General features: G+C 35.5%; 88 protein-coding genes (2 of these 88 cut by a window edge). 30 read left to right on the forward strand and 58 right to left on the reverse strand.

Annotated elements, in window-relative coordinates; genetic code table 11:
- Nucleotides 1-682, reverse strand: partial view of an FUSC family protein gene (locus tag OLM58_RS15370; protein WP_202701391.1) — the beginning only. The gene continues 1,541 nt to the left of window position 1, outside the view; 682 of the gene's 2,223 nt are visible here — the first part of the coding sequence; its start codon is at nucleotides 680-682; the stop codon falls past the left edge of the window.
- Between the two features lie 201 nt (nucleotides 683-883).
- Here OLM58_RS15370 and def point away from each other — a divergent pair, with 201 nt between their 5' ends.
- The 3 genes from def to mazG all read left to right on the forward strand — a co-directional run bounded on the left by def (nucleotide 884) and on the right by mazG (nucleotide 3,006).
- Nucleotides 884-1,474 (forward strand): peptide deformylase, encoded by a 591-nt coding sequence (gene def, locus OLM58_RS15375; protein WP_264529628.1) that lies wholly within the window; start codon nucleotides 884-886, stop codon nucleotides 1,472-1,474.
- A 70-nt stretch (nucleotides 1,475-1,544) separates the two neighbouring features.
- Nucleotides 1,545-2,030, forward strand: coding sequence for a DUF5606 domain-containing protein (locus OLM58_RS15380; RefSeq protein WP_264529629.1), 486 nt, complete (start codon nucleotides 1,545-1,547; stop codon nucleotides 2,028-2,030).
- A gap of 205 nt (nucleotides 2,031-2,235) precedes the next feature.
- The gene (mazG, locus tag OLM58_RS15385; protein ID WP_017498328.1) at nucleotides 2,236-3,006 is read left to right on the forward strand and encodes a nucleoside triphosphate pyrophosphohydrolase; all 771 of its coding nucleotides are present in this window, start codon (nucleotides 2,236-2,238) and stop codon (nucleotides 3,004-3,006) included.
- On the opposite strand, the gene OLM58_RS15390 is transcribed toward mazG, so the two are convergent.
- Nucleotides 3,007-3,687: a Crp/Fnr family transcriptional regulator gene (locus tag OLM58_RS15390; protein ID WP_264529630.1), complete on the reverse strand. Its 681-nt coding sequence runs from the start codon at nucleotides 3,685-3,687 to the stop codon at nucleotides 3,007-3,009. It abuts the gene before it with no gap.
- A 203-nt stretch (nucleotides 3,688-3,890) separates the two neighbouring features.
- Here OLM58_RS15390 and OLM58_RS15395 point away from each other — a divergent pair, with 203 nt between their 5' ends.
- The 8 genes from OLM58_RS15395 to OLM58_RS15430 all read left to right on the forward strand — a co-directional run bounded on the left by OLM58_RS15395 (nucleotide 3,891) and on the right by OLM58_RS15430 (nucleotide 12,619).
- Nucleotides 3,891-6,284, forward strand: coding sequence for a heavy metal translocating P-type ATPase (locus OLM58_RS15395; RefSeq protein ID WP_264529631.1), 2,394 nt, complete (start codon nucleotides 3,891-3,893; stop codon nucleotides 6,282-6,284).
- A 109-nt stretch (nucleotides 6,285-6,393) separates the two neighbouring features.
- A complete protein-coding gene (gene ccoS, locus OLM58_RS15400; protein WP_017498331.1) occupies nucleotides 6,394-6,585 on the forward strand; it encodes a cbb3-type cytochrome oxidase assembly protein CcoS in 192 nt (63 codons plus the stop codon).
- A gap of 2 nt (nucleotides 6,586-6,587) precedes the next feature.
- Nucleotides 6,588-8,774 carry a cytochrome-c oxidase, cbb3-type subunit I gene (ccoN, locus tag OLM58_RS15405; RefSeq protein WP_017498332.1) on the forward strand — a complete coding sequence of 729 codons (2,187 nt, stop codon included), beginning with the start codon at nucleotides 6,588-6,590 and terminating at the stop codon, nucleotides 8,772-8,774.
- Nucleotides 8,775-8,781: 7 nt separating this feature from the next.
- Nucleotides 8,782-8,976 (forward strand): CcoQ/FixQ family Cbb3-type cytochrome c oxidase assembly chaperone, encoded by a 195-nt coding sequence (locus tag OLM58_RS15410; protein ID WP_264529632.1) that lies wholly within the window; start codon nucleotides 8,782-8,784, stop codon nucleotides 8,974-8,976.
- Between the two features lie 2 nt (nucleotides 8,977-8,978).
- Nucleotides 8,979-9,920 carry a cbb3-type cytochrome c oxidase N-terminal domain-containing protein gene (locus OLM58_RS15415; RefSeq protein WP_264529633.1) on the forward strand — a complete coding sequence of 314 codons (942 nt, stop codon included), beginning with the start codon at nucleotides 8,979-8,981 and terminating at the stop codon, nucleotides 9,918-9,920.
- 4 nt (nucleotides 9,921-9,924) lie between these two features.
- Nucleotides 9,925-11,343 (forward strand): cytochrome c oxidase accessory protein CcoG, encoded by a 1,419-nt coding sequence (gene ccoG, locus OLM58_RS15420; protein WP_264529634.1) that lies wholly within the window; start codon nucleotides 9,925-9,927, stop codon nucleotides 11,341-11,343.
- A 12-nt stretch (nucleotides 11,344-11,355) separates the two neighbouring features.
- Entirely contained in the window at nucleotides 11,356-11,805 is a 450-nt protein-coding gene (locus OLM58_RS15425; RefSeq protein WP_264529635.1) for a FixH family protein, read from the forward strand.
- A gap of 112 nt (nucleotides 11,806-11,917) precedes the next feature.
- Nucleotides 11,918-12,619 (forward strand): sulfite exporter TauE/SafE family protein, encoded by a 702-nt coding sequence (locus OLM58_RS15430; RefSeq protein ID WP_264529636.1) that lies wholly within the window; start codon nucleotides 11,918-11,920, stop codon nucleotides 12,617-12,619.
- 461 nt (nucleotides 12,620-13,080) lie between these two features.
- On the opposite strand, the gene hemN is transcribed toward OLM58_RS15430, so the two are convergent.
- The 8 genes from hemN to prfB form a co-directional block, all read right to left on the reverse strand.
- Entirely contained in the window at nucleotides 13,081-14,445 is a 1,365-nt protein-coding gene (hemN, locus tag OLM58_RS15435) for an oxygen-independent coproporphyrinogen III oxidase (protein WP_264529637.1), read from the reverse strand.
- Nucleotides 14,446-14,713: 268 nt separating this feature from the next.
- Nucleotides 14,714-15,184, reverse strand: a complete 471-nt coding sequence (locus OLM58_RS15440) for a hypothetical protein (protein ID WP_264529638.1) — start codon at nucleotides 15,182-15,184, stop codon at nucleotides 14,714-14,716.
- Between the two features lie 111 nt (nucleotides 15,185-15,295).
- A complete protein-coding gene (locus tag OLM58_RS15445) occupies nucleotides 15,296-15,643 on the reverse strand; it encodes a hypothetical protein (protein WP_264529639.1) in 348 nt (115 codons plus the stop codon).
- 121 nt (nucleotides 15,644-15,764) lie between these two features.
- Nucleotides 15,765-16,187, reverse strand: a complete 423-nt coding sequence (locus tag OLM58_RS15450; RefSeq protein WP_017498342.1) for a DoxX family protein — start codon at nucleotides 16,185-16,187, stop codon at nucleotides 15,765-15,767.
- Between the two features lie 123 nt (nucleotides 16,188-16,310).
- A complete protein-coding gene (locus tag OLM58_RS15455; RefSeq protein ID WP_264529640.1) occupies nucleotides 16,311-17,939 on the reverse strand; it encodes an acyl-CoA carboxylase subunit beta in 1,629 nt (542 codons plus the stop codon).
- A gap of 200 nt (nucleotides 17,940-18,139) precedes the next feature.
- Nucleotides 18,140-19,138, reverse strand: coding sequence for a UDP-3-O-(3-hydroxymyristoyl)glucosamine N-acyltransferase (lpxD, locus tag OLM58_RS15460; RefSeq protein WP_264529641.1), 999 nt, complete (start codon nucleotides 19,136-19,138; stop codon nucleotides 18,140-18,142).
- 352 nt (nucleotides 19,139-19,490) lie between these two features.
- A complete protein-coding gene (gene msrB, locus OLM58_RS15465) occupies nucleotides 19,491-19,937 on the reverse strand; it encodes a peptide-methionine (R)-S-oxide reductase MsrB (RefSeq protein WP_264529642.1) in 447 nt (148 codons plus the stop codon).
- 91 nt (nucleotides 19,938-20,028) lie between these two features.
- A protein-coding gene (prfB, locus tag OLM58_RS15470) for a peptide chain release factor 2 (RefSeq protein WP_123923490.1) occupies nucleotides 20,029-21,127 on the reverse strand; the annotation gives its coding sequence in 2 pieces (ribosomal slippage) (nucleotides 20,029-21,063 and nucleotides 21,065-21,127; 1,098 coding nt in all).
- Between the two features lie 151 nt (nucleotides 21,128-21,278).
- Between prfB and OLM58_RS15475 the strand changes: the two genes are divergently transcribed.
- The gene (locus tag OLM58_RS15475) at nucleotides 21,279-22,298 is read left to right on the forward strand and encodes a threonine aldolase family protein (RefSeq protein WP_017498347.1); all 1,020 of its coding nucleotides are present in this window, start codon (nucleotides 21,279-21,281) and stop codon (nucleotides 22,296-22,298) included.
- Nucleotides 22,299-22,453: 155 nt separating this feature from the next.
- Here the strand turns inward: OLM58_RS15475 and OLM58_RS15480 are convergent, their stop codons facing one another.
- Nucleotides 22,454-22,774, reverse strand: coding sequence for a YbaB/EbfC family nucleoid-associated protein (locus tag OLM58_RS15480; protein ID WP_017498214.1), 321 nt, complete (start codon nucleotides 22,772-22,774; stop codon nucleotides 22,454-22,456).
- A gap of 67 nt (nucleotides 22,775-22,841) precedes the next feature.
- Between OLM58_RS15480 and OLM58_RS15485 the strand changes: the two genes are divergently transcribed.
- The 3 genes from OLM58_RS15485 (at nucleotide 22,842) to OLM58_RS15495 (ending at nucleotide 27,302) form a co-directional block, all read left to right on the forward strand.
- Nucleotides 22,842-24,977, forward strand: coding sequence for a S9 family peptidase (locus tag OLM58_RS15485; RefSeq protein ID WP_264529643.1), 2,136 nt, complete (start codon nucleotides 22,842-22,844; stop codon nucleotides 24,975-24,977).
- Between the two features lie 70 nt (nucleotides 24,978-25,047).
- Nucleotides 25,048-26,088 carry a PLP-dependent cysteine synthase family protein gene (locus OLM58_RS15490; protein WP_202704234.1) on the forward strand — a complete coding sequence of 347 codons (1,041 nt, stop codon included), beginning with the start codon at nucleotides 25,048-25,050 and terminating at the stop codon, nucleotides 26,086-26,088.
- Between the two features lie 458 nt (nucleotides 26,089-26,546).
- Nucleotides 26,547-27,302 (forward strand): hypothetical protein, encoded by a 756-nt coding sequence (locus OLM58_RS15495; RefSeq protein WP_264529644.1) that lies wholly within the window; start codon nucleotides 26,547-26,549, stop codon nucleotides 27,300-27,302.
- A gap of 460 nt (nucleotides 27,303-27,762) precedes the next feature.
- On the opposite strand, the gene OLM58_RS15500 is transcribed toward OLM58_RS15495, so the two are convergent.
- From OLM58_RS15500 to gcvT, 14 genes are all read right to left on the reverse strand, one after another.
- Complete coding sequence (locus OLM58_RS15500; RefSeq protein ID WP_264529645.1) at nucleotides 27,763-28,173, reverse strand: hypothetical protein; 411 nt, start codon at nucleotides 28,171-28,173, stop codon at nucleotides 27,763-27,765.
- A 7-nt stretch (nucleotides 28,174-28,180) separates the two neighbouring features.
- Nucleotides 28,181-29,014 carry a deaminase domain-containing protein gene (locus tag OLM58_RS15505; RefSeq protein WP_264529646.1) on the reverse strand — a complete coding sequence of 278 codons (834 nt, stop codon included), beginning with the start codon at nucleotides 29,012-29,014 and terminating at the stop codon, nucleotides 28,181-28,183.
- Entirely contained in the window at nucleotides 29,014-29,535 is a 522-nt protein-coding gene (locus tag OLM58_RS15510) for a hypothetical protein (protein ID WP_264529647.1), read from the reverse strand. Before OLM58_RS15510 ends, OLM58_RS15505 begins: the two co-directional genes overlap by 1 nt.
- Nucleotides 29,532-35,615: a fibronectin type III domain-containing protein gene (locus OLM58_RS15515; protein WP_264529648.1), complete on the reverse strand. Its 6,084-nt coding sequence runs from the start codon at nucleotides 35,613-35,615 to the stop codon at nucleotides 29,532-29,534. Before OLM58_RS15515 ends, OLM58_RS15510 begins: the two co-directional genes overlap by 4 nt.
- 35 nt (nucleotides 35,616-35,650) lie before the next feature.
- Nucleotides 35,651-38,101, reverse strand: a complete 2,451-nt coding sequence (locus OLM58_RS15520) for an outer membrane beta-barrel family protein (protein WP_264529649.1) — start codon at nucleotides 38,099-38,101, stop codon at nucleotides 35,651-35,653.
- Between the two features lie 89 nt (nucleotides 38,102-38,190).
- A complete protein-coding gene (locus OLM58_RS15525) occupies nucleotides 38,191-43,077 on the reverse strand; it encodes a T9SS type A sorting domain-containing protein (protein WP_264529650.1) in 4,887 nt (1,628 codons plus the stop codon).
- 22 nt (nucleotides 43,078-43,099) lie between these two features.
- Nucleotides 43,100-44,344, reverse strand: coding sequence for a hypothetical protein (locus tag OLM58_RS15530; RefSeq protein ID WP_264529651.1), 1,245 nt, complete (start codon nucleotides 44,342-44,344; stop codon nucleotides 43,100-43,102).
- A 4-nt stretch (nucleotides 44,345-44,348) separates the two neighbouring features.
- A complete protein-coding gene (locus OLM58_RS15535; protein WP_264529652.1) occupies nucleotides 44,349-45,533 on the reverse strand; it encodes a hypothetical protein in 1,185 nt (394 codons plus the stop codon).
- A gap of 4 nt (nucleotides 45,534-45,537) precedes the next feature.
- Nucleotides 45,538-46,782, reverse strand: coding sequence for a hypothetical protein (locus tag OLM58_RS15540; RefSeq protein WP_264529653.1), 1,245 nt, complete (start codon nucleotides 46,780-46,782; stop codon nucleotides 45,538-45,540).
- Between the two features lie 91 nt (nucleotides 46,783-46,873).
- Complete coding sequence (locus OLM58_RS15545; RefSeq protein ID WP_264529654.1) at nucleotides 46,874-48,955, reverse strand: hypothetical protein; 2,082 nt, start codon at nucleotides 48,953-48,955, stop codon at nucleotides 46,874-46,876.
- Between the two features lies 1 nt (nucleotide 48,956).
- Nucleotides 48,957-53,684 (reverse strand): hypothetical protein, encoded by a 4,728-nt coding sequence (locus OLM58_RS15550; protein ID WP_264529655.1) that lies wholly within the window; start codon nucleotides 53,682-53,684, stop codon nucleotides 48,957-48,959.
- A 336-nt stretch (nucleotides 53,685-54,020) separates the two neighbouring features.
- Nucleotides 54,021-54,734, reverse strand: a complete 714-nt coding sequence (locus OLM58_RS15555) for a YebC/PmpR family DNA-binding transcriptional regulator (RefSeq protein ID WP_173967295.1) — start codon at nucleotides 54,732-54,734, stop codon at nucleotides 54,021-54,023.
- A gap of 137 nt (nucleotides 54,735-54,871) precedes the next feature.
- Nucleotides 54,872-56,902: a S41 family peptidase gene (locus OLM58_RS15560; RefSeq protein WP_264529656.1), complete on the reverse strand. Its 2,031-nt coding sequence runs from the start codon at nucleotides 56,900-56,902 to the stop codon at nucleotides 54,872-54,874.
- Nucleotides 56,903-57,139: 237 nt separating this feature from the next.
- Nucleotides 57,140-58,222, reverse strand: coding sequence for a glycine cleavage system aminomethyltransferase GcvT (gcvT, locus tag OLM58_RS15565; protein WP_249964950.1), 1,083 nt, complete (start codon nucleotides 58,220-58,222; stop codon nucleotides 57,140-57,142).
- A 420-nt stretch (nucleotides 58,223-58,642) separates the two neighbouring features.
- Here gcvT and OLM58_RS15570 point away from each other — a divergent pair, with 420 nt between their 5' ends.
- The 4 genes from OLM58_RS15570 to OLM58_RS15585 all read left to right on the forward strand — a co-directional run bounded on the left by OLM58_RS15570 (nucleotide 58,643) and on the right by OLM58_RS15585 (nucleotide 62,082).
- Nucleotides 58,643-59,488, forward strand: coding sequence for an NAD(P)H-hydrate dehydratase (locus OLM58_RS15570; RefSeq protein ID WP_264529657.1), 846 nt, complete (start codon nucleotides 58,643-58,645; stop codon nucleotides 59,486-59,488).
- A 189-nt stretch (nucleotides 59,489-59,677) separates the two neighbouring features.
- A complete protein-coding gene (locus tag OLM58_RS15575) occupies nucleotides 59,678-60,460 on the forward strand; it encodes a HipA family kinase (RefSeq protein WP_264529658.1) in 783 nt (260 codons plus the stop codon).
- Nucleotides 60,450-60,833, forward strand: a complete 384-nt coding sequence (locus OLM58_RS15580; RefSeq protein WP_264529659.1) for a DUF3037 domain-containing protein — start codon at nucleotides 60,450-60,452, stop codon at nucleotides 60,831-60,833. Before OLM58_RS15575 ends, OLM58_RS15580 begins: the two co-directional genes overlap by 11 nt.
- A 343-nt stretch (nucleotides 60,834-61,176) precedes the next feature.
- Nucleotides 61,177-62,082 (forward strand): hypothetical protein, encoded by a 906-nt coding sequence (locus tag OLM58_RS15585; protein WP_264529660.1) that lies wholly within the window; start codon nucleotides 61,177-61,179, stop codon nucleotides 62,080-62,082.
- Nucleotides 62,083-62,381: 299 nt separating this feature from the next.
- On the opposite strand, the gene OLM58_RS15590 is transcribed toward OLM58_RS15585, so the two are convergent.
- On the reverse strand, nucleotides 62,382-63,494 hold the full coding sequence (locus OLM58_RS15590; protein WP_264529661.1) for a polysaccharide lyase family 1 protein: 1,113 nt from the start codon (nucleotides 63,492-63,494) through the stop codon (nucleotides 62,382-62,384).
- A gap of 218 nt (nucleotides 63,495-63,712) precedes the next feature.
- On the opposite strand from OLM58_RS15590, the gene OLM58_RS15595 reads away from it, so the two are divergent.
- Nucleotides 63,713-64,282 (forward strand): Crp/Fnr family transcriptional regulator, encoded by a 570-nt coding sequence (locus tag OLM58_RS15595; RefSeq protein ID WP_264529662.1) that lies wholly within the window; start codon nucleotides 63,713-63,715, stop codon nucleotides 64,280-64,282.
- A gap of 579 nt (nucleotides 64,283-64,861) precedes the next feature.
- Here the strand turns inward: OLM58_RS15595 and OLM58_RS15600 are convergent.
- The 8 genes from OLM58_RS15600 to thrA all read right to left on the reverse strand — a co-directional run bounded on the left by OLM58_RS15600 (nucleotide 64,862) and on the right by thrA (nucleotide 74,492).
- A complete protein-coding gene (locus OLM58_RS15600; protein WP_264529663.1) occupies nucleotides 64,862-65,410 on the reverse strand; it encodes a HutD family protein in 549 nt (182 codons plus the stop codon).
- 243 nt (nucleotides 65,411-65,653) lie between these two features.
- Nucleotides 65,654-66,160, reverse strand: coding sequence for a GNAT family N-acetyltransferase (locus OLM58_RS15605; RefSeq protein ID WP_264529664.1), 507 nt, complete (start codon nucleotides 66,158-66,160; stop codon nucleotides 65,654-65,656).
- Between the two features lie 149 nt (nucleotides 66,161-66,309).
- Complete coding sequence (locus tag OLM58_RS15610; protein ID WP_264529665.1) at nucleotides 66,310-67,836, reverse strand: S10 family peptidase; 1,527 nt, start codon at nucleotides 67,834-67,836, stop codon at nucleotides 66,310-66,312.
- Between the two features lie 510 nt (nucleotides 67,837-68,346).
- Entirely contained in the window at nucleotides 68,347-68,901 is a 555-nt protein-coding gene (locus OLM58_RS15615) for an REP-associated tyrosine transposase (protein ID WP_264529666.1), read from the reverse strand.
- Nucleotides 68,902-69,087: 186 nt separating this feature from the next.
- On the reverse strand, nucleotides 69,088-69,405 hold the full coding sequence (locus OLM58_RS15620; RefSeq protein ID WP_264529667.1) for a hypothetical protein: 318 nt from the start codon (nucleotides 69,403-69,405) through the stop codon (nucleotides 69,088-69,090).
- A gap of 196 nt (nucleotides 69,406-69,601) precedes the next feature.
- Nucleotides 69,602-70,891 (reverse strand): threonine synthase, encoded by a 1,290-nt coding sequence (gene thrC / locus OLM58_RS15625; RefSeq protein ID WP_264529668.1) that lies wholly within the window; start codon nucleotides 70,889-70,891, stop codon nucleotides 69,602-69,604.
- Nucleotides 70,892-70,988: 97 nt separating this feature from the next.
- Nucleotides 70,989-71,909, reverse strand: a complete 921-nt coding sequence (locus OLM58_RS15630; protein WP_264529669.1) for a homoserine kinase — start codon at nucleotides 71,907-71,909, stop codon at nucleotides 70,989-70,991.
- Between the two features lie 135 nt (nucleotides 71,910-72,044).
- On the reverse strand, nucleotides 72,045-74,492 hold the full coding sequence (gene thrA, locus OLM58_RS15635) for a bifunctional aspartate kinase/homoserine dehydrogenase I (RefSeq protein WP_264529670.1): 2,448 nt from the start codon (nucleotides 74,490-74,492) through the stop codon (nucleotides 72,045-72,047).
- Between the two features lie 727 nt (nucleotides 74,493-75,219).
- Between thrA and hutH the strand changes: the two genes are divergently transcribed.
- The 4 genes from hutH (at nucleotide 75,220) to OLM58_RS15655 (ending at nucleotide 80,322) form a co-directional block, all read left to right on the forward strand.
- Nucleotides 75,220-76,734: a histidine ammonia-lyase gene (gene hutH, locus OLM58_RS15640; RefSeq protein WP_264529671.1), complete on the forward strand. Its 1,515-nt coding sequence runs from the start codon at nucleotides 75,220-75,222 to the stop codon at nucleotides 76,732-76,734.
- A gap of 48 nt (nucleotides 76,735-76,782) precedes the next feature.
- The gene (locus OLM58_RS15645) at nucleotides 76,783-77,427 is read left to right on the forward strand and encodes a DUF47 domain-containing protein (RefSeq protein ID WP_017496503.1); all 645 of its coding nucleotides are present in this window, start codon (nucleotides 76,783-76,785) and stop codon (nucleotides 77,425-77,427) included.
- Between the two features lie 31 nt (nucleotides 77,428-77,458).
- A complete protein-coding gene (locus tag OLM58_RS15650) occupies nucleotides 77,459-78,799 on the forward strand; it encodes an inorganic phosphate transporter (protein WP_264529672.1) in 1,341 nt (446 codons plus the stop codon).
- Between the two features lie 152 nt (nucleotides 78,800-78,951).
- Nucleotides 78,952-80,322 (forward strand): SMI1/KNR4 family protein, encoded by a 1,371-nt coding sequence (locus OLM58_RS15655; protein ID WP_264529673.1) that lies wholly within the window; start codon nucleotides 78,952-78,954, stop codon nucleotides 80,320-80,322.
- A 91-nt stretch (nucleotides 80,323-80,413) separates the two neighbouring features.
- Here OLM58_RS15655 and OLM58_RS15660 read toward each other — a convergent pair whose 3' ends face one another.
- The 6 genes from OLM58_RS15660 to OLM58_RS15685 form a co-directional block, all read right to left on the reverse strand.
- On the reverse strand, nucleotides 80,414-81,730 hold the full coding sequence (locus tag OLM58_RS15660) for a serine hydrolase domain-containing protein (protein ID WP_264529674.1): 1,317 nt from the start codon (nucleotides 81,728-81,730) through the stop codon (nucleotides 80,414-80,416).
- Nucleotides 81,727-82,344, reverse strand: coding sequence for an HAAS domain-containing protein (locus OLM58_RS15665; protein WP_264529675.1), 618 nt, complete (start codon nucleotides 82,342-82,344; stop codon nucleotides 81,727-81,729). Before OLM58_RS15665 ends, OLM58_RS15660 begins: the two co-directional genes overlap by 4 nt.
- On the reverse strand, nucleotides 82,341-82,676 hold the full coding sequence (locus OLM58_RS15670; RefSeq protein ID WP_264529676.1) for a PadR family transcriptional regulator: 336 nt from the start codon (nucleotides 82,674-82,676) through the stop codon (nucleotides 82,341-82,343). The genes OLM58_RS15665 and OLM58_RS15670 overlap by 4 nt, the downstream gene beginning before the upstream one ends.
- A 104-nt stretch (nucleotides 82,677-82,780) precedes the next feature.
- On the reverse strand, nucleotides 82,781-83,296 hold the full coding sequence (locus OLM58_RS15675) for a DUF421 domain-containing protein (RefSeq protein ID WP_202703843.1): 516 nt from the start codon (nucleotides 83,294-83,296) through the stop codon (nucleotides 82,781-82,783).
- Between the two features lie 118 nt (nucleotides 83,297-83,414).
- Nucleotides 83,415-84,782, reverse strand: coding sequence for a 30S ribosomal protein S6--L-glutamate ligase (gene rimK, locus OLM58_RS15680; protein WP_017496510.1), 1,368 nt, complete (start codon nucleotides 84,780-84,782; stop codon nucleotides 83,415-83,417).
- Between the two features lie 140 nt (nucleotides 84,783-84,922).
- A complete protein-coding gene (locus tag OLM58_RS15685; RefSeq protein WP_264529677.1) occupies nucleotides 84,923-87,469 on the reverse strand; it encodes an ATP-dependent Clp protease ATP-binding subunit in 2,547 nt (848 codons plus the stop codon).
- A gap of 257 nt (nucleotides 87,470-87,726) precedes the next feature.
- On the opposite strand from OLM58_RS15685, the gene gyrA reads away from it, so the two are divergent.
- Complete coding sequence (gyrA, locus tag OLM58_RS15690) at nucleotides 87,727-90,375, forward strand: DNA gyrase subunit A (protein WP_264529678.1); 2,649 nt, start codon at nucleotides 87,727-87,729, stop codon at nucleotides 90,373-90,375.
- 42 nt (nucleotides 90,376-90,417) lie between these two features.
- Nucleotides 90,418-91,686 carry a tetratricopeptide repeat protein gene (locus OLM58_RS15695; RefSeq protein WP_264529679.1) on the forward strand — a complete coding sequence of 423 codons (1,269 nt, stop codon included), beginning with the start codon at nucleotides 90,418-90,420 and terminating at the stop codon, nucleotides 91,684-91,686.
- A gap of 193 nt (nucleotides 91,687-91,879) precedes the next feature.
- Here the strand turns inward: OLM58_RS15695 and OLM58_RS15700 are convergent, their stop codons facing one another.
- From OLM58_RS15700 to OLM58_RS15725, 6 genes are all read right to left on the reverse strand, one after another.
- Nucleotides 91,880-92,299: an OsmC family protein gene (locus tag OLM58_RS15700; RefSeq protein ID WP_264529680.1), complete on the reverse strand. Its 420-nt coding sequence runs from the start codon at nucleotides 92,297-92,299 to the stop codon at nucleotides 91,880-91,882.
- Nucleotides 92,300-92,727: 428 nt separating this feature from the next.
- On the reverse strand, nucleotides 92,728-94,719 hold the full coding sequence (locus OLM58_RS15705; RefSeq protein ID WP_264529681.1) for a DUF349 domain-containing protein: 1,992 nt from the start codon (nucleotides 94,717-94,719) through the stop codon (nucleotides 92,728-92,730).
- Between the two features lie 352 nt (nucleotides 94,720-95,071).
- Nucleotides 95,072-95,821, reverse strand: a complete 750-nt coding sequence (locus OLM58_RS15710; RefSeq protein ID WP_264529682.1) for a shikimate dehydrogenase family protein — start codon at nucleotides 95,819-95,821, stop codon at nucleotides 95,072-95,074.
- On the reverse strand, nucleotides 95,821-97,218 hold the full coding sequence (locus OLM58_RS15715) for a tetratricopeptide repeat protein (RefSeq protein WP_017496517.1): 1,398 nt from the start codon (nucleotides 97,216-97,218) through the stop codon (nucleotides 95,821-95,823). The genes OLM58_RS15710 and OLM58_RS15715 overlap by 1 nt, the downstream gene beginning before the upstream one ends.
- 199 nt (nucleotides 97,219-97,417) lie before the next feature.
- Complete coding sequence (locus OLM58_RS15720) at nucleotides 97,418-98,614, reverse strand: aspartate aminotransferase family protein (protein WP_089077395.1); 1,197 nt, start codon at nucleotides 98,612-98,614, stop codon at nucleotides 97,418-97,420.
- Between the two features lie 84 nt (nucleotides 98,615-98,698).
- Nucleotides 98,699-100,369, reverse strand: a complete 1,671-nt coding sequence (locus tag OLM58_RS15725; protein ID WP_413614482.1) for an OstA-like protein — start codon at nucleotides 100,367-100,369, stop codon at nucleotides 98,699-98,701.
- Between the two features lie 409 nt (nucleotides 100,370-100,778).
- Between OLM58_RS15725 and OLM58_RS15730 the strand changes: the two genes are divergently transcribed.
- Nucleotides 100,779-102,572, forward strand: a complete 1,794-nt coding sequence (locus OLM58_RS15730; RefSeq protein WP_413614483.1) for an alpha-amylase family protein — start codon at nucleotides 100,779-100,781, stop codon at nucleotides 102,570-102,572.
- A gap of 389 nt (nucleotides 102,573-102,961) precedes the next feature.
- Here OLM58_RS15730 and OLM58_RS15735 read toward each other — a convergent pair whose 3' ends face one another.
- The 7 genes from OLM58_RS15735 to rsfS all read right to left on the reverse strand — a co-directional run bounded on the left by OLM58_RS15735 (nucleotide 102,962) and on the right by rsfS (nucleotide 108,583).
- A complete protein-coding gene (locus tag OLM58_RS15735) occupies nucleotides 102,962-103,741 on the reverse strand; it encodes a superoxide dismutase (RefSeq protein ID WP_264529684.1) in 780 nt (259 codons plus the stop codon).
- A gap of 8 nt (nucleotides 103,742-103,749) precedes the next feature.
- Nucleotides 103,750-104,019, reverse strand: a complete 270-nt coding sequence (locus OLM58_RS15740; protein WP_264529685.1) for an acyl-CoA-binding protein — start codon at nucleotides 104,017-104,019, stop codon at nucleotides 103,750-103,752.
- Nucleotides 104,019-104,672, reverse strand: coding sequence for a phosphatidylserine decarboxylase family protein (locus OLM58_RS15745; protein WP_089077391.1), 654 nt, complete (start codon nucleotides 104,670-104,672; stop codon nucleotides 104,019-104,021). Before OLM58_RS15745 ends, OLM58_RS15740 begins: the two co-directional genes overlap by 1 nt.
- Nucleotides 104,662-105,549 carry a phosphatidate cytidylyltransferase gene (locus OLM58_RS15750; RefSeq protein ID WP_264529686.1) on the reverse strand — a complete coding sequence of 296 codons (888 nt, stop codon included), beginning with the start codon at nucleotides 105,547-105,549 and terminating at the stop codon, nucleotides 104,662-104,664. The genes OLM58_RS15745 and OLM58_RS15750 overlap by 11 nt, the downstream gene beginning before the upstream one ends.
- Nucleotide 105,550: 1 nt before the next feature.
- Complete coding sequence (locus OLM58_RS15755) at nucleotides 105,551-106,156, reverse strand: lactate utilization protein B/C (RefSeq protein WP_017496525.1); 606 nt, start codon at nucleotides 106,154-106,156, stop codon at nucleotides 105,551-105,553.
- A 114-nt stretch (nucleotides 106,157-106,270) separates the two neighbouring features.
- A complete protein-coding gene (gene ftsH / locus OLM58_RS15760; protein ID WP_017496526.1) occupies nucleotides 106,271-108,196 on the reverse strand; it encodes an ATP-dependent zinc metalloprotease FtsH in 1,926 nt (641 codons plus the stop codon).
- A gap of 15 nt (nucleotides 108,197-108,211) precedes the next feature.
- On the reverse strand, nucleotides 108,212-108,583 hold the full coding sequence (gene rsfS / locus OLM58_RS15765) for a ribosome silencing factor (protein WP_017496527.1): 372 nt from the start codon (nucleotides 108,581-108,583) through the stop codon (nucleotides 108,212-108,214).
- 93 nt (nucleotides 108,584-108,676) lie between these two features.
- On the opposite strand from rsfS, the gene OLM58_RS15770 reads away from it, so the two are divergent.
- A complete protein-coding gene (locus OLM58_RS15770; protein WP_264529687.1) occupies nucleotides 108,677-109,405 on the forward strand; it encodes a biotin--[acetyl-CoA-carboxylase] ligase in 729 nt (242 codons plus the stop codon).
- A gap of 105 nt (nucleotides 109,406-109,510) precedes the next feature.
- Here the strand turns inward: OLM58_RS15770 and OLM58_RS15775 are convergent, their stop codons facing one another.
- The 3 genes from OLM58_RS15775 to pyrE all read right to left on the reverse strand — a co-directional run bounded on the left by OLM58_RS15775 (nucleotide 109,511) and on the right by pyrE (nucleotide 111,719).
- Nucleotides 109,511-110,164, reverse strand: a complete 654-nt coding sequence (locus OLM58_RS15775; protein ID WP_264529688.1) for a hypothetical protein — start codon at nucleotides 110,162-110,164, stop codon at nucleotides 109,511-109,513.
- Nucleotides 110,165-110,488: 324 nt separating this feature from the next.
- Entirely contained in the window at nucleotides 110,489-110,881 is a 393-nt protein-coding gene (locus OLM58_RS15780; protein WP_017496529.1) for a hypothetical protein, read from the reverse strand.
- Between the two features lie 187 nt (nucleotides 110,882-111,068).
- Entirely contained in the window at nucleotides 111,069-111,719 is a 651-nt protein-coding gene (gene pyrE, locus OLM58_RS15785; protein WP_173966806.1) for an orotate phosphoribosyltransferase, read from the reverse strand.
- A 7-nt stretch (nucleotides 111,720-111,726) separates the two neighbouring features.
- On the opposite strand from pyrE, the gene OLM58_RS15790 reads away from it, so the two are divergent.
- Together OLM58_RS15790 and OLM58_RS15795 are read left to right on the forward strand one after the other, a co-directional pair.
- The gene (locus OLM58_RS15790) at nucleotides 111,727-112,335 is read left to right on the forward strand and encodes an NUDIX hydrolase (protein WP_264529689.1); all 609 of its coding nucleotides are present in this window, start codon (nucleotides 111,727-111,729) and stop codon (nucleotides 112,333-112,335) included.
- A gap of 261 nt (nucleotides 112,336-112,596) precedes the next feature.
- Complete coding sequence (locus tag OLM58_RS15795; RefSeq protein WP_202704424.1) at nucleotides 112,597-112,827, forward strand: DUF4287 domain-containing protein; 231 nt, start codon at nucleotides 112,597-112,599, stop codon at nucleotides 112,825-112,827.
- 72 nt (nucleotides 112,828-112,899) lie between these two features.
- On the opposite strand, the gene OLM58_RS15800 is transcribed toward OLM58_RS15795, so the two are convergent.
- Together OLM58_RS15800 and OLM58_RS15805 are read right to left on the reverse strand one after the other, a co-directional pair.
- On the reverse strand, nucleotides 112,900-113,406 hold the full coding sequence (locus OLM58_RS15800) for a hypothetical protein (RefSeq protein ID WP_264529690.1): 507 nt from the start codon (nucleotides 113,404-113,406) through the stop codon (nucleotides 112,900-112,902).
- Nucleotides 113,407-114,808: 1,402 nt separating this feature from the next.
- Nucleotides 114,809-115,343: the end of a M14 family metallopeptidase gene (locus OLM58_RS15805; RefSeq protein WP_264529691.1), read on the reverse strand. Its footprint extends 1,193 nt past the window's final position; the window shows 535 of its 1,728 coding nt (coding positions 1,194-1,728); its start codon lies off the right edge, out of view; it ends in the stop codon at nucleotides 114,809-114,811.

Here is a 115,343-nt window from a genome sequence, read left to right on the forward strand (position 1 = left end):
TAGCTCCCGAAGTATTTTGATTGCCAATAAGCATTTTCCTCAGATCCTCATGAATTAGATTTAGTTCTACCTGAACACTTAATTGCTTTTCGATTATGGCTGTTCGGTTAGCTTCAGGACTCCATAAATCCCCTCTGAGTTTTAAATATTTGGCCGTTAGTTTTATCCCTTCGGCGATTTGAAGTTCGACATATTTGTACGGCTGTACAAAGTGGAAGACCAATGATACAATCAGATATAAAATTCCACCTATAAAAATAAACCCCGAATATTCAAAAGCCTCCCAGCCTTCATGCAAATGACCAAACGATAAGGAAATTGACAACAAAGCAGAAAACGAAACCAGAGTAGCACGCTGACCATATACTGAAATCATTGAACATAAAAACAGTAAGAATCCTAAAAAAGGATAAAACAAAAAAGGATACGGATAAGCAAGATTTACCAGTAAGTTCACTCCCGAAACGATAAAAGAAGCCACTATAAGTCCTTTTATTTTATGGCTTAAAGAACTCGGAATATCACTGGGATACGTATAAAAAGCCCCCAAAGCGATAGTAAAACCGATTTCGAAATGCCCTAGAAAGTTCAAAATTAAGACAGGAACAACTGAAGCAATAGTTACTTTTGAGGCATTTAAAAAAGAAGTACTGTTGGTAAATTTCGAGATACGATCAAACATATATGGAGGTTTACAAACAAAGGTAAGAATTGTACGAATTAATTTGGCATAATTATAGCTGAGTTTTTGGTGAGATTGCAAAAAATGACATATAATAGCCCTTTCGAATTATTCATTGACTATTTTTTACTATTTTTGCCAGCTGAATTAAGAGAATTAAATTCAGTGTTTTTCAGTAGATAATACATTAAAATATTACAAATGATTTTACCAATTGTAGGATATGGTGATCCTGTTTTAAGAAAAGTAGGTGAGGCAATTACGCCAGATTATCCAAACCTAAAAGAAACAATAGCAAACATGTATGAAACCATGTACAACGCTTTAGGGGTTGGACTTGCTGCGCCTCAGGTAGGTGTGCCTATTCGTTTGTTTGTTATTGATACAACTCCTTTTAGCGATGATGAGGATCTGTCTTCAAATGAGCAGGAAAATGTAAAAGGTTTCAAAAAGACTTTTATCAATGCTAAGATTTTGAAAGAAGAAGGTGAGGAGTGGAGTTTTAATGAAGGTTGTTTGAGTATTCCTGACGTTCGCGAAGATGTTTACAGAAAACCTACCGTTACAATCGAATATTGTGAGGAAGATTTCGTAATGAAAACTGAAGTTTTTGACGGGTTGATAGCCAGAGTAATCCAACACGAATACGATCATATTGAAGGCGTTTTGTTTACCGATAAAATCTCTTCACTGAAGAAACGTCTGATCCAGAAAAAACTAAAAAATATTACTGAAGGTAAGACATTTCAGGAGTACAGAATGAAATTTGCTGCCGCAAAAAAAGGAAGATAGTATTCTAAAGTATGAATTTAGAATCAAAGAAATATAATAAATCAAATTCTTAATACTAATTTTAATAAACATGAATTTAGAGAAAATTTTAGCCATTTCTGGGAAACCAGGTTTATATGTATTGAAAGTGCAAACTCGTACAGGTTTTGTGGCAGAATCATTAGCAGATGGAAAAAAAATCACAGTAAACTTAAAAAGTAATGTAAGTTTATTATCAGAGATTTCAATTTATACTTACGAAGGCGAAAAACCACTAACAGAAGTAATGCAACGCATTGCAACTAAAGAAAATAAAGGACAGGCTATTTCGCACAAAGAAGACAATGCTACGTTATTGGCTTACTTTAAAGAAATTTTACCTGAATATGATGAAGAAAGAGTTTATCCTTCAGATATTAAAAAAGTATTAAACTGGTACAATACCCTTCAGTCTAAAGGTTTGGTAACAGATTTAGCTCCTGCTGCGGTTGAAGCTGAAGAAGAAGCTCCGGTTGCTGAAGAAAAACCAAAAAAAGCTCCTGCTGCTAAAAAAGCAAAAGCTAAAAAAGAAGAATAGTAGTTCACAGCATTCTTTTAAGTTTCTAAGTGACTAAGTTCATTTTAGATTGTTAAAAAATGGTTAGGCTCAGCATCTTAGAACCTCTGAATCTTAGAAGCTCAGAACCTAAATACTAAAAAATATATTAATCCTGTTAAGATGTTTTCTTGACAGGATTTTTTACTTTTACACCAATCGTTACAACCCGGATAAAATTTCAAAAATGAGCAAAGAACTTCAACTTAAGGCCTTCGAAAGATTATTAATTATTATGGATGAACTCCGTGAGCAATGTCCGTGGGATAAAAAACAAACTTTGCAAACCCTTAGGCATCTTACCATTGAAGAAACGTATGAGCTGGGTGACGCTATTTTAGACAATGATTTAAATGAAGTAAAAAAAGAACTGGGTGATTTGCTGCTGCATATTGTTTTTTATGCGAAAATAGGCTCTGAAACCAATGATTTTGACATGGCAGATGTGTGTAACGAAATCTGTGATAAACTCATTCATCGTCATCCTCATATTTACAGCGATACCAAAGTTAAAGACGAAGAAGAAGTAAAACAAAACTGGGAAAAATTAAAGCTGAAAGAAGGTAAAAAATCAGTTTTAGAAGGAGTTCCGAGAAGTTTGCCGGCATTAGTAAAAGCCAGTCGAATTCAGGACAAAGTAAAAGGAGTTGGTTTTGACTGGGAAGAATCGCATCAGGTTTGGGACAAAGTTCAGGAAGAACTGGAAGAATTGCAAGTTGAAGTAAAAGCAGGAGATCAGGATAAAATAGAGGCCGAATTTGGTGATGTTTTATTCTCTATGATCAATTATGCCCGTTTTTTAAATGTAAATCCCGAAGATGCTTTGGAACGTACTAATAAAAAATTCATCAAGCGTTTTCAGTATCTGGAAAGCAAAGCGGCAGAGATGGGAAAACCATTGATGGATATGACGTTGGCCGAAATGGATGTTTTTTGGAACGAAGCTAAAAAGCAGTAATTATTCTGCCAGTCTTTTTAAGGCTTTGATGTCCTGAAGTTTGATTTTTTTACCTACCAATTCAATTAAATTCAGTTTGTTAAAATCCGATAACAATCGGATACAGCTTTCTGTGGCCGTACCTATTATACCCGCCAGCTCTTCTCTTGTAAGCTGAACTTTCAGGGTATTATCCTCATTCTCTCCAAAATCGTCATGCAACTGCAGCAAAGTTTCCGCTAAACGCTGTTTTACTGTTTTTTGCACCAATGCAATTTTATCGTTTTCGGATTCTTTTAAATCCTCACAAACCGACTGCATCAAATTCATAGAGAACTGATTGTTGTTATTGAAAAAGTGAAGAATTTCGGCTTTCGGAATAAAACATACTTCCATATCAGCAACTGCTTTGGCTGTTAAGTTAGCAGGTTCATTGCTGATCATAGAACGCTGACCTAAAAGCTCTCCTGATTTTACCAGTTTTACAATTTGATCTTTTCCGTTGGCACTTAATTTAGAGAGTTTTCCAACACCGTCTTTTACACAATAAACCCCATTGGTAACTTCCCCTTCTTCAAAAAGAGCATCTCCTTTTTTAATTGTGTAAGTTGTTTTGCTATTCGCCAGTTTCACAACCTCGTCTTTATTGAGTGCTTTTAGAGAAGAAAGCTGTCTTACGATACATTGGTCACATTTATTCATAGCAAAAATATTTATTACAAAATTAACCAATATTCGCTTTCGCAGCTAGTGTTCGGGCTGAAAAAAAAACAAAAAAATCTGACATCACTGTTTGAAGGATTTATTTCATTAAATTAGAAACGGATTTCTTGGTAGTATGATAAATGTCATATTTAAAGTCACCTCTTATTTTGAATATTTGTAGTATCAAAAAAAAACAAATTATGAGTGAACAAAGTTGTTTTCATTGCGGACTTACGATTCCTAAAAATGAAGTAATCAATTTTGATGAAAAGAAGTTTTGCTGCGCCGGTTGTAAAACGGTTTACGAAATTTTTAGTCTTCATGATTTAACCGGTTATTATGATTTTGAAAATGCACCCGGCGCTACTCCACAGGATATCACAGGTAAATATGACTTTTTAGACAATGAAGCTATTCTTTCGAAAGTATTAGAGTTTCAGGAAGGAAATACCGCCATTGTTTCTTTAAACATTCCTTATATTCATTGCAGTTCCTGCATTTGGATTTTAGAGAATTTAAACAAAATACAGCCCGGCATAAGTCTTTCTCAGGTGAATTTCCCGGAGAAAAGGGTTCGGATTACCTTTAATTCAGATACCGTTTCTTTGAAAACTATCGTTTATATGCTTAGTTCTATAGGCTATGAACCTTATATCAGTCTGGAAAATTATGAAACGGGTAAAAATAATGTCGACAGAAGCTTAACGTATAAATTAGGTGTTGCCTTTTTTTGTTTCGGAAACATCATGTTACTGTCGTTTCCGGAATATTTTGAGATAAAAGAATTCTGGCTGGACAATTACAAACCTTTTTTCAGAATCCTGATTTTTATTTTGGCTTTGCCCAGCTTTTTGTATTCGGCAAGTGGTTATTATGTTTCCGCTTACAAGAGTATCAAATCGGGAATGCTGAATATAGATATTCCAATTGCATTGGGAATTATTGTGATGTTTGTTCGAAGTACTTTTGATATCGTCATGAATTATGGATCAGGTTTCTTTGATAGCTTGACAGGACTGGTTTTTTTCATGTTGCTCGGAAAGATGTTTCAGATTAAAACCTATAGCTTTTTAAGTTTCGAAAGAGACTTCAAGTCCTATTTTCCAATTGCTGTGACCAGAATTAATTCCGATACTTCAGAAGAAAGTATTCCTGTTTACGATGTTTTAAAAGGAAACAGATTGCTCATTCGAAATCAGGAGCTTATTCCTGTTGATGGAATTCTGATTAGTGAAAAAGCAGAGATCGATTATAGTTTTGTAACGGGAGAGGCGGTTCCGATCACTAAGAAATCAGGAGATAAAGTTTTTGCAGGAGGAAAACATATTGGTAAAGTGATCGAAATGGAAGTGTTGCATTCGGTGTCACAAAGTTATCTGACACAATTATGGAGTAATGAAATCTTCCAGAAAAAAGTGCTTCAGAAGCATAAAACAATAACTGATGCGATTAGTAGGTATTTTACACCATTGTTATTATTAATTGCTTTTGCAGGCTTTGGTTATTGGATTTTTATGGATGCCAATACCGCTTTTAATGTCTTTACTGCGGTTCTGATTGTCGCCTGTCCATGTGCATTGGCGCTTACTGCACCGTTTACGTTTGGTAATATACTGCGAATCATGGGGAAACAAAAAATGTACCTCAAAAATGCCTTGGTAATTGAGCAGCTGGCAAAAGTGGATACGATTGTTTTTGACAAAACCGGAACGATCACCACCAATAAGAAATCGAATATTGTGTATGAGGGAAATCCACTCTCTGAAGAAAACTATATACTTATTAAAAATGTTCTTCGTGCTTCTAATCACCCTTTGAGCCGAATGTTGTATGATTTCCTGCCGGATTCAGATAGAATAAAAATTAATGATTTTCAGGAAATTACCGGAAAAGGAATTCAGGCTTCTGCAGAGAATGCTACAATCAAAATTGGATCTGCCGCCTTTGTTGGTAGTCCTGTAACGGAATTATCCGAAATCGAAAAAACAGGTCTTCATATTAGAATCGATGGTACTTATTATGGAAAATTTACATTCCAGAATAAATATAGGGATGGATTAGAAAAACTTTTTTCAACATTGAGTCATGAGTACCAAATAAAGGTGCTTTCAGGTGATAATGATGGAGAGCGCGCTACTTTGGAAGCCATTTTACCTAAAAACACAGAACTGATTTTTAATCAGAAGCCGGAGCAAAAGTTAGAATTTATCAAAAAATTGCAGGACGAAGGTTGTAATGTGATGATGGTTGGAGACGGTTTAAACGATGCAGGTGCTTTGGCACAAAGTAATGTTGGAATTTCGATCTCTGAAAATGTCAATGTTTTCTCTCCTGCCTGTGATGCTATACTGGACGCAAGTGAGTTCTCGAGGCTAAATTATTTTTTAAAATTATCACACAAGTCTATTACAATTATTAAAATGAGTTTTGTCTTGTCACTGTTGTATAATGTTGTTGGGTTATCCTTTGCAATTACAGGAAATCTGTTGCCATTGGTTGCGGCTATTATTATGCCTTTAAGCACAATTACGATTGTAAGTTTTGTTACGATTATGTCTAACTATTTCAGTAATAGTAATTTAAAATCATTATAAATAATTCGGAAGTTATTTTTTATATTTTTAACATAGAACTTCGCCTATGATAATTATCATATTTTACCAGTCAATAACCAAGTAATTTTGTTAGTATAAAACGTAAGGTATGAGTGTTATTTATCTATTAATTTCAGTAAGTATTTTCGTGGCAATTGGATTCTTTGTTGCTTTTATCGTAGCTGTCAAATCAGGACAATACGATGACGATTATACACCCTCAGTCAGAATGCTTTTTGATGATGAGACCAAAATTACCAGCCAAAAGAACAATTCATCAATAAAAGAAAAACAAGTATAATTATGGAAATGGAACAGTTTTATTACGACAACAAAATTGTTAAAAAGTTCATTTACGCTACTATCTTATTTGGAGTAGTGGGGATGTTAGTAGGGCTTACCCTTGCGGTGATGTACCTTTTTCCCAACATAACAGATGGGATCTCCTGGCTTAGTTATGGCCGATTACGGCCTTTGCACACCAATGCGGTGATTTTTGCCTTCGTTGGAAATGCTTTTTTTGCAGGGATGTATTATTCGCTGCAGCGTTTGCTAAAAGCCAGAATGTTCAGCGACTTTTTAAGCAATCTGCATTTTTGGGGCTGGCAGCTTATCATTGTCGCCGCAGCAATCACCTTGCCTTTAGGGTATACTTCTTCAAAAGAATATGCTGAACTAGAATGGCCAATAGATATTGCAATTGCCCTTATTTGGGTAGTAATGGGGATTAATATGATTGGTACCATGCTGCGTCGTAGAGAACGTCATTTATATGTAGCCATTTGGTTTTATCTGGCCACATTTGTTACAGTAGCAGTGTTGCACATTTTCAATAATATTGAGATTCCGGTTTCAGCTTTCAAAAGTTACTCCGTTTACGCAGGGGTTCAGGATGCTTTAGTTCAGTGGTGGTATGGTCACAATGCGGTTGCATTTTTCCTTACAACACCGTTTTTAGGGCTGATGTATTACTTTGTTCCAAAAGTAGCCAATCGTCCGGTATATTCTTATAGATTATCAATTATCCATTTCTGGTCGCTGATTTTTATTTATATCTGGGCAGGTCCACACCACTTATTGTATTCGGCTTTGCCAAACTGGGCACAAAATTTAGGAGTTGCATTTTCAGTAATGCTTATTGCACCGTCTTGGGGTGGTATGATCAACGGACTTCTAACCTTAAGAGGGGCGTGGGACAAAGTTCGTGAAGAACCGGTTTTAAAGTTCTTTGTAGTAGCAATTACCGGTTACGGAATGGCCACTTTTGAAGGACCGATGCTTTCTTTAAAAAATGTAAATGCTATCGCGCACTATACAGACTGGATCGTTGCACACGTACACGTAGGGGCTTTAGCCTGGAATGGTTTCATGTCATTTGGTATTATTTATTGGTTGATTCCGAGAATGACCAAATCGGATTTGTTTTCTAAAAAATTGGCCAATTTTCACTTTTGGATAGGAACTTTAGGAATCATTATTTACACAATTCCATTGTATGTAGCAGGTTTTCAACAAGCTTCAATGTGGAAACAATTTAATCCGGATGGAACTTTAGTTTATGGTAATTTCCTTGAAACGGTTACTGCTATTATGCCAATGTATTGGATGAGAGCCATTGGAGGTAGTTTGTATTTAATTGGAATGCTGACATTGGTGTACAATATTATTATGACCGTAAAAGCAGGTCAGACTATTGAAGACGAATTGGCACAAGCTCCGGCTTTACAAAGAATTAGTAGTGGAAGACTTAATGGAGAGAAATTCCATACCTGGTTGGAGAGAAAACCAATTCAGTTAACCATTTTGGCTACAATCGCTATTTTAATCGGAGGTGTTATTCAGATTGTACCAACTATTATGGTTAAATCTAATATTCCGACCATCTCAAGTGTTAAACCATATACACCATTAGAACTTGAAGGACGTGATTTATATATCAGAGAAGGTTGCGTGGGATGTCATTCACAATCCGTTCGCCCTTTCAGAAGTGAAGTAGAGCGTTACGGACCACAATCAAAAGCAGGAGAGTTTGTATACGATCATCCATTTTTATGGGGATCAAAACGTACGGGTCCCGATTTGTTGAGAGTAGGTGGAAAATATAATGACAACTGGCATTTCAACCATATGTGGAATCCGCAAAGTACTTCAGCAGGTTCAATTATGCCGGGTTACAAATGGCTTTTTGATAACGAAGCGATGGATGTTTCCCTGACTCAGAAGAAAATGAAGGCAATGGTTTCACTTGGTGTTCCTTATACCGAAGAAGAAATCGCAAATGCTACTAAAACATTAAGAGCGCAGGCAATGACAATTGAAAAAAGTCTGGAGAACGATCCTGACTATGTAAAAAGTTATGAGGACAGTAAGAAAAAAGCAATTGCTAAAGGTGAAAAATTCATTCCGATGAATGAGAGAGAAATTGTCGCTTTAATTGCTTACATACAAAGACTTGGAACCGATATCAAAGTAAAGCAACCATCTAAATAACAGCATCATGTTTGAGCAAATAAAACACAATATGGAGAACATTTCGGGTATAGAGATTTACCCGATATTTTCCCTACTGATATTCTTTTTCTTCTTTGTAGGCCTGGGGTTTTGGGTATTCTCCTACAAGAAAGAAAAAATAGAGGAGATGAGTGCGATACCTTTGGATGAAGGGCTTATTATAATTTCAAAAGATAAATAAAAATGAAAAGATTTTTCCCAGTATATGTAAGAGTGCCATTGATTTTTTTCATTGTCTTTGCTCTCATGGAATATTTTATAGATTCCGGTGACAGACCGGCTTTTATTAAGTATCCAATGGTTTCCATTTTTCTCTTTGTTTTTCTGTTTATTCTGATTGCAATCGAAATAACACTGAATGCCGTTAATCGCGTAATGTACGAATTAATGTCACCGGAAGAAAAAGCAAAAGCCGATCATGAAAAGAGTTTAAGTCTGACCGAAAGTACCTGGTACAAAGAGTTGATGCATAAACTAACACAAACAGAACCTATTGAAAGAGAAGGCGATTTGTTGATGGATCATGATTATGACGGTATCAAAGAGTTAGATAATAATTTACCGCCTTGGTGGGTATACCTATTCTACATCTGTATCATATTTGGTGTAATCTATGTGGCCCGTTACGATATTTTTGGAGGAGACGATCAGGAAACTGAGTTGAGAAAAGAAATGGCTCAGGCCAAAATAGATGTCGAGGAATACCTTAAAACAGCTCCCGATTTGATGGATGAAAAAACAGTCGTCTTATTAACAGATGATGCAAGTTTAGCAGCCGGTAAAGAGATCTTCATGACCAATTGTGCAGCCTGTCACAGAGCAGACGGTGGTGGACAAATTGGACCAAACCTGACCGATGATCACTGGATTTTAGGAGGCGGGATTAAAGAAATTTTCCATACGATTACCAATGGAGGACGTGACGGAAAAGGAATGGTTTCCTGGAAAACCAACGGGATGAAGCCAAAGGAAATTCAAAAAGTAGCGAGTTACATTTTGTCTTTACAAGGCAGTAATCCAAAAGATCCAAAAGAACCGGAAGGAGAAGTTTGGGTAGACCAAAGCGCCCCTAAAAAAGGCGACACAGCAGATAAAACAAAAGATAGTACAGAAGTTAAAAAATAATACCATGTCAAATTTACCAGACGAAGCTTTTAGAGATACCATTGGAACCATTGATGAAGGCGGTAAGAGAAAGTTTATTTTTCCCAAAAAACCGTCTGGTAAATTCTACGAATACCGAAAGATCGTCAGCTATGTTTTGTTAGCCATTTTAATTGCGAATCCGTTTATAAAAATAAATGGAAACCAGTTTATGATGTTCAACATTATCGAACGACGTTTCAATATATTCGGGTTTCCATTCTGGCCACAGGATTTTTATCTTTTTGTGATCTCAATGTTGGTGGGTGTTGTATTTATAATCCTATTTACAGTTGTTTTTGGAAGGATTTTTTGCGGATGGATTTGTCCGCAGACTATTTTTCTTGAGATGGTCTTCAGGCGAATTGAATATTGGATCGATGGAGATCGCGGTGCACAAATGCGACTTGCAAAACAGGAATGGAACGCGGAGAAAATCCGAAAAAGAGCCATTAAATGGACTCTCTTTTTCTTAATTTCTTTCGGAATTGCCAATGTGTTTTTGGCCTATCTGGTGGGGAGTGACGAACTTTTCCTGATGGTAGAACAAGGACCGATTCAGCAAGCCAGTAATTTTATTGCGTTGCTTATCTTTACGGGAGTCTTTTATTTTGTGTTTGTCTGGTTCCGCGAGCAGGTATGTATCATTGCCTGTCCTTACGGGCGTTTGCAGGGAGTACTGTTGGATAATAAGTCAATCAATGTGGCGTATGATTTTGTACGTGGAGAAAAGGAGGAAGGTCGAGCCAAATTCAGTAAAAAAGAAGACAGAGCCTTAACCGGAAAAGGAGATTGTATCGATTGTCATCAATGCGTACACGTTTGCCCGATGGGTATCGACATTAGAAACGGAACACAGCTGGAATGTACAAACTGTACAGCCTGTATTGATGAATGTGACTCCATCATGGAAAATGTTGGTTTACCTAAAGGACTTATTCGTTACGCGTCTGAAGACGAGATCGAGAAAAAAGCTCCTTTTAAGTTCACTACAAGAATGAAAGGATATACAGCTGTTTTGTTTATTCTGTTGAGTGTATTTGTTGGAATGTTGTTTTTAAGAACCGATGTTCAGGCTATTATTCTACGTTTACCAGGACAGCTTTTTCAGCACAAAGGAGATAAGATCAGTAATGTATATACCTATAAAATTGTCAATAAGACAATGAAAGATTATAATGATATCCATTTTGAGCTAATCGATCAAAAAGGTGAAATTAAAAATGTGGGAAAAACGCATTTTAAAATAGTTAAAGAAGGCATTTCGCAAGGAACATTGTTCATAGAAATAGATGAAGTACTTCTGGAGAGTGATAAAACGAAAGTTAAAATAGGGGTTTATAATGGTAAAGAGCTGCTGGAAACCACTACCACTAACTTTTTAGGTCCGCGAAGTTTTAATTAAAAAAATACGATCATGAAAATAAATTGGGGTACCGGAATTGTCATTGCATTTGCATTGTTTATGAGTTTCATTTTATATTTTGTTTTTGAAGTACAATCGAATAGTAAATACGACAATGATTTGGTTGTCGAAGAATACTATAAGCATGATTCGCATTTTCAGGAAGAAATGGCACGTATTCAAAACGCTCAGGATTTGCAGCAAAAACCTTCAATTGCCTATCATAAAGATGGAGTTGAAATAGTTTTTCCTGCCGTTTTTGAAAACAATAAAGTCAAAGGTAACATACTCTTATACCGTCCGTCAAATAAGAAATTTGACTTTAATACTCAAATTGCTTTAACAAACTCGGCGTTGTTAATTCCGAAAAACAAACTCGTGAAAGGACGTTGGGATGTCAATATGGAATGGCAGTATGACGGAAAAAAATACCTGTCTAAAGAGGTAATCTATGTAAATTAACAGTATAAAGACCGATCAATTGAAAAGATTCCTTTTCAGTTGATTTTGTCTTTATTCGCACAGCATTTTTACTTAGCAGTAGTAAAGTAGGCTGTATCAAAAAACTAAAAAGATGTTGTATTCCGCTTTCATATTTGGATTAATCAGCAGTTTACACTGTATCGGAATGTGTGGTCCAATTGCCATGATGTTGCCTGTGGACCGACAAAATGAAGCTAAAAAGGTAATTCAAATTAGTACCTATCATTTAGGCCGATTGACTGCGTACGCAACCATTGGACTTATTTTTGGTTTATTAGGAAGAGGATTCTTTTTGGCCGGACTTCAGCAAAAAATGTCCATTTTTATTGGTTTGGCGATGATAGCCATTGTTCTAATTCCAGAAAAAGTCTTTTCCAAATACAACTTTTCCAAACCAGTCTATAAAATGATCTCCCGGGTAAAATCAAGCTTAGGGAATCAATTTAAAGACAGGAGCTATAAATCTCTCTTTACAATCGGACTGTTGAATGGCTTTTTGCCTTGCGGAATGGTTTATGTTGCCTTATTTGGAGCTATAGCCATGCAAAGCGCCAGTTTAGGAGTGCTGTATATGCTATTGTTCGGTTTAGGAACGATACCGTTAATGACGGTTGTTGTGTATGTCAATTCATTAATTAAACTTCCATTCCGAAATAAGATTCAGAAAGCAATTCCTTATGTTGCTGTTATTATCGGAGTATTATTTATCCTAAGAGGATTAGGTCTCGGAATTCCTTACATTTCTCCATCCAATATGAGTTTGTTTGTTCAGTCGACTCCTAATTGTCATTAAAAAGGAATCATGCGAAAACCTCTGTGTAGCATTAAAAGCAGAATAGCAGAAAAAGTTGTAAACTGATAAAAAAATGTGATTATAAAGGTTTACTCCTTAATCTTAAGAGTTATTAATGTCAACTGAAATACCATTTTAGAGGAGTTGATCTTAATTAGAATTTTCTTCCCCGGGTTTAAATGTTTGAAACAGATGTAAAAGGGCTGAAAGCCCAAAAGAATAAGCATAGTGCAACGCACAATGTGTTAGATAAAGATACAGAATTGCCCTGAAAGGGCAAGGCCCTCTGCAAATCATGTTGATTCGAATAAAAATCATACGATTTCTTAGAGGATTTCATAGAAAGCGGGATAGATGTTTTTTGTTGCACTTTAGTTTTTACCCTTTCAGGGTGTAAACAATTATCCCGGTCATTTGCAGTGCTCCGCAGGATACTATTGTTAATGTTCCTTCATAGCAATCTAAACCGTCATAGAAAAGAGGTTTGTTTCCGGAGATTTTCTTTTTAAATGCAGATCGAAAGCCATACAAATATTACGTACAAAAGGTCTTCCTGCTTCGGTAATCTTAATTTTATTTTCTTCAATTACAATTAACTGATCGTTTTCCATTTCTTTTAAATCGGATAAAACCGCTGGGATTTCTTCAAAATATAAAGATTCATCACTCCAGGAAGTTTCAAATTCACAGGTTAAGTTTAAAATATGTTTTCGGATGATTAGATCTTCATCATCGAGAATATGGCCTTTCACCACTGGTAGTTTGTCTGATTCCAACAATTGGTAATATTCTTCCAGAGTTTTGGTATTTTGAGCAAAACTATACCAGCTGTCGCTAATAGAGGAAACGCCTAAGCCTATCATAAGCTGCGTTTTGGAGGCACTATAGCCCATAAAATTTCGGTGTAGTTTTTTATCTTGTGCCGCTTTGTATAAACTGTCGGAGGCGAAGGCGAAATGATCCATTCCAATTTCATGATAACCATTTTGTGCCAGTAATTGTTTACCGACTTCATATAGTTTTCTTTTCTCAGCATCTTTCGGAATGTTTTCATCATTAAATCCACGTTGGCCATTGCCTTTGATCCAGGGCACATGAGCATAACTGTAAAATGCCAGGCGATCCGGTTTTAAGGAGTTCGTTTTTTCAACAGTATCAATAACATTTTCTACCGTTTGAAAAGGTAGACCAAATATAATATCATGACCGATTGAAGTATATCCTATTTCTTTGGCCCAAAAGGTCACTTTCGCCACATTATGAAAAGGCTGAATCCTATGAATCGCTTTTTGAACCTTTTCTGCATAATCCTGAACACCAAAACTTACCCTTCGAAAACCTAAATGATACAACTTTTTAAGCTGTTCGTAAGTGGTATTGTTCGGATGGCCTTCAAAACTAAACTCGTGGTTTTCGGCTTTTCGGGCATTTTTAAAAATACCATTGATAAGCTGTTCCAGATTGTTTACAGAGAAGAAAGTTGGAGTTCCGCCACCCAAATGGATCTCTTTTATAAGGGGCTTTTGCGGAAGTAAATTACAATATAAGCTCCATTCTTTTAAAAGAGCTTTTATATAAGTTTCTTCAACATTATGATTTTTAGTAATTCGTTTGTTGCATCCACAAAAAGTACATAAACTTTCGCAGAAAGGCAGGTGAATGTACAAACTGATTCCGTTTTGAGAATTGCTCTCTGCAAAAGCCCTTTGGAATGATGTAATCCATTTCTGTTCATTAAAATTATTTTCATTCCAATAAGGAACCGTAGGATAACTGGTATATCTTGGACCGGGAACGTTGTATTTTTGCGTTAATGAAATTTTCATAAAAGAGGATTTTGGATCCTCAAAATTAGACCACTGCTGCCGAAAATAAAATGACAAATATCATGTAAAAAAAAAGAGACTCATTTTGAGCTACGGTGTGGACACAAGTGTAAAAAAGTAACACGAATTGCACTAATTGTCACCAATTTGTTGTGAAACTAATTTCACGAACAAGCTTAACGGGGTAAAATTTGTGCAAATTCGTGGAATTTGTGTTCACTTGGTAGCCCATTTTGAGCCTCTTTTAGTTGAATTAAATAACTAACATTTAAATAGAATCCTGAATGATTTTAAGCCATTTTTTCGCAAACACATGATCCTGATAAGCGCTTATTTGTTTAATGCGGTCATCGTCGAAATCATAGAAAGCAATTGTATTTTTTTTTGAAGTTTCTTTGTCCAGAAATTCAAAATCGATTTTTAGTATGGTATCCGAGTTTCCGTCGGTTGTAAGTGTCAATTTGCAGGAAGAGACTTTTTTCAAATCAACATAAGTAGATTCTTCCTGATTGGGGTTGAAATTCATCAGAATGAATTTTTTATTCTTTTGATCAATTGTCAGCGTTTTATTGCTTTGAGATTCGGTTAGATCAAAGTCTTCCGGATGTGTTGGATTGAATCTCTTTTTTATGTTTAGGATTTTAGATTTGTTTGCAGCGTTTGAACGTGCTGAAAAATAAATAGGAATGGCTACTATGATGGCGATCACAATACCAATTATGGTTACACTTGTTTCCATTTGTTTTAAAATTTGATAAATTGATATGAAATAGTAAACAGTTTTCAGGGTGAAAACGGCTTAATAATTGGGAAAAGAAAGATCTTTTCGACTAAAAATTCATAAAGTAATCTACCAGAAAAAATGGAAGGGGTAGAGCATTAAAAGAACTTTTTTGCTCTGAGTGTTAAACTGATTGGCAAAGTTTGAGGCAGTATTTACGGCCTGATGCTGAGGTACAGCGACCAATAAAGAGTCAAACCATTTGATTAAACCGGAAGAATTGGTTTTGATATTCCCTACCAGATGATAACCGGTTTGTGGCTGAATAAAAGCCAATGAGTCGGTATAGTCGATAGAAAAAGTAGTGTCTGTTTTTTTACTTTCACTTTTGTCAACAACAGACTCGCTTGCCTGAGCGGCAAAAAAAGTGATGATCAAAAGTGATATAAAAGTAACAGTCTTACGAATCCAATTCATGGTCGCGAATTTAACTCTTAAAAGACAATTAAAGAAATTTTGCAGCATTAATTAACGTTTCAAAAGGGGCTAATTATTTTATCCTCAACTTTTAATTGGTACAGTTGAGGATAAAACAAAGTTATTGTTGCATTTTGAAATAATAGTCAGCTGAGTGTTTTCCGCTTCCATAGAATAAAAAGAACACACAAACTAATAAAACTACAATTGCAAGAATCAAGCTTTCAGAATGCATGTGTCCCATAAAATTAATCAGAACGGCCCCAAAAAGGATGGGTAATTGAGCAGCTATTGCCCAACGGGTAAGCAGCCCGAAAACGATCATTATACCTCCAATCATGTGGGCTGGTGCGATGTAATGTAATAGAAACATTCCGCCGCCAAATTTATCAATAGGAGAAATTAAATCATGCAGATACTGAACATTCGTTACAAATGAAACTCCTTTCATAAATAAAAAAACACCCAATACAATACGTACTAAATCTACAGGTAAATAAGTGTGCGAATTGGCCCATTTATTTAAGCTTTTTACATTTTCCATGATACTACGTGATTAAAAATTACTCACTAAAGTTACTGATTTTTAATGATATATTTATTTTTAAGTAACTGAAAATAAGTTTTTTACTTTTTATTTAACGCATTTATGGGAATGTCTTAAAACTTAAACCTGAATCACTCCCAAATTAAAAGGTTTTTGAATAGGAGAATGGTTAGCGGCTTCAATCCCCATAGAAATCCAGGTACGGGTGTCAAGAGGATCAATAATAGCATCTGTCCATAATCTTGAAGCAGCGTAGTAAGGAGAGGTTTGTGCATCGTAACGCGCTTTTATTTTGTTGAACAGTTCCGTTTCTTTTTCTTCGTCTACGATTTCTCCTTTTGCTTTTAATGAAGAAGCTTCAATTTGAGCTAATACTTTTGCAGCCTGAGTTCCACCCATAACAGCAAGCTCAGCACTTGGCCACGCGAAAATTAATCTTGGATCATAAGCTTTTCCACACATTGCGTAGTTTCCGGCACCGTAAGAATTTCCAACGATAACGGTAAATTTAGGAACAACCGAATTACTTACAGCATTTACCATTTTAGCACCGTCTTTTATAATTCCGCCATGTTCTGACTTTGATCCGACCATAAAACCGGTAACGTCCTGTAAAAAAACTAAAGGTATTTTCTTCTGATTACAATTGGCAATAAAACGAGTCGCTTTGTCGGCACTATCAGAGTAGATAACCCCTCCAAATTGCATTTCTCCTTTTTTAGTTTTCACTACTTTTCTTTGATTGGCTATAATTCCAACAGCCCAGCCGTCAATTCTGGCATACCCGGTAATTAGAGACTGACCGTAACCTTCTTTGTAAGCTTCAAATTCTGAATTATCAACCAAACGATTGATAATTTCCATCATATCATATTGCTCGTTTCTCGCCTTTGGCAGGATTCCGTAGATATCTTTAGGTTCCAGAGCAGGTTTTTCGGCTTTGATACGGCTATAGCCGGCCTTATCAAAATCACCGATTTTGTCTACGATGTTTTTTATCTTTTCGAGGGCATCTTTATCATCTTTGGCTTTGTAATCGGTAACGCCTGAGATTTCACAGTGCGTTGTAGCACCACCCAAAGTTTCATTGTCGATGGTTTCTCCAATGGCGGCTTTTACCAAATAGCTTCCAGCAAGGAAAATACTTCCCGTTTTGTCTACAATTAAAGCCTCATCACTCATAATAGGCAGGTAGGCACCTCCGGCAACGCAGCTGCCCATTACGGCGGCAATTTGGGTGATTCCCATACTGCTCATTTGTGCATTGTTTCTAAAGATTCTTCCGAAGTGTTCTTTATCAGGGAAAATTTCATCCTGAAGTGGTAAATAAACACCGGCACTGTCTACTAGGTAAATGATCGGTAATCTGTTTTCCATGGCAATTTCCTGCGCACGAAGGTTTTTCTTTCCGGTAATTGGAAACCAGGCACCGGCTTTTACGGTAGCATCATTTGCTACCACTATGCATTGTTTTCCTCTGATGTATCCTATTTTAATGACAACGCCTCCAGACGGACAGCCGCCATGTTCGGCATACATTCCTTCACCAACAAAAGCTCCGATTTCAATACTTTTAGAATTTTCGTCTAACAAGTAGTCAATACGTTCGCGTGCGGTCATTTTGCCTTCGGCATGCAGCTTTTCGATACGTTTTTCGCCTCCTCCTAATTTTACTTTAGCAAATTTTTGTTTTAGTTCAGAAAGTAGTAATTTATTGTGATCTTCGTTTTTATTGAAGTTTAAATCCATAATATTTTAATGTTTTAACAAAATAGTGTTGGCTAATTTACAAAATCAATTGAAACCCACATAATAAATATTGTGCTGTTGTGAAATTAAATTAAGGTTGCGATAGTTAAATTTTTAGTATCTTTTAGCAGAAGTAAAGCGCCTGTTTAAGACATAAAAAAACCGGAAGCGAACTTCCGGTTTTTTATATCATCAATTTTTTATTTTTTAATATCACAAACCATTCGTTTTAGAAGGGCCCATTGTTTTAAAGCATCTCGAGCTTCTACAGCGGGATAACCTAACATGGTTTTTCCGGCAGCAACATCACAAATAACTCCTGAACCTGCTCCAACTACAGCACCATCACCAATTGTTGTATGATCTTTGATGGAAGCGCTTCCTCCAATGATAACGCCATTTCCTAAAGTTACAGAACCGGCTAAACCGCTGTTTCCTGCCATGATGCAAAACTTACCTAGTTTACTATTGTGTCCTATTTGTACCAGATTGTCGATTTTGCAGCCATCACCAAGAATAGTAGAGCTGAATTTTCCGCGGTCTACGCAAGTATTCGCACCAATCTCAACTCCGTTTCCAATAATTACGTTTCCAATTTGCGGAATTTTCACTAATCCTTTCTCGCTGCATGGACGAAATCCAAAACCATCAGCGCCAATTGTTGCATTAGGATGAATGATACAATCGTTGCCAATATGACAACGTTCCCTTACAACTGTTCCGGACCAGATAACAGTATTATTACCAACGGTTGATTCGTCAAGAATAGTTACGTTTGGATAAATAGTGGTATGGGAGCCAATCTCTACTTTTGGTCCAATGTAGCAGCCGGCACCAATTTTGGCGCCTTCACCAATAATGGCTGTTTCATCTACAGTAGCGGTTTTGTGAATATTAGTATGGAATATTGGGGCAGGAGGGGCAAAAAGGGCTAGAATTTGAGACATGGCCAGATCGGCATTTTTTACTTTGATAAAGGCACGATTTTCCCCTGGCTCTATTGAAATATCTTCGTTAACTACTGCAATCGATGCATTTGAAGTTGACCAGTATTTTTCATATTTTTTGTTTCCTATAAATGAAATTTCTGAAGTTGTCGCTTTTTCTAGTTGCTCTGTGGCTGTAATGCTTTGTGAAGTAGTGCCGTAAATTACGCCATTGATTACTTCGTTAATTTCTTGAATTGAATAGGATTTCATTTAATGAATGTAATAGATTATAGGGGTTAATTTTTCCCAAATAAAATCAATTAGATTCTAATTACCTAATGTTATTTTTGAGTTTATTGAAATATATTTAAAATAATAGTTTAAATATTACAAAATTAACATTTTAGCTATTAATTTATTAATGTTTTTTAGTTTGTATTTAAGTTGTTCCTGTTGGTTTTTTGCTGTAAATTAGGTTTTAAATTGATATGAGTTGTGAGTGAAAACAGTCTTTAGTTTATTGATAGGTAGTAACTTACAAAATTATTGAAAACTATTTAAAAGGTTGTAGGATATAAAAAAATCGATTCGCTTTTCATGAAAGGAATCGATTTTTATTTTTTTAATCTTTTATTTTAGAAAGAGAAACTGCATTAATACAATATCGCAGGCCACTAGGTTCGGGACCGTCAGGAAAAACGTGTCCTAAATGGGCATCACAAGTATTGCAAACGACTTCAACCCGAATCATTCCGTATGATTTGTCGGCATGGTATGCAATGGCATTTTCTTTTAAAGGCTGAGTAAATGAAGGCCATCCTGTTCCTGACTCAAACTTCTCTGAAGCATCAAATAATAAAGTTCCACAGCATTTACATTCATAAATTCCGGGATCAAACAAACTGCAAAGTTCAGAACTGAAGGATCTTTCGGTACCTTTTAATCGGGTTACCTGAAATTCTTCGGGAGTCAAAAGCTGTTTCCATTCTTCCTCTGTTTTTTCTACTCTTTTTTCCGGTATCGGATTTCCTTTATTTGTAAAATGAATTACATCTGCCCATTTTATCATAACTTTTTCTTTTAAGTTTTCAGTCTCAGTATTAGGTCTCGGTTGTCAGTCTCAGTGAACTGAAAACTGAGACTGCAAACTGATCACTAATTTATTCTTCCTCTTTCTGTCCCATCATCATTAAGTAGGCTTTTAGGAACGGATCTATATTTCCATTCATAACGCCATCAACATCGCTGGTTTCGTAGCCTGTACGAACGTCTTTTACTAATTTATAAGGCTGCATTACGTAGTTACGTATTTGTGAACCCCATTCGATTTTCATTTTTCCTGCTTCTATATCGGCACGTTGAGCTTGTTGTTTTTTTAACTCAATTTCATACAATTGAGAACGTAACATTTGCATAGCACGTTGTCTGTTGTCCTGTTGAGATCTTGTTTCAGAACATTGAATCTGAATTCCGGTTGGCTTGTGTACTAATTGCACTTTGGTTTCGACCTTATTTACGTTTTGCCCTCCGGCACCACTGGAACGGGAAGTTGTAATTTCGATATCGGCAGGATTAATGTCAATTTCGATACTATCGTCAACAAGCGGATACACATAAACAGATACGAACGAAGTATGACGTTTGGCATTACTGTCAAAAGGAGAGATTCGCACCAAACGATGTACTCCGTTTTCACCCTTTAGATAACCGAAAGAATAATCTCCTTCGAATTCTAAAGTTACGGTTTTAATTCCGGCTACATCACCTTCCTGAAAGTTAAGTTCTTTGATTTTGTAACCGTAACTTTCTCCCCACATCATATACATACGCATTAGCATTCCGGCCCAGTCACAACTTTCAGTTCCTCCGGCTCCGGCTGTAATTTGTACTACGGCACTTAAACTGTCTCCTTCATCTGAAAGCATGTTTTTAAATTCGATGTTTTCAATATGAGCTTGAGTAGTGTTGTAATGCTCGTCTAGCTCTGCTGCAGAAAGTTCGCCTTCTTTATAAAAATCATGCGCAAGTTGCAATTCATCAGTAAGTTCGATTGCTTTGTTGTAATCTTCGATCCATTTTTTCTTGTTTCGAAGGTTTTTTACAATAGCTTCAGCTTCTTTTGCATTGTTCCAAAAATCAGGTGCAAAAGTTTTTTCTTCCTCGTTCGCAATTTCGATTAGTTTGGCATCAACGTCAAAGATACCTCCTCAACGCACCAAGGCGCTCCACAATACCTTTTATTTGTTCGGTCGTTGTCATAAATTAATAGTAGTTTTATATGTTTTTTACAAATATTACGTTAATTTGGTTCTATCGTTATCGGGAAGTTAAAATTTACTGAAACTTACCAAAATTAACTAACAGTAATACGTAATTTTGCTGTACAAAAATAAGATATAGTTTTTAGAATATGGAAATAAATTTAATTAGCGATACCATTACTAAACCAACATATGAAATGTTGCAGTATATGTTTAATGCTCATGTTGGGGATGACGTATACAGGCAAGATCCTACAGTTATCGAATTAGAGACTAGAGTTGCTGAGTTTTTTGGTATGGAAGCCGGGCTTTTTTTTCCGTCTGGAACTATGGCAAATCAAACCGCAATTAAATTACATACACAGCCCGGAGAACAATTGATTGCAGATAAATATGCTCATGTTTATCATTATGAAGGAGGAGGAGTTTCGTTCAACAGCGGTGTATCCTGTTGTTTGTTAGACGGACATCGAGGGATGATAAATGCCAGTCAGGTTGCTGCGGCGATTAATGATCCTGAGTTTTACCACAGTCCGTTAACAAGTTTGGTTTGTGTAGAGAATACGACCAATAAAGGGGGTGGGGCTTGTTATGAATTAGAAGATTTAAGAGAGATAAAAAAAGTTTGCGATGCTAATAATCTGAAATTCCATTTGGATGGAGCGAGAATTTGGAATGCATTGGTGGCAAAAAGACAAAACCCAAAAGAATTTGGAGCAATTTTCGATACAATATCGGTTTGTCTGTCTAAAGGATTAGGTGCTCCAATAGGTTCTGTGTTGCTAGGAACGAAAGAAGATATTCGTAGAGCGTTGAGAATAAGGAAGATACTTGGCGGAGGAATGCGTCAGGTAGGATATTTGGCAGCAGCGGGATTGTTCGCTTTGGCACATAATATTGAAAGACTGGCAGAAGACCACAGAAGAGCTAAAGAAATTGCGGCTGTATTAAGTACAAAATCCTGGGTTTCAGCAATAGAGCCTGTAGAAACGAATATTTTGATTTTTTCTTTGGCAGAAGGATATAGTGATCAGCTTTTGATTGAAAAGCTAAAACAAAAAAATATCTTAATAAGCTCGATGGGGCATAATAAGCTTCGAATCGTGACGCATTTAGATTATAAAGAAGTAATGCATACCTATGTAATTGAAACGTTGCAGAAGTTTTAGTTAAAGTTTCAGGGCTGCAAAGGTTCAAAGGGACAAAGATTAAACAAAAAAGATACACAGATCTGTGTATCTTTTTTGTTTATAGCACTCAAATTTGACAAAGCAAAAGCCCTTGTCCTTTGCTACTCTGAGCCTTTACACCTTGAGTTTTAACCTTATTTAAAAAGATTATCCATTCCCGGAATCATTGGCATATCCATTTTGGCAACAGCATCCAATTCTCTTTCGTTTACGCTTGTTGCTTTTTCTATTGCTTTATTCAGAGTTACAATAAGGTAGTCTTCAAGTTGTTCTTTATCTTCCAATAAAGAATCATCAATGCTGATTGATTTTACTTTTCTATTTGCTGTTAATGTTATTTTTAATAATCCGTCAGCGCTTTGTTCATCAATCAAAACGGTGTCTAAACGTTTTTTTGTATCTTCAATTTTTTGCTGGGTTTCTTTAAGTTTACCCATCATTCCCATTAAATCCATTTTAGTTGATTTTTAAATTATTCCGTACAAAATTAGTATATTGCTGTATGAAAGCAACATATATTTTATGAAAAAATTAATTTGGTTCTGTTGTGTTTATAGTATTTTTGCTGCTTCGTATTTAAAAACTAATGCTCAATCAATGCAAAACGATATAGTGGCCCCAATAGCCAAAGAAGTTCCAAAATCACTAAAAAAACATAAAGAAACCAGAGTCGATAATTATTTCTGGTTAAATGATCGCGAAAACCCTGAGGTAATTGATTATCTGAATCAGGAGAATGCCTATTACGAAAGTATGACTTCACATACAAAAGGGTTTCAGGAAGACTTGTATGAAGAAATGAAAGGAAGAATTAAAGAAGATGATTCCTCTGTTCCTTATTTTTACAATGGGTATTATTACATCACCCGTTTTGAGACAGGTCAGGATTATCCAATTTTTGCCAGAAAAAAAGGAAGTCTCTCTGCTGAAGAAGAAATTTTATTCAATTGCAATGAATTGGCAAAAGGACATGCTTATTTTAAATTAGGAGGTTTAAGTATAAGCCCTGATAATAAATTTGCAAGTTTCGGAGTTGATATTGTAGGAAGAAGAATTTACACGATTCAGTTTAAAAACTTAGAAACGGGAGAAATTTTAAAGGATAAAATCGAAAATGCAACTGGAGGATCGGTTTGGGCCAATGATAATAAAACTGTTTTTTATACCAAACAAGACCAAGTAACGTTAAGAGCGGATAAAATTTTCAGACACAAATTACATACAGATGCAGCAAAGGATGTTTTGGTTTTTAATGAAACGGATGACACCTTTAATGTTTCTGTCAGCAAAGAGAAATCAAGAAAATATATCGTAATTGGTTCCGGAAGTACCTTAACTACAGAATACAGAATTTTGAATTCTGATAACCCGGATGGGGAGTTTGAAGTGTTTCAGACCCGTGTTCGTGGGCTGGAGTACAGTATTTCGCATTATGAAGATTCGTTTTACATTCTAACGAATAAAGACAAGGCAACTAACTTCAAGCTGATGAAAACTCCTGAAAACAAAACAGGAAAAAGGAATTGGGTAGATCTTATTCCGCATCGTGAAGATGTTTTATTGGAAGATATTGAAATTTTTAAGAACTATTTAGTGGTTGAAGAACGCTCAAATGGTTTGAACCACATTCGCATTATGCCATGGAATGGTGAGCCCGATTATTATTTGCCTTTTGGCAGCGAAACGTATAATGCATATACCACAACAAATGTTGATTTTGATACGGATATTTTGCGTTACAGTTACCAATCACTGGCAACACCATCTTCTGTGATCGATTTCAATATGAAGACTAAAACCAAAGAAGTTTTAAAAGAGCAGGAGGTTTTAGGAGGTAAATTCGATAAAGAAAATTATATCGAAGAACGCGTTTGGGCAACAGCCAGGGATGGTGTTAAAGTGCCTATTTCGATGATTTACAGAAAAGGATTGGAAAAAAACGGTAAAAATCCGTTACTTCTTTATGCTTATGGTTCTTACGGAATCACAATGGATACTTATTTTTCTTCTACAAGACTTTCATTACTGGATCGTGGTTTTGTTTATGCAATTGCCCATATCAGAGGAGGAGAAGATTTAGGGAGACAATGGTATGAAGATGGAAAACTGTTAAAAAAGAAAAATACCTTTACAGATTTCATCGATTGCTCTAAATTTGTAATTAACGAAAAATACACTTCTTCTAAACATTTGTACGCAGAAGGAGGATCAGCGGGAGGGCTTTTAATGGGAGTTATCTCGAACGAAGCACCGGAACTGTATAACGGAGTGATTGCTCAGGTGCCTTTTGTAGATGTTATTACCACAATGCTGGACGACAGTATTCCGTTGACCACAGGAGAATATGATGAATGGGGGAATCCCAACAATAAAAAATATTACGATTATATGTTGTCGTACTCGCCGTATGATAATGTAAAAGCTCAAAATTATCCTAATATGTATGTTTCTACCGGATTACACGATTCGCAGGTGCAGTATTGGGAACCTGCCAAATGGGTAGCCAAATTGAGAAATTTAAAAACAAATGGCAATTTATTGTTTTTAGACACTAATATGGATGCCGGACATGGCGGAGCTTCAGGACGTTTTGAGGCTCTAAAAGACTTAGCAAAGGAATTTAGTTTTTTATTAGATTTAGAAAAAATTAAAAGCTAATTAGATTTTTTTTGTTAAATTTGCAACCTATCAAGGTTATTTTAAAATGCCTTTGATTAACTATTTTTTTATGAAAGAAGAAATAAACGCTTATAATAATGTTTTAGAATTAATAGGCAATACCCCCCTTATTAAACTAAATAAAATCACCGAAGAGTTAGAAGGTAATTTCTACGCAAAGGTTGAAGCTTTTAATCCGGGACATTCCTCAAAAGATAGAATAGCGTTATACATTCTTGAAGAGGCCGAAAAAAGAGGTATTCTATCACCAGGTGATACCATTATCGAAACAACATCCGGTAATACAGGTTTTAGTTTGGCTATGGTAAGCATTATAAAAGGCTATAATTGTATTTTGGCAGTAAGTTCAAAATCATCGAAAGATAAAATAGACATGTTGAGGAGTTTAGGTGCAAAAGTTTATGTATGCCCGGCTCACGTTTCAGCAGATGATGAAAGATCATACTATAATGTAGCGAAACGTTTACACGAAGAAACAAAAGGTTCTGTGTACATTAATCAGTACTTTAATCAATTGAATATTGATGCGCATTATAACTCTACCGGACCGGAAATCTGGGAACAGACAAAAGGAAAAATTACGCATCTTATTGCCTGCAGCGGAACAGGAGGAACGATCTCAGGAACTGCAAAATTCTTAAAAGAGAAAAACCCGAATATTAGAATTTTAGGTGTTGATGCTTTTGGATCAGTATTAAAAAAATACCACGAAACGAAAGAGTTCGATAACAAAGAGATTTACCCGTACCGTATTGAAGGTTTAGGTAAAAACTTAATTCCCTCAGCGACAGATTTTGATATCATCGATAAGTTCATGAAAGTGACGGATGAAGAAAGCGCTCACTCTGCAAGGGAGATCACCAGAAAGGAAGGTTTATTCGTAGGATATACTTCAGGAGCTGTAATGCAAGCTATTAAGCAATATGCAGAAGAAGGAGAATTTACAAAAGACAGTAATATTATTGCTATATTTCCGGATCACGGTTCTCGTTATATGAGTAAAGTATTCAGCGATGACTGGATGAACGAACAAGGTTTCTTTGACAGTGTTAATGAAGAAGAAGTTCAAAAAATTGAATTTGTAAAGTAGTACATTAAACTGCTTTTTTAAATATAAGACTCCATTCGTTTTACGGATGGAGTTTTTTTTATCTTAATTTTTTGGAAGCCGCCAATTTTAAATGATTTTCTGTATTTAAACAGGTCAAATATAAAACTAAACCGGTAACATGATTGATGTTACCGGTTATAGAATACGTGTCAGCTTAAAGCAGATTTTTTTCAGATGATTGTCATTTTAGCTTAGCACACTTAGAACAACGAATACAACAACCAAAAGGATTATCGCATATCTGGTGTATTTTGATGTTTTCATTCTTTTATTTTTTTTGTAAATATAGCTGAATTTGGATAAAAACCTGTCTTTTTTAATTCGTAGTGAGACAAAAAAGAAAAATATTTTTTAGTTCTTCCCAACCTTTTCATTTAAAATACACTCTATAGAAGTATAATCGTCTTTTGAACGATTTAAACTAAAAATAGTATCGTATGAAAAAGAAATTCACCTTAGAAATAGCGAATCCTTGTTCTGAAAATTTTGATAATATGATCCCTAATTCAGAAGGGTCATTTTGTAATACCTGTGTTAAGAATGTAATTGATTTAAGCCGAAAAACGAATACTGAAGTGGCCAGATTCATTGCCAATAATAAAGACAAGAATATTTGTGCCCGATTAAAAACAACACAGTTAGAAGAGGAGTTTGTGCACCAGGAGACTTCCAAAATGAATAATCTGAAGTATGCGGCAGTAGCAGCTTCTATTCTGCTGGCTTCAAATGTTGCTGGACAGGAAAAAACTCCGGTTCAGACTGAAATAAATGAATCAGTACCTAAAAGTAATATTCTGGGGAAAATAGCCATTAGTCAAACCGTTCAGGAAGAAATTTCGATAACAATCAAAGGGAAGTTGTTAGATGCAAAAACCAACAGGCCCTTAAGCGGCAAAGTCTATCCGAATTTAACCCTTAGTATCAATGATTCACAGCCTCCTATGAAAATAGATTCAAAAACCGGTGATTTTTCGATTACGTCCTTGGTTTCTAAAAAGGGTGAAGCCCTTATGATTACAATCTCGAGCGGGGATTATTATTTATCCAAAACGATCCCTTTCGACCTTAAAAAAGTGAAAGGAAAGGTTCTTCATCAAAACATAAAGATCAACACTGAGGAGTTGATTAAGGTTTATATTGCCGGAGGACTAGGGATTAACTATAAAGAGAAAAAAGTGATTAAAGAGAATTGATTGATTTGTTGTTTTTTTGAATAGAAAAAGCTCTGGACTTCCAGAGCTTTTTGTGTTTATAGGAGAATTAGTTTTTAAATTTTATTCAACCCCATGGTTTTTTTTTAAGATTGAATTTTTAGGAAGAATAATATCTAATTCTTTTCTTTCTTGAGTCATCCATTGTAAAGTATGTTCATTGAAAATTATTTTTTATACTTCTTTCTTTATGCCATCCAGCCTCTTCATTAATGCATTTGTAAAATCTTCTATGTCATAAGGCATAATAACTATTCAAATTTGATATTAATATTTACTTTTATTTCTTCAACTCCAAAATAATCAAAAAATAGATTACAAATTAAATAAACTGGTTTAATATCTCCAATTTCAACAATTATTTCTCTAGTAGTTTTCTTAACTATAGTCATTGTTTCAAATGCAATTGACCTAGAGTCTTTTATTTATTGCAATTTTCAAGTTAAATCTCTTTTACATAGTTTAATTTCAAATTCAATATTTCCTCTAATAAATTTATATAGTCAGTTTCTGTTATAGATAAACTATATTTTACCCAAGGAGTAATACATTCATTATTAATAACTATATATTTATTTATTAAATCAAGTAGATGTTCTCTATTGGAAATTTCTTCATTTAAATTTTCAATAGAATTAAACTCTTCATAATTGGCTAGTTTATTGTGTAATAATAATAATTGTTTTTTAAAATTGTTTTTTCCAAATAATTCAATGGAAAATTCCAAAAGTGATAGATTTCCTTCGATGTCTGTTTTGAAAATTGGAGTGTATATATTATAAGGTTCTCCCCAATCGAATTTCTCTTCTCTTATATTACAAATTGGATTAGTGTCAAAATCAATATTTTCCATTTTAAAATTATTTTATGTTTTTAATTCCATCTACCAAATTTATTTTCACATTAGGGAACATATTAGCAAAATCCTGTATAACTCCTTGGCAGGAAATACAATATGGTAATTCAGAAGCAATTGTAATTTCACCCTTTACTTTAGGTAGAATAGCTCCTTTTTTGCCACCTAATTTTTGAGCTATCTCACTTAATCCTACATATTCTGTATCAAATTCTCTACTCCATGCGCTATCAGTATTTATATTACTTTGCTTATCAATTTTATATGAATCGAATATTGGTTCTCCATCAAATTTATTTCCACTTATTTTAACATCGGTTGAAGTTATGTATAGATTATCTATTTTACCATCAAAATAAGCTAAATTTCGTTTGTCGAACTTCTGGATTTCTTCTAGTAATTCGTTTCCAGAATATTTTTTTCTTAATTCATAAATATTATTTTCGCGGAATTGTTTAAATCGAGTTTTGGCTTTTAGATAGTCAGATGCGTATCCCCTAAAAATATTTTTGCCTTCGTTTAAAGGAGTTGGAAACTTTTCAACATCTTTTAAATCTTTCCATTTTACATATCCGCCAACATTCTTAATTTCATCTAAATTCTTTGAAACCAGATTAAGCTCTTCTATATTTTTTGTTAGACCTGTTTTCTCATTGTATAAAACTTTCCAAGAATCAAACGCCTTTTGTGGTTCTTTTTCGGCAAATGCTACAAGTTCCTTAGATGTATACATATCATCTTTAAAGAATCTCATAATTGTCTCACATTGTGCATTTACGTTTAAAAATGCGAATAATACAATCCAGAGTGTTAAATAGAATTTTATTCTGTTTTTCATTATTTTATGCCTTTTATTTTTGCAATTATTTCATCTGTTAATAATGGTGACTCCCAGATACCTACTATATAAGTAACGTCTTCTCCTAAGCTATCTTCCGCCGCACTTCTTGGTTGAGCCTCGGATGTCCATCTACTAAATTCTATCCTTAAATATTCTTTTTCATTTTGTTCAATTAGAATGATCTCTCCAGGAGATTTATACATTTTATTTATCCTTAAAATAGTATCATAATAGCCTTTATATTTAAGATCTTCTTGAATTTCAAACCCGTATGTCTTAGATAAAAATGATAATTCACCTATTGTAAAAGATTCTTTCGGATCTATATAAGGATTAGCGATTAATTTTTTTCTATACTCTTTTTTTTCAGAGGAAGTACTACCGCCATATTCGTTTATAATTTTTATACTAGGTCTTATTAATTCAGTTTTTATTGAAGTCATACCTTGGCTAACTTTTTCAGTTCCGTTACCCATGATCTCTGTCTGGATACAATAAAAGTTTTCTATTAGTTTCATTTGCTACAATCAATTTTAGTAATTATTTTATCCATTTTGTATGTCAAGTCTTCAATATCATCTACCCATTTGCCTCCTCTAAAAACAGAACGTTGTACAATATCATAAGTAATTCCTTTTTTGAAGGACGACTCATGGAATTTAGGTTTTGTTCGTATTTGTTTAGCTAGTCCTTGTTGTTTAATCCCATTTTTATTTTTCCATGGAATTGCGTCTCCATAGCTAAATTCTATTCCTGACGCATCTTTTATTTTAAATTTTATATATACCATACCTTCTTGTACATCTTCTAATAAAGCTCTAGAATCATAGGTATATTGAATGTCAATTTTATTATATTCATTTTTGTATACAGGACTTGCAAATCCACCACCTAATTCAGTAACTTCTGTAATTTTTCCATCAGCTTTATCCACTTTTGGATTTTGAAAACGATCAAATATTCCTCCCTCCGCTAGAATTTCTGTGTCTTTTTTTACAGTTTCTATTTTTATGAAGCCGTCAAACGGTGGCCAACCTCCATTAATTTCATTACCTGGATCTGCATGGAAGAAATCATATAGTTCATCCCATTTCTCATCACCCCATAGCTCATACGCTTTTACTCTTTGAGCTATTGTAGAATTACCAACGGTACTTTCAAAAGCTTCAAAAGTTCCTTTCTTTAACTTTTCAATTCTAGAAATAGTAGACAACTCTTCACTGCCTTTGATTCCTTTAGAAGCCCATTTAGACCAATATACTACTAATTTTTCATCTTGTAACTTTCTTAAAGTTGCTAAGTCAGCTTTTGCAAAATCTTTTAGAAAATCTTCTTTAGTAGCAACGCTAAGGCCTTCAACTTCTTTATTAAGTGAACTTAATTCAGATTTTTTAAGTAAAGTTAACAAATCTCTCGTTTCACTAACTCCTTTTTCTGATCTCAATATTAAGATTGCATTGTTTATCAATTCTATTTCTGTGGTAGTAATTGCTTTTGCATTTTTTAAAGCATCTAAATTTTTCTCTAACTGTATAGCAGATAGTTCTTTTGTAGGTTTAGATAATAGTTGAATATTGTTGTTCGTATTTAAAAGCTTAGTTTCAGCAGCAAATTCAATTGATTGATTTTTTATATCAATAGCCTTGTAATTCAATTGTGTTTCGCCAACAATTTCACCAATATTTTTAGCGTCATTAATAGCTTCAAATTCATTAGAAATTTTCAACATATTATTTGGCATAACTAAATCACCAATAGAAACAATACCAGTTGCCAAACTAGCTTTATTAAAAAAGTTCGCAAGTTTTGGGTCTTGTTCTCTAAAAGCAGTTCCTGCCATACTTGCGACAGAACTTATTTTATCTGCATAAAATAAAACTCTTCCTAATTTTGTTAATTGACCGCCTGGTATAGCTAATGTTAAAGCATCAAATGAGGTTTGTATAATATCGGCCTGAGTTTGGCTATCACCAACATCACTTGAATAAAGAGATAAGATTGCCGGTACAGGAATTGCAACTGGTTTTCCGTCCTTATCTTTATTTGCAGTATAATCTGTGAGAAGATTATCTTTTGATAAGTTTTTAAAGAGCATAAAATCAAAAGGAGAATACAATTTTGTACTCATTGATTCATTTTTAAACAAACCTTCTTTTAGGACTTGCTCTACATTGATTTTTTTTGTCTGCTCATCATACTTAGCGTCTATAGATAAAAATTTATGGCTTTTACCATTATAATCATAAAAAAGACCAATAACTGTTGAACTTGATAGATATGACGCAAAATCTGCATATCCTCTGACAAAGATATTTTTATAATCATATGTAACCGCAACTTCAGGTTTTTTAAGATATTCAGTAAGTTCCTTAACAGATTTTAGTTTATAGCTGTCTATAATTTTGTTAATACCATTAGTATATTTTTCGGATCTTAGGAAATGCTGATAGAATACGCTCATCAGCAACTTTCGGTTGTCACCAGAGATTACTAGATTGCTGTCATTTATTTTAAGATATATGATGTACCACAGAGGAAATTCTCTTTTTATTGTTGCCGGGCCCGAACCGCCTCTCGTATTTGGCCAGCTGAAAACTATTTTGTCATTTTCTAATAAATCGATTAGAGTGTTTGAATTAAATTTAGTATAAGCAATTATCTTTACAATAATTTTTTCTTCTTCTTCATCCCATAAATTTCTTTGCATTAGAGTTTTAACTAATGCTATTGCTCTTTCAGAGTTTAAATTTTGATATTCTAGTTCTGTAGCTAACTTTAAACATTTAACTTGTTCTTCATTGATAGTTTTAAGTGTAATATTTGGGTCAAATAAAGATTTAAGACATTCATTATTGTTTTTCACCTGTTCATTAAGAGAGGTATCAAAGTACTGAAAGTATTTTTCGTAATATTTCTGTTTGTCTGAGCTGTTGTATAGTTCATATACAAAATTATATGTGTTTGCTTGTCCTCTCCATCCCGTATGGTCGTTTAAATTAACTCTAAAATTTTCATACCATTTATAAGTGGTTTTTATTGGACCAGTATACACTGTAGCACCTGCACCTGAGTTTTCCGAATATGTATTTGAAAATTTGTCAAAAAAGCCAGGATATACTACTCGCATTTCGGCAATTTTATTTATCCATAGCTGCTCAGGTTTACCAAAATGTTCCTTAAGCATATTCTTTGTGTTTTGGTCATAGCACCACAAACAAGAATTGTTGGATACAGAAATTTCTTTGCTTAAATTATTTAGAAAACGAGAAGAGTAAGGTGCAATTTTATTAATAAATACATCAAGTGTAATTTCTCCTGTTCCACCATTGTATTGAGTTATTTTTTGGTGTTCTGAAATAGGGAATGATAATTTGAAAATTGCATAATTTGAATTAGAATTTAACAATGGATAGATAAAACCATCAACTTTACTAAAATCAGTGACATCTTTATATATTTTTTTATCTTGTAGATCAACATATCCTTTCGAAGGATCATATACATATTCATGTATTGTTTTTCCATCATCTTCAAGTTTTTCAAATCTTTTTAAGGCACCAGTTTTAGTTTTGTTGTTGTATGATTTTGAATCTTCATTCCCACTTATAGATCCATAAATAAATTCATATCTCATTAATTTCTTGTGATTAATAGATACGATTTGACCATCAGGTGTAATGAATGATACTGTTCCTTTTGAATCATCTTTAGAGTCTTTATCTAAGTTAGCAAAAGTGTAAGGGATTTTTTCATATGTTTTAACATTTTCCCCATCACTATCCCCCTGAATAAACGGATACAATTGTAATCCGGGCGCATGAAGTACCTGCCAGTCATTATGGCTTAAAAGTACTCCCGTACCGTAATCCATTAAAAGGTCTGTGGTTGTAGTCGTGTTATACTCTGTAAATGGATGCTTCAATCCAAAGACACCATGACCTAATTCGTGAGCCAATGTACGAACGGTATTGGTTTTGTTGAAAATAAAACCATATTGTCGCTTCAGTGGCATAAAGCCCAGAATGTTTGATTTATCGGAAGGAGCTCCGGTATAAATTACATAATAGGTGTCTTTTTTATAATCGGAACCTAATTTTGCTTTTAGATTATTGGTGATTTGCTGTTGGTCCGGTGTATAGGTGTTCAGCAAGTCGCTGTCACTGGTTTCGATGCTTTCTCCCCAGCTGTTGTCTAAGGTTACATTTATGGTATTAACGTCAAATGTTATTCCGGCTGGTTCATAAATTGCATTCAATTGCTCTTTTGCATTAGCAGGTATTGAAGCATTGTTAACGCTAACCAGTATTACATTTACTTTTTTATTGGTCAAATGCCATAAATCTATCGCTCCGGCAATATCGTATTTCCCGACAGTTTCTTTCGGGTCTTTTGATGCAGCAGGTTTTACGGTTGCAATAACTGTTTCTTTAGCAAAATCTAAAGTTTTTTTCAGGGTTAATGTTGCAACATTATCTTTCCAAACAATTTGAGTACTGTCAATAGCGGTACCATTTTGAGTTTTAAAGACAAGATCTTTTTTGGTTTTTCCGTTTTTAAAGTTGGCGGTTGCGGTTACAATATCCGTTTTATTAGGACTGTTTGAAATAGCTTTCAAATTTACATTGTACGTACCACCACTTTTTTGAGGGATTGTTTCGTAAGTTTTACCTAAGCTTCCGTTTGCTGCTGCAGGGGCATTATCAAAAGCATAAAATCCATTTCCTTTAGAGAAAATTACATTTACATCTGCAGACGAAATTTCAGTCACACTTCCACCAGATCCCATTCCGTTTGTATTCTTGGAATTTGGAATTCCTCCCGGAGCGAGTTGTCCTGTTTTTTCGATATTTCCGGCAGGGGCATTAGCAGGAACGGCATATTGTTTACCGTTTTTATCCGTAATTATAATATCATTTACCGTTTTTGGTAAGTTAACTTTAACATCATCCGGACCTGTTATTGTAATGCTTCCATCCGGATTTTTTACTACTGATTTTATAGGGAACTGGATGTCCTGATTGACCACATTCCCGGCGTCACCAAAGGCGTCATTAATGACACCATCTAAATCTGAGATACCGCTCCAGGTAGGATCATAGGCTGCAATAATTTCTCCTGAAATTAATTTAAAATCGCTGTTAACACCGATGTTGTTAAAGGTTATTCTGATTCGGGTGTTTTCGCTAAGGTTTCCTTTTGAAGCTCCGTTTTCATCTTTTGCACCTAAGGCATCAGCAGCATCAATCAGTTTTCTGAATTTCTCCAGGAAAGGAAGGGTTACATAACCTTCTCCCGAGAAATTACCATTACTTCCGGTTGCTTTTAAAACTACGATAGGAAAATCCCCCGCTGAAACTACATCATTTGAGAAAAGTTCCGGAAGCGGTGTCTGGTTGGCAAGATCTCGGGGATCCGGCTTGATACCGCAACCCTGAAATACAATTTCATCTCTGGCAATGGTAGTGAATTCAAAGATTGAACTTTTAATGTATTTGCCTATATCACAGGATGATCCTACGGTATATTCGTAGGTGGTGTTAGGTTTTAAGTTGCTAAGCGTAATATTTTCTCTTGGTGTGACAGCTTTGTACCATTCCGAACCGGAATTTTTCTCACGATAGTTTACCTGATAGTCAAAGTTGTCGATGTTACCGCTCCAGCTTATTTTGGCCTGATCCTGACTGATACTTTCCGTTTTGATGGCAAGGGGAGAGGTACAGAATACTTCGTAGGTAAAAGCAAAGATTTCGGTATAACCGTTGTTTTTAAATACACCAATTTCTTCGGCTCCTAAAATGGCTTTTGCTTTGATGCGCCAGGCGTATTTTTTACCGGGAATCAGTTGAGGTTCACTCATGCCGTACTGCAGAGTGGTCATTTTGGTGGTTGTGGTATATAGCGGAGGTGAATAAGCGAATGCATTTTGCACCGGGGTGTAGCTGTCCCAGATTTCGACTAATGAAAATTCGTATTCTACATTACTAACGTTGATGCTTCTTGGCGTCCAGCTGAAAACAATGTTCTGCAGGTTTTGCTGCATGATCGAAGCATTGTTTAAAGGCAGGTTTAGGAAGGGCGGTTCATTTTGAAAAATAACAGTAGTTGTACCTGTTTTTCTGGACAGTTTTTTTCCTGTAGCAAAATCATATACCTCTACATAAAAGTTACTAATTCCTTCTGGTAAAGGCTGTGCATATTGATTTGGATTTAATCCCAACAAGTTCTGGTATTGAAAATAGGGAGCCAGATCAACATTGGTTAATTGCAATGGGAATCCTCCTTCGAGGTACAGTGGTTTTGCTCCTGCAACAAAATCGTTGTTGCTGAACGAAATTCCGTTGCCCTGAAAGTAAATTTTTAATCGAACCTGACGGTTGGAGATGGTCAAATCGTTGAGCAGCAACTGGATTTTAATGGGACTGTTTATAGTAGTCGCATCGGCATATTTGCTCAGGTAAATAGGGGATGGCTGCGTAATTTGGGTCGTAACCGAAATCGGGAAGGTTTGTGCAAAGCCCTCAAATCCTACTAGAGAGCAGAGCAGCAGCAGGTACAGGTGTAAGTTTTTCAGCATTTTGGGTAATTGAATTTTATCCATTTTTTGTCAGGTTAGTAAGTAGGTATTGACTCCTTTTATTTTTGAATATGGTTAAGATCGATTTCATCACTGTTTGCATTTTTGAGAGCCAGATCATGATAAAACGGTATCATTTTGATTTCGATAGCGGCTATTATTTCAGGACCGGGTTTTTTATCTTTTATCGATTTAAAAGCTTCTTCAATTTGTTCTGCGCTAAAAACTACTGCAGCGGGATTTTGCTGTATTTCGGCAGCCGGCAGTTTAGTCAATGTCGAAATTTCTTTGAGCATCCATCGGTGACGTGTGAGCTGATCACGATTTTTATTGCTTCTTTCCATTAATTTCTGATAGGATTTGAAAGCTGCTTTATCAGCGTTATTTTCTTCACTCACGCCATGCAGTTTGTGGCTGTTTACCTTTCCTAAGGCCGAAACGTAAGCATTTTCCAGATTTGAATCTTTGTTCTTCATTTCGATCTCCAATTTTTTGGCGGCTTCAAGAAGGTATTCGTTGAATTTTTTTACGCTTTCTGCTTCGATGTTGTAAGCTTCAAGATAATCCAATACTTTCTCTTTAAATTGTTTGTCATCCGGTGTAAGGGAAGCCAGAGTGAGTAAATGCTCTAAATTGGTGCTTTCTTTTTCCGGTAATGGGTTTAGTGCCAATTGCATTTCTTTTAATTGAGCAGTAATCTGATCACGTGTTCCTTCTAAAATTTTTCCGTTGAGGTTTATTTTCAGAATAGAAGTAAGGTTCATGTCCTCGTCGGTTCTTGGTTCTCTTTTCGGACGCATTTTGATTTTGTCGAAAGAATAGGTATAAGACAGGGTAGCGGTCAGATCGTTGTTTTTGCCTGTACCTGTCTTATTGAATAAGGTGATGACACTCATATTGAAATTGTGTTTTTCAAGATAAATGTAAGATCCGTTCAATCTGAAGTTGAAGATGTCGTTTTGCTTCTGACCATTGTTATAACTAGTATTGTAACTGGTCGAGGCAGTCGCATTCAGTTTTTTGTCCAGGAATAATTTGGTGGCTCCGACTGTTGGTCCGATAATAAAATTTGTTCCTCCGTCTGTTTGTCCGTAGGTATTATTTACGGAACCATTGAAGCTTAGTTCTTTTTGCGGATAACTTAGCGAATAGGTAAGGGCTGAGTTGTAATAGGTAGAAGCTCCACCTGCAACTGCTTTTCCTTGTTGTTGGTTTACAGCATCCTGCATCGAGAAATTGGCGCTTATGGCTTTTTTTAGCTGTTTGTCGTTTCTTAATAAATAGTTTACCGTCAGACCTAAATTTTGGTTGACTTGTCTAAAGTTCAAAGTGTCTAAATACTCGTAATTTGAAACCTGATTGATGTAGTCAAACTGATTACGGCTGTTGGTGAACGATTGAAAGTTAGAGTAGTTCAGGTTCAGGCTTAATTTTTGATTGGGTCTCAAATCGACATTAGCAGAGGTTACCAAACGTTTCATCTGGCTTTCTTTCTGCTTTTCTAAATTGTCTTTTTGAAGTCCTAAGTTTAAGGCAAGTGATACTTTATCTTTATACAGATTTTGGGTCGCATTAACGGTTATGTTTTCTAAATCGTTGTTGAAATAATATCCTCCAAAAGTTCTGTAGTTAGGGTCAATTCGTTCGTAACCTAATCCTAAAGTACCTTTTCCGGCCGGGTAAGCCAACTGTCCTTTGAAGGCATTATAGCTGGTTGTTGTGCTGTTTCTACCCAATAGAAGAGAGGAAACTCCTTTTGCTTTTCCACCTGCCACAACTCTTAAATCTTCTGTAATACTGCTGTTGGCATATTCGGTCGAGACTTGCAGTTTTTGAAAAAGCTTAAAGTTAGTTTCAAAACTAATGGCAGCATTTTCCTTTGGAGCAACATCCAGTTCAAAGGGTACAGGGTTGTTTAAAGAATTGATCTGATCTCTTGCTTTGAACAAAGTAAGTCCCAGGTTTATTTTTTCTAAGGAATAAGCGGTTTTAAATCCATATCCGAATCTTTTGTAGGCTGGCAGGATATCCGGATAGGCAGAATTGTATTCGCTGCTTTTTAGCAGTCGTCCGTACATGGCGCTGATTTTAAATTTTCCTTGTGGGGTTAAATCAACTCCAAAACCTGAAAACTGATGACCGCTCAGGGTGTAAGGAGAGAAAGTCATGCTTACGTCTCCAATATGGGCTGTAATCCATTTATAAGACGGATGTATACTCAAACGATTCATTAAAACGGGTTTGTCGTACCCGAATTTTTGATTGGTATAGGAAAAGGAAAGCGGTATGTTGTACAGGTTCGCAATGTTGAAATTGATGTTTCCGTTCAAAAAGTAACTAAAGGGCTCTCTTGTGGCATTACCGGAATAGAATACCGTATTGGCAGATGCACCACCACTGACATTTATGAGTTTGGCTTTGCCTAGTTCCTGTACATTAAAGTTTTGTGAAAAAGCAAAGGTACCGGTGAAAAGCAGTAGTGTACTTAAAATTATTCTTCTTAAAATCATTCTTTATGGGTAATGGAAACCAAGATTGTTTTCTTGATTTCCACTAGTATTTGAAATTTATAATTTTTGCTTGCTGGATAAACTAAAGTTTACTGAATAATGATTTTTCTCAATTTACTTCCTTGCTGCGATTCGAATAACACGAAATATATTCCGGAAGGAAGACCTGTTAAACTAAAGTTGAACAGATAGTTGTCTTTGCCCTCCTGTGTTTTTGAATCTATCAGTAAGTTGTTGTTCAAATTATAAACCTTAACATGTGCAGGCATCACTTTATCCAGTAGTACATCTACAGTAAAAGCTCCTTTTGACGGATTTGGGTAGATTTTCAGATCAAATTTTTTGAAATTCTGATCGTCCGGATTATTTTCTTCATATTCACCTTCAGTCACTAAGATTTGCTTGGTTTGAAAAGCAGTACAGTTTCCTTTTTTGGTGTTTAGTGTGATGTCATATTCACCAGCCTGACTAAAACTGATTTCGGCAAAATCTTTGTTTTTCGATATTACAGTTGCACCGGCAGGAATTATCCATTCGATTTCATCGGCATCCGGATTACTGATGTCAACGATGATGAACTTCTCGTTTTTGAATACCTGACTCGAAACGGCAAATTCGGCACTAATCGCGGTGTTCTGACTTGAAATTTTGATGGTATCAGTAGCCTCACAACCCAATTTGTTAGTGACAACAACGGTATAATTTGCAGGTTCAGAAACGGTAACCATTGCTTTATTGCTCTTGAAACCTTTATCAGAGGTCCAGGAATACGTTGCTTTATCGTCATTAATTGTGGCATTAATGGTTAAAGTCTGATCAAAACATAAAGTCACATCTTCTCCGATATTAATAACATCTTTCGGTGGATTAATAATGGTATAGGTATGATTGATGATACAGCCTTTACTGTCGGTAACTGCAACGGTATATTCTCCTGCCGAGGCATTGCTTAGTATATTTGATGTTTCTCCCGTATTCCAAAAATAGGTGTAAGGGGCAATACCGTTTATAGGAGTTACAGTAATTGTAGCATCAGAACCGGCGTAACAAGTTGGTATTTTAATTATTTCGGATGCTTCCAGATGTGGTGGAGCAACGAGTGTAATTGTTTTCGTGATGGTACAGCCATTAGTATCCGTTACCAATAAAGAATAATTTCCTGGAGGAACATCTACCAGATTAGCAGTTCTGGCACCTGTATTCCACAAGTAAGAGTAGGGAGCAGTACCTTGCAATGCGGCGGAGGTAATTGTCCAATCGTTTCCATCACCACAACGGGTATATTCAGAGGAAAGGGAATTGTCAAGCGGGGTAGGCTCCGTGATTGTAATCGTTTCGCTTTTTATCGATTTTCCAAAAGAATCTGTTGCAATAACATAATAAGTTCCGGCTTTAGCATTCATTAAAGTCTCATTTTCGCTAATGATCAGGGCAGGATTAGTTACATCATACCATTTGTAATAATAACCCGGAAGTCCTCCTGAAGTAATTGCTTTCACACTGGCTGTTGCATCTCCGTAACATTTTACAATGTTAATCTGAGTTAATTTAATAAAGAGAGGATCTACTTTATCTAAGTCTCTTTTATCAATTTTACAACCATTTGCATCAATAATCGTAATAAAATATTGTCCTACATAGATATTATTAATACTATTGGATTCTTTGTCGTTATCAATAAAAATGGAGTTACCATCTTTATCGAACCATTCAAAATTGTAATTTGGAGTACCTCCAACAACAGTAACTTTAATACTTGCATCATCTTGCCCTAAAGCAGATGGGGGTGTTTTTAACACTTGTATTCCCATTGCCTGAGGTTCTGTAATTGTTATTTCCTGATAATCTGTACATAGATTAGCATCTGTTACAGTAACATTGTAGGTTGATGCGAAAAGATCCTTAATTGTATTTTGGTCTGCATTTTTTCCAGTACTCCAAACAATTTTATATGGGGCAGTACCTCCGGTAACATTGATTGTAATTTCGGCATCGTTACCACCATTACAAGAAACATTTTTTTGAGTATAATTAATTTTTAAAAGTTTTGGCTCGATCACAGCTACAGGATTTGAAGTGTAGCTGTTACCAAATCCGTCTGAAACTTCTAAAATATAATCTCCGGCACGTAATGTCTCGGAAGGATTTGTTGTAGAAGCTACTATATTTGGAGTTAATTTATTGTACCATTTATAAAGATATCTTTTATCTGCGTCAGGAACACCAATAGGAGCTCCTCCCGAGATGGTAGCTTTTAGTATGGCTTGTTTATTAGTAAAACACTTTATAGACTGGGTTTCTGTAATGGAAGTGATTAAAAGTTCATCCGGTTGATTAATGATGTAAGATGCCTCTGTTGTACATTTATTTTTATCTGTAACTATAATGCTATACGTACCTAAACCAATGCCATCTAATAGACGGTTTGTTTTACCTGTCATTATTATTTTAGCAGTTCCGGTTCCTTGATACCATTGGTAAGTATATGGAAATGTTCCGTCTGCTGCCGAAACATCGATATGGCCATTTTTTAACAGATAGCCGCTTGCATCAGCTTTTTCAAAAGAAGCTATGGTTAATGGCTTTAGAGGCTCGGTGATTGTAACAATTACAGGCGCTGTTGAATAAGAACAACCATTATCGTCTATAATTGTGAAAGAATAGTCTCCGACAGGAATCCCTGCACGGTCTTTTGTAGTAACACCATCATTCCATAAAACATGATAATCTCCGGTTCCTCCCTGAATATTTAAGGTAATGGTTGCATCGCTGCCGCTAAAGCAATTTACGTTTGTTTGAGTAAAAGTGCAGGTTATAGCAGGTCTTTCCGTTAATTCTGCAATAATAAGCTCTCTTGAAATATTTACATTATCAGTTACTATTACTTTGTAAAAACCGGCGTATAAGTTCTCGATTTTGTTCGTTGTTGTTTCAGTTAGCAAAGTATATTGATCTGCTGCTTTTCGTTTGTAATACCATTTGTAATTGTATTGGTTTAAGTTGTCTGGAGTTCCACCACTTGCAATGACTTGTATACTACCAGTGTTTGCTCCATTACAAGTTACGTCGATTTTATTTACGAAGGCTACAGCCAATGCTTTAAGCGTAACAGTTTCGGGGCCAGAAGTACAGTTGTTACTGTCTTTTGCGATTATTTCGTAAATTCCATCTCCCAGGCCTTTGATTGTATTTGTTGTATAGATAATACCCGTACTAATACCATTTTTCTTTAAGGAATAAGTATACGTTTTTGTTCCTCCATCTGCATTCACAATTATTTCGCCATCATTTGCAGTATTTATGGTAGGTTGTGTTTTAGTGGTATTTGTTATAGTAACAGCTGCATTTTGGGTGATTTCAATATTAATGGGACTATTATAAGTACAGTTATTGCGGTCCGTAACGATATAAGAGTAGATTCCTGCTGTTAATTTTACGGGATCTATTATTTTGGCAGAATTATTAACATCTTTAAAAATAGTTGTGTAAGGGGCTGTTCCTCCTTTTATATCTAACGTAATTGTCCCGTCATTGCCACCATTACAAATTACATTGGTAGAAGTATGGGTTGCTGTAAGAACATCTTGTGGCTCCGAAAGATTAAAGTCTTTATAAATTTCCATTTTATCGTCTTTAAGCCCAACTCTGTAGGTACCTGTAACAAGATTTGCTATAGCAGCAGTAGTTTGTCCGGAAATTTCGGTTTCAATGCCATTTTCTATTTTAAACCAACGATAAAAATAAGTGCCTGTACCTCCGCTTGCCTCTATAGTGATACTACCGGTTGATTCATTTTTACATTTAATGTGTATTTGAGTAAGTGGGGTTATAGTCAGAGCTTTTAGTTCGATTATATTGGTAGTGGCATCACAACCATTTTTATCTGTTACTTTAATCTGGTAGCTGCCATTTCCTAAATCGGTACGGGCATTGGTGTTGGCAGCAAAAGGCTGACCATTTTTAGTCCATGAATACGTATAGTTACCAGCGCCACCAATTACAGAGATTGCTATTGTTCCGTCATTAACAGAGGGAGAGGAGGGCTGTATTTTTGTATCAAGTTTGACTTGCAATAAAGGAGGTGATGGTTTAATCTCTGTTACTACATTATTATTAAATTTACAAGAGTTAGCATCTGTTACAGTATACCAATAGCTGCCTGCTTTTAAACCGGTTCTGTTTGTACTAGTGCTGCCGTCATTCCATAACACGGATAGTGGAGCAATTCCACCCTTTAAGCTTATTTGAATTTCACCATCATCTATTCCAAAACAACTAACATCTTTTTTAGATAGTATTGTTGATTCTATTTGAGGATTCGCTTCTAGTTTAACTACAAATCCAACCGAAGTGGCTCCTTTGCTATCCGTAGCAAAAACTTTATAATAGCCTGCATTTTGCCCTGTAATTGTAGGGGTGGTATTTGGGCCCGAAATTGGATTTGAACCAATAATAGTCCCAAATTCGTCGCAGTTGTACCAGGTGTAAGTGTAAGCTCTGGTTATCGGCGTTGGGCTGTAAGGAAATCCTCCTTCGCCAATAGCTGTTACACTGCCCTTTTCTCCGGGACATTTTATATTAGTTGGTTTTGGGGCACTGACTTTTACTTCTTCAGGTTCATATATTGTAAAATCATGACCATTACTTTGGCATGTTCTGTTTTTGTCCTTTGCATAGATAGTATATTTTCCAGCTGGAATTGAATTCCAATCAAGAGATGTAATTTTTTGTCCATTTTTAAACCAAATATATTCGTAGTCGCCTGTACCTCCCTCAAATTTAATAGAGAGTGAGCCATCGGCTTTGCCATTTTCAGTTGCATTTGTATAACTAGGGGTACCTAAAATTGTAATTGGTTTAGGTGTTGTAATAGTAATGGTTCTGGCTCCGTTAACTGCCTTTTGAGGATCCGCAGTTGTTTGAGAATAGCCCAACAAACTCATAAGAAGAAGCAGTAGTAAGTAGATTTTTTTCATAATTATAGGGTTGTTCGGGAATTTATTGTTCTGCGCAATTGAATTTATCAACGATTTTTACGGTATGAGCTCCATCAGTTGTTATGGGAATCTGATGGGTACCGGAAAACTCTATTTTTTTAGGGACCGTCTGGCCGTTTATGATCTCGGTCTGATTGTCTAAAATGTAGTAGTACGGAATTGTTCCGCCGGTAGCCCTTATTTCGATGGCGCCTTGGTTCGTACTGCAGGCGGGTTGTATTGCCGTTGCCCAAAAAGTTAAAGGATCCTTGTTTTCAATTGTAAATGTATCCGTAACAATAGCACTTGAGCCCACTTTGTCCCCAGTATCAGAAGTACTCTGTGCCTGGTATTTTATTTTATACGTACCCGCTTCTATGCCATTCCAGGTATAGGTATTAGCGGAAACTTCATTTTCGAATGCATCTATACTCCTGATAAAGCCTGTATCGGGAGCAATCGGATTGGCACGAAATAGATTAAGAAGAAGTTTGTTACCTGTTTTTAGTCCCGATTTAAATTTTAAAGTAGCACTTCCTGTTGCTGTATTACTGCATTTAACAGGGGTTGCTTCTGGTTTTTTTTCGCTCAGTTCGGGTGAACAGCCAATAATACTATAAATAACTGTATTTGTAAATTGTTTATCATAGCCTGCCTGAAAGAAAATTTGAGATTTACCATCGTAATCACCAATATCTTTGAGGTTAAAAGTAATGGATCTTTTCCCCTGAAATTGAGCGGGCATTGGTTTCCATCCCGTCGCATCGTATTGATATTGCCAATTCCACCCATTGTTTAAATTAATAACATCGTCACTGCAAACATTATTGGCGGCAGGTTGTGTAAGATGTATTGGCCATACATTTGATCTACCGACACATCCACCTAAAACCGCGTCGCTAAATGTGTTTTTGTTATAAGGAATGGCATATTCTTTTGCACATATTGATTCACCACGACTGTTTAGTTCAAGATCTAAAATAAATAGTCCATCAATATCTCTGACATAAAAAAAATTGTATTGAATCTTTTCGGACCCACTCAAATTAATTATATTATCTGTGCAAAATCGTTTAATGTACTGATCTATAGATCCTGTAGGACCTGTTAAGGCATAATCAGTAACTCCACAAATGGTATGTCTTGTGCTTGATGCGTTTGGATTTTTGGGTTTCATGGTTGATTTTATCAATATTCCATACTCGGTCTGCGCATGAACAAACAGGCTTCCTAAAAAGAATATAAACAAGAGTAATTTTTTCTTCATAATATTAGTTTTCTGTACAGCCAAAACTATCCAGAACGATTACTTTGTGATCGCCATCTGTTGTTATGGGGATGGTGTAGGGATTAGTAAATGCGTGTTTTTGTGCTAAAGGTTCTCCATTTAAAAGATAATAGTACGGAGGTGTTCCGCCAGAGGCCGTTATTAGTATTCCTTTGGGATCTGTACTGCAGTTTGGCATTACCGCTGTTGCTGTAAAAGTTAAAGGTGTTTTCTCTTCTATTGTAAAAACATCAGTAACAATAGCACTTAACCCCACCTTGTCCCCAGTATCAGAAGTACTCTGTGCCTGGTATTTTATAGTGTATGTTCCTGCCGCTATTCCATTCCATGTATAGGTTTTATTTTTAGTTTCCTCTTCTGATGCATCAATACTTTTGATAAAGCCTGTACCCGGTGCCACCGGATTGGCACGAAATAGATTAAAAAGAAATTTATTATCTGTTTTTAGCGGCGACATAAATTTTAAAGTAACACTGCCAGTGGCTGTATTACTACATTCGACAGCAGTTGTAGTTGGTTTTTTTTCTGCCAGCTCAGGTGAACAGCCAATAATAGTATAACTGACTATATTCGTATATTGTTTATACTTTTCATAACCCGCTTTAAAATGAACGTTTGATTGGCTGTTGTAGCCAGGTAAGTCCTTTATTTTAAATGTAATTGATGGTTGTTCCTGAAATTCCGGAGGAAGATTGTCCCAAGCTCCATTATCAAATTTATACTGCCAGTTCCATCCATTATTTAAAGTTATGGGATCTTCCTTGCATTTTGGACTTGAGTCTGGTCGGGTGATATGCAATGACATTATCTCAGCGTTCGCTAAACATCCGGCAAAAGACGAATAAGAAAAAGTCTCTTTATTATAGGGTATAGTTCGTGTTATTTGCCCGCATATTGGAGATCCTCCCAGAGTTTCCATAAACTCGAATTGAGTTGGATTCCCCGTCACATAAAAAAAACAGTATAGATCATCTTTGTAGTTATCAGTCTGAAAAATAATCGAACATGAATTCATCCCCGCAGTAATTTGATGGAGTCCACTATAATCATTATCAGGCCAGACAGAAAGTGAAGTGATCTTAGATTTTATTAATATTGCATAGTCATTTTGTCCTTGTACAAGGAGATTACTTAAAAAGAATATAAGTAAGAGTAATTTTTTTGTCATAATGTTATTTTTCAATGCAATCAAAACGGTCTAAGACTATTACTTTATGTTCTCCATCTGTTGTAATATCTATGATGTCCGGGTTTTTAATAAGTTCTTTTTTTGTCCCATTATCGAGAATGTAGTAGTAAGGAGGTGTTCCTCCACTTACTGAAATCTCAATGCCGCCTTTATCAGTACTGCATTGGGGCTGTATTTCTTTTGCTTTAAAAGTCAATGGAGGCGTTCTGGGAGTGATTGTAAACGTAGTAGCAGTCGACGGAGTAGAAGGCGTATTGTTTCCAAACTGTGTCTGATACTTAAATTCATGTACGCCGGCAGGTATATTTTTCCATTTGTAACTAAGTGCAGATATTTTTTCTACTTCAGGATCATTTGAAGTTGCATCAAAAACATAACCAGTACCTGCAGGCTTGCGATTGAAAAGATATTTTTCTCCTGTTTCCAATGGTCTGCTAAAAGTAAATATCACACTGCCATTGCTATAATTGCAGTCAGTAATGTTTGGATCTGAGGTAGCATCTAATCTTGGAGAGCAGGGTATAATTGCATATGTCACAATATCCGACTCATAGATTTCAATTTTAGAGGTATTTAGATTTTCATATTCAACAACAAATTTAATAAACAGGTTCCCCGTATAATCTTTCAAATCAGGAATATCCTTGAAGTTAAAGTTTAGCCCTTTTTCGGTATATTGTGTACCATAGGTAAAATACTTCCATTGGGTGTCGTTATTTTTTTTGTACTGCCATGAATAATCTGCACCTGACAGTTGTACCTGTTTTTGTATGGTAAAATTATCACAGTTGCCAATTATACCACTTGGCTCCGGCAGATCTAAAAGCAATAAGTTAGTTCGGCCATGACAAGCTCCCATAGATACACTTTTTGGAGAAACTAAAGTAGCCTGATCTTTTTGATTACATTCCGGTCCGCCCATTTGGGTTGGCTTAACAACATAAGAACCGTTAATGACAACTTTAAGAGGATAATTTGATTTATCATACTGTACTAAACTATAGGAAACCTTTACATCATCGTCATTATTATTTAGGTTATAAGCTTTACCAAAAGAGGGAGCTCCGGTAGCAGTAATGTTTACGCTATAAGTATTTGATTTCAGGTCAGGACCATATCTTGTTAACTGAGTTTCAATTAATATTTTACCCGTTTGACCAAAAATCACAGGAGCCGAAAAAAAAGCGACTAGAATCAGAAGGTAAATGGTCTTTGGTAAAATATTCATTTTTTAAATGTTTAGTTTAAAATAGGTACTTTGTTTTTTAAATTATTTTTGCATTTAGTTAAAACGGTCAGGGACTATCGGTTTTGCGTGCTTAGAACTTTACAGTGAAAAAATCCATTTTTGAGGTTCTTCCATCTTTAAAGGTCGCTCTGATGCCGTATTGATAAGTGGTATTAATGGTGATAGTCGGGTCAGGTAAAAATCGGGTGTTTCCGGTCACAATCTGGATCAGTTGCAACGGATCTTTATCTGAAGCTTTGTAAATTTCAAAACCATCTACTTCATTGTTCGCGTAATCCCATGACAAATCGATAGTATTTGTTGTTTTATTTGGCTGAGCGAAAAAACCTTTCACAGCCGGCATAACAGAATATTTAGGTACAAATAAGGTTAATTCCGGTGAAGGATTAGAAACTAAATTGCTCTCATCTTTCGCAAAAACAGCATATCGGTAAGTACTTCCTTCAACGGCAGTTTTATCCTGAAATTTCTCTTCCTTATTTTTGGTTTCCAAAATCAATGTCCAGTCCTTTTGATCATTTTCTTTTCTGTACAATTGGTGTACAGCCACATCTTCACTCTGACTGTTTACCCATTCGAGAAAAATCGATCCTTCTTTAATCTTAAAACTGGTAAAAACAGGTGAAGTAGGGGGGATTACATCCGGTTTTTTAATAATTAAAACATCTGACATATCAGACATATTGTAATGATAATCTACCGCAATAACTTTATAATATACCTTAGGATTCAAACTTTTAATAAGTACTTTGTCCTGGTAAGAGTTAGGTTCGCTGGGGCTTACAGTCAACTGCGTAAGTTCTTCTTCGGCGGTGTTTCCTCTATAGATACGATATCCTAATAAATCTTTTTCTTTATTAGGGTCCCATGTCAGTTTTACAACACCTAGACTATCTATAACCCCTTTTAATCCAATTGGCTTAGAAGGCGGTATAGAATCTACCGGTTGCACAAGCATAGGAAATGAAGTTCTGTTGCTGCCTTGTTTTCCAAGGGCGGTAATTGTAAAATAGTTGGTAGATAAGAGTTTGTTGTACGTCACCGTACGGTTCTTGGCAGGGATGTTTTTTACCACCGTTTTATAGCCATTATCATCCGTATCAGAACGATTTAATTCAAATCCTGTAATATCATCATCGCCTTCTTTCGGAAATTCCCAGGTTAATGTTACTGTATTTTCATCCTTAAATTCTTTCACCGTAAGATGAGGAACATATTTTAATATTTCAGCACCTTTTCCGGTAATAACCTGTGAATAAGGACCTAATTCACCAAAAGGCGAAATCCCCTGAATTCGGTAGCTGTACGGTTTATTGTTCGCAATAGAATCAACATAGAAAATTTGACTGTTGTTGGTGTTTTCCTGATTTAAACTGGTGTAAGGTTTATCAGTAATTCTTTCGAAAGTTTTTTTATCGGTCGAACGTTCTACAAAATAATTGGCGTAGGTATGCGAAAGTATTTTAAAATTCCAACTTAACATCGCACTGCTGTCCGTAAAATGAGCCGTGAAATCCATTGGTTTTGGAAGAGACTGATAATCCTCTAATCCAACGAATATTCCACCATATGAAATAGTAGCTTCTTTTTCAGGAACATTTGAAATTACGCGATAAGCATATTTTTCGTTAGGCTTAACTGTTTTATCTTCAAGTCCCAGGCCCGCTTTTTTGGCAATTTCATAGTCTCTGTCGGCAGTAAGCAAAGCAAACGTAAACCTTTGTTCGTTCTCTTCTGAAAGGTTTACGATGTTTTCTAATTTATCAGTTCCAGTAACCGAAAAATTTTCTCCATAAATGGCTTGTGCTACAACAGCAGCATTGTCATTTTTCTCAATTAGTTTTTCCCATGTTTCCAGGGGTTCAGGTTTTAATGTACTGGCCAGAACCACTTTTTCAGGAGTTGATAGCGTCTTGTTGTTTCGGGTAACAGTGTAACGCTCTACCGTATATCCGTAAGTGTTCAGTTTCTTCCAGGCCATCGCATTCGTGACAGCCCATCGCAACAAAATTCTGTCTTTTTGCACTCGGGCTATAACTTGTATTTCCGATTTTATTTCATTTGGATTCGCTTCTCCTGCGGTATTTTTCTCTTGTGCATAGTTAGTACCAATTGTAATAAAAGTAAGGAGAATTAAAAATTTAAGCTTCATGCTAATTTGTTTTATTGAATGTAAAAATTGAACTGGTACCAGTTTGTCCGCCAGGCAGAATATAATTTAGTCTGACATTGTAAATACCGTTTTTGATCATTGGAAATCTTCCCGTTATGATGTAGTTGTATTTATTAATCATAGCCTGATTCTGACTGTTCAAATATTTATTAACTACTTTATACTGAATTTTTATAAAATCATCATTATAGTAAAAAGGCTGGTTGTAACGATACGGCAACCTCTCTCTTAAATAAGAACTTTTTGGATTATTTGTTAAATCAAAAAGGTAAGTGGGGATAATTTCTACACCTTTAACCGGAGGATTTCCTAAAAGATTTGTATTTCTGTTTAACGTTAAATCGGCTTCTAAAGGATATCCCTGATAGATCAATGGATAAATATCATTTTTAAAGTAACTGTCGTCTAACACAGCTTCAACACTTATCAATGGAATGTTCATTGATTTAGGAGTACCAGCGATTTCAATCTCATCAAAAGCTTCACTTTCAGTGTTTTCTGCATGCAGGGCATGAGTATTAGGTTCAACAATTTCAGTGTAGACCTTACGAGCTTTCTTAGCGGCCATTTTTTCCTGAAAAGTATTATATTGACTGGTATTGAAATTATACTGCAACAATTCAACACCCTGACCACCCGTAAGAGTTTCACCCAGTTTATTACTTTTAACTTCAACATTGGCATTGGAGCCAAGATCTTGCTTGTCAAAATTTTCATTCAGGTTGGTATTCGCATCTTTTACAGTTTCCAGTGTCATTAAGGATAAACTATATGGTTTTACGTTTTCTAAAACGGGCAAACTAACAATTACCTTTTTTAGATCGGCATTGTAGCTTATAGTGCCATTTGCGGTTTTATTTCCGGTTTTATAGTATGCTTTTTGAGATTGTCCCGCTTTCAGATCAAACAAATAGGCTTGTCCGGTTTTTAATACTATGTAGGCATCTTTACTCTCGTTTTGATAAACATATTTTTGATCAAAAACAGGGTAACTATACGCAATATTATTTACCGGAATATTGTTTGGTGCCACACCCGTAGTAAAAGTTCTCGTTTCAGTTTCCATTGCAACCTGTCCCTGGTCTAAAATTGTTTGCCATGAACCGTTTTTATATTCCTGAAAACTTACTTTTACTGTTAAGGTTAAATCTGATTTTTCAGGTAATATTTCAGATGAATTAAAACTTACTAAATCATTTGTTTTGTTCCAGCTTAAAGTACCAATTACAGGAGCTCCAGCTTTTTTGATGGTGTATTCTTCTAGTTTGAGACGATAGGTTTTAACTCCGTCGTCACCTTCAATATTAAAGTTTTTATCGACAGGCATATTAAATCCAACCTGAGGAATGGTAAAGACATCAACATCTTTTGTTCCTTGAGCAGGTGTGATATCTGCAATAGATTTTAAACCTTCTAAAGGGTTCGCGGATATGAATTCGCACTGTTCTCCAAATTCAAGTTTAAAGCGGAAACTACCTTTCACGGCACCACCAAGAAGGCTGAATTCCCCCGCCATATAGCCTCGAATCCATGCCGGATTAGGTAATTTGGCTTGCAATAAAACGGCACCTCCACCTTTTATAATGGATATTTTCTTTCGTATAAAAAATAATTTAATATTAATTCCAAGTTCTCCCTGCATATAGGCATACGACTGACCGTTGGCATACCAACCGTTTATACCAATTTGTCCGGAACCTTTACATTGTGCTTCTCCATAATCTTTAACCATGATGTCAAACCCAAATCCGGCCTGAAAATTCGCATAAAACATTAAGAAACTTAAATTTCCGGTTTTGATACTAAAATCAGAACCAAAGGCAAATCCTTTTCCTGAAGCAATGCTGTTTTCGTCTCTCATATAATTCAGTTTCGAAACGTCAACCTTTAAAAGCTGTGCAACAATATCAGGTGGTGGGGGACTGCCCGGGATATCATCTCCAAGCATAAAGTAACCGCCGGCTTCTACTTCGACAGATCCAATTGCCAGCTTTATACCCAATCGATCCGTAGGAGTACCTGCTCTGATGTACCATTTGTCCGGTCCAAAGTGCAGAACTGCCCAACCCGCTCTGTTGCCAGAAGCACGGCCTTTTATGAAGCCTCCCGGAGTATCAATGTATAAATCGAATGTACCGTGTAATGTTTTTGCTCTAAAATCGTATTCTATTGCTGCAAAAGCATTGATACCCATCGAGTTTTTTACATCGTTTGGATAAAGCTGTTCCGCAGCAGCCGATAAATTATTTGTTTTAAGTACTTCTGAAGCAACTGCACCCATTAGCGATTCATTTTCAGTAACCGTTTTTAGTGCCTTTGTTATTTCTTCTGCTCCCGGAATTTCAAAGGGCTGCATCACGTGACCTTCACCATAAATACTAATTCTATTAAGACCGCCATGTTTATTAAAAGCAATTTCAAATCCGGCACCTCCCCAAAAAGCATTTGCCGTAGCTGTACCCGCAAACTTAATCATCGCTTTAACTCCTAATCCTGAATCTGCATCAGGTACATAATTCGACTTAGAGGCCACAAAAGAGGAACTAAAGCCGTCTTTCTTCATTTGATAATAGGCACCACCACCAAAACCTTTAAAAGTAATAGCCCCGGCAGGAATATTCAAATTGTCTACCATGGCATCCACATACCAATATCTAAAAGTAGTAGATCCAAAAATAGCATTAGCCTCAACCTTGATACCACCTGTAAAATCGGCCGATACACTTCCTTTGAAGCCGTTTCCATAAACCGGATCATTGTCCATTATGGTGATGCTTCCTTTGAATTTTACACCTCCTAAGTCTGCAGCAACTTTTATTTCTTCGAACTTAAGATGGTCGTATTTCCATTTTTGGATTCCTTTCTCCCTGTCGAATTTTCCAACCACATAAAATTTGGTTTGACCGTTAAATTGATTTTGCATAATATTAATGGCAACATCAACTTTCAGACTTGCTGATACATCTGTAGCGACCAAAGCAATTTCGTTAATGGTAACAGGAAAATTACTTACTGCAGCATCTTTTTCCTGAATGTGTTTGTAACCGAAATAATCTGCCGTCAAATAGGGAACAACAGTTTGCAAGGTTAAATTCTGGAAAATAATTCCCTTAAAATTTATGGCTTCTTTTTTCTCGCCTTCCGCATTAGTTGATCCGGATGATTTAGTTGGCGATGCCGCAAGTTCGGCCGCGGTGGTATTTTTATTACTTCCTTTTAAAGCTAAACTTCCGTAAAGAACTGCTTTTGGTAAAAACTTTCCATCCTTTACCTTTAGTTCCAGATAGGAGTTTTTTTCTAAAGATGCAGTTGCCTTAAAAGCCTGAAAACAGATGTTGTTTGTTACATCAGCCTTAAGGATATATTCGTTGTCTACAGGATTTATGATAGCATTGTAAGCTAATCTTCCTCTCGATTTTGGATCACATTGCGTATTTTCTTCCGAAGAAACCGGCAGAACAATTTCACCATTAAAGGCGGCCGCTGTCAATGAGTTGGCTCTAAACTCCATCTCGATATGGTCTAATGAAAACTGCCAGCCTGCAGCACTTCCTTCTTTAAGACTAAAAACATTATCACCGGAGAATTTACCCGAAACCCCCATTCTGTCAATTAAGAGATTGGCGGCTTCAAATTTAACTCTCTTGTTCTCGTCTCTCTTATTGAACTGCTCCGGTAATACGACTTTCAGGGATTTGACATAAAAACCTCTCCATAATTTTTCGTTACCGGGCACCAGATAATCTTTAACATAATCTGCATCCGGCCATTCGATTTTATCAGAGTTTCTAATATCACTTAAATCGATTACAGCATTGTTAAGCTCAAAAGCAGGGCCTTTGCCCTTATATGATGTCAATTGGAATTTAGGTAATGATATTTCAATCAAAATATCATTCCAATTGGATACTATTGTTTTGAATGAGCCTCTAACACGATTAGGAGCGGGAATAAGTTTGTATTCGTCGTCGACGGGTTCGAGATAGGCTCTTGAAAATTCAACGTCTGCAGTAATTCCAAGTTCCTTAAAACCGTTACAGTCGATTGTTACATAGGTCTTTTTTTCAACAAGTCCGGTAGACATTTCCATGCCTCCTTTTAAAATAAGTAACGAATTCTGACCATTAATGTTAATTGGAACATCGCCCAGTAAAACCAAGTTCGTTGCCCCAACTAATCCGCCTTTGTGTGAAAGTTTAATACCGTTGGCACCAAAAAACAACTCTTTCGGTTTCCCAAGTGAATCATGCTGTGGAATTACGATTTTTACAAAAGCAGTAAGCTCCGTATATTGCGGAGTAAATTTGGCACTGCTGATCCCTAACATGTACTGAATTCCTCCAATGGTTTTCTTTATACCAAGAGGCAGCATCGATAATTTTTTGGGCTCTAATAAATCAGTAAGGTTATCGTTTTTGGCAATCTCCTTAAAAACAGAAATGGCCAGATCACGATCTTTATTGGTTTCCTGCGAAACAGGAAAGTTCTTTTTTAGAAACTCATTGGTGAATTCGCTTTTTGGAGTCTGGTAATAACTAAGCGAATTGTTAAGAAGACCAATTTCGTCTTTGGGAAGATTTTTAGAAATAAAAACTTTCTTTGAATTGGTAATGGTATCGGTGTAAGTATTAGAAAAGCAATTGATGCTAACTAAAAATAAAATAATACATACGATAAAAGGAAATAACTTAAGAGTAGTTTTTTTCAAGTCTTAGTAGGTTTGGTTGGTATTAAGCAATATAGTAGCGTGTTAACGGATCTAAAACAACTTATTTTTGGGTATCAAATAGTGGTCGTTTTTTAACAGAAAAAAATAGTTTATTGAGACTATAATTTCTTTTCATAACATTCGATTTCAGGTACAGAGCCGGAGGACAAAAAGGCTCTTTTTATTTGTATTCATTAAGTATCAAATGTTGGTTTTGTTAAATTTTTGCCAAACATAAACAATCTCTGAATTTATTCTTTACGGCTTTCCACATTATGGCAAAAAAAAACCCCGGATTGCTCAGGAGTTTGATTTATAAAATAAAAATGTAAGTTTTTACTCTTCTTTCATTGTATGGTAAACGTTCATCACGTCATCATCTTCTTCGATTTTTTCGATCAGTTTTTCAACATCTGCGATTTGAGCTTCGGTAAGTTCTTTTGTGATTTGCGGAATACGTTCAAAACCTGAAGATAAGATTTCCAGACCTCTGTTTTCCAGTTCTTTTTGTAAAGCACCAAAGCTTCCAAAAGGAGCATAGATTAAGATTCCGTCCTCGTCTTCAAAAACTTCTTCAGCACCAAAATCAATTAGTTCTAATTCTAATTCTTCGGCATCAATCTCACCTTTTGCAATTCTGAAATTACAAGTATGATCAAACATAAATTCAACAGAACCCTGAGTTCCCATTGTTCCGTTACATTTGTTAAAATAGCTTCTGATGTTCGCTACCGTTCTGTTATTGTTGTCAGATGCTGTTTCAATTAAAATTGCAATTCCGTGAGGAGCATATCCTTCAAACAGAATTTCTTTATAGTTGGCAGTATCTTTATTACTTGCATTTTTTATCGCACGCTCCACATTGTCCTTAGGCATGTTAGCGGCTTTTGCATTTTGTATTACAGCTCTTAATCTAGAATTGGCCTCCGGGTTAGGGCCACCTTCTTTAACAGCCATAACAATATCTTTACCAATTCGGGTAAATGTTTTAGCCATTGCTGACCAACGTTTCATTTTTCTTCCTTTTCTAAATTCGAACGCTCTTCCCATTTCTAATTTTTAGTTTTGTGTGGCAAAAATACGGTTATTCCTTATTTTTCCAAAATCAATTGTATTCTTTTTTTAGTGATTGTTAGGAGTTAGAGGTTAAAAGTGAATGCTGTAAACGGAATACTGAATACCGAAAACTACTTCCACGCATTAAATTCATTAATAACATTTACGGCTTCATTTAGATAAGGATTCGTTTTTAAATTGTCAATCTGGTATTGGTTGATCGTTTTGTCATTTGGGTATACGCCCAGTAGAAACTGATTTACGGTAGAATTATACACATCCAGAGGGTTATTTTCATTGTTAAAAGTATTGATTTCGGTCCAAAGTGAGTTCACTACTTTTTTCTGTTTGAAGACAGCATCTAAAGTCATCGGAATTTCCGCTTTTGGAGTATTGATAAGTTTATCAATTTTTTGATTGATTTCTTTTATGTTATTGAAAAAGTAATTGTCTGCCAATCTTGTTGTACTAGTTTGAGCCAGTTTGTCGATTAAGGCTCTTTTTACGTAAGGCTTAAATTTTAAAGACGGTGTAATACTATCATTTTTAATGGCGGTGGGAAAATTGCTTTCTCGTTGATAAACATTTTCATAGAATTCAGGAAGGATTACATCCGGTTTTACTCCGATATATTGATGGCTTTTACCTGTAACCCTGTAAAATTTGTTAATGGTAATCTTTAAAAAATCAGTATTTTTAGTTTCGTCAAGCGAAAGAATCGTCTGCATGGTCGCTTTCCCAAGCGTAGTACTTCCTAATAATAAAGCGCGGTTATAATCCTGCAGTATAGAAGAAAAGAATTCACTTGCCGAGGCAGTATTGCTATTGACCAGAATGACTATCGGACCTTTATAAATCAAACCTTTATAAGGATCATTGATAATCGATTTTCCCTGATTACGATCTACAACTATAGAAAGTGGTCCGTAGTCAATAAACATTCCGGCTAGTTTTATCGCTTCTTCCATCGATCCGCCACCATTGTCAATCAAATCAATTACTAGTCCCTTTATATTGTCTCTTTCCAGTTTTATAACTTCACGTGCTACATCATCGGCACAGCCTTTGCGACTATTGCCTTCTAAGTCGGCATAAAAACTTGGAATTTTGATGTACCCAATTTTACTTTCTTTTCCAACAATAAAGCTAAAAACAGAATTCTCTTCGTCTTTCATCACCTTTTTTTCGATATAAACATCAAAGCTTTTACCCGAGTTTCGTTTTAAAGTTAACGTGATGCTTTTGTTCGATTCCGATAAAATCAAAGTCGAAATGGATTCCAGCGAAGCACAGGAAACCTGCAAAGTTTCTTTTTGATTGGATATTGAAATGATCTGATCGCCTTTTTTGATCTGACCTGTTTGATAAGCAGGACCATTAGGGTCAACTTCGGCTACAATGATTTCATTCTTTTCATTCAAATTGACAGTCATTCCTAAAGATAAATGTTCTTTAGAGAGTGAAGCAACAAAGCTCGTTTTTGAATCGTCACTAAAATAGGCAGAATGCGGATCAAAGTAGGTACAAAAGAAATTATAGAACTTTTCTTCCTGTTTAACATTTGTCTCTAAAAGCGTATTGATTCTACATATCTCATTGGATAAGATGAGTTTCTTTGTTTTGAGCTCTATCGACGGAAAATTGACTTTAATTGAATCTAAATTGTCACTTAGTTCGGCTATCTCATCCAAAATCTGGTAACGAATTTTTTTAAGCCATACTTTTTCAAGGTTTTCTTTTTTAAGGTAAAAAGGAAATGATTTTTTATAAAATCGGATCGTATCTGTTTTGCTGTAATCAATAGGTTCATTTTGAATTTTTTGAAGAACCTTTTTGGTTCTCAAAAGACTTTCTTTGTATTTGGAAGTAATATCAGCCAAAAAACTGCAATTATTACTAAGAATAAAATCGTCCAGGTTTGTGCGGTATTTCTCTGCCATTTCATCGTACTCCGTTTTAAAAAAAATATTTCGGGAAGGATCTAATTCGTTGATCAGATTATCAAAAACAAAAATCGACAAGCTATCATCAACGGGTTTTGGTCGGATGTGCTCTTCCTGAATAACGGCATTTATCTTATTGACTATTTCGCAGGTGGGATCGCCACTTTGACTAAATAGAATATTTGTGGTTAGAATCAATGCCAGTGCTATTTTTTTCATAAATTGGAATCTTCGTTCAGACTAAAATTACGCTTATTTTTTTATAAAATCTTATTCTTTTCTAAAAATTCTTACATTTAGCTGATTTTTATTTTACAGCGTTTTTTGTCACGAATTCACGAATTTGACAGCCTTTTTTATTTACAATCATTCGTGAATTCGTGGCAGAAAAAAAACTATAAAAAAAATGCATCCACTTGTTAAGCAATGCATTTTTAGAATATTTAGGATTAAATATTATTTCTTATAAAAAGGCAATTTAACCACTTTAGCAGCTACATCATTTTTTCTGATTCTGATAAAGATATCGCTGTCAACAGCACTATTATTTACCGTAACATATCCTAATCCAATACCTTTGTTCATAGAAGGTGACATAGTTCCTGACGTAACTACACCAATCACAGCACCTGAAGCATCTACAATCTCGTAGTCATGTCTTGGTACCGCACGTTCCTGCATTTCAAAAGCAATTAGTTTTCTGGTAACACCTTCTTCTTTTTGTTTTTTCAGATTTTCAGAATTGGTAAAATCTTTAGTAAACTTAGTAATCCAGCCTAATCCGGCCTCTAAAGGTGAAGTAGTATCGTTAATATCATTTCCGTACAAACAGAATCCCATTTCAAGACGTAAAGTATCACGAGCAGCTAATCCGATAGGTTTAATTCCGAAAGCGGCACCTGCTTCGAAAACTTTATTCCAGATAGCTTCAGCATCGGCATTTTTACAGTAAATTTCAAATCCGCCAGAACCGGTATAACCAGTCGCAGAAATAATTACATCGTTGAATCCTGCAAAATCAGCCACCTCAAAATGATAATACGTAATAGCTCCTAAGTCGATAGAAGATAAAGACTGCATAGCTTCAACCGCTTTTGGTCCCTGAATGGCCAATAAAGAATAATCATCAGAAATGTTTTTCATTTCAACACCCAAATCATTGTGCGAAGAAATCCAGTTCCAGTCTTTTTCGATATTTGAAGCATTTACAACCAGTAAATATTCTTCTTCTTTCATTTTATATACAATCAAATCATCTACAATTCCACCTTCGTTGTTTGGCAGACAAGAATATTGTGCTCTTCCGATCGTTAAAGTCGAAGCATCATTTGAAGTTACTTTTTGAATCAAAGCCAAAGCATTTGGACCCGTCAACAAAAATTCTCCCATATGCGAAACGTCAAAAACGCCCACACTGTTTCGAACCGTTTCGTGTTCAGCATTTACGCCCTCATAGGTAATAGGCATATTGTATCCGGCAAAAGGCAGCATTTTCGCTCCCAAACTCTCATGTATGTGCGTAAGCGCAGTATTTTTCATTGTGTTGTTTTATAAAATTGTGTCGCAAATTTATTTAAAAAATATCGAAGATTTATATACTAAATTATTAAAATTCGCAATATTCTTGCCCGATTTATGCATACGCAGCAATATCCCGTAGTTTCAATAGTTTTTTGCGTTTTGGTTTTCTAAGGAATGAAAGAAAGATACTAGCGACAACAGAATCTGATTTTAGGATCTTACAAAGTGTCTGTATCTTTATTTTTTATGTAACTTTAAGAGTCTTTTTAAAATTTATTTTTGAGGTTTATTATCAAAGGATTTTCGAGTGAAACAAGGCAAATTTTTATGGAATAGCAGCGCTATTGTATAAAAAATTAAGGAAGTTGTAGCCAAAAATCATCATAAGAAAGCCAATAAATAAATATTAAACAGGCTCTAAATCATTAAATCTGTCCGATGAAAGATCCATTTCTAATTACAAAAGAGGAAGTTTTAAAATTTCTCAAACCGGTAAATCCTATAACTCATAAGGGACTTCAGGGACATGCGGTTATTGTTGCAGGAAGTTACGGAAAAGTAGGGGCGGCAGTTTTAGCATCAAAATCCTGTTTAAAATCGGGTTGCGGACTAGTAACCGTTTTTGTACCAAAATGCGGTTATCAAATTCTGCAAATCTCGATTCCGGAAGTAATGGTAATAACCGATGAAAACACTAATTTCCTGACCGGTATTCATCTTCCATTATTACCTCAGGCCATCGGAATCGGACCCGGAATAGGAGTGGAGCTGGGTACCCAAAAAGCACTTTTTGAGTTTTTAAGAGTGAACAAATCTCCTTTAGTCTTGGATGCCGATGCTCTGAATATTTTGGCAGAAAATTTAACCTGGCTGGAATTAGTTCCTGAAAATACTATTCTGACACCACATCCAAAAGAACTCGAGCGTTTAATAGGTAAGTGGATTTCAGAATCAGAAAAATTCCAAAAAACGATTGCTTTTTCAGAAAAGTACAAAGTAATCATTGTCATGAAAGGCGCACCAACCTACATCATCATTAAGACTGAGATTTACGAAAACACCACGGGAAATGCGGCTTTAGCCACTGCAGGAAGCGGAGATACCCTCACAGGAATCATTACGGGCTTACTGGCTCAGGGCTACGAACCTAAATACGCAGCAAAACTAGGCGTTTTCCTCCACGGACTTACATCCGATATTGCGTTACCAAAAACAGGGTATGAATCTTTTACAGCTTCTACTATTATTAAGTATTTGGGAAAAGCTTTTTTGAGCTTGGTTTAATTTAACCGCAAAGTTTTACGCAAAGACCCGCAAAGATTTTACACAAAGCCTTACGAACCTTTAAGCTTGTTAAGAATCTTAAAGACAAAACTCTTGCGTACTTTGCGGAAAAAAGTCTAAGCAGTCTAAGCAAGTCTAATATTCTAAAAATCCAAGAATCTAAAAATCTAAATTACTAAGTTTGTATTCATGAAAAATAATTTCGATCTCAGAACAGTAAACGTCATGCGTTATATAACGCCATTGCGCGAGGGAGGTTCTTTACCTGCTTTGGCAGAAGCCGATGACGATTTTAAATACGTCTTAAAATTTAGAGGAGCCGGTCACGGTATAAAAGCTTTGATTGCCGAATTGGTGGGTGGACAAATTGCAAAAGCCTTAAAATTGCAGCTTCCGGAATTAGTTTTCGCCAATCTTGACGAGGCTTTTGGAAGAACGGAAGCTGATGAAGAAATTCAGGATTTATTGCAAGGAAGTCAGGGATTAAATCTGGCGCTCCATTTTTTATCGGGAGCCATCACATTCGATCCTGTTGTAACTACCGTTGATGCTAAGCTGGCTTCACAAATTGTTTGGCTGGATGCTTATATTACCAATGTCGACCGTACTTTTAAAAATACAAATATGCTGATCTGGCATAAAGAATTATGGCTGATTGATCACGGAGCATGTTTGTATTTTCATCATTCCTGGAACAATTGGGAACAGCATGCCAAAAGTCCGTTTGCATTAATTAAAGATCATGTTTTATTGCCGCAAGCTTCGCTTTTAAAGGAAGTAGATGCTGAATTTAGAGCACTTTTATCGCACGAAATATTAGAAGAAATTGTAAATACAATTCCACTGGAATGGCTGCAATGGGAAGATACCGACGAAAAGCCGGAAACCCTGCGAAATGTATATTTACAATTTTTACAGACCCGATTAAATCATTCAGAAATCTTTGTAAACCAGGCGCAAAATGCAAGATAATCACTTATATGAGTATGCTGTGATTCGCGTGGTACCAAGGGTAGAACGCGAAGAGTTTCTGAATATCGGAATCATTTTGTTTTGCAAAAAAAAGAAATTCATAAAAGTTCTCTTTCATCTGAATAAAGAAAGAATACAAGCTCTTTCTGCTGACTTTGACATCGAACAGTTAGAATGTAATTTAACATCATTAGAGAAAATTGTTAATGGAGCTAAAGACGGCGGACCGATCGCTGAATTTGAGATTCCGGAACGTTTTAGATGGCTCACAGCCATTAGAAGTTCTGCAATACAAACATCAAGACCTCATCCGGGCTTATGTCAGGACTTAGAAAGAACAATTCAGAGGTTATTTGAAGAATTGGTTCTTTAGAGGAGGTTCAAAGTTGTAGAGAAGCAAAGGTTCAGAGGTTTTTAGTAACAAAGGGTATTACTGTCTGAGATGTTTAAAAAAAATGCAAAGACGCTAAGCCGTAAATAATATAAAGCTTTGTGAATTAGCGTTTTTACGGGACTAAAAAAAGGTTGAATTCTCTTGATTTTGTGGAAAAACTTTCTTTTGTAAATTTCTATAATTCCAATGCTTGTCATCAGACAGTTTTTTGTAGGGAATTGCTAAAAAGAAAATACCTGTGATTGTTTTTAATTTTTTAAGTTTGCTTCAAAAAAAATTGTCCAAATTAAATTTAAATCCCCTTTGTAAACCTACAAAAAGTATGAAGTTTCAAAAATTACCTTTGTTACCATTGGCCTTAATAGTGCTTTCTCTTTACTCCTGTACATCAGAAGATTCCCCAACATCAGGTGAAATAACAGATCCTGTTGTAATTAATCCGGCAGAACAAAAATTAGTTTCAATTGCTTATCCCTCAAGTAGTAATCTGGCTTATATGATGGACAAACAGGAGTTTAAATATGATAATTCTAAACGTATTAATATCATTGGGAGCTATTTATCTGTTTCTTATGTTGGTGACGATTTGATTGAAACCAAAACATTAGGAGATAATGTCTCTAATGCTGACATTGAAAACAAAACCTCGATAGTGTTAAAGAATAAAAATGTTGCCACTATTATTTCTAACACAGTTTTTAAAAGAACTACCGGAGAAACTTACAGTATCGAAAGAGATTCAACTGTTTATAGCTATGCGAATGAATACATCTCTAAGATTTTAAGCTATCATAAGAAATTTGTTGATGGGGATGGAAAGTATCGTTTACAAAGACAATTGGATTTCCAGGTTACAGCAGGAAATATTACACAAGTTAAAGTTGCTGAATATGGTGAAATAGTCGTTAGTAATTATACTTATGATAGTACACCAAATATTTTAATGGGAGATATTGCATATGAAACGCCACTATCTTTAATTAGAGGGCATAACATTTTATTACATGATAAATTAGGAAAAAGAAATGTAAATAATGTTGTTTCAATGGAAAATGTATTTAAAGAAACACCTTTTCAAAAATCTTATAAAACTGTAAATTACAGAAGAAACGTAGATAAATACGGAAGAATTAGCGAAATTGTATTATCCGGAAGTTGTGTAACCAGCAATCCACTCAATACGGCTACCAATTTTACAGATGAAAAAGTAATCTTCGAATACAAATAAAAAATCTCGCAAAGTTGCAGAGATGCAAAGGTTCAGAGGTTTAAAGCGACGAGAGTTAGCTTAATCATAAAGTTCACAAAGATTTAATACAAAGCTTTGTGAACTTTTATATTTCGTAAAATTTTCAACAGATTAAAATCATTGTAGTTTTTGCGTCAAAACCAGAAACCAGAAACCTGAAACTTGAAACTTGAAACTTGAAACCTGAAACAGAAGAAACTTGAAAAAAACCACGAACTACAAAACTGTAATCCGTGGTTTCAAAATAAAACTAACTTGTATTTTTTAACTGTAACGGATTAAAACGATCCGCAGATATTGCCGCCTAAAGTTGCTCCTGCATTGGCAGAGATATCAGCTTTAACAGCAGTTTTGTTCAGTTTTACGATCGAATAGGGTGGAGTAAACGCAGTACCGCTTCCGGCCTGATTTCCGGTTGTATTGGTGAAAACATTGTCCGTTGCTGTAACAGCCGTAAAACCGCTCATTAGATCGATAGGAGTTTTTACACCTTCAAAAACGTTGCTTTCTACATTAAGATTAGCTTCAAAACCTGCCGCAATACATTTATTACTTACCGTACTGTTAAAGAAGTTGTTTACCAGATGTACTTTTCCAAAACGCACTCTAGGCATTCTTTCTTTGCAGCCGGGAGCCCACCAGCAGCGAGCGAAAGTGATTCTTAATTTTCCACGATCGGCAGTTGCACCATCACTGGAACCAATTAAATTAGAATACCTGTGATCGTCAGAACCTCCGGGACCTCCGGCTTTAGGAGCTTTTAAATAACCAAATTTTGTATACGAAACCGTAACAAAATCTGATTTGTTTTTGATGTCGAAGTTTCCGTCAACCCCATCTCTGAATTCACAATGGTCTACCCATACATTCTGACAATCATCTAAAATAGCATTGTCCCACCCATCTGTGTCATAAGCACCCGGACCTTCAAAAATAAGATTTCTGATAATCAGATTGGTACATCTTTTAATGTTGATGATTCCCGAACCGTCTTTTGTTTGGTTGGTCGATACCAGTTTTGCACCATTTGCACCGTAAATCGTTTTGCCACTTTGATCCTGCAGTGATAATCTTGTAGTAACCGTAATTGTACCGCTAACTTTAATCACTTTTACAGCACTGTTTTCAATTGCGGTTTTGAGTTGCTCATAATTGGTTACTACTTGTTCTGCTGATGAACCTCCACCGGTTGTTCCTCCGTTTTGAGAAGCCCATCCTGGAACCTGAGCGCAGTTTCCAATTTTTGCTGTTAGATTACCGGAAGGTGCTGGAGAGGTCTCGATAGTGGCATTTTCGCTACTTTGCAGTGTAGCAATTTCTTCGGTATTACAGGCTGCAAAACCGAAAATCAATGTTAACAGGAACACTGAGATTGTTGATTTAAATTTCATAATAATTAAGTTTGGTTAAATAGTTAATAGTGCAAATCTGCTTATAATTAGGATGAAAAAAGTTGAACAAGTTCAATGTTTTGAAAATAATTTACTGTTAAATGTGTTTTTAATAACCGTTACATTACAAAAAAGTATATTTTTGTGTAATCGATTGCATTATTTTTCATTCATTCACCTACTTACGCCCCTGAGTAAGAATAAAAAGTAAATATCACATGTACAAAGACCTACGATTAAGTATCGAGCGAAAGATTCCGTTAACAGATGAGGAATGGAATTTTGTAGTTGAAAAAGTAAAGTTTATTAAACTTAAGAAAAATGAATTTCTTCAAATTCAGGATTCAAAGAGTTCTTATGAAGGTTTTATTTTGAAAGGTACTTTTAAAACCTATATTTTAAATGACAATGGTACTGAAAGTGTCATTTTCTTCTCTTTCGAAAATGAGTGGATTTGTGACCTCGAAAGCTTCTATCATCAAAAGCCTACGACTTATAATATCAAAGCAATAGAAGAAAGTGAGATCCTGGTGATCAGTAAAAAAAACAAAGCACTTTTGTTCGAACAAGTCCCAAAACTGATTCAGTTTCATATTATAATGGTGGAAAAAGCCAATATTGCCATTCAGCAAAGACTTCTTGATGTCCTGAACAAAACTTCTAAGCAAAGGTATTTGGAGTTTATAAAGCGCTATTCACACAAAGCAAATAAAATCAATAACCGGAATTTATCCTCTTATTTGGGAGTCTCGCACGAGTTTCTATCGAAGATTAAAAGAAGTTGTTAAGATTCTAGGAGGCTGAGTTTTTTTAGTAGTATGCTTTGATAAATAGAAGAAAGAAGCAAGAACAAAGAAGTATAAACTTTGCTTCTTCGCGCCTTTGCGAGCATATGCCGTACCAGCTAAAAAAACTTTGCGAATCTTTGCGTGACCCTTCGCGAACGTTGCGGTTAGATTCATTCCGGGATTAAAAATCCAATACTCCAAAGAGACATTTATTAGAAAAGTGAACTGTGATATCTGCCTTTTCCGGATTTTCAATGACGATTAAATCATAAGGTTTTAAATCGTACGTCTTCTCATCAATTTGAATAACGGTTGTATCTAAAGAAAATAAAAGTACGATTTGAGCATTACAATTTTGACTAGCAGCTGTTATTTTCAGTTGGTGATGGGATATTAAGGTTCTAAAAGGCTAAGGGGCTGAGTTTTTTAGTAGTGTGACTTTGAAAAATAGAAGCAAGAACAAAGAAGTATAAATTTTGCATCTTCGCGTCTTTACGAGCATATGCCGTACCAGCTAAAAAAACTTTGCGAATCTTTGCGTGACCCTTCGCGAACGTTGTGGTTAGATTCATTCCTGAATTAAAAATCCAATACTCCAAAGAGGCATTTATTAGAAAAGAGAACTGTGATATCTGCCTTTTCCGGATTTTCAATGACGATTAAATCATAAGGTTTTAAATCGTACGTCTTCTCATCAATTTGAATAACGGTTGTATCTAAAGAAAATAAAAGTACGATTTGAGCATTACAATTTTGACTAGCAGCTGTTATTTTCAGTTGGTGATGGGATATTTTTTTAGAGACCATCCAATTAAAATCGATGCCTTTTGTATAAGAAGTTACGTCATCATCTGAGTTAAATTCCATGATTTCATATTGCCCGTATACCTTTTTCTCTTGGTTTATTTCAATATTCAGGTCGTTATCAAGCATAACCAGATATCGGTGATAACCTTTAAATTGGGTAAATACCGATGGTTCTTGCTCTATGGTTGCACTGCTTATTCTGAATGCAAAATCTCTATCTGCATAGTTTGCTGTTTTAGGATAAATCAGATATTCATACGTTAATCCACCACTCCAAACAGCGGCATTACAATTTTCTTTAGGTAAAAGGTGTAGGATCATTTTTTTGTGATTGGAGGTTCAGAGGTTCAGAGGTTCAAAGGTTTTTCTGAGGTACTAAGGCTCTAAGGTGCTGAGTTGCTAAGTTTTTTATCATCTTAAAAAATAATTTCGCAAAATCAAAGAAAGTAAAAACTAAAACTTTGCGTCTTAGCGACTTTGCGAGATTAAAAAGAAACCTTTGCGAATCTTTGCGGTGAAACATGAAACTTGAAACCTGAAACTTGAAACTTGAAACAAATAAAACTAAATAATCTTTTCTAAGTAAATAAACTCCAAAGGCTTTTTAGAAATGGTAACACGAATTTCGTTTTCGGGATAAGCTTCTCTTTCTCCTGTATCAACGTAGCCGTGACGTTTGTACCAGGCAACAAGCTCCTCCCGAACCGAGATCACCGTCATAATAATGCTGGATAATCCCAAAGCTTTTGCATGATTTTCGGCTTCAGCCAGCATCTTTTTCCCTATGCCGCTATTTTGCAGTTCCGGTGAAACGGTTAACATTCCGAGATACAATTGCTGTCCTTTCTCAACTAATAAAACCGAACCGATAATGGTATCATTTTCGGTGTATTTCAAAAGAGTGTTTTTTGGATCCAGAAAAATTTCGGTCATTTCTTGCTCGTCAGTTCTTTTCCCTTTTAATAAATTGGCTTCGGTTGTCCAGCCTTTTTTGGAGGTTTCCCCTCTGTAGGCTGAATTGATTAAAGTAGTTAACACCGGAATGTCCTCTAAGGAAGCTTTTGTAATCATGAATTATTGTAGTTGTAATTTTTTCACGCAGATTTAACTGTTTTCTAAGACTATTATAAAATAATCTAAGTAGTCTGCTAAATCTGCGAGAGAAATTTTATTTCTATGTGTTAAATCAATTTTTGTTCATTAAACCCAAGAGGTTCGATTTAGTATTTTGCAGGTTCTCCTGCTTTAGGTAATGATTGTTTAATGAAGGTTCTGATGTCTTCGTTGGCAGCTTCAAGATCAGCTTTTCTTAAATACATCATGTGACCGCTTCTGTAACCTTTCCATGACATTCTATCGGTTAGTTTTCCACTTGGATCCATTTGCCATAAATCGTACTTTGAATTAAAGTAATCACAGGCACCATCATAATATCCGGATTGTACCATGACATGTAAATACGGATTTTGAGCCATAGCTTGTCTCAGGTTTTCCCCAGTTTTATCATTCGATCTGTCCCAAGGATGTACAGAACCAAACATATTGTATTTAAAGTCTGTTTTGTAATTCAAATTGTTGCGCAGGTACATATTGATGGCAGGCGTAAACGAATGCAGCCAGGAAGTAAGTTCGGCATTAAAATCAGGGCTTTCACCTGAATCTTTGCGATCAATCCCTTTGTATCTGGAATCAAGTCTTCCTACCGTATAGCCCTTATCTCTTAACAGTTCTTTCCAAAAATAATCATAAGGAAGGTCTAAATTGTTTTGCTGGATCACTTTCTCCGGAATACCGGAATAACGGGCTATTTTAGCGCCAATTTCTTTTCTTTTTTGTTCATCCAAAGAGCCTCCTTTGGTCAATGCAGGAAGAAGTTCGTTTACGGTAAAATCTTCCACTTCGGGCAACATGTCTGTCAAATCTTTGTTTTGCAGATCAGGAGGAAGCATTTTGTGGTACCAGGCAGTAGCAGCAAAATAAGGCAATTTAAGAGCGGCATCAGAAACTACGCCACGTGTTATTCCTAATTCAGTTGGAGAAACCAAAATCACTCCGTTAAGATACATCCATTGGCTGTTTTGCAGTTGAAGCGCTAATCCCGAAACACGGGTAGTACCATAACTTTCACCAATTAGATATTTAGGGGAAGCCCAGCGATTGGTACGGGTTACAAAACCATTGATCCAGTCGGCGAGGTATTTAATGTCGGCATTTACGCCAAAGAATTTTGTAGTAGGAATGTCTTTGCTTGTAGGTCTGGAATAAGCGGTATTGACAGGGTTTACAAAGACGATATCGGCAACATCCAGAATAGAATACGGATTTTCTTTTATTCCGTAAGGCTGTACAGGATATCCTTCATCATCAATGTTTAAGAGACTCGGTCCTGTGTAAGCAATCTGCATCCAAACCGAAGCAGAGCCCGGACCACCGTTAAAGGAAATAACTAACGGACGCGAAGCCTGATCTTTTACGTCAGAACGCTCATAATACGTATAGAACAATCCCGCAATGGCTTTTCCCTCTTCGTCCCAAACCGGCATCGTACCTGTGGTGGCTTTATAAGGAACTTTTTGTCCTTTTATGGTAACGGAGTGATTGGTGATGACACTAGCATCCGGATTAAAAGTAAGATTAGAAGGCGAATTTTCTTCTTTTGCAGGGGCTTGGGGAGCTTTTGGTTTTGATTCCTGAGCAGATGAAATTAAGGATCCGGCTAAAAGGAATACAAGTAATGTTTTTCTCATAAAAATAGGGTGTTAATAGAAATTAATGCTCTAAACAGGTGGCTGTATTTAGAATTTTTAAAGATATAAAAATAATCATAAGTGAGGATTTTTAATCTCTAAGAGAAGGGAAGTAATTTTATGAAGGTCTACATAGGGTAGGGATGCCCATGATTTTTTGGAATGACCTCCCGCTCAATGTCATTTGGCTAAAGCCCAATTCTTATCTTGAATACAAAACCCCCAGCTGAAGCTGAGGGCAATTGAATTGATTTATTTTAAGGATTATTTTCAGATTTTTTTTTGAATGGCCTCCAGCTTCAGCTGGAGAGAATAAAAAATAGAATAGGAAATGGCTTTAGCCGAAATTTTTTGGGATTTAATTTGTTTGTATTCGCGTTAGTCTTAAAGATTGAGCTTGTTCAAATCAAAATCAAAGTCAAATAGATCTTTTGCATTAACATTCAAACCGTTAGCGCAGATTTGTAATCTGTGCCCACAAAGTTGAGTAAACGCAACAGTTAGTACATTTCAAAATAAGTATAACGAAACAACATCTAAATCATTTTCTAAACCTGAATAATTCCTTGCCGAACTAAAATAATACTCTTCAGCAGAACTGACAGTTTTATCTTTTACAGGATTATTGTGGATGTAATCTATTTTTTGCTTAATAAATTTATTACTGTAAACATGTTCTGCATGGTAGCCATTTTGCCAGACTTTATAAGTCTGAACCTTTTTTAAATGCTCACATTCCTTTTGAAAATATTCCAGCATCCATTCTCTTCTGCTTTCGGGTTCATTTATTATAGTTTGTATTATTTTTTTGGATGTAAATTTTTTAAAATCTCTAATAATATCAGATAAAACAAAACCATTCGTTCCTTTACAAAGCAAATGTATATGACTGCTCATAATACAATAGGCATAGATTTCTAAACCTTTATTTTCCTGACAATATTTTAGAGCATTTATCAAAATAATTTTTTGATTTACTCTTGTAAATATATCTATCCATCCTACAACAGTTATAGTTATAAAATATGCTTCATCAGTTGTTGTTGCTTTGTATTTTGTAGACACGTATTTTTTTTCCTACAAAAATAAAAAATATAATGGAAAATTTTAATTTTTTATTTATGGGTTTTGAAGGAATTACTTTGCGGGCACGGATTGCAAATCCGCGCTATCGTTGCGGAGATAAATCTGCGCGATCAGGAATTTCTTTGAGTTCACGAGCGAAATGCTTACGGTAGCAAAAGAATAATATTATTCAATTATCATACCTGCATTTTTTGCTTCTTCTTTTTCTATAGCTTTCCATTTGTTGTAGTTAACCTCATCTTTCGCTTGTAAATATGCGGCTGCAACCATACCAGCTTGTACGTAAGTTTGTATTTTATCGTCACCATTTTTTGCAATTTCATATTGCTTTTCCGCATCTAAAGCAACCTGATTTTCTATTTTTTGCATATTATTAGACACTTGGGAATCTAAACCACCACCCATAAAATACCATAAAATTCCAATAAAGAATATGACAGAAATAATTGTTTTAGCTGTGCTAGTTTTTTTATTTGTTTCCATAAATAAAGTTTTTTAATCTTACTCTTAAGGATTTTCAGTAACTCCTCGTTTATTTATGTGGTTTCTGAACTCCACTTATAGTAAGCAAAATTCATTTTTGTTTGTTATACTATTTTACGGATTTCCATAATCAATAATAAAAAAGCGAGTAAAAATTACTTTCCACTCGCTTTTTTATTATTACTCTTTCTATTTTCTACCCCAAAAACACCTTCAACTCGTCATAACTAGAAATCTTTACACTAACTTTCTCCCCATTAATTACACTCTCAATCTGAGCAGGAATAGGAAGTGTAATCCCTAAAGCGGGTTCAACCACATCCAAAAACTTAATTGGATGAGCAGTTTCTAAGAAAATACCAATGGTGTTAGGGTGTTTCTCCAATTCTTTCTTCAAACCTAGATAACCGACAGCACCGTGTGGTTCTGCGATGTAACCGTTTGTGTTATAAATATTTTTTAGAGCAACAAGTGTTTCTTCATCGGTATAACTATAAGAAGAGAAGTCTTTTTCGAACGCTTTTAAGTCATTGTTGTACAATTCCTGAATTCGGATAAAGTTACTTGGGTTTCCAACGTCCATGGCGTTAGAGATTGTTGCTTTAGAAGGTTTTGGGTCGTATGTTCCGTTTTCTAAAAATCTTGGTACCGTATCGTTTACGTTGGTGGAGGCTACGAAATGTTCAATAGGTAAACCTAATTTCTTTGCCATAATTCCGGCACAGATATTCCCGAAGTTTCCGCTTGGGCAAGAGAAAACTAAAGGTTTGTTTTGGCTTTTCAAGGCTTTGTAAGCAAAGAAAAAATAAAACATTTGTGGCAACCAGCGCGCAATATTAATCGAATTGGCTGAAGTCAGATTTCTGTGTGCTAAAGTTTCATCTAAAAATGCCTTTTTCACCATATCCTGGCAATCGTCAAAAACACCGTCGACTTCTAGCGCTTTAATGTTTTGTCCTAAAGTAGTCAATTGTTTTTCCTGTATGTCGCTCACTTTTCCTGACGGATATAAAATCACCACATCGACACCGTCAACGCCTAAAAATCCGCTCGCGACCGCTCCGCCTGTATCTCCGGAAGTAGCCACAAGAACAGTGTTTTTAGCTTCTTTATTGTCTCTGTTAAAATACCCCAGACAACGCGACATAAAACGTGCGCCAACGTCTTTAAAAGCCATGGTTGGGCCGTGGAATAATTCTAAGGAGTAGATTCCGTTTTCGACTTTCACCACCGGAAAATCGAAACATAAAGTATCAGCAATGATTTCTTTTAATTTGTCGGTTGGTATTTCATCGCCAACGAATTGTTTGATCGCTTCAAAAGCAATGTGTTCGTGGCTTAAATTTTCAATTTCATCAAAAAAAGAGGAGTCTAAAGGAGTGATGTTTTCCGGGAAATATAATCCTTTATCACTCGCGAGTCCTTGTATTACGGCTTCCTGAAACGAAACCTTTGGGGTATTATGGTTTAAACTGTAGTATTTCATTAGTATGTTATTTGAACACGAATTTCACTGATTGTCACTAATTCTTTGCGTTTAAATTATTGCACAAACTAATTTGTGTAAATTCGTGAAATTTGTGTTATAAAATTCTTACACCATCGGGATTAATCTTCGAAACGTGAATTTCATACGGTAAATTCATTTTTTCGTAAACGTCGCTCATGGCTTTGGCGATTTGGTTTGCGGTTTCTTTTCCACGGCTTAAAGCGAAGATAGAAGGACCGGAACCTGAAATACCGGAGCCTAAGGCGCCATTTTCGTAAGCGGTTTGTTTGATTTGATCGAATCCCGGGATCAAAACACTTCGTAAAGGCTCCACAATTTCGTCGTGAAGCGAACGTCCGATTAAGTCGTAATCTTTGGTGTATAATCCGGCGACTAATCCGCCCACATTTCCCCATTGCATAATGGCACTTTTAAGAGAAACGTTTTGTTTTAGTACCGAACGCGCATCCGAAGTTTTCAATTCGATCTGAGGATGTACCACCGTAGCAAACAATTCTTCGGGGCTGTCAATTCGGATAATATCAAGTGGACTATAACTTCTTACGAGCGTAAAACCTCCTAAAAGGGCAGGAGCGACATTATCAGCATGAGCGTTTCCGCTGGCCAGTTTTTCGCCCTGCATTGCAAATTGTACCAAATCTTTGCGGGAATAAGGTCTCCCAAGCAATTCGTTGATTCCAAAAACCGCTCCGGCAGAACTCGCAGCACTGCTTCCGATTCCGCTTCCGGCTTTGATATGTTTGTAAATTTCGATTTCGAATCCGCAATCTACGTCAAGTGTCTCCAACATGGCCAAAGCTGCAACCCCCGAAACGTTTTTCTCAGTCTCTAAAGGCAAATCGGCTCCCTCAATTTTGGTAATTCGAACTCCTTTTTGAGCTACTTTTCGAACGATCATTTCATCGCCCGCATTGTCTAAGCAAAGCCCTAGTACATCAAATCCACACGAAAGATTCGCGATTGTGGCCGGGCAAAATAGTTTAATTTGTGTCATTTGTTATAGGTTCAAAGTGGCAAAGGTTCAAAGGAACAAAGGTTTTGCCTTTTTTATAGGTTCAGAGAGGCAAAGGTTCATAGGCTCAAAGGTTTTTATCTTTGTCCCTTTGCACCTTTGAGCCTTTGTACCTCATTAAATGTTTCCAATTCTAATTACATCCGCAAAAATTCCCGATGCGGTAACTGCTGCACCCGCTCCGGCACCTTTGATCAATAGTGGCTGATCTACGTAACGATCGGTGTAGAAAAGTACAATGTTGTCTTTTCCTTCCAGGTTGTAAAAAGGATGCTCTTTCGGGATGAATTGCAGACCAACGTTTGCTTTTCCGTTTTCGAATTGTGCTACATATTTTAATCTGGAATCTTTGTTTACTGCTTCGTCATAGATTTTTGAAAAATGAGGAGCATGTTGCGTTAAAGAAGCAAAGAAATCTTCGTTGTTTGTTGTGGCAAGACATTCGGCTGGCAGGAACGATTCGTTGGCAATTGCGTCAATATCCATTTCATAACCGCTTTCGCGAATCAGGATCAGGATTTTACGGGCTACGTCGATTCCGCTTAAGTCAATTTTCGGATCCGGCTCTGTGAAACCTTGTACTCCGGCTTCTTTTACCACATCATGAAAAGAATTGTCTTTATCGAAATTGTTGAATATAAAGTTCAGACTTCCCGATAAAACCGCCTGAATTTTATGCACTTTATCACCTGAGGCAATCAAGTTTTTTACGGTATCAATAATCGGCAATCCCGCTCCAACATTGGTTTCAAATAAAAACGGAGCATTGTATTGACGAGATAAATTCTTTAATTTTTTATAATTGTCATAGGCAGACGAACAGGCAATTTTGTTACAGGTCACCACGGCGACACTCTGTTTTAAGAAATTTTCGTAGGTTTCAGACACGCTTGCATTTGCAGTAATATCAACAAAGATGCTGTTACGCAAGTTTAATTCCTTCGCACGGGCGATGAAAGCTTCTTTATTGGCATTTTCACCTTGATCTAAAGCCGATTGCCAGTCTTTTAGCGAAATTCCGTCCTCGTCAAAAAGCATTTTTCGGGAATTAGACAAAGCGATCACACGAACATTTATTTTCAGGTTGTCTTTTAGAAACTTCCTTTGATTGTGAATTTGCTCGATGAATTTTTCACCTACGTTTCCAACACCCATTACAAATAAATTGAGCTGTTTGGTGTTTTCTTCAAAGAAGTTTTCGTGCAACGTATTCAATGCTTTTTTAACGTCTCTTTCGTTAATTACGGTCGAGATATTACGCTCAGAAGCTCCTTGCGCAATGGCGCGTATGTTGACATTGTTTTTTCCTAAAGTACTAAACATTCTACCGCTTAAACCCTGATGGTTCTTCATATTTTCACCTACCAAAGCGATAATGCACAGGTCTTTTTCGACAATGCAAGGATCGATTTTGTTTTGCGAAATCTCTACTTCAAAGGCTCTGTTGATGGCAGCCTCGGCATTTTCGGCGTCCGAATTCAGAATTCCGATACAGATCGAATGCTCAGAAGAAGCCTGAGTGATAAAAATAACGTTGATTTTTTCCTGAGACAGTACTTCAAACAAACGTTTCGATGAACCTGAAACTCCAATCATTCCGGGACCTTCAAGTGTTACCAGTGAAATATTATCGATATGACTGATTCCTTTTACAACAGTATCTTTTGATAAAACCTGATCTGAAATTAAGGTTCCTTCAGCTTCCGGTTCAAATGTATTTTTGATTAAAATTGGAATGTTTTTTCTTAAGACAGGCTGAATCGTTGGCGGATACAGCACTTTGGCACCAAAATGCGATAATTCCATAGCTTCCTGATAAGAAATCGTAGCAATAGGGTGGGCCTGCTTCACGATTTTAGGATTGGCGGTGAACATTCCGTTCACGTCAGTCCAGATTTCTAATTGTTCTGCTTCAAGTGCTCCGGCAACTATGGCAGCGGTATAATCAGAACCTCCACGGCCTAAGGTAGTAGCGATTCCGTCAAGAGTCTGAGAAATAAATCCCGGAAGAATAGTAATTTTAGACTGATTTTCGGCAAAATATTCTCTGATCAGCTGGTTGGAAACTTCAAAATTTACAACCGCTTTTCCAAAATTATTATTGGTTTTAATCAGTTCGCGGCTGTCTTTGTAAACCGCATTTTTATTGATTTGCTGATATGCCTGTGCAATGATGTAAGACGAAAGCAGCTCTCCAAAACTTAAAATAGTATCGGCAGTTCTGGGAGATAATTCACCCAGTAAGAAACAGCCGTCTAACAAAGTTTCTAAATGATTGATGATTCTTTTTACATGGCTCAGCAAACTGCTTTGTTCGCTAACCGGAATCAATTCTTTTAAAGTGTCAAGGTGTTTTTTCTCGATTTCGGCAACAATTTCTCTGAAGCTTTCGTCATTTGCGGCGGCCTTTGCTGCTGCCAATTGCAGTAAATCAGTGACTTTGCTTAAGGCTGATACTACGACAACCAATTGGTCCTGCTTCGATTTTTGATTTATGATTTCGAGAACTAGTTTTATATTTTGTGCATTGGCAACCGAAGTTCCGCCAAATTTTAATACTTTCATTTTTGATGTTTTTTAATAAGGCGCAAAGATTTTTAGTAACAAAGGTTCAAAGGTTATCAACTGTGAACTGAAACTGAAAACTGCGACTATTTTTTTCTTTGTAAATGTTTTTTATGTATCCAATAACTCTCCTCTTCTTAGAAAAAAGTACTAGGTAACCTGAGTGATATGTAAAATGTATACCCCTAAGGGGTAGTAATTGTTGTAGTTGAAATTGTAATAGCAGCGATTGCAACTCTGGTTTGAGTTGTTAGTGTAGAATGATATTTTACGCTGTTACTTTTCATTTTGGTTTTTCAAAAGTACAGTTTTTTATAAAAGTTAAAAATCTTTCCGGTCTTTTTATGAATATTTTAAAAATTCAAAATTCAGCAAATCAATATTGCGCTTTTTGTCAGAATTGTGTGTGTTAAATTGATGGATTCATATAATTATTGGAACTTATCTTTAAAAGAGATGTGCTTAATAGTCTGATTTTTAATCTCGAAAAACATCTGAAAACGTCATTAGTCTATAAAATCGGTAGGAATTAATTGCTTTTGTCGTTTTCTTGTTAAAAAATAGAGGGACCTTATTATGATAAAAAGATGTCCTTGGTTTTGTCGGATTGCTATTGTGAAAAGAGCAAAATCGGGGAATTCGCGAGAATCATTTTTTAATTATTAGGAATAAATGTTGCTTTTTAATATTGATTTGCTGAATTTTGAAGTCTTAAAATTTAAACAGCATGAAAGAAATCCATTATATCAGCACAGAAACCTTAAGTTTAGAAGCTTTACAGGAAATTATTGTCAACCAGAAAACGCTTGAATTATCAGAAGAAGCAAAAGTAAACGTTCAAAAATGTCGTGATTATCTCGATAAAAAAATGGCTTCACATTCTGAACCTATTTACGGAATCAACACAGGTTTTGGCTCGCTTTGTAATGTGAAAATTTCGAATGAAAACTTATCTCAGCTTCAGGAGAATCTTGTAAAATCGCATGCTTGCGGAACAGGAGAAGAAGTTCCGGCTGAAATTGTAAAATTGATGCTGTTGCTTAAGATCCAATCTTTGAGTTATGGACATTCAGGAGTTCAATTACAAACGTTAGAGCGTTTAGTGGATTTTTACAATAATGATATTCTTCCGGTGATTTATACTCAGGGATCCTTAGGGGCTTCAGGAGATTTAGCACCTTTGGCACATTTATCGTTACCTTTATTAGGTGAGGGTGAAGTTCTTTTTGAAGGTAAAAAAACTGCCGCAGCCGAAGTTTTAAAACACTTTAACTGGGAGCCAATTGTTTTACAGTCTAAAGAAGGTTTGGCTTTGTTAAACGGAACTCAGTTCATGAGTGCTTACGGAGCACATATTTTATTAAAAGCTTATAAATATTCTTATTTGGCAGATTTGATCGGAGCTATTTCATTAGAAGGTTTTGATGGAAGAATTGAGCCTTTTAACGAATTGATCCATTTTATCCGTCCTCACAAAGGACAGATTGTAACGGCACAGCGCCTTACTGAATTTTTAGAAGGAAGTGAGATTATTGCTCAGGAGAAAAAACACGTACAGGATCCGTATTCTTTCCGTTGCATGCCTCAGGTTCACGGTGCTTCAAAAGATGCTATTGATTATGTTAGAAAAGTATTCAAAACCGAAATCAACTCCGTTACCGACAATCCGAATATCTTCATTGAAGCAGATCAGATTATCTCAGGAGGAAACTTCCACGGACAGCCTTTAGCTTTAGCACTGGATTTTATGGCAATTGCTTTGGCAGAATTGGGCAGCATTTCTGAAAGAAGAACGTATCAGTTAATTTCAGGATTGCGCAATCTTCCGGCATTCTTAGTAGATAATCCGGGATTGAATTCAGGATTTATGATTCCGCAATATACAGCGGCAAGTATCGCAAGTCAGAACAAACAATTGGCTACACCTTCGAGTATAGACAGTATTGTTTCAAGTAACGGACAGGAAGATCACGTGAGTATGGGAGCAAACGGAGCTACAAAAGCATTGCGTGTTATGGACAACCTGGAGCGTATTTTAGCCATCGAATTAATGAACGCTTCACAGGCGATTGCTTACAGAGAACCTTTAAAATCAAGTGATTTTATTGAAACATTCTTAAGCAGTTACAGAGAAGTGGTGCCTTTGGTTAAAGAAGACAGAATCCTGCACTATGATATTAAAAAAACAGTTGAATTCCTTGACAGTTTTCAAATTGAAAACGATTTGTTAACAATGGCTTAACATGGCAAAATAATATTGAAGTAATTTTGCACTATCAAAAATATAAAAATGTCAATAAACAGTATTTTCCAATTTTTAGTGCCGAAAGACAAGAAATTCTTTCCACTTTTTGAAGAGGCTTCAAGCAATTTAATTGAGTTAGCTTCTAATTTACACGAAGCTGTAAACCTTCCATTGAAAGAAAGAGAAGTTCTTTTTCAAAAAATAGATGAATTAGAGCAAAAAGGAGAAGACATTACACGTCAAACCAATCTTGAATTGAGTAGAAATTTTATTACTCCATTTGACAGAGAGGATATTCATACATTGATTACTTCAATTGATAACGTTGCCGATTACCTTCATGGTGCGGCAAGCAGAATGAAATTATATCAGGTAGATAAGATTACAAAGTCAATCAGAAAGATGACTGAAATTAACCTTGAAGCTTGTCAGAACATCGATAGTGCTGTAAAAGAGTTAAGTAACTTAAAAAACATGAACATTATCAAAGAAGCTTGTGCCAGAATTAATAAACTGGAGAACAAGTCGGATAACGTTTATAACAAAGCAGTTTTTGAAATTTTTGAAAACGAAACAGACGCAAAGAATATTATTAAGTATAAAGAGGTGTTATCTGTTTTAGAATCAGCAACAGACAAATGTAAGAGTGTTGCGAACATACTGGAATCTATTTCTGTAAAACATTCTTAATTCAATTTATTTCATTCTGAAGTTATAATTTATGACGCTACTTATAATTATTATAGTATTAGCTTTAATTTTTGATTACATCAACGGTTTTCATGATGCGGCAAATGCTATAGCGACTGTTGTTGCGACCAAGGTTCTGACGCCTTTTCAGGCCGTTCTTTGGGCAGCATTTTTTAACTTTCTGGCGTATTGGGTTTTTGGATTTGGTGTTGCCGATACGGTTGCTAAAACAGCGCACACCATGGAAATTAACCTTGTTGTAATCCTCGCAGGAGTTATTGCAGCTATTTGTTGGAATTTATTGACTTGGTGGTTAGGAATTCCTTCGAGTTCTTCTCATACGCTGATTGGTGGTTTTGCCGGAGCGGCAATTGCTCATGCGATCGCTGTACATGGATTCTCAGGATATGTTGGTGAAGACGGAACAACTCATTACTGGTACGAAATCGTAAGCTGGTACAAAGCTGGTAAAGACGGAGGGATGCCTTCGGGAGTTCTTATTATTATTGCTTTTATTGTATTAGCACCATTATTAGGAGCATTGGCTTCTTATCTGATCTCTATTTGGTTGTTGAATGCTTCGCGTAAAAGTATTGGGCCAAAAATATTTACTGTAGCCTTGATGATTGCAACAATCTGGATGGTGAGCAGTTTAATGGTTCCGTATTCGGAGATTGTTGAACATGGAAAACCACGTTTTGAATCTCATTTTTGGAGTGTAGCTTTTGATCCGCATAATATTAAATGGTTTTTAGTTGCTTTCATTATTTTGACTGTAAGTGCTTTTTGTTTAATATTCAGTAGTTTAAATCTTCATCAGGCAGATGCAGCTTTGAAAAAAATGCAATTATTGTCTTCTGCAGCCTTTAGTTTAGGTCACGGAGGGAATGATTCTCAAAAAGTAATGGGTATTATTGCAGCTGCGGTAGCGGTTTATATCAATACTAATCCTGGTGTGCATATGGATTCCTGGTTAGATGTTGTTTTGCCAAACGATGATTTAGGTGTAAAAGGAGTAATGCCGGGATGGATTCCTTTGGCTTGTTATTCTGCAATTGCAGCGGGAACTTTAAGTGGTGGATGGAAAATTGTAAAAACAATGGGTTCTAAAATCACAAAAGTAAGCTCATTCGAAGGAGTTGCAGCTGAAACTGCAGGAGCTTTAACGCTTTATTTTACAGAACACTTAAAAATTCCGGTAAGTACTACACACACGATTACAGGTTCTATCATCGGAGTTGGATTAACAAAACGTGTTTCTGCTGTTCGTTGGGGAGTGACCGTAAGTTTAATCTGGGCGTGGATATTAACCATTCCAATTTCAGCAATATTAGCTGGTTTGGTTTACTTCGTACTAAGTGTATTTATTTAGTGAAATGATTTTTGTAAAATGTGAGAAATAAAATCACATTTTATCTCGATATTTTAAAGCCGATTTCAAATTGAAATCGGCTTTTTTTGTTTTGTGAAGTGTCTGTTTTCAACAATTATAATAATATATTTGATGGAAATTTAAAAGCCGTTATGATCGATCATAAAATTTTAAGCCAGATAGACAGAGTTAAGAAGAAGTTAGTCCTTGCAAAAAGTGCAGATAAGGATTTGAAAGTGTTTGGTGCAGACAGTCATAAATATATTGTAAAAGAAACGGTAAATAAAGATGAAATCTTAGCTTTTGAGAAGGAGTATGATGTACAGCTGCCGGAGGATTATAAAGCATTTTTAATACACATTGGCAACGGAGGAATCTCATATGAGAATTCCGCTGCAGGACCTGGTTACGGGATATTTCCGTTTGGAGAAAATGTCGATGAATTCGTTTCTGAGAATGCAAAGAAATACCTGAAAGAAGATTGTAAGCTGGATCTAATGATGTCTGACTCATTTTGGGAGGATTTAAACAGAGTTATAGAAGAAAATGATGAGATTTCGAATGAAGATTTTTATGCTGAATTAGGAAAGATATTTTCAGGATTATTGCCTATCGGTACTCAAGGATGCACTTATTATTATGCTCTTGTTTTAAACGGTGAATGGAAAGGCCGGGTTGTAAATGTTGACATCGACAGACAGAAACCCTTCTTTGTTTTTGAGTCCAATTTTTTAGACTGGTACGAACGTTGGCTAGATGAAATTATACCCGAAAACAGCATGGCAAATGAACCAGATTTGTTCAGGTACACATTAGGAGGATTGTCAGGTTATATTTTAGAAGTATATTTTTCTACAGAGGATCAAGAAGTTAAAAAGGAGTGTTTGAGCGGAGTTTTAAAAAAGAATACTGTAAGTTCTGAAATTCTTACTGTTTTAGAAGAACAGTATAAGGTAAGCTCAGGCGAAATTCGCGAAACAATACTTCAGGTACTTACTAAGTTTGATTATGAACGTTCAAAACCTTATTTACTTGATTTTGCAAAAGAGAATTTACAGGCTGTTTTTCAGTTTGTATTTTGGTACGCAAAAGACAAAAGTGCAGATTGGTTAGAGTTTATAAAAGCAAATGCTGATACGATTAAAGATGAGGAGACCTTTAGATTTTGTACTTATTTGTTAAAAGAAACGAAGTTGGATTATGGTGCTATTATCATTCCGTTTGCGTCTAATGAAAGTGAAGAAGTAAAAGTGAGTGCTTATTATTCACTGGGACAATTGAAGAACAAAAGCAAGTATCTGGATGTTTTTATTGCAGGTCTGAATGACAGCTCAAACCGGGTTATTCATACCGTTTTACAGGCGTTAGATGGGGTGGAAGACCGAAAACTTTTGAAGCATTATAAAGCGATTGCTGAAAAATTTCCAAAAGAAAAAGACTATATTCTAGCAAATCTAAACCATAGATTAAAAGTATATGGTTTAAACAATAAAAGCATTATAAAAGCAAATGTTGATTTTTAAAGAAGTGATATTAGAATAAATTAATGGTTATTTCAAGAATGTAAAAAGCTAGTTTCAATAAAGAAGCTAGCTTTTTCTATTTCAGTATGGGTTATTCTTTCGTAAATAAATAATCTTTCCCGCCTTGTTTTAGAGTCATTTCTTTCTTTTCAGAATTAAACTCTAGAACAATCCCCGCTGTGTCAAATTTAAATATGTTTACCGCAGCAGCTTCCATAGGAAAAGAGGGCTGACCTGTGGCTTGAGCAATTAGCACATTGTCCTTTTGGGAAATGGTAATTTTTAGCGGAATCTGTGGACTGCCGTAGGTTCCGGAGTATAAATTCAGGGTCGCGGATGTGATTTCAACAGTGCTAAAAACCGGCATTGCAAAAGGTTTATTGAAATACGAATTCAAAGCACATAACATGATGCTGTTGTTGTCATAACCCATTCCGTTTGAAGTTAGCGATAAAGCTAGCTTTTCATTTGGAAAATAACCAGTAACAGATCTAAAACCATCAATTCCTCCGGTATGTCCATAGCTTTTTCTTTCGAAAAAAGGAAACTGAAATAGCCCCATTCCAAATTGATCTTTTATGGTTTTCATTTGATTTAAATGTTCGATAGAAACTACTTTTCCGGCAAAAAGACTTTCAAAAAAAAGATTTAAATCAGTCGGGTTAGAAACAACTGCTCCGGCTCCAATCGGAATAGACATATCTGTTTCGCTCTCTTTTTTCCAATTTTTGTCCAGGGTATAAGAATAAGATTCGTTGTTGGCAATGTTGATTTTACCACCCAGATAAGTGTTTTTTAAATTTAAAGGTTTGGTGATTTTTTGATTTAAAACTTCACCATAAGGTTTTTTGTAAATATCTTCCAGAATATAGGATAACAAAATGTAATTAGAATTGCTGTATTGTCCTTTCGTATCAGGTTCAAATACGATATCTCCGGCCGAAATACGCTCAATCATTTTAGCTTTGGATTGAAATTGTGTATTCCATTTTAAATAATTATCATCGTCTGTAAAGTCGTGGATACCGCTTCTATGATTTAGTAAATTGCTGATTGTGATTTTTTTTGCATTTTTTACCGTTGGAAAATATTTATCAATGGTTTGGTTTAAACTGATTTTATTTTCTTCTATGGCTTTAAAAATCAAGGATGCAGTAAATGTTTTAGAGATCGAGCCAATTCTGTATTTAGTCCGTACACTTGATTTTTTTGAACTCTCAACGTCATCAAAACCAATAGATTTGGTGTAAATTGTTTTTCCGTTTTCCGATAGGGCAATGCTTCCCATGTATTTATTGTTTTTCTCTAAAAGAGTAAACAGGCTGTCAAGTTTTTTTGAATTGAAATTTTGGGAAAAAGCGCTAGTAGTGATGAGGGCAATGAAACAGATGCTGGTGATTTTTTTCATAATGATGATTTTTGATTGATTGATTTTTTAAGTTTTAATAATAGGGTTATGAGTAAATAGGATAATACGGTTGATACTAGCATGACAGGAATAAACCAATTACCGAGAGCCTCGTAAGTGTGGTATTTAATTTGGTCCTCGGGATTCATTATTCCTAATGTGAAAACAGAAATAGAATCTTTATTGATATGAAGGCCAACTTGGGAAGGATTCAGGATTTTTGCAAAAATCAGAAATACAAAGCCAAATAGGAAAAGGTATAAAATAGAAAAAAAGAGGTACGAAATACCATTGGTAATATTTAATGCCAAAGCTTTGAAAACATGAACAGGATTGAAAGTTTTGGTAGCTTGTTCCAGTTTTTTATCGGCAATTAGAGGTTTTAAAACCTCTTCCGGAGGGCCTAGTTTTTCTATGCTGTCTAAAAGAGAATCAATTTCGTTTGTTCCGTTCCTATGTTGAATGGTTTCAAAAATATGGCTGTTGAATTCCATATAAATGTCGTTCTGATCTATTTTTGACAATGAAGCTGTTGCTTTTTTGATACGCTTCATGTAGTTGTTGTAAATTCGTTGCGAAGCTTTTTGTTCGAATTTGATATCTTCTATTCTCATTGAATGATTTTTTTAATTGATTTTTCAAGATTTTCCCAATAAATATTCATCTGACTTAAAGTTCCGATTCCGGCTTCAGTCAGAGAATAGTATTTTCTTGGAATCCCGGTTTCCTGTTCCACCCATTTCGAGTCTACAAGTCCTTCTGTTTTTAATCGATTCATTAATGGGTATAGTGTTCCCTCTGCAATTTCTATTTCGGTATGTTTTCTTATTTGTTCGATAAGTTCATAACCATAGTACTCCTGATTTTTGAGTACATTAAGGATAATGAAAGTTAAAGTTCCTTTCTTTACCTGTGACTTCCAGTTTGTTACAAATGTTTCGTTCATGTTGCTAATGTATAACAAAATACATAGTATAACAAAGTGTATAGCTAAGTTTTTTTAATGCAGGTATTTAATTTATTGATTTTTAAGCACTTATGATTATTGGTTTATTTTTGTAAATTCTTTCTATTGTGTTTTCGTTTGTAGTGTGTTTGCTTGAGATTTTGTTTGTCTTTTGAAATAATGCTAATGGTGCCATCAATTTCTAGCATAGCAAGTTTTACGTCGGTTAAATGCTCAAGACCATGTTCGCGGGCGGCTTCTTTTAGTTCTTCGTGTGAAATATCAAGCTTACTCAAAATTTTAAAATCCAATTCTCCATTATGAATCAGGATTTCAGGTTTGTCCAGTAGTAAATTGCTTAGACCTTTGTATTTGTGAGTCAGTTTTTTGATGATGTAATTAATGATAAACAAAGCCAAAGCGGCAACCAGACCTCCCCAAAGACTAGTGTCCGGGCCAACCATGGCATTTTGAACGGAGTTACTAATTAATAGAATCAGAATAATATCGGCAGTATTCAATTGCGAAAGTTCTTTTTTGCCAAAGATCCTCAAAGCAATAGTCATGAAAAAATAGACAGAGAGACTTCTTAAAATAATATCTAAATAGGGGGATAGCATCATTTCTTTTAGTGTTTGGATTAAAAAAAAACTTTGTCAAAGTAAAACTTCAACAAAGTTGCTAAATTAATGTTTAGACATTAGGTCTAAATGAATATTTTTATTGACAAAGAAGCAATTACAATTTAAAGTTCTTTTCGATGGCTTTAATCATTTCTCCGGCAACGTCTTTGTTGGTGGCGCCTTCGATTCCTTCAAGTCCCGGAGAAGAGTTTACCTCAAGTAATAATGGCCCTTTAGAAGAACGAATTATATCAACACCGGCTACTTTTAAGTCCATAGCTTTTGCGGCTTTTATGGCTATTTTTTTCTCTTCAGCCGTTACTTTGATGACAGATGCGGTTCCTCCCAAATGGATATTAGCCCTGAATTCGCCCGGCATCGCTTCACGCTGAATGGCAGCCACGACTTTACCGTCGATCACAAAACAACGAATGTCTTTTCCGTTTGCTTCTTTAATGAATTCCTGAACAAGTATGTTGGCGTTTAAGCTCTTAAAGGCATTGATAACACTTTCTGCTGCTTTTTTGGTTTCAGCTAAAACAACCCCTTTTCCCTGAGTTCCTTCCAGCAATTTTACGATTAAAGGAGAACCTCCAACCATCTTGATTAAATTATCGGTATCGAGTGGAGAATTAGCAAATCCGGTTGTTGGAATATCGATTCCGCTGTTTAAAAGAAGCTGCAAAGAGTAAAGCTTATCACGTGATTGGGTAATAGCTGTAGCTGAATTTAGAACGAAAACCTTCAATGCTTCAAACTGACGGGTTAAGGCACAGCCATAAAAAGTAATGCTTGGTCGGATTCTTGGAATAATGGCATCAAACTGATTTAATATTTTTCCGCCGCGATAATGAATTTCCGGAGTTTTGGCATCCAGTTTCATATAACATTCTTTGATATTCAAAAAATGCATTTCATGTCCGCGCATTTCACCGGCTTCCATGATTCTTTTATTACTGTACAATTCAGGATTACTGGCTAAAACTCCGATTCTTAGCCCTGAGCTTGCTTTTTCAGAGTTTTGATAAAGTTCTTTTAAGGCTTCAGGACTTGGTTGTCCTAAAAGATATTTCTCTTCGGGATCAACCAGTACACGTCCGCTCATGGCTTCACGGCCTAAAAGCATTCGGAAACCCATAGAATCTCTGTTAGTCAGTGTCATTTCGATTGGCCATTTGATATCGCCAATTTTTAAATGCGTCTGAATTACATAACGATGTTCTCTAAATCCGCTTGAACTTTTTACAATTCTTTTGTCGACCAACGGAGCTTCACAGTGAATGATGGTTTTAATATTATTCTGAATTGGGTTAATGTCGAATTTTACCCAATTGGCATCATTTTTTATAAAAGGAGCTATGTTTATAGCGTGCATTGCCGAAGTTTTGGCACCGGAATCCACACGAGCCTTGATTGTCGGGATTCCTAGTTCTGGAAATGAGCACCATTCTTCGCTACCTAAAATGACTTTATTTTGAAGCATACGTTGTTTTTTATTATAGAATTTAATGGCCAAAAATAGCTATTTGCTTTTATTAAAGGTAGCAAATTATTTAAAAAAAATACCCGTTATGTTATGAAAACGTAACGGGTATGTTATTCTTGTTATAAATTTAAAGTAACCTATTGATTCGTTGGCTCTTCAGCTTTATGGATTTCTACAGAAAGTTCCTGAGAATCATCTTTAAGGTCCATTAAGATTTCATCACCTGAATGTATTTTTGAAGTGATGATCTCCTCAGCTAATACATCTTCAACATATTTCTGAATCGCTCTTTTTAGAGGTCTTGCTCCAAATTGTCTGTCGAAACCTTTTTCTGCAATAAAGGCTTTTGCTTTATCTGTAAGGCTTAAAGTGTATCCTAATTCTGCAATACGGGTGTATAGTTTTTTAAGCTCAATTTCGATAATCAAATCAATGTCGGCTTTTTCTAAAGCGTTGAATACAATTACATCGTCAATTCTGTTTAAGAATTCAGGTGCAAAAGTTTTCTTCAATGCATTTTCGATAATGCTTTTTGAGTTTTCATCGGCCTGAGCCACTTTAGCAGCAGTTCCGAATCCTACACCTTGACCGAAATCTTTCAATTGACGCGCTCCAACGTTAGAAGTCATGATGATGATGGTGTTTTTAAAATCGATTTTACGACCTAAACTATCCGTTAAATATCCATCATCCAGAACCTGAAGCATCATATTGAATACATCCGGATGTGCTTTTTCGATTTCGTCTAAAAGAACTACACAGTATGGTTTTCTGCGAACTTTTTCAGTCAATTGACCACCTTCTTCGTATCCTACGTATCCCGGAGGCGCTCCAACTAAACGGGAGATCGCAAATTTTTCCATGTATTCACTCATATCGATACGGATTAACGCATCTTCTGAATCGAATAATTCTTTTGCTAATACTTTTGCCAATTGTGTTTTACCAACTCCGGTCTGGCCCAGGAAGATAAACGAACCAATTGGTTTGTTCGGATCTTTAAGTCCGGCTCTGTTACGCTGAATAGAACGTGCAATTTTTAAAACGGCTTCGTTTTGTCCAATTACTTTGTTCTGAATCAATTCAGGTAATTGGGCTAATTTGTTGCTTTCTGTTTGTGCAATACGGTTCACAGGAATTCCGGTCATCATCGAAACAACATCGGCTACATTGTCTTCTGTAACTTGAATTCTGTTGTTTTTAGAGTCTTCTTCCCATTGTTCCTGAGCAGTAGCAAGGTCTTTCTCGATGCGTTTTTCATCATCGCGAAGTTTGGCAGCTTCTTCGTATTTCTGTTTTTTAACCACCATGTTTTTCATTTCGCGAACTTCTTCCAGCTGACGCTCCAGGTCTAAGATTTGCTTCGGAACATCAATGTTGGTAATGTGTACGCGAGATCCTGCTTCGTCAAGAGCATCAATAGCTTTGTCTGGTAAGAAACGCTCAGACATATATCTGTTTGTTAATTTAACACAGGCTTCAATAGCTTCTTGGGTGTAAGTTACATTGTGGTGATCTTCGTATTTGTCTTTTACATTGTTTAAGATGGCAATTGTTTCTTCAACAGAAGTTGGTTCGACAATTACTTTTTGAAAACGTCTCTCAAGGGCGCCATCTTTTTCAATATATTGTCTGTATTCGTCAAGAGTTGTAGCTCCAATACATTGGATTTCACCTCTTGCCAAAGCAGGTTTGAACATGTTTGAAGCATCAAGTGAACCTGTTGCTCCACCTGCGCCTACAATGGTATGAATTTCGTCAATGAAAAGAATGATATCGTCGTTTTTCTCCAATTCGTTCATCACGGCTTTCATTCTTTCTTCAAACTGACCGCGGTATTTTGTTCCGGCAACTAAGCTGGCAAGGTCAAGTGTAACCACACGCTTGTGAAAAAGAATACGGGAAACTTTTTTCTGAATAATACGCAAAGCCAGGCCTTCTGCAATAGCAGATTTACCAACTCCGGGCTCTCCGATAAGAAGAGGGTTGTTCTTTTTTCTACGGCTTAGAATTTGAGAAACACGTTCGATTTCTTTCTCGCGTCCTACAACCGGATCCAGTTTTCCTTCTTCTGCCATTTCTGTTAAATCTCTCCCAAAATTGTCCAGTACCGGAGTTTTGGATTTTTTGTTTGACTTATTGGCGGGATTGTTAAAACTGCTTTCTTTAAGACTGTCATCTTGTCCTGAATCGTCATTGTATGATTCGTTTCTTGGCAAGTTTTCTAAGAATTCTTCTTCGTTTGGAGTCATATTTAAATATTGTTCTTTAGCTATGTCATAATCTATTTTTAGTTTATTCAATAGCTTGGTTGTTGGATCGTTTTCGTTTCGTAAGATGCATAGAAGCAGGTGCGCTGTGCTAATTGACGAGCTTTGAAATACTTTAGCCTCCAGAAAAGTGGTCTTCAGGGCTCTTTCCGCCTGACGCGTAAGATGAAGGTTTTTCTTTTCGGCATTTACTTCAACGCTTTGATTGGCCGGACTCAGTATTTCTACTTTCCTGCGTAAATGATCTAAATCGACTGCAAGGTTATTAAGTATATGAATAGCTTTTCCGTTTCCATCTCTTAAAATGCCCAGCATTAGATGCTCAGTACCAATAAAGTCGTGGCCCAAACGTAAGGCTTCCTCTTTACTGTAGGTAATAACATCTTTTACTCTTGGTGAAAAATTATCATCCATAATATATAATTGGTATTGTAAATTTAGTGAATTACTGTTTGAAAAACAAAAACCGTACCCTTCAGGATCTCCTGACAGCTAAGTGACAAAAAAAATAACAATAAAAGCGTTAAAATACGCTTAATTTATTAACTAAAACGTAAAATAAAGTTGTTAATAAATCATTGAAATAAGTGTAGGTAAATAGCTGAAAAAATTTCAAAAAAACGTATCTTGGCACGCTTTGAAACTAATATAATTATTTAATATAACAACTTATGTCTGAAGGAGAAAAGTTAATTCCTATTAACATAGAAGATGAAATGAAATCAGCTTACATCGATTATTCGATGTCAGTAATTGTATCGAGAGCGCTTCCAGATGTTAGAGATGGCTTGAAACCAGTGCATCGAAGAGTTCTTTACGGAATGTATGACTTAGGAGTAACATCAAGATCTGCCCACAAAAAATCTGCAAGAATCGTAGGAGAGGTTCTGGGTAAGTATCACCCGCACGGAGATACCTCTGTATATGATGCGATGGTACGTATGGCTCAGGAATGGAGTATGCGATATTTATTAGTGGATGGTCAGGGTAACTTTGGTTCTGTTGATGGTGACAGCCCGGCAGCAATGCGTTATACAGAGGCCAGAATGCGCAAAATCTCTGAAGATATTATGGCAGATATCGAAAAAGAAACAGTTGACTTTCAATTGAACTTTGACGATACTTTATATGAACCAAAAGTAATGCCTACCAGAGTTCCAACTCTATTAGTAAACGGAGCTACAGGTATTGCAGTAGGTATGGCAACTAATATGCCACCACACAATTTAACCGAAGTAATCAACGGTACATTAGCTTACCTTGATAATAATGATATCGAAGTTGACGAATTAATGACGCATATTAAAGCTCCGGATTTTCCAACCGGTGGTGTAATATATGGTTATGAAGGAGTTCGTGAGGCTTTTAAAACCGGTAGAGGACGTATTGTAATGCGTGCTAAAGTTGGTTTTGAAGAAGTAGACGGAAGAGAATGTATCATTGTTACCGAGATTCCATATCAGGTAAATAAAGCTGAAATGATCAAGCGTACAGCTGATTTGGTTAATGATAAAAAAATTGAAGGTATTGCAAATATTCGTGACGAGTCGGATAGAAATGGTATGCGTATCGTTTATATCTTAAAACGTGATGCTACACCAAACGTAGTATTAAATACCTTATATAAGTATACATCACTACAATCTTCTTTCAGTGTAAATAATATTGCATTGGTGAAGGGACGCCCACAGATGCTGAATCTAAAAGATATGATTCATTATTTTATTGAGCACCGTCATGATGTAGTAGTTCGCAGAACGCAGTTTGAATTGCGTAAGGCAGAAGAAAGAGCTCATATTTTAGAAGGATTAATTATTGCTTCAGATAATATTGACGAAGTAATTGCGATTATCAGAGGTTCTAAAAATACCGAAGAGGCCCGTGAAAAATTAATCGAAAGATTCAAATTATCAGATATTCAGGCACGTGCCATTGTAGAAATGCGTTTGCGTCAGTTAACAGGTCTGGAACAAGATAAGTTAAGAGCTGAATTTGAAGAATTAATGAAGTTAATCGAACATTTGAAAGCCTTATTGGCAGATGTAGATTTAAGAACGAATTTAATCAAAGAAGAGCTTGAAGAAATCCGTGAAAAGTACGGTGATGATCGTCGTTCTACTATCGAATACTCAGGAGGAGATGTAAGTATCGAAGATTTAATTGCCGATGAAAATGTAGTCATTACGATTTCGCACGCTGGTTATATCAAACGTACTAACCTTACTGAATATAAAACTCAGAACAGAGGAGGAGTTGGGCAAAAAAGTGCAGGAACAAGAGATCAGGATTTCCTTGAGCACATGTTCGTGGCAACCAACCACCAGTATATGATGTTCTTTACGCAAAAAGGAAAATGTTTCTGGATGCGTGTTTACGAAATTCCGGAAGGAAGCAAAACGGCAAAAGGTAGAGCAATTCAGAACTTGGTAAACATTGAAAGCGATGATAAAGTAAAAGCTTTCATTTGTACACAAGACCTGAAAGATAAAGATTATATCAACAGTCATAATCTTGTGATGGTAACTAAACAAGGTCAGGTGAAGAAAACTTCTTTAGAAAAATACTCTAAACCAAGGGTAAACGGTGTTGCTGCCATTACGATTAAAGAAGGTGATGAATTGCTGGAAGCAAAATTAACCAACGGAGACAGCCAAATTATTCTGGCAGTGAAATCAGGTAAATTGGTTCGTTTTGAGGAAACCAAAACACGTCCGATGGGAAGAACGGCTTCAGGGGTTCGTGGAATTACTTTAAAAGACGATACCGATGAAGTAATTGGTATGGTAACTATTGATAGAGAAAATGTTAACGATTCGCAAATCTTGGTTGTAACTGAAAATGGATACGGAAAACGTACCAAATTAGTGGACGATGATGGTGAAGATGTGTACAGAATTACAAATCGTGGAGGTAAAGGGGTTAAAACTCTTAATATCACCGAGAAAACCGGTAAGTTGATTTCTATCAATGCTGTAACGGATGCGGATGATTTAATGATTATCAATAAGTCAGGATTAACGATCAGAATGGCTATTGAAGATTTACGTGTAATGGGTCGTGCAACGCAAGGAGTTCGATTGATTAACTTAAAAGGTAAAGATTCTATTGCTGCTGTAACAAAAGTTATGAAAGATGATGTTGCCGAAGTTGTTGTAGACGAAGACGGTAATGTTATTGAATCGGTTATTGAAAGAGTAAAACCGGATTTAGAGGTTCTTGAAGACGAAGGTGTTGTTGAAGATGAGGATGACGAGGATGAAGATACAGAAGAAGAAGCTGAAGACGAAGGTGATTCTGATGACGAAGAATCTGAAGAATAAAAGAAAATAAACCACTTAAATTAAATATACAAATTGAATATTATGAAAAGTAAATATGTAATACTTGCGTCAGCATTATTGATTTCAGTAGCTACTTTTGCTCAGAAGGATCAGATTAAGAGTGCTGAAAAAGCATTAAAAAGCGGAGATGCTCAGGGAGCACTTACGATATTAAAAGATGCTGAAAATATGGTAGTAAATGCCAAAGATGTTGAACAAGCACAATACTATTTTGTAAAAGGTAATGCTTATTTGGATCTGGCAAATAAAAAAGTAGAGGAAGGAAAAAATCTTTCGTCGGCTGCTGAGACTTACAAAAAACTGATTGATGTTGAAAAAGCATCTGGAAAAGTTAAATTTTCTACTCAGGCGGCAGCTTCTATTACTGAAATTAAAGGAAAGCTAATCAATTCTGCTATTGCTGATTCTCAGGCAAGCAAACATGCTGATGGAGCAAAAAAATTGTACGATGCTTATTTGTTAGACAAAAAAGATACAATTAATTTGTACTACGCAGCTTCTACTGCAGTAAATGCTCAGGATTTTGATCTTGCTTTACCAATGTATGAAGAATTGAAAAAATTAAATTATTCAGGAAAAGGAACAAGTTTTACAGCTGTAAATAAAATTTCTGGTAATGAAGATGGTTTTAACAATGCTAAAGATAGAGATTTAGCTGTAAAATTAGGAACTCACGAAAAACCTAAAACAGAAGCTATTCCTTCTAAAAGAGGTGAAATCTACAAAAACTTAGCTTTAATTTTAGTTCAAAAAGGACGTAGTGAAGATGCTAAAAAAGCGATTGCAGATGCAAGAAAAGCAAATCCGGAAGATTCTTCTTTGATCTTAACAGAAGCAAACTTGTACCTTGAGTCTAAAGACTACGAAACATACAAAAAATTGGTGGGTGAGGCTTTACAAAAAGATCCAAACAATGCTGATTTAGTTTTCAACTTAGGAGTAATTAGCGCTAATGCAAAAAATCTTGCTGATGCTGAGAAATATTATTTAAAAGCGATCGAAATCAATCCAAACTATACTAATGCTTATCTTAACCTTGCAGCATTAAAATTAGAGGCTGAAAAACCAATCATTGATGAAATGAATAAATTAGGTACTTCTGCTAAAGATATGAAGCGTTATGATGTTTTGAAAGCACAGAGAGAAAATGTTTTTAGAGGAGTTATTCCTTATCTTAAAAAAGCAAATGAATTAGATCCTAAAAACGAAGATGTTTCTAAAACATTATTAGGTGTTTACAAAGCGTTAGAAATGACTGCTGAAGCAAAAGCGTTGAAAGCTACAATGTAACTAACGAGAGTTAATAAAACTCAATAATTTAAAATTCCAAATTCCAATGATGCCCGGCATTATTGAAATTTGGAATTTTTTATTGCTAGATAGAAAGCTCAATATTTTTAAATTCCAAATTCCAAAACCCAATGATACCAGGTATTGTTGGGTTTTGGAATTTGAAGTTTTGGGATTTATTTAAGTTTTAGTCTTAAGCGAGTAGTGTAACAGATAGTGTGATAGTAGTATTCAAAAGTTTGGAAATCGGACAGATTTCCTTTGCCTTTGCTGCTGTTTTTTCGAATTCTTCTGCTGAAATGGATGGTACTTTTCCTTTTAGGTCTAAATGAATCAAGGTGATAGAGCCGTCTTCAAAGGTCACTGTGGCTTCTGTGGTTAGATCATCGGCTGTGTAACCGCCTTCGTTTAGTAAAAAGCTTAATTGCATCGTAAAACAGCCGGAATGAGCTGCAGCAACAAGTTCTTCGGGATTCGTTCCAACGCCATCTGCAAATCTTGTTTTAAACGATAGCTGTGCGTTGTCTAAAGTGGTGCTTTGTGTACTGATGGTTCCTTTACCTTCCATTCCTGTTCCTTTCCAGTTGGCATGTGCTTTTCTTGTAAATTTCATGGTGTTGTAATTTGAATTAATAATTTAGTTCGTATTTTGTTGATTGTCAGTGAATAATGTGTTTGTCAAATATAAACAATATTTTACAGAATTGTTTTATGAAGTTGAATTGGAAATGTTAAGCTTAGGGGGTGGGTTTTAAGTTTCAAGTTTCAGGTTTCATGTTTCAAGTTTTAAGTTGAAATGAGATAAATGTTGGAGCGGATTTTACCGCAAAGCACGCAAGGTTTTTTATATATTGGGATTTAATAAAACGCAAAGTTCGCAAAGCTTTATCTAAAGAAGGGCTTTGCGAACTTTGCGTTTGTCAACACAATCTAAGTAAAAAAACTTTGCGTGCTTTGCGGTTAAAAATAAAAAAAACTGCAATAAATTTCTTCACTGCAGTTTCTGTATTTAGCTGGTTTTGTTTTTACTCAACCGGATAATTATTCCTGATTCAAGTTTCGCAATTGCTTTAGTTTTTCTTTCCAAACTTCTAAGCTTTCCTTGTGAATTGCGATGTTTTTGCGAACCTCAAGAACAATTGAGTTCTCTTTTTTGGCATTTTTTGTATTGGTAAAGAACTGAATGTTATTCTCCAATTGGAAAATTTCATTTTGAACTTCTTCAATTTTACGCATTAAGAAAATCTTTTCGTTGTCTAATTTACGAGTATCATTACTGTCAGACAGAGAATCGATTCGGTTAGAGAAACGCATCATTTCAGTTTCTTTTTTACTCAAACTTAGTTTTTCAAAAAGAGCATCTAAAATTTTATTGAATTTCCCTTCAATATGACGTCTTGCGAAAGGTACTTTTCCATAGCCTTTCCAGATTTCGATATGTGCTTTGATGGCATCCAGATCGGTTTTGTGATCACCTGTTAACTGGTAAGCTCTTAAGATGTCTAAATAAGCTTTTTTGTTATCAAAAGCAGCTACTTCATCAACGTTTTCCTCTGATTTGTGCTCTTTTAATTTGTCAAAATAGTGATTGCAGGCATCTTTAAATTCTTTCCAGATTTTATCGGAATATTTTTTAGGAACGTGACCAATTTGTTTCCACTCTTCCTGAATTTGCTTCATGATTGGAGTAGTGGCGGTAAAATCAGTGCTTTCCTGTAATTCTTTAGCTTTTGCTACAAGAGCCATTTTTTTGTTTAAATTGTCGTTTTGATCCTTTTTAATGTCTTTGTAAAATGAATTTTTAAAAGCATTAAAGTTTCTAACGGCAGTTTTAAACGCAGCCCAGGTTTCTTCATTCACTTCTGAAGGCACTTTACCGGCAGCAAAAAACTCATTTCTTAGCGCTTCTACTTTCTGAATCTGTACCAGCCATTGTGAGTGGGAGTTTACTTTTTCGGTTCCTAAAACCTCAATTTTGGCAATGATCTCTTTTTTAATTTCGAGATTGTTTTGTTCGTTTGCTCTTTGATTTTCAAACAAAACTTCTCTTTTGTCGTGAATTTTCTTAGTCAGTTCACTAAATCTGTTCCAGATCGTATCACGGTGTTCTTTAGAAACCGGTCCGATATCTTCTTTCCAGATTCTGTGTAAATCTTGTAATTCACGGAATGCCTTGCTGATGTCGGTTTCATCAACCAATTCTTCAACACGGGCAACTATTTTTTGTTTTTGTTCCAGATTGTGTTTGAAATCCAAATCTCTTGCCTCACGATCTAAATGCAGGTAATCATAAAAATTCTCTACATGAAAATGGTAATTGTTCCAAACGTGATTGTATTTGTCTTTCGGAATTGCACCTGCATTCTTCCATCTTTCTCTTAAATCATTAAAATGTTTAAGTGTATCCTTGATGTTCTCCTGCGGATTGATAAGCTCTTTAAGCTCTTCAACGATAGCAAGTCTGTTGTCTAAATTTGATTTAAGGTTAGTTTGTAAATGCTTAAAATGAGCATTTCTTTTATCTCTAAAAACATTGTAATACTCGTCGAATTTTGATTTTAAAGGAGAGTGGTATTCGAATTCTTCATTCGGATCTTGTTTTGAAGCATTGAATTCTTCTTTTTTCTCTTCTATAAAGTGATTGTATTGTAATAAAAACGACTTCTTGATTTCTTCGATGTGATCTTTTACAGACATTACTTTGTCTGTATTAATCAGTTTTCTCAATTCATCAACAAGGGCATCCAAAGAAAAAGTATCATAATCCTGCATAGGAATTTCATGACGCTCTTTAAGCGTCTCATCTTCACTTTCTTCGGCATTCGAATTGGTTATGGCATCTAATGCAGTCTGATGATTGGCTTCGGTAGTTTCAATAGTACTTTCTGATTCAATCTCATCATTCGAAATTGTATTTTCGGTTACTGCATCGGCATCAGCCGTTTCGATTGCATTATTCTCAGTAGAATCGTTAATGTCGATTTCTAATTTTCCGTCTGCTTCTTGCAGGTTATCATTCTTTTCTTCTAACATTTTTAATGTATAAGGTTTTTATTTTAAAGAGAGCGAAAGATAGTAAAGGTGTTTCTAACTACAAAATAAATCGTTTGTTTATACGTTATTTTACAGTGAAATTCTTAATTATTGCTTTAATTTAAAGATATGATAGGGGCTTTTTTGGAGATTTCTTGAAGTTAATTTAAATTATGAATTGCTGGAATTTTTAGAAATTTGAAAGCAAAATGATATCGGAAGACATCTTTGTTCGTTTTATTTTGATTTGAAACGGAGAAATAGAGCGGGTCTTGTATAAAAATAGTTAACCCGACAGGTTTTGACACTTGTCGGGTTAAATATTTAAAGTAATGTTCTGTTTTAGTCTTTTTTACTTATTCCAGATTTTCCATGCCTTTTCAGCCTGAAAAATAAGCATGTCATAACCATTTTTTATTACAGCACCTTTTTCTTTGGCTCTCTTTAAAAATTCCGTTTCTGCCGGATTGTAAATTAAATCGTAGGCAATATGTTTGTCTGTAAAAAAATCATATGGAATATCAGGACAAGCATCGGTGTCAGGTATTGTTCCAACAGGTGTACAGTTAATGATAATCTGAAAATTATCAAAAGTAGTAGCGTTAATTAAGTTGTAATCGATGATGTTATCTTTGGCTTCTCTTGAAACAAAAGTATAGAGTATACCTAATTCATCAAGAGCAAATGCAACTCCCTTAGAAGCGCCTCCTGTTCCCAGGATCAGTGCTTTTTTATGATGAAGTTCGAGCAGCGGTTCTAACGATTTTTTAAAGCCGTAGTAATCGGTGTTGTATCCTTTTAATTTTCCGCTTTTGGTAAATTTAATAGTGTTTACGGCACCGATTAAGGCTGCTTTTTTTGAAAGTTTATCTAAGAATGGAATGACTTGTTCTTTGTACGGGATCGTAACATTTAGACCTTTCAAATCGGGATTGTTTTTCACCAATTCAGTGAAATAGTTAATTTCAGAGATGTCAAAATTTTCGTAGCTGTTGCCGGCGAAAACTTCATCACTGAATTTTTCTGTAAAATATCCTTTTGAAAAAGAGTAACTAATATTACGGCCCAACAAGCCAAAACGTCTTCTTAAAGTATCAATCATTATTGTTTTCTGTGTTTTTCAATGTAGTTTTTAACTGTTTTTTTGGACCAGACTACCGGGAATAAATCTTCGATTAGAATGTAATTGTCAAAGTTTAAACGTAAGCCATTGCTTAAGTGAAATTTAGCTTTAGTGGTGTCCTGAGTCATGAAATACAATCCGGCCAATCGGTATTCGATTTCGTTTTCTTCCGGAAAATATTCCGTCGCCTGTAATAAAGTTTGAATCGCACTGTCAAATTCTCCTAAAAACTGAAGAATGTCAACCCAGAATAACCAGGTATCCAGCGCATAATCTCCAAATTCTACTGCTTTTCTGTATCCAAATTCAGCCTCTTCAAAAAAGTTCATTTGTTTGTTTATGGTGGCATAACGCTTCCAGTACAAACGATTCTGATTGTCGATTGCTAATGCTTTATTGACAAAGAACAGGGCTTTTTGAAAATTTTTCTGGCGCATATGAAAGTCAGTAATGGCAATCCATCCTTTGTCTAAAAGCGGATCTTCATGTACTGTCTGATTGTAATATTGCAAGGCTTTTACCAAATTCCCCAGTTTTTCATAGCATTTTCCAATGCGCAGTAAAGCATAGGAAGTCGCATCGTCTAACTCAATGGTACGATTGTAGCTTTCGATTGCTTCATGGTATTTTTTTAAACGCTCGTAGGCTTTTGCTTTTTCCATAAAGGCGCCAAGAAACTCATCGTCGATAAGTGTGGCATAATCAAAAGCGCGAATAGCGTTTTCGTATTCTTTTACCCCATAATGCAAACGCCCAAGCTGATGCCAGGCAATTTCGCTGTATGGATTTTTGTTGATATAGTCGTTTAGATAAACAATGGCTTCCTGATTTTGATCTAAAAATTCAAAACAATACACCACGTTATAAAGGGCAGACTGATCTTCTAAATCTTCTTCAAGACATTTGATAAAACTGTCTTTTGCCATCTCGAGGTTATCCATAAAAAGATATTCCATTCCAATCAAGTTGTAAACGTCCGCGTAGTCATCTGTAAACTGCAAGGCAATTTTAAGTAATTCTACCGCTTTTTCGTGTTGATCTCTTTTAGAACAGATATTCGCTTTCTGAATGTAAATTTCCTCGTTGTTAGGTTCAATTGCATACAACTCATTTAAGAGTTTCTCGGCGATTTCCAGTTTATCGTCGTAAACCAACATCTCTACTTGTACTAATTTTAAGCCTGTAGATTTTGGGTGTTGGTCTAATGCAAGTTTCAGGGCCTTCTTTGCTAAATTAGCCTTACCTATGTCTAAATAATGAAGAATAATTTCTTCGAATTCTTCAGAGTCAAAAAAGAGTACTTTGTTTGTTTTCAACATTGACTCAAATTTGGATAGGGATAGGTTATAATCTTCTTCTTCGTTGCTTAATTGCATACTGTCTTTATTTGAAATTAGCCTGTTATAAATTTAGGCAACCATATTATTGCTGTGGGGAAAGGAAATTAATTGTTTTGAACAATTTAATTAACAATATGGACAGAATTCCGATTCTGTTTTTAGTCCTAATCTTCTGATTTATGAGAAGATTAGGGAGTTGTTATTCTATCTGATGATAGGGATTTCCTATCTTTAATTAAACTTCTTGTTCCTTTTTCAGGATTTCATCCATAACGTTTAAGATTATGGCGCAACCTTCTTTGATTTCCTCTTCAGAAATTGTTAAAGGAGGTGTTATTCGTATCGCGCATCCTTCAAACAGCAACCAGAATAAAATGAGCCCTTTGTCCTGACAGTTCAAAATAACCTGATTGGTAATTTCGGCAGTTTCGGTCATGGCGGCAAGCATTAATCCTTTTCCTCTAACTTCCTTTATCAAAGGATGTACCAAAAGCGATCGGAAGAGTTTTTCTTTCTCTAAGGTCTCTTCCATTAGGTTTGTTTCAGTTAATTCCTGCAAAGTAGCCAGACATGCTGACGCAATGACAGGATGACCTCCGAAAGTGGTAATGTGCCCCAATTTAGGATTTTCGGTCAACAGATCCATTTTTTCTGCCGATGCTGTAAAAGCGCCTACCGGCATTCCGCCACCCATGCCTTTTCCCATAACTACGATATCGGGGATAACGTCATAGGTCTGAAAACCAAATAGTTTTCCGGTTCTCCCAAAACCAGGCTGGATTTCGTCAACAATCATCATAGCACCAACTTCGTCACAGCGTTTTCTGACTTTTTGCAGAAAGTTATCATGAGGCTCAATAAATCCGGCACCTCCCTGAATGGTTTCTAAAAGTATAGCCGCAGTTCTGGTCGTTATTTTTTGTAAATCTTCTTCGTTATTAAAAGTAATGAAATCAACATCGGGAAGAAGAGGTCTGAAGGCTTGTTTGCGCTCTTCAAAACCCATAACACTCATCGATCCCATAGTGTTGCCATGATAAGCATTATGACACGAAATAAGCTGGCTGCGTCCCGTTGCTCGTTTAGCTAACTTTAAAGCTCCTTCGATTGCTTCCGTTCCTGAGTTAACCAAATAGGTTTTACTTAATGATTCTGGTAGGAGTGAAGCCATGAGTTTGCAATACTCCACAGCCGGACTTTGCGAATATTCGCCATAAACCATGACATGCGAATACTTGTCTAACTGATCTTTGATAGCTTGATTGACCCTTGGGTGCTGATGCCCAAGTGTGCAGGCGGAAACACCCGCTACAAAATCTAAATATTTTTTATCGTTAGTGTCGTAAATGTAGGAGCCAATAGCATGTGAAACCTCCATTCCCAATGGGTAAGGTGAAGTTTGTGCCTGGTATTTTATAAAGTCTGGATTCATTTTTTTGAGGTTCTGAGTTTAGTCGCAGTTTTTAGCCGCAGTCGCAGTTTTTATTTACTTAGAACTGAGAGTGAAAACTGAAAACTATTTTTTAGTCTTACTCTTAGAGTTTGTAGTGGTCTTCACTGCGGGTTTCTTTTTGTCGTAATCCAGGGTTTCTTTTCTAACTTTTAGAGGTGTATTTTTATCTTTGGCCTCTTCGTCTTTTCCTTCCTGGATTAATTTATCGTTCATTTCATTGTCTTCAGCCGTAAAGATATCGTCTTTCGACTTTATTCGTTCGTCGCCGCGCCAATGCAGGCCTCTCAGTTTACGGGCATTTTCAGGTAAATCGGCTTCAGGATATACATCGCCGTCGACTTTGTTGAAAAACGTGATGGTTTCAATATCGTTATTTTCGATAATCAGATTGATTTTACTGCTTACATTTTTATTGATTCCAATTAGCTCATTGTCATCATTTCGCATGTAATAGATTACCTCGGTGTTTTTTATCACGTCGACATCATGTAGTTTTCCTTCTCTGAATTTTCCAAATAAATTGAGTCCTTTAACTTGATTGTAGCCGGTTCCGAGGGTATCCCGCGAGACTATAAAGGTGTTATTGAGAACTTTTAAGGAATCTAGTTTTTTAGTGTTTTTATCACCAATAAGATGCATGACATCTCCTGTGATTTGGCTTTCTCCATTCCAAAGAATCGGGTTGCCAATTAGTTTTGTCAAAGCAGTCTTGGAATTGGAATGGATAGAATCACATTTCCCGCTCATGTCTATTTTGTAAAAACGGACATTGTTGTAAGCTCTTAAAATACGTTCACCTTCTTTTCCGGTAACCATCAGTTTTTTTCCGTGAATATAAACCGAATCTTTTTCGACCAGATTAATGGCTACGGCTCTTTTGGTTACAAACATCGAATCTTTGAGTTTGTAAATCTCAGCATAATGGCCTTTTACAATTCCACGATTGATAGAGTCCGTGATTTTTACATTTCGGGTTGCAGAGGCAAATTCAATATTTCGATTGTAGTATAAGCTGTCTCCTTCTATGAGACGATCATCATATTTGATGTAAGATTTCCGTAAAAAATGTGCAAGATTCTTCTTGGTGTCATAAAAACCCCTTTCCGTATAAATATAATTGGATTTACTGGTAATGGTTGAAGGACCAAGTAAATAAGAGTGTCCTGAATTGCTATAGTAATCTAAATGATTTGATTTGATCACATATTTTGGATTGGTAATCGTTACTGCAGTCAGGAACTGAAACTTTTTCTCGGCCACATAATACCTTCCTGATTTACTAACCAGTGTATTGTCTTTATTGATGATAGTCCCCTTGGTGTTGTAAAAAACCTGCTGAATGTTTCGGTCAAAGTTTATCGTATCTGTACTTAAAGTGGCATCAGGCGAACTCATGACAGCGTCACCGGTCGCAAAAGCTTTTTTTACATTACCACTGTATTCGGCATATTTGCTGTTTAGGAATAAGGTGTCACCTTGTACCAATTGCACATTCCCAAAAGCTTTAAGATAATTTTCTTTTTGAAAGAAATAAGCTTTATTACAGGTCAGTACAACCCCGTCATGATTCACTTTTACATTTCCGGTTAGCAGTAAAGCACCCGGGATTTCGTTTTCGTTGATTTCTTGAAAATCAGCATTTTCAACAATTATTGTTTTAGGTTTTTGAGCAAAAAGATCTTGTGCATTTAAAAAAAGCAAACAAAAGGATATGAAAAATAGTAATTTCTTCAATGGATTAAATTTTTGTCAAATTTATGAAAAAGGTTATAACCTTTATGGATATTAAGATTAATTTATTAATACAGATTTTTTGAATGGATGGATAGGTTGTAATGAAAAATTCTATATCAATTTGATGAAAAAATGTTCATTTGGTTTTGAGTTTAATTTATCAACAAAACGGAGTACTCTTACGTTGTAGTTGGTGATTTTGTACTTCTTCCCAAGCAAAAATGATTTTTAGGTTTTCCTGAATTTAAAAATTAGTCTAAATTTAGGAAATGGTTTTCAGAATCAGGAATATTATTTCCGATTTGGAGATCAATCAGATTATAATGTAAATATGATAAATAAGAATTTTTTTGTTGCGGGACTTTCTGTAGTTCTGCTGTTTTCGGCATGTAAAACCAAAGATCTAAAAATGTATACAAGTAAAGAAGAGACTCCCAAAGAGACTAAAATTGTGGTCTATCAGGTTTTTACGCGTTTGTTTGGAAATAAAAACACCACTAATAAGCCATGGGGGACGATCGAGGAAAATGGTGTTGGAAAATTTAATGATTTTACAGACAAAGCGCTGCATGAAATTAAGGATTTAGGTGTTACCCATATTTGGTATACAGGTGTTCCGCATCATGCATTGGTAGGGGATTATAAGGCGTATGGAATTTCAGATGATGATCCGGAAGTGGTAAAAGGCCGTGCAGGATCTCCGTATGCTGTAAAAGATTATTATAATGTAAATCCCGATTTAGCGGTGAATCCGGCAAACAGATTACAGGAGTTTGAAGCGTTAATCGGGCGTACGCACAAGGCAGGACTAAAGCTGATTATTGATATTGTACCCAATCATATTGCAAGAAAATATGAAGGTAAAAGTAATCCGGCGGGAGTAAGAGATTTTGGAGCCGATGATGATGTGAATATGGAATACAAACGAGATAACAATTTTTACTATATCCCAAACAATCATTTTGAAATACCGAGTGGAGATATTCCGTTAAATGGAGAAAAAAATGTACTTGTAGACGGGGTATTTAATGAAAATCCTGCAAAATGGACTGGAAACGGTTCCAGAAAAGCGAAGCCCGACCAAAATGACTGGTATGAAACGGTGAAAGTAAATTATGGAATTCGTCCCGATGGATCAAAGGATTTTATGGAACTTCCTGCAGGATTTGATCAAAAATCGTATCAGGAACATTTTGCTTTTTGGCAAGACAAAGATGTTCCGGATTCCTGGAAAAAGTTCAGGTCTATTGCTTTGTATTGGATTGACAAAGGGGTGGATGGTTTTCGTTATGATATGGCGGAGATGGTACCTTACGAATTTTGGAGTTATATGAATTCGGCAATTAAGATGAAAAATCCAAATGCCTTTTTATTGGCAGAAGTTTACAATCCAAAGGAGTATCGTAACTATATTCGTTTGGGAAAAATGGACTATCTCTATGATAAAGTTGAAACTTACGATAAGCTGAAAGATATTATTCGCGGAAAATCATTGCCAGATGGATTATCAGATATTCAGAAAGGAATGGAAGATATTGAGCACAATATGTTGCATTTTTTAGACAATCATGACGAACAGCGATTAGCTAGCCCTGAATTTGCAGGAACTCCCGAACGAGGGAAACCTTTAATGGTAGTTTCGGCAACAATTAGTACGGCTCCAACTATGGTTTATTTTGGACAGGAAGTAGGTGAAGCAGCAAATGAGAATGCCGGTTTCGGAACGCGTTCCAGAACATCTATATTTGATTATATTGGCGTGCCAAATCATCAGCGTTGGATGAATGAAGGGAAGTTTGATGGCGGACAGCTTTCGGATTCAGAAAAGAAGCTGCGTGATTTTTATAAGAAATTGCTAAATTTCTCACTTAAAAGCCCCGCTTTAATGGGGAGTTTTCAGGAAATTCAAAGTGTAAATCGTCAAAATAATATAGGTTACGACGATTTAATTTATTCGTATGTACGTTGGTCAGAGCATCAAAAACTGATCATCGTGACTAATTTTTCTTCAGAAAAAACAAGTGAATTTGATTTGAAAATTCCTTCGGATATTATTTCAAAATGGAACTTAAGAGATGGAGTTTACAATCTTAAAGATGAATTATACGAGAAGAATGCTGTGCAATTTAAAGTAAATAATGGTGAAGGAGTGGTGAGGGTGAAAATAATGCCTTCGGAGTCATTTATTTTTGAATTGAAGTAGTGCGGAAACTTCTAAAAAAAGGCTGAAAGTCTTTAAAGCATCAGAATAGTGCAACGCACTATGGGGGAAATTAAAATTGATTGTTACCCTGAAAGGGTAAAGGCAAACACACACAAAGTTTGTTTTTTTTCTGCAAAGAGACAGATTGTATATTTTTAAATGAATTGTTGTAGAGTAAATTTGTTAGGAATGGTTTACTGAAGATTAATCTTTCGCCCTTACAGGGCTAAATAGTTTGTTTTCTTACTTCATAGTGCTTTGTACTATGTTGTTGCTTAAGCTCTTTCAGAGCAGATTTTAAACAAGAATATCTTCTATGTAATTTGATCTGTTTATTAGATATAAAAAAAAAGCTGATACTTAAAATGTAGTATCAGCTTTTTTATGATTTATACTTTTTTTACTTTTTTCAAAGCTTCGATGTAATTTTCGTTTACTTTTTCCCAGTTAATATGCTGATAAAAAGCATCAATATAACTCCCTTTTCTGTTTTGGTAATCCAGATAGTAAGCATGTTCCCAAAGATCGATTCCTAAAATTGGAGTTCCGGGAATCAGGGCGTTTTTCATTAAAGGATTGTCCTGATTTTCAGTAGTCGTTATCTGAAGTTTTCCGGCTTTGTCGACAATCAGCCAAACCCATCCGGATCCGAATTGTTTGGTTGCCTGACCTTTGAACTGGCTGGTTAGATTGCTTAGAGAACCAAACTCTTTATTGATCGAACCTGCTAAAGTATCTTTTGGAGTTTGTTCTTTTGGTGTCAGAATATTAAAATAAAGTGTATGATTGTAGTATCCACCTGCATTTTGACGAAGCTTGGCATTACTAAGATCCATTTTTTTAAGAATATCTTCAATAGGCAGATTTTCAAACTCCGTATTTACAATTTCTTTGTTGAAATTGTTGGTATAAGTTAAATAATGTTTTGAATAATGTGTTTCCAGAGTAAGAGTTCTTATTGCAGGAGCTAAAGCATCATAAGAAAATGGCAGTTTTGTCAATTCAAAAGAACCCGGGTCTGCTTTTACATCATTTGGAGATCCAATGGTGATTTTTTCTTCTTTTGTAGGCAAAGGAACCTCTACAACTTCGGTTAACTTATTGTCATTACATGAAAATAATAGAAAGAATGAAGTCAAAATGCTAAAACGAGTAATGTTTTTCTTCATAATGTTAGTTATTTTGATGTTAGCGAATTAATGATTGCGATATAGTTTTCTTTGGCCTCCTCAGCTGTAAGATGACTTATTTGCATCCAGGCATTAGTTTTGAAAGCATTTCGTAAATCAAAATTCTCCGATTGATTGTACACAGCTGTTCCAAAAGTTGCTTGTTTGTAATAGGCATAAAGTCTTAACTGCACGTCTTGCGGCAGTGTAGCCTGAGTCATTTGTAAAGCGGTCTCAACGGCCTCTGAAAAACGAGTATCTAAATCTTTTTCAGTCATTAAGCTTTTGTAGCGATGATGGTTTTTCCACCAATTGCTTTTTGGTTTAATACTACATTGATTGGAGTACCTAAAGGTAAAAATAAATCTACTCTTGAACCAAATTTTATAAATCCGGCATCTGTCCCCTGAACAACCTGCATTCCTTCTTTAGCGTAATTTACAATTCTACGTGCCAAAGCTCCTGCAATTTGTCTGTACAATACCTGTCCAAAAGTTTCGTTTTCGATTACAACTGTTGTTCTTTCGTTTTCTTCGCTTGCTTTTGGATGCCAGGCAACTAAAAACTTTCCAGGGTGGTATTTGCTAAATTTGATAATACCGTCCATTGCGTAACGAGTTACGTGTACATTAATTGGTGACATGAAGATGGATACCTGAAGACGTTTGTCTTTAAAAAATTCTCCTTCATAAACTTCTTCGATAACCACAACTTTCCCGTCTACAGGAGCAAGAATGTGATCGCTGTTTCTGATTGCGATTCTTTTTGGATTTCTAAAAAATTGCAGAATGATAATTAATACTAATAAACCAGCTAGCTGAACTAATATTCTTAGCCAATTGATATCAATGAATTTTTCAGCAATTAAAAGTACAGCTACCGCGAAAACAGTACCTAGCAAAATGGATGGGCCTCCTTCTTTATGAAACATAATATAAAATTTGATAAAATAAAAATATAATTGGTGCTACAAATATAACACTATCTAGTCGATCTAATACGCCTCCGTGACCCGGCATAATGGAACCGCTGTCTTTTACTCCGGCAACTCTTTTGAATTTGGATTCAATTAAATCCCCAATAGTTCCGAAGATGCTAACGATTAAAGCAATAATCATCCAGATAAGAATAGATTTAGTGCTGAAATCTGCTTTTGGCTGTATGTATAGTTTTGAGATTAAAAATCCGGCAAAGGCAGCAAAAACTACTCCGCCAAGGAAACCTTCAATTGTTTTTTTAGGTGAAATACGCTCAAACAATTTATGTTTTCCCATTGACTTTCCAACTAAATAGGCAAAGGTGTCATTGGTCCAGATTAAAACGAATAATCCGATGATAATTTTTGGATTGTAATCTTTGATACCAAATGAAATTTTAGTGATAAAAAGAAAAGGGAGTGTTACATATCCAAGCAAATAAACATATTTGGATGTTTTACTGATGATTTGTGTGTCATCAAATAAAAATACAATACATTTTATAGATACAATTAAGGTGATGATGAGCAGTGCCGAAAAAAGCTTTTCGGTATCAACAGTAATTATAATATTTTCTTTAAATGTTTTGCTAATATAGTTTTCAGTTTCAGTTTTGTAAAAACTGATTAAAGCGACTGCGCTATAAAACAGGGAAACAAATAAAATTGAAAAAACTTTATTGATCCCAACTAAATTACAGAATTCATAAGTGGCTATAATCAGAAAGATGCCAAAAAGAATAATAAAGCTTTCGGTAGAAAACAGAATAGAAGTTAGTAATAAAGCGATATAAACAGCACCAGAAATGGTTCTCTTGAGTGTTTCGTTCATCTTAAAGATCTTCTAAGAGCAATAAATACAAGTTTTTGGCAACACTTCCGTATTGAGTAAAATCTTCTTCTTTTGCTTTTTCGAAATATTTTATTGTGGTAATATTAGTAGGGTAGTCTCTTTCGTACTTGCGTTTGATCGCGCTTAGACCATCACTTTTGATGGAAAGTATCTGACTTGTTGTAGCAATAATAACAATGTTTGCAGGCAATTCGTTTGGTTTATCCTGTCTGATTTGTTTAGAGGAGAATAAAATAGAACCTTCGTCAGCAATCAGATTCTCACAAGTGGCAAGTAAAAATTTTGGGTTTCTAGGAGAAAGATAAAGCAGTTTATTTTCTTCAAGCAAACTAAATAGAGCAGGTTCATAACACAAAACTTCGTTTTCGAACCAGTCGTTTTCTTCTAAAATGTTTTCAAATTGTTCCGCAACCTCCTGTTTGTTTTCGCAATACAAGAACTTGCCTCCATTTTTTTTGAAATTAAAAATGAATCTTTCATCGATAGATAAATGACTGTCAGGAGCTTGGTTTGCCCCGTATTCACTTTCATGTTCTTCATCAGAAGCTGGCTCACTGGAACCAAATATTTTTTTGAAAAAATTCATTTTATATGAAATACTTTACATGTTAATTGAAAACGTTCAAAGATAAAAAAATCTTAATTCAAAAGGGTGTTTTGAATTAAGATTTTAAAAAATATTACATATTTACTGAATTATCTATGAAACCACTTCTTCTAAATTTTTATCAAAAGTGCGTTTTCCGAAGATAGCTTCTAAGTCATCTTTAAAAATAACTTCTTTTTCAATTAATATATCAGCTAATTGATTTAGCTTGTCTTTATTTTCTTCAAGAATTTCAATGGCTCGTTGGTATTGGCCTTCAATTAATTCTGAGATTTCTTTGTCAATGATTTTTGCAGTTTCGTCAGAATATGGTTTTGAAAAATTGTATTCGCTTTGACCGCTTGAATCATAATACGTAACATTTCCAATTTTATCATTCAAACCATAGATCGTTACCATAGCACGAGCCTGACGTGTAACTTTTTCTAAATCGCTTAATGCTCCGGTTGAAATTCTGTCAAAAGTTACTTTTTCAGCAGCTCTTCCGCCCATAGTAGCGCACATTTCGTCTAACATTTGATCAGTTCTGACGATTTGTCTTTCTTCCGGTAAGTACCAGGCTGCTCCTAAACTTTGTCCACGAGGAACAATCGTTACTTTGATTAGCGGTGCAGCATGTTCTAACATCCAGCTTACAGTCGCGTGACCAGCTTCGTGAATAGCGATAGCTCTTTTTTCTTCCGGTGTAATGATTTTGTTTTTCTTTTCAAGTCCGCCAATGATTCTGTCCACAGCATCAAGGAAATCTTGTTTGTCTACAGCGGTTTTATTGTTACGGGCAGCAATCAGGGCAGCTTCGTTACAAACATTAGCAATATCTGCACCAGAGAAACCAGGAGTTTGTTTGGCTAAGAAATCAAGGTCAAGACCTTCTACTTTTTTGATAGGTGCTAAGTGAACTGCAAAGATTTCAGCTCTCTCACGAATGTCCGGTAAGTCAACAAAGATTTGTCTGTCGAAACGTCCTGCACGCATTAAAGCTTTGTCAAGTACATCTGCTCTGTTGGTTGCAGCCAGAACAATTACGTTAGAGTTTGTGCCAAAACCGTCCATTTCTGTTAGTAATTGGTTTAATGTGTTTTCTCTTTCGTCATTTCCGCCTGACATATTGCTTTTTCCTCTTGCTCTACCAACAGCATCAATTTCGTCGATAAAGATGATGGCAGGAGATTTTTCTTTGGCTTGTTTGAATAAATCACGTACACGTGAAGCACCAACACCTACGAACATTTCAACAAAATCAGAACCTGATAAAGAGAAAAACGGAACCTGAGCTTCACCAGCAACTGCTTTTGCCAATAATGTTTTACCTGTTCCCGGAGGCCCTACTAATAAAGCTCCTTTTGGGATTTTACCTCCAAGATTAGTGTATTTTTCAGGGTTTTTTAAGAATTCTACAATTTCTTGTATTTCTTCTTTTGCACCTTCTAAACCAGCTACATCTTTGAATGTAGTTTTAATATCAGTTTTCTCGTCAAATAATTTGGCTTTCGATTTTCCAATGTTGAAAATTTGTCCGCCACCGCCACCGGCACCGCCTGACATTTTACGCATAATGAAAATCCATACACCAATAATAATGATGATAGGAAGTAGGCTGATTAAAATATCGCTCCAGTTGTTTTTCTGTAAGAAATTAAAATCTTTCAGTTTACCTTCGCCAACTGCTTTTTCCAGTTTTGTTTGGAAGATTTGATCGTTACCAATTTCTAAAGTATAATGAGGACCTTTATTAGGTCTGTCAAAAATATCTTTAGCTACTTTTTTATTAGCCGCGTCTTTAAGAGCTGCAGCGTTTAAATATACTTCAGCTTCAGCTTTGTTATAAACGATTACCTTTTCAATTTGTCCTTTTTCTAATAAAGTGTTGAATTTAGAAGAAGTTAATTGAGCAGGTTCGCTTAAGTTTGATCCACCGGTTGCAAAACTTATAAATAAAAAAACCAGAAGTATTGCAGTATATATTAACCAGGGACTTATTTTAAATTTACTCGGATTTGGATTATTATCTTTAGCCATTAGAAGAAATTTTCTTTAGTATTTGTTTTCGATTGTAGTTATTTTGGCATCACCCCAAAGGCTTTCGATGTTGTAGTATTCTCGAATGTGTTTTTGGAAAACATGCACTACAATGTGTACATAGTCCATAAGAACCCATTCCGCATTATCGGTTCCTTCTACATGCCAGGGTTTATCCTTTAAATCTTTTGATACAGTTTTTTGAATTGAATTTACAATGGCATTAACTTGGGTATTTGAACTTCCGTTGCAAATGACAAAATAGTCACAAACTGCAGTGTCTATTTCTCTTAAGTCAAGAATATCGATATCATTTCCTTTTACTTCTTCAATCCCTTTGATTATGTTCGCCAATAGAACATCATTATTAACAGTCTTTTTCGCCATGAATTATTTTATATGAATTTGTAAAGTTACCAAATTTTGTGATTATTTTTGAACCTTAACAAAATATTAAATTAAGTTATTTAAATTACTTAAATGAAACTAATCAAACTCGATGCCATAGATTCTACAAACGATTTCCTTAAATCATTGTCAAGTCAGGATGAACTGGAAAATTTTACTGTAGTAACGGCTGAAAATCAGACAAAAGGCAAGGGGCAGATGGGGGCTAAGTGGCAATCTGAGGTTGGTAAAAACTTAATTATGAGTGTTTTGGTGCGAGATTTTGTCTTTAATAATGAGCGTGTTTTTAACCTTAGTGTTATAGTGTCTTTAAGTGTAATTGAGGTGCTAAAATCTCTAAATATTCCTGATTTAAGTATAAAATGGCCAAACGACATTATGTCATATAATAAGAAAATTGGTGGCATACTTATTGAAAATACCCTCAAAAGTGATGGCAGGATTGTGTCAGTTGTCGGATTGGGTTTAAATGTCAATCAGACTAATTTTGATGAACTTCCAAATGCCTCTTCATTGGCAGTGATTTCGGGTAGTAGTTTTGAGAAAGAATTTTTACCTTATTTGATTGTCGAGAAAATGAAAGAGATGATAGGAGCGTGGGAAGTTAATTCTAAACATTTATGGTCTGTTTATTTTAATTCATTATTTCGAAAAGGTGTTCCGATGCCATTTAAGAACCTCGAGAATCAAAACTTTATGGGAATCATTCAAGGAGTGTCACCTGTAGGTAAGATTCAAATTCTATTGGAAGACGATTCCGTTTCAGAGTTTGATATTAAGGAGATTCAGATGCTTTATTAGAAGATTCTAAGGTTCAAAGATTCTAAGGTTCTGAGTTGCTAAGGTTCAAAGGTGCAAAGGTTTTGGTTGCATTATAAAATCTGTTAAATCGGTTTGAAACACTTTTTAAATCTTTACTGTTTTGACTGTTTTTGGAGCTATTTTTCTGTTCCAGTAAAGAATATAGAACGTTCCAAGGATAGAAGGCGCCATCCAGGTAATCATATTTCCAAGTCCAATTCCGGCCACGATAAAAGCGGTTACTGATGCAATTAGTGCTCCAATCATTTTTCCGATGTGCTTAGATAACCAATTATTTGTTTTTGATACGTTTTTAAAGAAGATAAAATCCTTTACAGTCATATAAAGTCCAAATCCGCCAAAGAAGGTGAATAAGATGCTGTTTTGAACCGAATTCAATTGATAGTAGATCCCAATCGAAATCATTATTACAGATAAAAACAACATGGTTCCTGAGATCAATTTATCGTAAAAATCGGCTTTTGTTTTGTGTTTAAAGTTTAAAGCTCTGTTTCCTGATATTACCAGATAAATAGTGAATAAGCCGATTAGGAATAAAAAAATATTCTGATGTTTGGGCATCCAGCAAATAGGGATAGAGATAAGTGAACTTGTGATCATTCCTATTGAAAATAAGTTTCCCATTCTCTTGTGCAGGGCACTTCCTTTTTTGACTAAAACACTTCCTGTTCCGGAAATAAGTCCGATTCCTCCAAAGAATGCATGAATGTAAATTAAAATCTTGATAGTTGCTTCCATTTTTTTTGTTTGGTTAATGGATCAAACTTCGATTAATAATTCAGGATGTAATAATTTATAGTGCTGAAGTGTTGTTTTTCGTGGATGAAGTGTTCTTTTAAGATGCAAAGGCTCAAAGGGGCAAAGGTTCAAAGGCTTTGAGGTTTTAATCGTATCGTGTGTTATTTCGGCGTGAGGAAAGATCTTCGCGAAAACTAGGCTAAGATTGAGGATTTATATTGTAAAGACTTTTATTTCCACGAACCAGGAATAATGGCGCGAAAAAAAAGCCTGATCGTTAAATCAGGCTCTCGTTTATAATTCACAATTAATAATTAATCATTATTAAAGTTTAGTCATATTGTTTGCTAAAGTTTCGATGAATTTGCTGATTGGTCCTTTGATCATCATTGCCATCATAGCATTGAATTCGCCTTCAAAAAACAATTGAACGGCACTTTCTGAACCAGAAACGCTGTCAATATTTGAAGTTAAGGTAAATGGAAGTTTATCGCTTGCAGCTCCTAAAACAATTTTGCTTGGTGCTGTTTTGTCTTTCATTTTAAGTTTTATTTCCGGCATGCCTTTCAATCCAAAAATAAAAGCGTCTTCGCCAATTACTTCAAATTTAGCAATATTATCCGGCATTAATTTTTCGAAATTCTTTACATCAGTCAATAAGTCAAATAAATCCTGAGCTGATTTCTGAACGGTAACTTTTGGACTTTCTAAGTTCATATATTAATTTGTTTTTATTTTTATTTAACCGCAAAGGGTGCTATGGATTTTGATTTTCTTTGTGTTTACAAACGCAAAGTTCGCAAAGCTGGATTTTTTAATAAATTCCAATTTTTTTAATTCCAAATTCCAAAAAAGAGCGAAGCAATTTTTAAAAAATCTGCAATCTAAAATCTGCAATCTACAATTACTCCTCCTCCTGTCCCCAAGTCGATGGACTCACGTTCCATTCTTGCAGGGTAGACTGTTGTTCTTCGCTGATGTATTGTTTTTGAACCGCTAAATCCAGTAGGTTTTCGTAATTGCTTAAGGTATACAAATCGATATTGGCATTTTTAAAGTTTTCTTCGGCAACATTAAAACCATAGGTAAAAATGGCAGCCATTCCTTTAATATTAGCTCCTTCGTTGCGTAAAGCTTCCACGGCCATCAAACTACTGTTTCCGGTACTGATTAAATCTTCTACCACAACAACATTTTGACCTTTTTGTAAAAAACCTTCTACCTGATTTTGTCTTCCGTGTTTTTTAGCTTCAGGACGCACATATACGAAAGGTAATCCAAGGCTTTCCGCCACAAGAATTCCAACTCCAATGGCTCCGGTAGCAACTCCGGCAATGACATCCGGTTTTCCAAATTGTTTTTCTATATTTTTCGCAAATTCATCACGAACGTAATTTCGGATGCTTGGAAATGAAAGAATTAACCTATTATCACAATAAATAGGAGATTTCCAACCTGAAGCCCATGTAAAAGGATTTTCGGGATTCAATTTAATTGCATTTATTTGCAAAAGCAATTCGGCTGTTTTTTCGGCAGTATCTTTATTAAAAATCATAGTACAAATGTATAAAGTTTTTGTGAACGACAAACCACTTTTTTTGACAAATGAAATCTCGAGAGAGACTAATTTTCAGTTATTCTTGTTAGAGAGTATTGATATCGAGCAGCTTATAGTGAAAATCTTTCAAAATAAAATTCAAAAAGCTTATTTGTATCATCCTGACGAAAAGGAGATTATGAAGACCTTAAAAGCAAAAATTCCTGTAAGTAAAGCTGGGGGAGGTTTTGTGTACAATAAAAGAGGCGAAGTTTTATTTATCTTCAGAAATGGAAAGTGGGATTTGCCTAAGGGCGGAATCGAGAAGGGGGAAGAAATCGAAGCTACGGCTATTCGTGAGGTGGAAGAAGAAACAGGCGTGAGTCAGCTTCGTATTACCAATAAACTTCAAAAGACATATCATGTTTTTAAACGTAACGGAAAATACAAACTCAAAATCACGCATTGGTTTGAAATGCATACTGATTTTGAGGGAACTCCTCATGGTCAGGCTGAAGAAGGTATCGAAAAAGTGGCCTGGTTAAATCCGGAACAAATAAAAGAAGCTTTGAAAAACTCCTACGAAAACATTAAGCTGTTATTTGAAGAGGAAAGCGAAATTAAAGTAGAGTAAGGGAAAAAAATACTATCTCATTATTTTCTGATCATTTTTTAGCACTTTTAATTAGGCGTGCCACCACCCTGATAAGAGGGCAAGGCACTACACGCCTATACATCCTCTTAATTGGTGCTGTAGGATTTCCAGGCTATTGTGCTAGTAGGGTTCTATTCGCTACTTATAGTTGTTTTTGCAGTAAAAACTAAGAATAATCTTGGTAATGTTTTGGTTTTAATTGTATTTTCGTTTGTCGATTAATCAACTAAACGAACTTTTATGTCATTTCAAGCGTATTTAAAAACAATCAAAGAAAAAACGGGCAATGGTCCGGCCGAATTTAGAGCTTTGGCAGAACAAAAGGCATTTACTCAGGAAGGAAAACTTAAACCTGAAGTAAAAGCCGGAGATATTGTAAACTGGCTTAAAGCAGATTTTGAATTAGGGCAAGGTCATGCAATGGCAATCTACGCCTTGCTCAAAGGAATTAAGGACGAAAACAGCCAATAGTAGTCTTCGCCCAAGTCCAATTGTTTTGCTCGTGGAGACATTAACTGAGTTATGTTTTGAACAGAAATGGATTCACGAGCAGAATCTTTTAAATTGCCCTAGAGTATCATCAATCAGATATTCAATATCTAAGAAGTTTTGCGCAAGCTTTACTACCTCATCCTGAAAGTTTTCGGGGTTTAATGTTGTCCAGCCCTCCATTAAGGTTAACGGACCATAGTTAGTTGCCACATTCGGCCAGTTACTTTCGTGCGCTTTAAATGATTTTCTGAATATTTCGGCAAATTTTCGGCTCTCTATAGAGTAAACTTTAAATTTTCTAAGTTTTAAAGCGTGAATGTTGTACATCACCCTCTGTTTTTCAATACTTGTATCAGTAACCCAAGCCGAAAAGAAAATTCGTGATTCAGAAGTTAAGGCTTCTAACGGATTGACCGACCAGGATTTTTTATACAGTTTTATAAATACAGAATCTAAGTAGACACCAACTGAAACTTCGATCGATTTTTCGTTTAATATTTTTTGATCGAGGCGGTCGGCGGCTCTCTGAAAGCTTTCGAGATAAAAAGAGGTATTCATTGTGGTTTTTGGTTTAATGGTTTGGTTATAGTTTTACAAATATAATAGAACTGTCTGATAATCTGTGTGTTTTTGAATTAATCAGAACCAATCATTAATGTTTTAAACCTCCTGTTTTGGAAGAATCTTAGCAATTAAGAGAGTAAAAGGGGGTAAATGAATTGTAGATAGTACGAAGCTTTACAGGGGTGAAAGCCTAATCTCAACGAGAAAATATTTCCGAAGTTTTGTGTGGTGTTTTCGTTTAAGTTGAGTTGTTCTCTCTAAAAAAAAACTTTGTGTTTGTTTGCTTTTGCCCTTTCAGGGCGGGATTTACTTTTTATTTAATTTGCAGTGCGTTGCACTGCGCTGTTGCCTTTTAGGCTTTCAGCCCGTTTTTTTGAGGAATTGCTCCAGCGGCGCAAAATGTTTCTGACTAATGTAGCTTCCAGGCATCAAAAAACTCCAGCGGAGCGAAATATAAATATTTTGAGCATCTCCTTTTTTAGTCGCTGGTATTTAGATTTTGAATATGTTTTTAATTTTAATCCATTAGACAAGTTGATTTAGGCTTATGAAGGATATAAAAGGTTTTACAAGTGTTCGATTCAGGCCGAAAAAGAAAAGCCTAATGAAGTTTGACTTTGTATTAGGCTCTTTTTAATGATTTTACTTTTCCCTAGAGTGAACGTCTCGCTACTATCTTTTACGTTGTTTTAATTTAGATTGCATTGATGGACGCGGAGGGTTTTTATTTTATTGTAGAACAACAATTTATAAATTGGTAGCCTATTTCTGTTATTACATAATGGGTAGGAATTACTTCATCTTCAGTAAAAAGCAAAACCTTCAAGACTTCCCGTCACTAGAGCGAGCGTCCCGCTCGTGGCTATTTTTTTTAATTTAGTTGTGATTGATTTAGATTGTAATCTCAAGTTAATTTTAGTTTGCTGAAAACTAATGAAGATAAGAATCCGCATAAGGCTAATACAATCAAAAACAAGCTTCTTAAAGGTCTTTCGTCAAATGCTTCCAATGGAAAAATAGTGACAAGAATTAAAAGAGAAAATCCAATCAAATAAGTTTTTTTTTTCAAAAATTCCAGATAAAAATTGAATGCTAAGATTGATATAATAAAAATAGTCCCTGTGTAAAAAATAGTCAACCCAAATCCAACGTTTCTGTGTTGTATGGGATAAAAATAGTTCAGAACCATATGAATAATTATTAATCCAGCAATTTGGATTATCGAAACAAGTATTGGTCTTAGAATTTTATTAATCATTATTTGAAATATTGTTTTTCTTTATCATTGATTCTTCTGTGTACAAAGCTCTGCGATCTCAGCGTTTTTCAACTCAATCAAAAGTTAAAAAAAAACTTAGTGTTCTTTGCGGTAAAATATATGCGCCGTAAAAAAAAACTAAAGTACCCGATAAACAGGATACTGCAAATGCGCCTTTTCATAATAGGCCGAATGTTTATAAATCCAATCCAATTGCCCTTCCGGATTTTTAGCAAATTCAGGATCAGTTTGTTTTTTATTTTCCAGTTCGGCTTTTAAAGTTGAGTTTTCTTTAAGGAGTTTCGTCGCAGTATCTTCAAAAATATAACTTGAATAGTGCTCTTTTTGTTGTAAAATAGTATCGAAGAAATTCCAGTTGAAGAACGAATCAACTCCTTCGGGTTCAAAGGCTTCTAAGATGTATTTTACACCTTTTTGATTGGTTGGAATGATGTAATCTCCTTTGGCGAAAGCCATTTTAACAATTTTCGAAGTTACAGTCGTATTTCGGTGTAAATAGTGCCCTTCGTAAGCAGATGGAACGGTTTTAAAATCGGCAATTTTGTAGCTTTCCACTTCAATGATGGTGTCGTTTTTAAGTTGGGTAAACGAAATGTTATTGTTCTTCAAAAGGTCAATAATATTCCAATAACCACGCGGAATGATATAAGCA

Origin of the sequence: Flavobacterium sp. N502540 (genome assembly GCF_025947365.1) — a bacterium.
GTDB lineage: Bacteria > Bacteroidota > Bacteroidia > Flavobacteriales > Flavobacteriaceae > Flavobacterium.

Bases quoted from the DNA above. Each gene is read 5' to 3' on its own strand.
- def (WP_264529628.1), top strand. From the start codon at position 884: ATGATTTTACCAATTGTAGGATATGGTGATCCTGTTTTAAGAAAAGTA.
- OLM58_RS15380 (WP_264529629.1), top strand. From the start codon at position 1,545: ATGAATTTAGAGAAAATTTTAGCCATTTCTGGGAAACCAGGTTTATAT.
- mazG (WP_017498328.1), top strand. From the start codon at position 2,236: ATGAGCAAAGAACTTCAACTTAAGGCCTTCGAAAGATTATTAATTATT.
- OLM58_RS15390 (WP_264529630.1), bottom strand. From the start codon at position 3,687: ATGAATAAATGTGACCAATGTATCGTAAGACAGCTTTCTTCTCTAAAA.
- OLM58_RS15395 (WP_264529631.1), top strand. From the start codon at position 3,891: ATGAGTGAACAAAGTTGTTTTCATTGCGGACTTACGATTCCTAAAAAT.
- ccoS (WP_017498331.1), top strand. From the start codon at position 6,394: ATGAGTGTTATTTATCTATTAATTTCAGTAAGTATTTTCGTGGCAATT.
- ccoN (WP_017498332.1), top strand. From the start codon at position 6,588: ATGGAAATGGAACAGTTTTATTACGACAACAAAATTGTTAAAAAGTTC.
- OLM58_RS15410 (WP_264529632.1), top strand. From the start codon at position 8,782: ATGTTTGAGCAAATAAAACACAATATGGAGAACATTTCGGGTATAGAG.
- OLM58_RS15415 (WP_264529633.1), top strand. From the start codon at position 8,979: ATGAAAAGATTTTTCCCAGTATATGTAAGAGTGCCATTGATTTTTTTC.
- ccoG (WP_264529634.1), top strand. From the start codon at position 9,925: ATGTCAAATTTACCAGACGAAGCTTTTAGAGATACCATTGGAACCATT.
- OLM58_RS15425 (WP_264529635.1), top strand. From the start codon at position 11,356: ATGAAAATAAATTGGGGTACCGGAATTGTCATTGCATTTGCATTGTTT.
- OLM58_RS15430 (WP_264529636.1), top strand. From the start codon at position 11,918: ATGTTGTATTCCGCTTTCATATTTGGATTAATCAGCAGTTTACACTGT.
- hemN (WP_264529637.1), bottom strand. From the start codon at position 14,445: ATGAAAATTTCATTAACGCAAAAATACAACGTTCCCGGTCCAAGATAT.
- OLM58_RS15440 (WP_264529638.1), bottom strand. From the start codon at position 15,184: ATGGAAACAAGTGTAACCATAATTGGTATTGTGATCGCCATCATAGTA.
- OLM58_RS15445 (WP_264529639.1), bottom strand. From the start codon at position 15,643: ATGAATTGGATTCGTAAGACTGTTACTTTTATATCACTTTTGATCATC.
- OLM58_RS15450 (WP_017498342.1), bottom strand. From the start codon at position 16,187: ATGGAAAATGTAAAAAGCTTAAATAAATGGGCCAATTCGCACACTTAT.
- OLM58_RS15455 (WP_264529640.1), bottom strand. From the start codon at position 17,939: ATGGATTTAAACTTCAATAAAAACGAAGATCACAATAAATTACTACTT.
- lpxD (WP_264529641.1), bottom strand. From the start codon at position 19,138: ATGAAATCCTATTCAATTCAAGAAATTAACGAAGTAATCAATGGCGTA.
- msrB (WP_264529642.1), bottom strand. From the start codon at position 19,937: ATGATAAAATGGGCAGATGTAATTCATTTTACAAATAAAGGAAATCCG.
- OLM58_RS15475 (WP_017498347.1), top strand. From the start codon at position 21,279: ATGGAAATAAATTTAATTAGCGATACCATTACTAAACCAACATATGAA.
- OLM58_RS15480 (WP_017498214.1), bottom strand. From the start codon at position 22,774: ATGGATTTAATGGGAATGATGGGTAAACTTAAAGAAACCCAGCAAAAA.
- OLM58_RS15485 (WP_264529643.1), top strand. From the start codon at position 22,842: ATGAAAAAATTAATTTGGTTCTGTTGTGTTTATAGTATTTTTGCTGCT.
- OLM58_RS15490 (WP_202704234.1), top strand. From the start codon at position 25,048: ATGAAAGAAGAAATAAACGCTTATAATAATGTTTTAGAATTAATAGGC.
- OLM58_RS15495 (WP_264529644.1), top strand. From the start codon at position 26,547: ATGAAAAAGAAATTCACCTTAGAAATAGCGAATCCTTGTTCTGAAAAT.
- OLM58_RS15500 (WP_264529645.1), bottom strand. From the start codon at position 28,173: ATGGAAAATATTGATTTTGACACTAATCCAATTTGTAATATAAGAGAA.
- OLM58_RS15505 (WP_264529646.1), bottom strand. From the start codon at position 29,014: ATGAAAAACAGAATAAAATTCTATTTAACACTCTGGATTGTATTATTC.
- OLM58_RS15510 (WP_264529647.1), bottom strand. From the start codon at position 29,535: ATGAAACTAATAGAAAACTTTTATTGTATCCAGACAGAGATCATGGGT.
- OLM58_RS15515 (WP_264529648.1), bottom strand. From the start codon at position 35,615: ATGGATAAAATTCAATTACCCAAAATGCTGAAAAACTTACACCTGTAC.
- OLM58_RS15520 (WP_264529649.1), bottom strand. From the start codon at position 38,101: ATGATTTTAAGAAGAATAATTTTAAGTACACTACTGCTTTTCACCGGT.
- OLM58_RS15525 (WP_264529650.1), bottom strand. From the start codon at position 43,077: ATGAAAAAAATCTACTTACTACTGCTTCTTCTTATGAGTTTGTTGGGC.
- OLM58_RS15530 (WP_264529651.1), bottom strand. From the start codon at position 44,344: ATGAAGAAAAAATTACTCTTGTTTATATTCTTTTTAGGAAGCCTGTTT.
- OLM58_RS15535 (WP_264529652.1), bottom strand. From the start codon at position 45,533: ATGACAAAAAAATTACTCTTACTTATATTCTTTTTAAGTAATCTCCTT.
- OLM58_RS15540 (WP_264529653.1), bottom strand. From the start codon at position 46,782: ATGAATATTTTACCAAAGACCATTTACCTTCTGATTCTAGTCGCTTTT.
- OLM58_RS15545 (WP_264529654.1), bottom strand. From the start codon at position 48,955: ATGAAGCTTAAATTTTTAATTCTCCTTACTTTTATTACAATTGGTACT.
- OLM58_RS15555 (WP_173967295.1), bottom strand. From the start codon at position 54,734: ATGGGAAGAGCGTTCGAATTTAGAAAAGGAAGAAAAATGAAACGTTGG.
- OLM58_RS15560 (WP_264529656.1), bottom strand. From the start codon at position 56,902: ATGAAAAAAATAGCACTGGCATTGATTCTAACCACAAATATTCTATTT.
- gcvT (WP_249964950.1), bottom strand. From the start codon at position 58,222: ATGAAAAATACTGCGCTTACGCACATACATGAGAGTTTGGGAGCGAAA.
- OLM58_RS15570 (WP_264529657.1), top strand. From the start codon at position 58,643: ATGAAAGATCCATTTCTAATTACAAAAGAGGAAGTTTTAAAATTTCTC.
- OLM58_RS15575 (WP_264529658.1), top strand. From the start codon at position 59,678: ATGAAAAATAATTTCGATCTCAGAACAGTAAACGTCATGCGTTATATA.
- OLM58_RS15580 (WP_264529659.1), top strand. From the start codon at position 60,450: ATGCAAGATAATCACTTATATGAGTATGCTGTGATTCGCGTGGTACCA.
- OLM58_RS15585 (WP_264529660.1), top strand. From the start codon at position 61,177: ATGAAGTTTCAAAAATTACCTTTGTTACCATTGGCCTTAATAGTGCTT.
- OLM58_RS15590 (WP_264529661.1), bottom strand. From the start codon at position 63,494: ATGAAATTTAAATCAACAATCTCAGTGTTCCTGTTAACATTGATTTTC.
- OLM58_RS15595 (WP_264529662.1), top strand. From the start codon at position 63,713: ATGTACAAAGACCTACGATTAAGTATCGAGCGAAAGATTCCGTTAACA.
- OLM58_RS15600 (WP_264529663.1), bottom strand. From the start codon at position 65,410: ATGATCCTACACCTTTTACCTAAAGAAAATTGTAATGCCGCTGTTTGG.
- OLM58_RS15605 (WP_264529664.1), bottom strand. From the start codon at position 66,160: ATGATTACAAAAGCTTCCTTAGAGGACATTCCGGTGTTAACTACTTTA.
- OLM58_RS15610 (WP_264529665.1), bottom strand. From the start codon at position 67,836: ATGAGAAAAACATTACTTGTATTCCTTTTAGCCGGATCCTTAATTTCA.
- OLM58_RS15620 (WP_264529667.1), bottom strand. From the start codon at position 69,405: ATGGAAACAAATAAAAAAACTAGCACAGCTAAAACAATTATTTCTGTC.
- thrC (WP_264529668.1), bottom strand. From the start codon at position 70,891: ATGAAATACTACAGTTTAAACCATAATACCCCAAAGGTTTCGTTTCAG.
- OLM58_RS15630 (WP_264529669.1), bottom strand. From the start codon at position 71,909: ATGACACAAATTAAACTATTTTGCCCGGCCACAATCGCGAATCTTTCG.
- thrA (WP_264529670.1), bottom strand. From the start codon at position 74,492: ATGAAAGTATTAAAATTTGGCGGAACTTCGGTTGCCAATGCACAAAAT.
- hutH (WP_264529671.1), top strand. From the start codon at position 75,220: ATGAAAGAAATCCATTATATCAGCACAGAAACCTTAAGTTTAGAAGCT.
- OLM58_RS15645 (WP_017496503.1), top strand. From the start codon at position 76,783: ATGTCAATAAACAGTATTTTCCAATTTTTAGTGCCGAAAGACAAGAAA.
- OLM58_RS15650 (WP_264529672.1), top strand. From the start codon at position 77,459: ATGACGCTACTTATAATTATTATAGTATTAGCTTTAATTTTTGATTAC.
- OLM58_RS15655 (WP_264529673.1), top strand. From the start codon at position 78,952: ATGATCGATCATAAAATTTTAAGCCAGATAGACAGAGTTAAGAAGAAG.
- OLM58_RS15660 (WP_264529674.1), bottom strand. From the start codon at position 81,730: ATGAAAAAAATCACCAGCATCTGTTTCATTGCCCTCATCACTACTAGC.
- OLM58_RS15665 (WP_264529675.1), bottom strand. From the start codon at position 82,344: ATGAGAATAGAAGATATCAAATTCGAACAAAAAGCTTCGCAACGAATT.
- OLM58_RS15670 (WP_264529676.1), bottom strand. From the start codon at position 82,676: ATGAACGAAACATTTGTAACAAACTGGAAGTCACAGGTAAAGAAAGGA.
- OLM58_RS15675 (WP_202703843.1), bottom strand. From the start codon at position 83,296: ATGCTATCCCCCTATTTAGATATTATTTTAAGAAGTCTCTCTGTCTAT.
- rimK (WP_017496510.1), bottom strand. From the start codon at position 84,782: ATGCTTCAAAATAAAGTCATTTTAGGTAGCGAAGAATGGTGCTCATTT.
- OLM58_RS15685 (WP_264529677.1), bottom strand. From the start codon at position 87,469: ATGGATGATAATTTTTCACCAAGAGTAAAAGATGTTATTACCTACAGT.
- gyrA (WP_264529678.1), top strand. From the start codon at position 87,727: ATGTCTGAAGGAGAAAAGTTAATTCCTATTAACATAGAAGATGAAATG.
- OLM58_RS15695 (WP_264529679.1), top strand. From the start codon at position 90,418: ATGAAAAGTAAATATGTAATACTTGCGTCAGCATTATTGATTTCAGTA.
- OLM58_RS15700 (WP_264529680.1), bottom strand. From the start codon at position 92,299: ATGAAATTTACAAGAAAAGCACATGCCAACTGGAAAGGAACAGGAATG.
- OLM58_RS15705 (WP_264529681.1), bottom strand. From the start codon at position 94,719: ATGTTAGAAGAAAAGAATGATAACCTGCAAGAAGCAGACGGAAAATTA.
- OLM58_RS15710 (WP_264529682.1), bottom strand. From the start codon at position 95,821: ATGATTGATACTTTAAGAAGACGTTTTGGCTTGTTGGGCCGTAATATT.
- OLM58_RS15715 (WP_017496517.1), bottom strand. From the start codon at position 97,218: ATGCAATTAAGCAACGAAGAAGAAGATTATAACCTATCCCTATCCAAA.
- OLM58_RS15720 (WP_089077395.1), bottom strand. From the start codon at position 98,614: ATGAATCCAGACTTTATAAAATACCAGGCACAAACTTCACCTTACCCA.
- OLM58_RS15730 (WP_413614483.1), top strand. From the start codon at position 100,779: ATGTATACAAGTAAAGAAGAGACTCCCAAAGAGACTAAAATTGTGGTC.
- OLM58_RS15735 (WP_264529684.1), bottom strand. From the start codon at position 103,741: ATGAAGAAAAACATTACTCGTTTTAGCATTTTGACTTCATTCTTTCTA.
- OLM58_RS15740 (WP_264529685.1), bottom strand. From the start codon at position 104,019: ATGACTGAAAAAGATTTAGATACTCGTTTTTCAGAGGCCGTTGAGACC.
- OLM58_RS15745 (WP_089077391.1), bottom strand. From the start codon at position 104,672: ATGTTTCATAAAGAAGGAGGCCCATCCATTTTGCTAGGTACTGTTTTC.
- OLM58_RS15750 (WP_264529686.1), bottom strand. From the start codon at position 105,549: ATGAACGAAACACTCAAGAGAACCATTTCTGGTGCTGTTTATATCGCT.
- OLM58_RS15755 (WP_017496525.1), bottom strand. From the start codon at position 106,156: ATGAATTTTTTCAAAAAAATATTTGGTTCCAGTGAGCCAGCTTCTGAT.
- ftsH (WP_017496526.1), bottom strand. From the start codon at position 108,196: ATGGCTAAAGATAATAATCCAAATCCGAGTAAATTTAAAATAAGTCCC.
- rsfS (WP_017496527.1), bottom strand. From the start codon at position 108,583: ATGGCGAAAAAGACTGTTAATAATGATGTTCTATTGGCGAACATAATC.
- OLM58_RS15770 (WP_264529687.1), top strand. From the start codon at position 108,677: ATGAAACTAATCAAACTCGATGCCATAGATTCTACAAACGATTTCCTT.
- OLM58_RS15775 (WP_264529688.1), bottom strand. From the start codon at position 110,164: ATGGAAGCAACTATCAAGATTTTAATTTACATTCATGCATTCTTTGGA.
- OLM58_RS15780 (WP_017496529.1), bottom strand. From the start codon at position 110,881: ATGAACTTAGAAAGTCCAAAAGTTACCGTTCAGAAATCAGCTCAGGAT.
- pyrE (WP_173966806.1), bottom strand. From the start codon at position 111,719: ATGATTTTTAATAAAGATACTGCCGAAAAAACAGCCGAATTGCTTTTG.
- OLM58_RS15790 (WP_264529689.1), top strand. From the start codon at position 111,727: ATGTATAAAGTTTTTGTGAACGACAAACCACTTTTTTTGACAAATGAA.
- OLM58_RS15795 (WP_202704424.1), top strand. From the start codon at position 112,597: ATGTCATTTCAAGCGTATTTAAAAACAATCAAAGAAAAAACGGGCAAT.
- OLM58_RS15800 (WP_264529690.1), bottom strand. From the start codon at position 113,406: ATGAATACCTCTTTTTATCTCGAAAGCTTTCAGAGAGCCGCCGACCGC.